Genomic DNA, 110,447 nt, shown 5'->3' with positions numbered 1-110,447 from the left:
ACGTCGTTGTCGATGGCGAAGTCGACGAGGTCGCCGAGGCTCTCGGCCCGCCCCGCCGGCGTCCCGGTCAGGTCCGACGGGAGTTCGACCCGCGTGATCCACTCGGCGTACTCCGAGCGGTCGTCGCGGTAGTCGAGCCAGGCCCGCTCCGCGCGTGAGAGCGCGAGGAGTTGCTCGCGGCGGGCGTACGCCAGCGCTCCGCTCCCGGCGACGCCGACGAGGAACAGGAGCGGTCCGCCGACCGAGCGCGCCGGACCGTACGACCGCGGCGTCTGCTCGGTCACGGTGCGGTCGATCTGCTCCGTCTGCCCGCCGGCGTCGTCGACGCCGTAGGTGTCGCCCCCGGGAGCGATCCCGAGTTCCACGGGCTGGACGTGCTCGACGCGTTCGCCCGCGACCTCTCCGTCGACGGTGACCCGGCTGACGACGAGCGCCTCGGTCTCGCCGGGCGCGGTTCCGAGGTCGCTTTCGATCCGGTCGATCCGCTGACTCAGCGCGGTCACGTTGACCGAGAAGTTCGTCCGCACGGTCTCGCCCGGCTCGACGTCGGTCGCGGTCCGCGTCGCGAGCGTCTCTCGATCCTCCCAGTAGACGGTGTTCTCCGCGGCGTTCCGGACCACGAGCACCGACTCCGTCTCGACGGACACGTCCTCCGAAGCGGGGGCTTGGTAGGACGCCGCGAGGGAGACGTCGAGCACCGGTGTCACCGACGCGAAGTAGGTGCCCCGGTCGGTGAGCGTGTCGCCCCGGTCGAACACCGGAGTGTCGCGAACCACGTCCGCGGAGTGGGCGTGCTCGGAGGAGACGCTCCAGGAGGTGACGGGGCGCTCCACCGTTTCCGTTCCCGGATCGACGTGCGCGGTGTACGCGGCGGCGCCGCCGACGCCCGCACAGACGAGCAAGACGGCGAGAAGCAGGGCGAACTGTGCGTGCAGAAACGCACGGACGCGCAGTCGGGTGTCGGTCGTGTCTGGCGTTGAGTCGTTCATTCTCTGTAGAGTTTCCGGAGGATGCGGCGGTAGGCGGGCGTCTTCGGTCGCGAGTCACGGTTTCTGAGGCGCGCGGGCTCGCCGCGCACGAGCGCGAGTCCGAGCAGGTAGACGCCCCCGCCGAGGAGGGCGTCGATGGCGACGATGGGGGCCCAGGGGTGAATCCGGTGGAGGGCGTCGATCGTCGAGGCCGGAAGCAGCGCGAGGTAGCGGTGTTCGACGACGAGCATTCGGTAGTAGCCGGTCTCGTCGGGCGCGGACAGCGTCAGCGTCGTCGTCCCCTCCTCGCGGCTGCCGACGTAGACGCGCTCGGGATCGACCCGGACCCCCTCGCTCGCGGGCGTGACGTACGCGTGGACCGGGACCACTCCCGCGTTCGGGACCACGTACTCGAGTTCGGTGCTCGTCCCGCGCTCGACGACGGTCGGGTTCTCCGACTCGAAGTCTGCGCTCACGACGCCGTACTCCTGGGTGCCGGCCGGGACGACCATCGCCGCGGTCGCCGTGGCCATCAGGACCAGCGCGAGGACCCCGAACACGAACGCGACCGAGGTCCCGTCCTCCCGCGACCGGTCGCGTTCGCGGTCCGGCCCCCCCGGCGACGCGAGGTACCAGTCGACCGCGTACGCGACTGCCGACAGCCCGAGAAGCACGTACGCCAGCCCCTGGGTCCCCTGCAGGGCCCGGACGCCGAGCGTCACGGTCAGCCACGTCTGGAACCCCTCCAACAGCCCCTGGAACCACATGACCGCGGTCCCGAGGTGCGGGATGACCACGACGCTCCCGCCGAACGTGAGCGCCTTGGCGACGACGTCGGCCTCCTGTACGATCGGCTCGCCGCCGTCCTGGTCGGTGAAGGGGTTGTTGTCCCCCTGCGTCACGTAGCCGCGGTCGGTCTCCTCGACGACGCGGTGGGTCGTCAGCCCGCCGCCGTCTATCTCCTGGGCGTCGAAGGTCACCACGTCGCCGGGGGCTATCGGCCCCGCGAGCGGGGCGGGGATCGCGATGAACCCGTCGCCCGGGTTCAACACCGGCTGCATACTCCCCGTCTCGACGAAACTCAACAGGACGGGTTGGCCGAGGTACTGACCCACCAGGAGCGAGACGACGGTGAGGACCACGAACCCCTGAAGCGCCAGCGTGAGGTAGCGTCGAAGGGACATCGTTCTCGTTGAGGCGCCTCACCTCTGCGAGGTAGTGTCATCGGAACATAATAAATCCGCGGGTCGAGTCAATCTGGCGACAACTCGAACCGGGGTGCGGGACGCGCCCTCCCGCCGGCGCCGCGCCCGGACGTCGCGTCAGTCGAAGAGGCCGGCCGCGAGCGCGATGTACGGTCCGATGAACCCGAGACAGAAGCCGAGCAGGTGGACGTAGAGGTTGAGCACGCTCGTTCCGGTCGCGGGGTCGACGGGGAACCCGACCGCGGGGTACGCCACCAGCAGCGCCCCGGCGACCGCGAACAGGTCGCCGTACCCCCGCCTCGCCGTCACCGCGCGGGCCCACTCGCGCGGGAGCCGCCGGCCCTCGGTCCCGCGTATCGCCGCGTAGAGGTATCCGGCACCGATGACGGCGCTGGCGGTCGTCGCCGCGGTGCCCACGAGCGCGTCGCCGCCGCCGATCGGGAGCGCCAGGAGTCCCATCCATCCGACGAGGAGGAAGAACGCCGCCGGGCGGAGGTCCCGCTCCGACGCGGCGAGCAGCTGGGTCCGCGCGTACGCCGCGGCGACGAGCGGCAACACTCCGAGTATCGCCATGTTGATGCCCGAAAACCCGTATCCGACGGCGTGTCTCGGCACCGCGAGGTTCAGCGCCGACAGCACGAACGGGAACGCCAGGAGGTCGGTCGCGAGCGCCGTCAGGTAGAACCGGCGGCGCCCGCCCAGAAGCGCGGCCGCGTACCCGACGCCCGCGAGCAGCCCGTACCCGATCAGGTTCGCCAGCAGGTGACCGACCGTCAGGTGGACGTAGTGAGCCGCAAACGCCGTCACGACCGTGGGGTCGGTGTACTGGAACGCGAGCGCCCGGCGCGTCTCGACGGGCAGCGCGAACACGCCGACCATGACGAGCGGCGGGACCGCGAGCGCGACCGCGTCCGCCGGGCGCGACCGCGTCAGAAACGCACCGAGCAGTCCGCGGAAGCCGTCCGCGGCGTCGGCCTCGCGCGAGATCACAGTTACGGCCGTGGCGACGCCCGGCGTCCACAAAGGCGTATCGCCGGCCCCGACGTGGCGGCGCGCGACCGACGGGGCCGGACGCCGAGCGGACTGTCCCGGGTCGGACCGACCGTCGGGCCCGGACTCACTCCTCGTCCACCCCCGGGACGCGGCGAGCGAGCGCGAGCGCGGACAGCGTGACTGCCAGTCCGACGACCAGCCCGACCACTCCCGGGATCCCGAACCCGCCCGGTTCCTCGACCGGGGCGGGACCGGCTCGGGAGTCGGCCCTCCCGTCGGCGCCCGGCCCGTCGTCGCTTCCGGCCGACGAATCGCCCCCGTCGTCGTTCGCCGCGGCGGCCCCTCCGTCGCTCGCCGCGGCGGTCCCCTCGTCGCCGTCTTCGGGGGCCTCCACCGCGAGCGTTCCGGCGGTCGTCTCTCCGACGGTGACCTGATACACGCCGCCGTCGGCGGGGTCGACCGGCAGCGACACCGTCGTCTCGTTTCCGGGTCCGAGCTCGACGGTCGTCTCCGCGTGGGTCTCCCCGTCAAGGGCGACGGTCACGGTCCGCTCGCCGTCCGCGCCGCCCGCGTTCCGCACGGTGGCCGTCACCGTCGTCTCCTCCTCGACCGTGACGGCGTCGTCCGCCAGCGACGCGTCGGCCACCTCGAACCGCGGCCGGTGGGTCGCGACCGCGAACACGGAGAGGTTCTCGGTCGTCGCCGTGAAGTGGACCCGGTCCCCGTCGAGCCCCCTCTCGTCCGCGGTCTCCGGGTCGACGACGGTCAGCCGCTTCTCGGTCCAGCCGTCAGCACTCCGGCGGTACAGCGTCAGGTCCTCGGGGTCGATGCCGCGGGCCTCGAGGTAGTTCCGGTCGGCGCTGAACCGGAAGGTGGCGGACTCGACCGCGTCGGGGTCGAGGTCGTACGAGAGCGAGAGGTACGCGTTCGCGGCCGCTCCGGAGGGCGCGTCGAGAGCGCCCGCCTCGTCGAACGCCGTCGGACTCCCGGTCGCCTCGAAGGCGGCCTCGCCCGCGCTCGACCGGGTCACCGCCATCCCGTCGAGGGTGACGTTCGTCCCGTCGAGCGCCATTCGGTCGAGGTCGAACGCGACGGTCTCGTCGGCGCCGATCCCCCGCGCCTCGAACGCGCGCTCGTTCGGCCCGGCGGACCGGACCGTCTTGGTCGTCGACGGAACGCTCCGTCGCGACTCCACCGTCTCGGGGTCCGCGACCGTCGCGTGGACCGTGAACTCGTCCGCGCCCAGTTGCGCGTCCGCGGACGCTCCGTGCGCGTCGAACGCGAGTCCGACCGCGACGCTCTCGTTCGGCGCGAGCGTGACGTTTTCCGCCCGGCTCTCGATCGGTTCGCCGGCCGCGAGGAACGTCACCGCCTCCCCGCCGTCGTGATCGATCCAGACGTGCGCGTACCGGTCCGCGGTGTAGGTGATCGTGAACACGTCCTCGATCGTCCCGGTGGAGTCGGGGTTGATCCCTTCGAACTCGGGGGCGAGGTTCGGGTTCGTCGCGGAGACGTCGACGACGATCTCGCCGTCGTCGTCCAGGTACGCGTAGTCGCCGTTCGGCCCGTCCGCCGGCTGGATCGCGACGCGGTCGCCCGCGACCGTGTCCGCCGGTCCGTCGATGACCGTCGCGCCCGTCGTGAGCGCGAGCGACGCCGCTGCGAGCACGAGCAGGGCGAGGGTCGCGGTGCGACGACGGGTCGTCATGGCTCCTCGCACCCTACCCACCGCACCCACTTGATAATGCGACGCCTGAAGCCGGGTGTCACTCCCCCTGAACACGGAGACGGCCGGTCGGACCGCCTCGGGGTTCGGCGGTGACCGATTCAGGCCCGCCCTGAACGGGCCGTACGGCGAAGAAATATCCTATTTGTTACGATTACCGACGTTTAATCCGTAGTTATAGGATTTGTAACCAGTCCATAACGGCAGGGAAATACCGGACTGGAGCGTCTCCTTCGATATTCGCGTCTCGTCGATCCTGCTTCACGACCTCTCGAGAAAGTTCACCTTATCTTAGGGTTCCTGTGGATTTATGTAGTATCGTTCAAATGTGTCTGACGAACACATGGCATCTGCACAACAGGTCACGGGTGGGACCTCCGAGCCGTCAGCGCCGGACCTCTCGGAGGACGAGCTGTTCGACGTGCTCTCGAACGAGCGGCGGCGGTTCGCGGTGCATCTGTTGAAACAGAGCGAAGACCCCATGGAGATCGGGGCCATGGCGGAACAGATCGCCGCCTGGGAGAACGACATCGACACGGCGGAGATAACCGGGAACGAGCGGAAGCGGGTCTACACCGCCCTCCAGCAGTCGCATCTCCCGAAGATGGACCGCGCGGGCGTCGTGGAGTTCAACAAGTCGCGCGGGATGATCGAGTCGACGCCCGCGCTCGAGGACGTCGACCTGTACCTCGATGTCGTGCAGGGCAACGAGATCCCCTGGAGCGAGTACTATCTGGGGCTCTCGGCCGTCGCGACCGCGCTCGTCGCGGCGCTGTGGGTGAACGCGTGGCCCCTCGTCCTGCTGTCCGACCTCGCGTGGACGGTCGCCATCGTCGTCGCGTTCGCCTTCTCGGCGGTCGCGCACAAGTACTACTCCGCCGGCATGCGCGTCGGCGACACGGAGGAACCGCCGGAGCTCCGATGACCCACCCCTCGAGTCGATCGGTACGGTCCGCGACGGGGACCGCCACCGGAGCGGTACCGGCCGCGGTCCGTCGCGTCGATCGAACCTGCGCCGGTCGCGGCCGGTTCAGGGACCCCTTTCGAGCCTTCTGCCGGCTCATAACCATGGGCCGTGCCGTGCATCGACCCGATAACGAGGCCTCCGACAAGCCATGAAACGTCGCACCCTCATCCTCCTGTTCGGCGGCGGCAGCTCCGGCGCGTTGACCCTCGGGAGCGGCGCGTTCAGCAGCGCGCGCATGGACCGCGGGGTCGACGTGGACGTGGTCCCCGACGATCAGGCGCTGGTGGGCTACTCGACGCCCGCCGACGGGGAGAGGGTCTCGGAGGGGGACGAGATCCCCCTCGTCCGGATCGAGAACCGGTTCAACGAATCGCAGAACATCACGGTCGTCGGGGTACGGGTGGAACGCGGGCAGGGGTCTCTGGACTCGGACAGCTACCGCGTGAAACGGATACTTAGCGACCAGCAGCAGTCCGAATCCGAGGGGGACTCGGAGTCCACGCCCGTCGACCACGTGACGTTCGCGGAGGGGACTGCGGAGCTGGACCGTCCCGACGGCCTCGACGACATCGACGGCGGGTTCAGCCCCGCGGGCTACGAAGTGATCAAGGCGAAAGTCGCCGACATCGATCCGGGTGAGGAGGTGCAGATCGAGGTGACGGTACTCGTCATCGGCGTCGACGGCGACATCGCCGCGCAGCTGTTCGGCGACACGCGAGGATTCACGATCGTCGGCGCGGAGTCGGAGGGCGACGACGAGCAGGCCACCAGTCCGGCCGATCAGGTGTCCGGGGTGAACTTCAAAGGAGAAAGCGGACGCGTCAGGATCGAGACCGCGGGCAAGTCCCCTGTCGAGGTGCGAGCACGCGTCTACTACGAGGAGAAAAAAGGAAACTCGACCGACGTTCTCAGAACGGACTGGCGGGACGACGTGGCCACCGGCTCGAACGTCAAACTCAAAGACTTCGGCCTCCAGAGCGAGGGGCCGACGATCGTCGGCGTCGAGATCGACGGGATCGACGGGGTGTTCGCGCGCTCGGAGCGAGACGCGGACGGCTTCGTCGGCCGCGACGCGACGCAGAGCCCTCCGGAATCGGCCTTCGACAACCCCGCCTGGTCGACGGACGACTGAGCACTCCGAGTCGCCACGAAGACGACTCACGACCTCGGGAAGCATCCAACAGTCGACACCGTTGAGGAACGTTTCCGCTGTCTCGACCGCGACCTTCTCTCGAGAGTGAGACCGCGAGCACTCCGATCCCGCGGACGGCGAACACAAGGGACCTGCAGTCGGGCGTCCGCGGCCAGTTCTCGCTCACATTGCCGTACAAAAACGTCCAGAGAACGCCGAACCCGCGGTTCAGGGGCTCCATTCGGCCCGCTTCAGCACCGACCAGAACGCTTCAGCCGCGTCCAGAGTGCGTTCAGTAGTCACCGGAGAATCTTCTGTCGACTCATAACGATAGTGGGTCCGTCCCATGGGGTGAGTAAGCGCCGCGACGGAACGCGGCGTCCCAACGAGGTAGACAACCCATGGAACGACGCAAATTCGTGATCGGTCTGGGCGCACTGGCAACTGGAAGCTCGGCTGCGATCGGTACGGGGGCGTTCACGACCGCGGAAGCGGACCGGAACGTCAACGTGAACGTGGCGTCTGACTCGTCCGGTTTCGTCGAGCTGACCGCTCAGAACGAAACCTACGCTTCCGGAACGGACGGCGGCGAACTCGTTCTCAACTTCAACGGCGATAGCGGTATCGGGATCTTCGACGGAGACGGTGAGGGACTGAACCCCAACACGGAATTCAACTTCGAGAACGTCTTCCGCGTCGCCAACATCGCCGGTCAGGGCGACATGAGGGTCGTGATCGAGGCGAACGGCTTCGATCTCGACACGCTGGAGCTCACCGCGAGCGGGGACGAAGCGCTCGATATTTCGGAAGGAACGTCGCTCCGCGCGGAGGACTACAGCGACGTCGACGACCTCCCGAAACTGGTGCAGCCGGACGCCGTAGACGTCGACATGACCATCGAAACGAACGGGTCGACGGGCTCCGTCGGAGGGACTCTCGTCATCCACGCCGCGACCGGTGGAAACCGTGACCAGCTCTCCGACGTGGTCTCCGGCGGAACGTAACTTCGACGGGATGTTTTTGCGCGAGAAGCCGGTCGAGTAGTGGCCTCACGAGTCCACCACTCGTGGACGGGCGGATTTCTCATCGGATTCGCGGTTCGGAAAGCGTCGCGTGAGTCGCCACAGTTCTACAACCGCCCAACCACAGCCGCCGTAACCTCCTCGGTTCCCGCAGATCCACCGAGGTCGCCCGTCCGCGGCCCCTCCTCCAGCACCGACTCGACAGCGTCGCGGACGTTCGCGCCCGCGTCGACGTGGCCGAGGTACTCCAGGAGCATCGCCGCGGAGAGGATGGCCGCGGTCGGGTTGGCGACCCCCTCGCCGGCGATGTCCGGCGCGGTGCCGTGGACCGGCTCGAACAGCGCGTTGTCGTGGCCGACGTTCGCGGAGGGGAGCAGGCCCAGCCCGCCGACCAGCCCCGCGGCCAGGTCCGAGAGCACGTCGCCCGCGAGGTTCGGGCAGACGACGACGCCGTACTGGCTCGGGTCGAGCGGGAGCTTCGTCGCGAACGCGTCCATCAGCTCCTCGTCCGCGTCGACGCCGCGCTCCTCGGCGACCGCGAGGACTTCCTCGCGGAACCGGCCGTCCGTCTCGCGCATCACGTTCGCCTTGTGCGCGACGGTGAACCCCTCCTCGGGGTCGCCCGCGGGGCCGCGGCCGTCCGCGACGAACTCGCAGGCGAACTCGGCGAGCTCCCGCGACGCGGAGGAGGTGGTGACGCGCGTCAACGTCGAGAGGTCGTCGGAGAGCCGGTCCTCGTGGCCGGCGTAGACGCCCTCCGTGTTCTCGCGGAGGAACACCACGTCGGTCTCCGGCCGGACGGCGTCGACGCCGGGATACGCGCGGGCGGGCCGCACGTTGACGAAGGAGCCGACCGCCTCCCGGAGCGGGAGGATCACGTCGGCGGCCGTCTCGCCAGCCGCGCCGAACAGCGTCGCGTCCGCGCTCGCGGCCGTCTCGTAGGTCGCCTCGGGGAGCGCCTCGCCGGTCGCCTCTTTCACGGCGTCGCCGGCCTCGGCCTCGACGTACGCGAAGTCGAGCTCCTCGTTCGCTTCCGCGACCGCGTCCAACACCGCGACCGCGGCCGGGATCACTTCCTGTCCGATGCCGTCGCCCTCGATGACCGCGACCTCGTGGGTCACGCCTCGTCCTCCGCGGGCTCCGGGACGTGCTCGTCGGGCACGTACGGCAGCGAGCGAGCGGTCTCGCGGACCGCGCCCGCGTTCGCGCCCATCAGCGCCGTCGTGTCCCAGACGCCCTCCACGAGCGCCTTTCGCTGGGCGTCGTGGACCGTCGCGTCGACGACCGTGTCGCCGTACGTGACCGTCTCGGCGGCCACGTCGATGTCGACCTCGGCGTCGGGGTTCGCCTCGACGTAGTCCTGCAGCGCCTCGATGTCCGCCTGGTCCGCGGTGACCGTCGGGATGCCGAGCGCGAGGCAGTTGCCCGCGAAGATCTCCGCGAACGACTCGCCGACGACCGCGTCGATTCCCCAGCGCAGCAGCGCCTGCGGGGCGTGCTCGCGGGAGGAGCCGCAGCCGAAGTTCTGGTTGACGACGAGGACGTTCGCGCCCTGATACTTCTCCTCGTTGAAGGGGTGGTCCTTCTCGTTGTCCTCGTCGTCGAACCGCTGGTCGAAGAAGGCGAACTGGCCCAGGCCGTCGAAGGTGACGACCTTCATGAACCGCGCCGGGATGATCTGGTCGGTGTCGATGTCGTTCCCGCGGACCGGAATCGCGGTCCCGGTCACCTCGGTCACCTTCTCGGCGGGTGCCTCGCCGTCGCTGAACTCGGGGGAGCTCATACGGTCGCCACCTCCTCCATCTCGCGGACGTCGGTGACCTCGCCGGTCACCGCCGCGGCCGCGACCATGATCGGACTCATCAGGACGGTGCGGCCGTCCTTCGACCCCTGCCGCCCCACGAAGTTCCGGTTCGAGGAGGAGGCGCTCGCCTCGTCGCCCTCGAGCTGGTCGTCGTTCATGCCCAGACACATCGAGCAGCCGGGCTCGCGCCAGTCGAAGCCGGCCTCGGTGAACACCTCGTCGAGGCCCTCCGCCTCCGCGGCGTCGCGGACGCGCTGGCTGCCGGGGACGACCATCGCGCGCACGTCGTCGTCGACCTCGCGACCCTCGACGAACTTCGCGGCCTCACGCAGGTCCTTCAGCCGCGCGTTGGTACACGAGCCGAGGAACGCCACGTCGATGTCGTAGCCCGCCATCGTGTCGCCGGGCTCGACGCGCATGTGCTTCTGTGCCCGCTTCGCGGTGTCGCGGTCCTCCTCCGGGAGGTCGTCGGGGTCCGGGATCGGCTCGGTGATGCCGACCGTCTGGCCCGGCGTGGTCCCCCACGTGACGGTCGGTTCGATGGCCGAGCCGTCGATGGTGACCACGTCGTCGTACTCCGCGTCCTCGTCGGTCCGGATCGACTCCCAGTAGGGCTTCAGTCGCTCGAACCGCTCGGGGTCGTCCGCGAAGGCGTCCGTCTCCCGTAGCCACTCGTAGGTGGTCTCGTCGGGGTTGACGTAGCCCGCGCGGGCGCCGCCCTCGATGGACATGTTGCAGATGGACATCCGCCCCTCCATCCCGAGGCTCTCGATGGCCTCGCCGGCGTACTCGTAGACGTGTCCGACGCCGCCGTCGGTGCCGAGCTTTCCGATGATCGTCAGGATGACGTCCTTCGCCGTGACGCCCTCGCCGAGTTCGCCGGTGACCTCGATCCTGCGGACCTTCTGTTTCTCCATGGCGACACAGCCCGTCGCCAGCACGTCGCGGATCTGCGAGGTGCCGATCCCGAACGCCAGCGCGCCGAACGCGCCGTGGGTCGACGTGTGCGAGTCGCCACAGACGATGGTCATGCCGGGCTGGGTGAGCCCCTGCTCCGGCCCGATGACGTGGACGATGCCCTGGTTGCCGGAGTCGGGGTCTGAGAACTCGATGCCCGCGTCGCGGACGTTCTCCTCCAGCTCGGCCATCATGTTCTCGGCCGCGTCGTCGCGGTAGGGGCGGTCGGTGTCGTCGGTCGGGACGATATGGTCGACCGTCGCGTGCGTGCGCTCGGGGAACGCCACCTGCTGATCGCGCTCCTTCAGCATCCCGAACGCCTGCGGGCTGGTGACCTCGTGGACGAGGTGGAGCCCGACGAACAGCTGGTCCTGTCCCGTCGGCAGCTCCGTCACCTTGTGGCGGTCCCACACCTTATCGTACAGCGTGCCCTCGCTCATTCAGTCGTCACCCGGTACCCCGGAGACGCTCGGGCCGGTCTGGGATCCCGACGGGCCGGCCGCCCGGCCGCCGCGGGCCCAGACCGCGTTCACGTCGTCGTTGCGCGGCGTGTGGTCGACCTCGCGCATCGGCGTCCTGCCGCTCTCGTCGCTCGGCTCGCCGCCGCGGTCGGGGCCGGACCCGTCCGCGACGCCGCCGTCCGCGACCGCCGGGCCGCGGCGGAACACGGCGCCCATCGTGTCCCCGGTGTAGGGGTTTCGGTGGGAGACGTCCGCCATCGTCGCGCGGTCGGCCGTCCGGCCGTCCGTGCCGTCGCTCGTCTCGCCGGCGGCCGGCGCGTCGGCCTCGGACGCGTCGTCGTCCGCGGTGCCCATCAGGCTCGCACCTCCGTCTTCTCCTCGTCGCTCTCCTCGTCCTCCTCGGCCCACGCGAAGAGGCCGCGCAGCTCCTCGCCGACCTGCTCGATCTCGTGGCTCTCCTCGCGCGTCTTGAGCTGCGTGTAGGAGGGCCGCCCGGCCTGGTTCTCCGCGATCCACTCGCGGGCGAACTGACCGTTCTGGACCTGCTCCAGCACCTCCTCCATGTTCTCGCGGGCGTGCTCGTCGACGATCTCGTCGCCCTGCGTCAGCCCGCCGTACTCCGCGGTGTCGGAGACGGACTGCCACATGCCGCCGAGCCCGTCCTCGTACATCAGGTCGACGATGAGCTTCAGCTCGTTCAGACACTCGAAGTACGCCATCTCGGGCGAGTAGCCGGCCTCGACGAGCGTCTCGTAGCCCTGCTTCACCAGCGAGGTGACGCCGCCACAGAGGACGGCCTGCTCGCCGAACAGGTCGGTCTCGGTCTCCTCGCGGAACGAGGTCTCGATGACGCCCGCGCGGGCGCAGCCGATGGCTGCCGCGTACGCGAGCCCCTCGTCGTGGGCCTCGCCGGTCACGTCCTGATAGACGGCCAGCAGGCCGGGCGTCCCCTCGTCGCTCTCGTAGTTGCGGCGCACGAGGTGGCCCGGCGACTTCGGAGCCACCATCGTCACGTCCACGTCCTCCGGCGGCTGGATCTGGTTGTAGTGGATGTTGAACCCGTGCGCGAACTGGAGCGTGTCGCCGGCTTCCAGGTTCGGCTCGATGGCGTTCTCGTAGACGTCCGGCTGGACGGTGTCCGGGACGAGCACGGAAACGATGTCGGCGGCCGCGACCGCGTCGCCGGGCGTCTCCACACGCAGGCCGTCGCTCTCGGCCGCCGCGCGCGAGGAGGAGTCCTCCCGCAGCCCGACGACCACGTCAACGCCGCTGTCGTCGAGGTTCTGTGCGTGCGCGTGTCCCTGCGAGCCGTAGCCGAGTACGGCCACGGTCTTGCCCGCGATGGCGGTCGGGTCCGCGTCGTCGTCGTAGTAGATCTTCGAGTCGAAGCTGTACGCGTCGTCGTCGTCGGTTTCTGTCGTCATCGGTGTGTTGTGGTGTCGGGTTGGGTCGGTTCGCCGGCCGTGCCGGGTTTCTCTCCTGGGGCGGTCGGGGTGTCGCCGCGCGCGAGCGCGGTCTGGCCCGTCCGCGCGATCTCGATGATGCCGAACTGCCGGTAGGCGTCCAGCGCGTCGTCGATCCGCGACTCGTCGCCGGTCAGCTGGACGGTGATCGTCCGCGGCCCGGCGTCGAGCGTCTCGCCGTCGTACATCTCGGTCACGGCGTGGACCTTCTCGGGCTCCTCGCCGCGGACCTTCAAAAGCACCAGCTCGGTCCGGACGGCGTCCTCGCGGATCTCGCCGACCGAGACCACGGGCTTGAGCTTCGCCATCTGGCGCTCGATCTGGGTGATGCCCGGGTCGGGCTCCTCGACGACCATCGTGATCCGCGAGTGGTTCTCGACGGTCGTGGGGCCGACGGTGAGGCTCTCGATGTTGAACTGGCGCCGCGAGACGAGACCGGCGACCCGCGAGAGCACGCCGGGCTCGTCGTCGACGATGGCCGAGATGACCGCGCGCCGCGGCTCGTGTTCGGCCTCGACCTCGGGGTCGATCCGGATCCCCTGCGAGTTGCGCCGCCCCTGCGGGCTGGTGCGCTCGCCGGGTTCGGGACCCGGCATCCCCGCGTCGGGGACCGCCTCGCCGCCGTCCGTCTCGGGGGCCTCGCCGCCCGCGGGCGCGCTCCCCGTCTCGTCGTCGCTCATAGCTGGTCCTCCGTCAGCGCGAACTGCGCGTTGTCGCCGCCGCTGGGAACCATCGGGTAGACGTTCTCCTGCGGGTCGACGTGGAAGTCGATGACGGCGGGGCCGTCGTACTCGAGCGCCTCGGTGACCGCGTCGGCGACCTCGTCGTAGTCGCCGACCGCGATGCCCTTGGCGCCGAACGCCTCCGCCAGCTTGTCGAACTCGGGCATCCAGCCGTACTCCGAGGCCATGTGCCGGCCCTCGAAGAAGGCGTCCTGCCACTGCCGGACCATCCCGATGTACTCGTTGTTCAGGACGGCCACGGTGATGTCGAGGTTCTCGCGGACGGCCACCGACAGCTCCTGCATGGTCATCAGGAAGGAGCCGTCGCCGTCGAAACAGACCACGTCGCGGTCCTCGTCGCCGGCGTTGTCCGCGGCGACGCGCGCGCCGACCGCGGCCGGCAGGCCGTAGCCCATCGTGCCGAGGCCGTGCGAGGAGACCCACGTCCGCGGCTCGGTGTAGGTCCAGAACTGCGCGGCCCACATCTGGTGTTGGCCGACGCCGGTGGTGACGATGGCGTCGTCGTCCGTCGCCTCGTCGAACGCCTCCACGACGAACTGCGGCTTCAGCGGCTCGTCGTCGGGCGTCGCGTACGTCATGGGGTACTCCTCCGTCCACGTCGCGCACCGGTCGCGCCAGTCGGCGGCGTCCGGGGCCTCGCTCACGGCGGCGGTGAGCTGGTCGAGCACCGTCGCCGCGTCGCCCACGAGCGGGTAGTCCGCGTGGACGTTCTTGGATATCTCCGCGGGGTCGATGTCGACGTGGATCACCTCGGCGTCGGGCGCGAACGTCTCGATGCCGCCCGTCAGCCGGTCGTCGAAGCGCGTCCCGACCGCGATCAGGCAGTCGGTGTGGCTGATCGCCATGTTGGCGTAGCCGGTGCCGTGCATCCCCGCCCACGACAGACAGAGGTCGTCGTCCTCGGGGAACGAGCCGATGCCCGGCATCGTCGTGGTGACGGGGATACCGAGCTCGCGGGCGAACCGCCGCGCCTCCGCGCTCGCCTCGCCCTTGATCACGCCGCCGCCGAACAGGCACAGCGGACGCTCGGCGGTCTCGATCGCCTCCGCGGCCGCGGCGACGTACTCCTCGTTCGCCTCCGGCACGGGTTCGGTGCCGGCGGGCGCCTCGGGCGCGCCGACCTCGCGGTCGGTGTCGCCGAGCGTCACGTCCTTCGGCAGGTCGACCAGCGTCGGACCGGGACGGCCGACCGACGAGAGCGCGAACGCCTCGCCGACCGTCTCGCCGACCTCGTCGGCGTCGCCGGCGAAGTAGTTGTGCTTCGTGATGGGCGTGGTGACCCCGACCGTGTCCGTCTCCTGGAAGGCGTCGTTGCCGACGAACTCCGTCGGCACCTGTCCCGTCAGGGCTAACATTGCGTCGGAGTCCATGTCCGCGTCCGCGATGCCGGTGACGAGGTTGGTCGCGCCCGGGCCAGAGGTGGCCATGCAGACGCCCGGCTCGCCCGCGACGACGCCGTAGGCGTCCGCCGCGTGGGCCGCGCCCTGCTCGTGGGCCATCGTGACGTGGCCGACCGACGAGCCGTAGAGCGCGTCGTAGACGGGCATGATCGCGCCGCCCTGCACGCCGAAGGCGGTGTCGACCCCGGCGGCCTCGAGCGCCGCGACGACGGCCTCGGCGCCGGTCGTCGGGGCCGACGCCGCGCCGTCGTCGGCGCGCTCCGGCGGTTCGGTCGCCTCGCCGGCCGCGGTGCTCCCGGCGGCGGTCGTTCCGCCGTCGGTCGCCGCGTCGGCGGCGCCGTCCGCTGCTGTCGTCTCGTGTGGTTCGTCTCGGTCCGTCATCGGTTGTGGTGTCGCATCTGGGTCGTGGATCGGTCGTCGTGTCCTCGTGCCGTCTCCCCGCGATCGCGTCGAGCTGCTCGAACGGGGACGCCAGGGACGCGCCGCGGCGCGTGGCAGCGGCGCTGGAAAGCGGTGCGTCGGAATCGTGAGAAGTGGGTGGTGTAGGGGCTCAGGCCCCTACAATGATCTCGGCCGCGAGGACCGACGACGCGGGCTCCCCGGTGGGTCGGAGCGCCGTCGCTCCGTGACCGGCGAGCCGGACCGCGTCGCGCGGGTTCATCACGTCTCACGATGAACGCCCCGCCTATAAATCCTTGTCGCGGCGCGCAATCGTTGCACCGACCCCTCGGCGATCCGCCCGGTTCGGGCGTGGGATCGCCGGCGGCGCCGTCGGGCAACGATCCCGAGCGACGGGGCTGTCGCTGGGCGTGCTGCGCGACCGCGGAGGCGGTCATCGAGCGACTGCCTCCTCGGTTTCGGGAATGTCGGCCTCGCGGGCGAACCGCTCGACGTCGCCCGCGGTGACCTGCTGTTTGTCGGCGCCGTGTTCCTTCACGCGCTTCGTGACGGTCCGGACCTGGTCGTCGGTCGGGTCGAAGCCGGCCTCCTCCAGGTGCTTGCGGACCGCGTGCGTGCCGGTGTGTTTCCCCAGCACGAACTCGCGCTCGGCGCCCACCATCTCCGGGGTCATCACGCCGGTCTCGAAGGTGTCGGCGTTCTCGATGACGCCGGCGGCGTGGATGCCCGACTCGTGGGCGAACGCGTTCCGCCCGGTGACGGGCTTGTTGGCCGGCACCGGGATGTCGGAGGCGTCCTCCACGATCCGGGCCAGCTCCGTGATCTGGGTCGTGTCGATGCCCGTGTCGACGCCGTACACCGACTCGACGGCCATCACGACCTCCTCGTAGGCGGCGTTGCCGGCGCGCTCGCCGATGCCGTTGACCGAGACCTGCGCCTGGTCGGCGCCGTTCTCGAAGCCGGTCACGGCGTTGGCGGCCGCCATCCCGAAGTCGTCGTGCGTGTGCACGTCGACGCGGGCGTCGGTGGCGGCGTCGACCGCCGCGACCGTCTCGCCGAACGCGGTCGGCATCGCGACGCCGCAGGTGTCGGGGATGTTGATCCAGTCGACGCCGACCTCGCTGACGGCCTCGACGATCTCGATCAGGAACTCGGGGTCGGTGCGGGTCGCGTCCATCGGGGAGAACATGCACTCGACGCCCGCCTCCTTCACGCGCTCGACGCTCTCGACCGCGCGCTCGACCGCGTCCTCGCGGGTGGCGTGCATGGAGTCCTCCAGCTGGACGTCGCTGGTCGAGACGAACGTGTGGACCATCTCCGCGCCGGAGTCCAGCGCCGCCTCGATGTCGCCCTCGACCACGCGGGCCAGTCCGCAGACGGTCGTGTCCGTCGCGGCCGCGATGTCGCTGACCGCCTCGAACTCCGCCTCCGAGTTGACCGGGAACCCAGCCTCGATGACGTGGGTGTTCATGTCGTCCAGCGTCGCCGCTATGCGGCGCTTCTCGTCGTAGCTGAACGAAGTGCGGGGTGACTGTTCGCCGTCGCGTAACGTCGTGTCGAAGATCCGTACAGGACCGATATCGATGTTAGAAGCTATCGTGCCCTGGAAGAACTCGATCCGCCGGGGTGTCCGACGAAGCCTCCGTATGATGTGTCATCGCGTCTCGTTCCAGAGGCGAGGAGCTATTAAAACGTTGCGCCACGACAGAATTCGCCGCCCGTCCGTCCGCGTCTCGGAACCGTCCCTGAACATCAAACCCGCAGACGTAATCGGTGTGGGTGAGACATTAACACCTTATATGTCCTTTCACTCGAAGTGCCGCTTCCGTTTCGAAATGTGGTTTATATGGTCGATGGACGGGCGTCAACCGACCGTGCGGGGCTCGCGCGCGCTCCGCACGACCGGGAGGTTTCGGGAGGGTCGGGAGCGCGCAGGCGGGGCGGCGCGGGCGGGGCGGACGGGGCAGCACGGGCGGTCCGAGCCGCGGGCTCGGGTCCGGGGGCGGATCAGCGCTCGTCGTAGTCGATCCGCGGGTCGAGTGCGACGTACAGCAGGTCCTGGGCGAGGTTGCCGAACACGCCGACGACCGCGACCAGCATCGTTACCGCGAGCACGACCCCCGCGTCGCGGTTCAACAGGGCGTCGTACGCGAGCGCGCCGACGCCCGGCAGTCCGAAGACGATCTCGACGACGTAGACCGTGACCAAGAGTAGACCGAGCGCCTCGATGCAGAACGCGGACACGAGCGGCACCGCGGCGTTCCGGAGCGCGTGTCTGGCCACGTCCCGCGAGCGCGCACCGTTCGCGCGCAGCGTGCGGATGAACTCCTCGGGGAGCACGTCGAGCACCTCCGCGCGGGTGTACCTCGCCTGGATCGCCAGCAGGTTCACGGCCATCACCAGCGTCGGCAACACGAGCGCGGCGAGGTTCTCCAACGCGTACCGGGGCGCGTCGTCGTTCCACACCACGGAGACGAGCCCCCACTCGTCCACCACGATGGCGAGGGCGATCTCGCTCGACCAGAACACCGGCAGCCCGAAGCCGGAGTAGACCACGGCGGTGCCGAAGCGGTCGAGGTACCCGCCCTTCCGGACGGCGGTGTACACTCCGACCGCGACGCCCCCGACCGTCGAGATGACGGTCGCCGGGACGACGTACAGCAGGGTGATCGGGAGCGACCGCTTCAGGACCGCGGCGACTGGCTTACCGCCGACCGTCCGACCGAGGTCGAGCGTCAGGTACGACCCGATCCACCGGGCGTACCGTTCGGACAGCGGGAGGTCCCGGTTACGGGCGGCCGCCCACGCCTCCACGGCCTCCTCGCCCGAGTAATGGGCGAGGATCGCCTCGTTGGGGTCGGGCGTGTACGCGAACAGCAGGAAGATGGCCGTGAAGACGATCCAGATCGACACGGCTGCCCAACCGAGCCGTCTGGCGACGTAGCGACGCATCTGAATCGGATCGGGCCTCGGCGCGACCCGTGTTAAACGTTTGCAAGATCTGGGTGGCCCACCGGTCCGGTGGAAGCTTTTAATTACGACGCGCGTGGACGACATTGACGATCGTGAACGATACACGAACTGGTCCCCGGCTCTCCAACGGTGAGGCGAGGTGACTACGGAGGCGGAGCCGGGCGAGCGCGGCGGAGCGAACGAACGGGCGACGAGCGACGGACCGACCTTCGAGACCGTCTCGCTCGACGACGGTGAGTCGCCGAGCCGCCTCGATCGACGCGTCGTGCTCCTCGCCGTCGGACTGGTCGCGGTGGGTGCCGCGGCCGCCTACGACCTCCGCGTCGAGCGGATCGCCAACGTCCTCCCGGGCGTCCCCTCGGGAACGATCGTCGACTGGCTCTACCGGGGCGCGCTGTGGGCACTCCTGCTGTACGTCGTCGCCCCGCTCGCCCGTCGTCCGGCGCTCACGCGGCTCTACTGGCGGCGGCTCCGTCGGGACCCGGCGGCGGTCGCGAGTCTGGTCTACCTCGGCGGGTTCGCGCTCGTCGCGCTCGTCGGTCCCTCGATAGCGGGCCCGGTGACCGAGCCGCTGATCGGCGAGGCGGCACCGCGGGAGCCGGCGCCCTCCCAGCCGCCGGTGTTCGCGACGGTACCGGAGTCTGCGGTCTACTGCAGCGGGGAGGTCGTGGAGGCGGGCTGTGCCGGCACGTGGCAGTACCCGCTCGGGACGAACCTGCGCGGTGAGGACGTGCTCTCGCTGATCGTCCACGGCGCTAGCGTCGCGCTGAAGGTGGCGGCTATCGTCGCCGCGCTGATGATCCCCGTCGGCGTCGGCGTCGGCACCGCCGCGGGCTATCGCGGCGGCCGGACGGACGAGCTGTTGATGCGCTACGTCGACGTGCAGCAGGTGCTGCCCGCGTTCTTCATCGTCCTGCTGTTGTTGGTCGTGTACGACGGCGGGCTGCTGCTGCTCGTGGTCGTGTTCGGGCTGCTGAACTGGGGGAGCCTCGCCCGGATGGTGCGGTCGGACGTGCTGACAAAACGCGATGCGGGGTACGTCCGCGCCGCCCGGAGTGCGGGTATGCAACCGTTCCGAATCGTTCGTCGCCACGTCGTGCCGAACACCTCCAGCACGGTCGTCTCGGCGGTGAGCCTCCAGCTCCCGCTCGTGGTCCTGCTCGAGGCGACGATGGCGTACCTGTTCTCGAACCCCGGTCGCCCCGCCGCCCGCGCCTCCATCTGGCAGGTGGAGCTCTCGTGGGGATACACGATCGCCATGGGGTTCGCGGACGGCGCCTTTCCCACCGTCTCCTGGTGGGTCGTGCTGTTCCCGGCGCTGGCGCTGCTGGCCACGACGGTGAGCCTGAGCCTGCTCGGCGACGCGCTCCGCGACGCGCTCGATCCGCGGATGGAGCCCTGAGATGGACGCGAACACCACTTCGACCGGCGGACGAATCGGCGACGGAAGCGACGCGGACGCCCTGTTGACCGTCGAGGACCTCTCGGTGCGGTTCGACGGCCGCGACGGCCCGGTCGACGCGGTCGACGGCGTGAGCTTCGCGCTCGACCGCGGCGAGACGGTGTGTCTGGTCGGCGAGTCCGGCTCCGGCAAGACCGCCACTTGCGAGGCGATCACCGGGCTCGTCGCCGAGGAGGGCGCGAGCGTCACCGGGCGCGTCACCTTCGACGGCCGGCGGCTGACGGAGCTCGGACCCGGAGAGCTTCGGGAGGTCCGCGGCGACCGGATCGCGCACGTCTTCCAGGACCCCGAGGGCGCGCTCGACCCCGTCTACACGGTGGGCGAGCAGATCGTGGAGTCGATCCGCTACCACCGCGACGTCCCGAAGGCCGAGGCCCGCGAGCGCGCGATAGATCTCCTGGACACGGTGGGGATCCCGGAGCCGGCGGCGCGGGTCGACGACTATCCACACGAGTTCTCCGGCGGCATGAAGCAGCGCGCGCTGGTCGCGTTGGCGCTCTCCTCCGACCCCGACGTTCTGATCGCGGACGAGCCGACGACCGCGCTCGACGTGACCATCGAGGCCGGTATCCTCGATCTGTTCTCGCGGCTGCAGGCGGAAGAGGGGCTCGGCGTCCTCTTCGTCACCCACGACTTCGGCGTGGTCGCGGAGGTCGCCGACCGGGTCGTGGTCCTCTATGGCGGCACGGTGATGGAGCGCGGCCCCGTCTCCGCGCTGTTCGACCGGCCGGCTCACCCCTACACGCGCGCGCTGCTGTCGTGTCTGCCCGGTCGCGGGGACCTCGACCCCATCGGTGGCGAGCCCGTCGACCCGCGAGACCCCCCGGAGGGCTGTCGGTTCGCGCCGCGCTGTGCCCACGCCACGGGCGCCTGTCGGTGCGGGGGACAGCCCCCGGAGTACGCGGTCGAGGGTACGAACCACCGCGCCGCCTGCGTCTACTACGGGCCAGACCACGACCGGAGCGAACTGGAGGAGGACGGCGCCGACGACTCGGGCTTCGAGTTCGGTCGGGACCCCGCGCCGTCGGACGGAGGCGAGCGATGAGCGACGCCGAACCGCTGCTCCGCGTCGACGACCTCGAGAAACACTTCTCCGTGGGTGAGGGGCTGCTCGGTCGCGGCGGCGAGTCGCTGCACGCGGTCGACGGCATCTCCTTCGACGTGCGCCGCGGCGAGACGGTCGGGCTCATCGGCGAGTCCGGTTGCGGCAAGTCGACCGCCGCGGAGACGCTGCTCCGACTCCGGGAGCCGACGGGCGGAACGGTGACCTTCGACGGCGACCGGGTCGGCGAGTACGGCGACGACGAGCTCCGCGCGTTCCGGCGCCGCACGGGGATGATCTTTCAGGACCCGGTCGGGAGCTTCGACCCGCGGCTGACGGTCGGAGAGTCGGCCGCGGAGTTCCTGCGGGTGCACGGCGTCTCCGACGCGGCGACGCGGCGTGCGGTCGTCACCGACCTCTTCGAGCGCGTCGGGCTCTCGGCGGACCACTACGAGCGCTACCCGCACGAACTGTCCGGCGGGCAGAGCCAGCGCGCCGCGCTCGCGCGGGCGCTCGTGCTCAACCCGGACCTGCTGATCGCCGACGAGCCGGTCTCCGCGCTCGACCTCTCGATTCAGGCGGCGGTGCTATCGCTTCTCGACGATCTGCAGGCGGAACTCGAGTTGAGCGTCCTGCTCATCACCCACGACGTGAGCGTCGTCCGCGAGATCTGCGACCGCGTGAACGTGATGTACCTCGGCGAGATCGTGGAGTCCGGACCCACCGAGGCGGTGCTACGCGACCCGGAACATCCCTACACCGAGGCGCTGATCGACTCGGTCCCCACGCCCGACCCGACCGCGGAGCGGGAGACACAGCCCCTCTCCGGCGAGATACCGGAGGCGACGAACCCGCCGTCCGGCTGCCGGTTCCACACGCGCTGTCCGGTCGTGATCCCCCCCGCGGAGTTCGACGGCGACGCCGACGCGTGGCGCGCCGCCTTCGACTGCAAGCTGACGGTCGCGGACCCCGATTTCGGCGGCGAGGCGCTGGCCGACCGCGTGGCCGAGCCCACGTCCGCGGGCGTCCGCGAGGCGTTCGACCTCCCGGAGTCGGTCGGCGACGAGGACCTCGACGCGGCCCTGACGGCGGCGGTCGAAGCGCTCGCGGCCGGGAACGTCGAGGAGGCCGGCGATCGACTGGCCGCCTTCGAGTCGGTGTGCGAGCGCGTCCCGCCCCCGGACGAGCGCGTCGACGAGCACCACGAGGCGGCGTGTCACCGCGTCGGCGAGTGACGGGACGCTTCCGCGTCCGGGCGGCGGGGCGTCGCGCGATCGATCCGGGATTCTCGCGGTTCCTCCGTTCCTGCTGCAGGTCCTGTTGCTGGGGACGGCACCGTCCGGAAAGCCCCGCGCTTCAGGGCGGGGAGGATATCAATCGACCGGCCGGTGCGGATGGATCCGCGGGCCGTCGGGAGCGTCGGTGTCGACGCTCGCGACCACGTCGAAGACGTCCTCCAGGAGGGCCTCGGTGACGACCTTCCGGGGCGGGCCCCAGTCGTACACGGAGCCGTCCTTCATCGCGATGAGGTTGTCCGCGAACCGCGCGGCCTGCGCGATGTCGTGGAGGACGACCGCGACGGTCACGCCGGCCTCCTCGTTCAGCTCGCGGACGACCTCCATCACGCGGAGCTGGTGGTGCAAGTCGAGGTACGTCGTCGGCTCGTCTAACAGCAGCACGTCGGTCTGTTGGGCGAGCGTCAGGGCGATCCACGCGAGCTGCTTCTGGCCGCCGGAGAGGTCCCCGACCGGCTCGTCGCGCAGGTGGTCGACGCCCGCGAGTTCGATGGCGCGGTCGACCGCCTCGTCGTCCGCCTGCGTCACCGCGTCGAAGAAGCCGCGGTGGGGATAACGGCCGTGGTAGACGAGCTCCTCGACGGTGGTGCTTCCGGGCGCCTCGTTCTCCTGTGAGAGCATCCCCACCTCGCGAGCGAACTCCTTCGACCCGTACTCGGAGATGGACTCGCCGTCGAGCAGCACCTCGCCGGCCTCCGGCTCGAGCTGCTTCGCGAGCGACTTGAGCAGCGTCGACTTGCCGGAGCCGTTCGGTCCCACGAGCGCGGTCACCTCGCCGGCGGGCACGTCGACGCGCTCCGTCTCGACGACCGGCTCCGCCGTGGCGGGGTAGCCGAGTTCGAGCTTCTCGCCGTGGAGCGCCGGCGTCCGGGCCGGCTCCGTGACCTCGTCGCGCGCGCGCCGCTCTCCGGTCGTCTCCGCGGCGCTGTCGTCTCGATCCGTGTCCGACTCCTCGGAGTGGTCACCGTCGGAATCCCGCCGTGTCTCGGCGTCGTTCCCCGTCATCTCACAGGTCACCCAGTTGCTCCTGCCGGCGCATCAGGTAGAGGAAGTAGGGGCCGCCGACCAAACCGGTGACGATCCCGACCGGGATCTGGACCGGGTCCATCGCGAGCCGCGCACCGACGTCCGCGCCGACCATCAGCGCCGGCCCGACGAACAGGCAGCCGACGATCAGCTGTCGGTAGTCGGAGCCCACGAGCGTCCGCACCATGTGCGGGACGATGAGGCCGACGAAGCCGACGATCCCCGCGACGGCGATGGCGGCCGCGGCCGCGAGGATGGCGACCGCCGACAGCGCGAACCGCACGCGCTCGACGGACATCCCGAGCGAGCGCGCGGTGCGCTCGCCGAGCAGCAGGACGTTGAGCTGTCGCGAGCCCGCGAGCGCCAGCACCGTCGCCAGCAGCGTCCACGGGAGCGCGAGCCGTACCTGCTCCCAGTCGGTCCCCGTCAGCGAGCCGGTCGTCCACGCGATGGCCGACTGGACCACGCCCAGGTCGTCCGCGAAGAAGAAGATCCCCGTCTGGAGCGACTGGAAGACGGTGCCGACGATGACGCCGGCGAGCACCAGGCGTACCGGCGAGGTACCGCCCTTCCACGCGATGACGTAGACGATCAGGAACGCGGTCGTCCCGCCGAGCGCCGCGAGGATCGGTAGGAACGCGGTCAGCCCGGAGAAGACGACCAGCGTGAGCAGGATCGCGAGCCCCGCCCCCGACGAGACGCCGAGGATGTACGGGCTCGCGAGCTCGTTGCGCGTCACCGCCTGGAAGATGGCGCCGGAGATGGCGAGGTTGGCGCCGACGAGGATGGCCACGAGCACCCGGGGCAACCGCACCGTCCAGACGATGATCGTCTCGTGGGCCAGCTCCACGTCGGTCGTCCAGCCGAACTGCGCGGCCAGCGCGCCGCCGACCGTGTCGCCGAGGAAGAACTCCGCGAGCAGGCCGGGATGCCCCCAGATGTCGGGGTCGAGGACGGCCCGCCACGCCTCGGTCACCGTCATCGAGAACGTCCCGAAGCTCACCTGCACGAGGCCGCCGAAGACGACCACGGCGGTGCTGGCGACGATCACGGGGACGAGCGAGCCGTCGAACCCCTCCAGGAGTCCGGCGGCGCGCCCGCGGGCGGACGTGGACGCCTCGCCCGAGGCCTCAGACATCGCCCGCGACCACCTCCGCGACGCGGTCGCGGTCGAACAGGCGCTCCTCGGCCGGGATCTCGGGGTACGGGCCGCCGTCGTACTCCGGCCACGCGCCGAACCGCTCCGGGAACAGCTGTTTCGCGGTCATCTCCGTCTGGAACAGGTTGACGATCGGCCCCTGCATCGGGTTGCCCGAGGGGTAGACGCGGTCCTCGGCGACCGCCGTGAGCTCGCTCCCGACCGCGTGCTCCGAAAGGGTCGTCCGCACGTCGGGAACGGAGTAGTAGGAGGCCAGCCCGTACGGGTGGAGGATGACGTCCGGGTCGAACTCCAGCATCGCCTCGTAGTCGTAGCTGGTCTCGAAGGTGATCTCCTCGCCCGCGAACGCGTCCTCGACGCCGAACGGGCGGACGTGGGCCGTCGCGTAGCCGGGCGCGTTCGCCGCGGTCGGGTAGAAGGTCCCGTCCATGAAGATGGTCACCGCGACCGTGGGGCGCTCCGAGGCGGGCGGCAGTCCCTCCTCGATCGTCGCGAGGAGGTCCGCCCGGACCTCGGCGAGGGCCTCGTAACGGTCCTCGGCCCGGAAGACCGGGGCGACCCGCTCCGCGGTCTCCCAGACGGTGTGGTACTCGTACGCGTCGGCCCACGCGGCCGGGGGCTCGCCGTGAGTGCGGCTGAAGTAGTTGCCGAACCACGGCCCGACGTTGTCGGCGATCTCGGCGGTGTCCTCGCGCTCCCACCCGTCGAAGGAGGTGACGAGCGCGGGGTCGATCAGGTGAAGGTCCGAGTCGAGCTCGTACAGCAGCTCGGCGTCCACGTTGACGCCCGAGTTGCCGTCGTTGAGCTGCGCGAGGTCACCCCAGTCGGTCTCGACGCCGTCGAGGCGCTCGTAGTAGGCCGACAGCGTCGCGCCGTCGACCGCGGCGTCGAAGCCGAGCGAGTTGACGGCGTCCGCGCGGCCGTACGCGACCGCCAGGTCCGCGTGGAGCAGGTCGTACACGGCGACGCTCTCGGGCTCCGACTCGAAGGTCACCTCGCCGACCGGCGCCAGCGAGGCGCCCCAGGAGTCGGCGTCGTCGGTCGCCGTCGCGTCCGCGGCGTCCGTCGCGGTCCCGTCCGCGGTCGAGTCCGCGTCGTCCGCAGGCGCGTCCTCGCCCGCACAGCCGGCGAGCAGCCCGCCGGCGGCCACGGCGGCCGCGCTCCGCCGGAGGTAGCCGCGTCGGGTCGAGCCGGTCTTGGAGGTGCCGGTTCCGTTCACGGCTCCTCCGTGATGATGGACGCGAGCTCGTCGCGGTCGAACAGCTCCCCGGAGAACGTGTCCGGGAAGATGGCCGTCGCAGCGCGCTCGAGGTTGAACAGGTGCTGGATGGGGCCCTGATAGATCGGGCCGCCGCGGAAGACGCGCCCCTCCTGCACCGCGGTCAGTTCGCTGGCCACGTCGTGGCCCTCCATGAACGCGAGGACGGTGTCGGCGAACTCCTCGGCGGTCTTGTCCTCGTGTCCGCGGACGAGGACGACGTCCGGATCGACCTCCAGCATCGTCTCGTAGTCGATCTGGCCGCGCTCGCTGGTGGAGAGCCCGTCGATGCCGGTGTCGGCGAGCGCGTCCGAGAGCCCGAGGTCGTGCCACTGCTTCTTGTTCGTCCCCTGGTCGCTGAGCCGGTACGGCGAGAATTGCTCCGGCTCGTTGCCCGCACCGAACGTCAACAGCGCGTTGGGGCGCTGGTCGGCGGGCGGCAGGTCGGCCTGGATCGCCGCGACGACCTCGTCGTGGAACTCGGCGAACGCCTCGTAGCGCTCGCGCTCGTCGAACACCTCGGCCACCTTCTCGAACGTCTCGTAGAGGGTGTAGTAGCGGTAGTCGTGCCACGGGTCCGTCCGGCGGAAGACGGTGTTCCCGAGGAACGGCGCGACGTTGGACGCGACCTCGTCGATGTCCTCCTGCTCCAGTCCGAAGAAGCCGTTGTTGGTCAGCCACTGCGGGTCGGTGAGGTGGACGTCCGCGTCGAGTTCGTAGTAGATCTCCCGGTCGATGCCGCTGTCGCCCAGCACCTGCGTGATCCCGTCTTTGTCCACGCTCACGCCGTCGAGCTCGTCGTAGGCGTCGGTGTGGTAGCGGCCGATGTTCCCGAGGCCGACCAGCCCGTCGCCGTGCCCGAGCGCGACGCCCATGTCGGCGTAGCCCGGGAAGTACGTCTCCCACGTCTCGGGCACCGACTCGAAGGTCACCTCGCCGACCGGCGCCATCGAGACCGAGTACGAGTCGTCCGCGTCGGTCGCCGTCTCCTCGGCCGCGGTCCCCTCCGTCGCGGTGTCCCCGGAGGCGCCGGTCTCCGTCTGCTCCGCCGTCGATCCGCCGTCTCCTCCGGTACAGCCGGCCAACGCGGCCGTGAGGACGCCGGCGCCGGTCGTGAGGACGTTCCGTCTCCGCATGCGGTCGTCGGTCATACTGTTTAGGCCACCCTAAACAAATAAAACCCCGTCGATCTTTAGGCCGGCCTAACCACGTGACCGAATGTCGTGGGTCCCGGTCACGAGGGGTAGAGAGGGTCGGCATCGACAGCGACCGGGCCTCGGTCGACCGCGGCGGATCGCGGTCGGTCGCGCACGGATTCGGTCGACCGCTGGAGGGACACGAGCGTGCGACCGCGACGGCCGGGTTTAACACGCAGCGGCGAGAACGCCGGTCGTGGACGAACTCGTCGTGCGAACGACGGTGTACGCGGCGCCCGCGGACGTCTACGAGTTCCTGCTGGACTTCCCGCGGTACGACCGGTACTCGGAGTACCTCGACCGCGTGGAGCGGCTACGGGGCGACGGCGGGCCGGGGACCGAGTACGCGCTCCGGTTCGCGTGGTGGAAGCTCGGTTACACCGCCCGCTCGGCGGTCACGGACGTCGAGAAGCCGACGCGCATCGACTGGCGGGTGACGAAGGACATCGACGCCCACGGCTGCTGGCGCATCGAGTCGACGACGGTCGACCCCGAGACCGCGGACGCGGCGATCAAGCTCCCGGACGACGCCGACCCGGACGCGGCCGCCATCGACGCCTGCGAGGTTAGCCTCGAGATCCGGTTCGACCCCGACTCCGCGAGCGCGGACGCCGTGGACCTCCCGCCGCTGGCGTCGTTCGACTGGGTGCTCAAGAAGGCGATCCCCCTGATCAAGGAGGAGGCCGAGCGCGTCGTCGAGCGCGCGGTCGCGGACTTGGAGGGGAGCGGCCGCCCCGTCTCGCTGGACGTGCGGGTCGACTCGGACCGGATCTGAGGGCCGGAGGACCCGCGGTCAGCCCCCGGCCCGCGTGCGGTTCCGTCCCGCGGAGCCGACGAGTCGAAGGCCTTATGTCTCAACCCGGGATACGTGTGGATGCGAACGCGGGCTCGTAGATCAGTGGTAGATCATCCCCCTGGCACGGGGAAGGCCGTGGGTTCAAATCCCACCGAGTCCATTTCTGAACGCAGTGAAGAACTGACGAGCGTGAGCGTTCGCGCGGACGAAGGCAGGATCCCAACCACGCGAATCCACGTACCGTTCTGTACTCCCGTCGGGTCGGACCTCGTCTCCGTCCGGTCGCGTTACGACGGAGCGAACCATCGCTGGTGTTGCGTACTGTTCACTCCAGGAACGACACGAAACGTGCCCAGCCGCATGTGGCGTCGAGAGTGAGAACGAGAGCAGTCGCTCAGCCAAGGAGAAGCGCAAAGCCGACGAGTAGCGTAAGAGCCAGCCCACCCCAGATGAGTACCTTGTACGGGTCGAACTCGCCCGCGGTCATCCAGAAGTTGTTGATGTTCATAAGTCGTCTTCCTCGTCCGTAGATTTCTCGTCTTCGGTGTTATGGTTTGCGTCGCCATTTCCTTCCGCAAGGGAATCCGCGAGTTCCTTCGCGGTCTCTCGAATCGCGGCCGCGATGAACGCGAACGCAATCAGCAACAGCGCGACCATCAACGATACCAGGGTGTCGTTTTGGTTGACCACCAGCAGTATCCATGCGAGATACCCGGATGCGAGAACCAACAGCGACGCGTTCGCGACACCCTCCGCGGCCGTCATCAGCAGTCCCTGCGACACCAGTTCGCCGGTGATCTGACGGGAGAGATACTGAAGAGCGACGAAGAGGAGACTCAGAAACACCGAGCTGATCTCCAGTACGGCAACGGCGATGTCAGTCGCCATCAGTTCCACCCGGGGTAGTCCCGGTGCCCGCCCTCCGATCACGCTCCACGACTGCTTGGTCGATAACGCGCCGAGGAGGACGGCCTGTACCGGAGACCGGTGGCTCTCGTGTCCGAGGTTCCGACATCGTGGTTGCGGCAGTGTACCCGCGTATTCCGGGATAAGTTCTCGGTGGCGATGCCGGTCGGTCATCCATCCCACGGGACTCGGCAAGTCGGCGTAGAGCGGATGATCACGAACACCGATCGGATCTCGGCGCGCCGCTTCACGTTCAGTTCCGGCGCGCCCGTGGCTCAGGCCGTTCCCGGTGGCCGACCGCGTCCCGGGCATGGCGACGACCGATGCCGGTGACTCCCGGTACGAGGCGTTTCGCTCGCTCGCGGCCGAGCTGCAGGTACGGCGCGCGGGCGTCCACGGTGCGCGGATGGCCGAGCGCCTGCTCGCGATCGCGGACCGGAGGTGTCCGATCAGGTGCCGCTCCCCGCGGCGAGTCACGGGTCCCAGAGGCTGTCCTTCGTGAACGTTGCCGTCCGGGTACAGTCGGGGGCGTCACACTGGAGTCGGACCCTGTCCTGAATGTAGTTCCACTCCTCCTCGTTGACGACCGTGAAGCCGACCGTGTCGAACTCGTCGTTGCGAACGAGGTGCCGGTTCTGGGTGGTCAGCCACGGGATCCCGCACCCCTCGCAGTTCATCTCCCACAGGACGGTGAGGTGGCTCTCCCGCGCCTCCCGGGCGGCGTCCTCGATCCGCTGCCGGCCCCGCTCGATCGCCCGCTGCTCGCGCTCGGCTTCGCGTGCCGCCTCCCGCTTTTGCTCACGTTCCCGCTTGTCCTCCTTGTACTCCGCGTAGGAGTCCAGCGCGCTCGCGCCGGCGGCCGCGGCGGTACCGACCGCCTCGACCGCGTCCTTCGTCAGCTGCTTGCTGTACTCCTCGGACATGTGCTCTTTCTCGCCGATGCTCAGGCCGATCTCGCCGACCGGCCCGGTCCTCGTCGGTGCCAACAGCTCGAACGTCCCCAGCCCGGCGGCGATGACCCCCACGAGCAGCATCGGGATGCCGAACAGGTAGCCGAGAACGGTGCCGAGAACCGCCGGGAGTACGAACAGCCCGACGCCGCCCAACAGAACCCCCGCGGCGACGAACTTCCACGACCGGCTCCGCGCCGCCTCGACGTCGTCGTACCCGCACTGTCGGCACGCGTCCTCGTTGACCGGCGTGAGTTCGCCGCACTCGGTGCAGGGACCGTACCGCGGCTGCCCGCAGGACCCACACTCCTCCGTGCCCATCGACGCCCCACAACTGGGGCAGGTCTCCCGCCGGTCGCCGCAGTGGCGGCAGAACCAGTCGTTTCGTGTCAGTTCGTATTGGTTGCAGTTCCCACATATTGGCATGGTGTGCTAAATCATCTCTAGCACTATATGGATTATGCGGGAAAATTGTCACAAACGCCGTTCTTGGGGTCTGAAACGGATGAATCCTCGTCGTGGTCGGGGAGTCGTCCCGGGGCGGGCGTGGATCGTCCGCGGTCGCGGACTCCGCGATCTCGATCTTCTCGTCGCCGAGTTCGCGTCGGTCCGGGATCAGGCGTTGCGATCGATCCAGTCGCAGAACGCGTCGAAGTCGCGCGCGCCAGCCTCGTCGGCGATCTCGCGGAGCGTCCCTGTCCGGAGTTCGTCGTGTAAGGGAACGGTGACGTGGCGCCGGTCGTCCTCGTTCGTCGGGTGGCGGTAGTACAGTTGCGCGTGGTCGCCGGTCGTCCGTCGCCACTCGAAACCGCCCGCGTTGACGAGGACTGTTGCGACCTCGCTGCCCGAGAAGGTTCGTCTACCCATTCAGTCGAGTACGTCCGGCGGCTCCCGGTCGCCCGTCGTGTTGGCCTCGGGATCGATCCCCAGGGCTTCCAGTTCCGCGGCCGTCGGTTCGCGTCCGGCCTCGCCGTGGTGGAGCGCGACCGCCTCGTCGAGGTTCTCCAGCGCGGCGGCGCGTGACTCGCCTTGCGTCGTCACGCCCGTCTCGACGTCCTTGGCGATCCACCAGTCGTCCTCGCGCCAGAGACGGATCTCGTCCTCGTGGTCGTCGCCGTCTCTCGTCGACGTGGCCATTACGGATACATACGTGCGGAATGCCGAATAAGGGTTTGGGCGACCGCGGCCGCTCCGCGAGCCGCCCGGGTGCCGGTCTCAGACGCCGCCGACCCGCCACAGACGTGCTGCCGTGTCCACCACCTCGAAGGCGAGTTCGGGGTCAGTCGTCCGCGACCGCGGACTCCACGATCTCGATCTCCTCGTCGGTGAGGTCGTAGAGGTCGTAGACGATCTCGTCGATGAGCGCGTCCGTTTTCTCGATCTTCGCGTCCAACTCCTCGGCGCGCTCCTTCGTCTCGACGTAGCGGTCCAGATCCGCGGCCACGTCCTCGGGGTCCGGCAGCGTCATCGCCTTCAGGCGGTCGAGCGGAGAGTTCGTCTTCGTCGCGTTGTCGCGGAAGCCGGCGAAGCCGCCGGCCTCGTCGACCGCGACCGGGACGAACGCCTCCACGAGCGCGGCCTCGGTCTCCGACAGGTCCAGCAGCGTGAACGCCTCCAGATAGTCGGTCTCGGTGTAGCCGTAGGTGTCTGTTTCGTGGGCGTCCTCGTCCTCCGGCTTGTACCGCGCGGTCGCGGAGACCGTGACCGCCGTCCCGTCGCGCTCGGCGCGCACGTCGCCGACGCGGAGCTTCTCGTAGTCCTCTGCGGTCGCGTCGAGGACCCCCGACGCGGCCGGCTGGAACAGCCCGATGTCCGGGAGCCTCGGGCCGTCTTCGTAGTTGCCGAGGTAGTCGAGGAGGTCGAGGTTGAGATCGGTTTTCCGTTGTTTGGCTTCATAAATGTCGTCTGCTGCGTTTTCGAGGGCTTGCAGTGCGTTCTCCTCATCATTGACCGACAATTGGCGGGCAGTTTCAGGGAGAGGAATTGGAATCCTGAGACTAAACATCGGCTTAAATCGAAGATAATCACCACTAACGTGAGTCCCTCCGTAGATCTGGCGATAATATGAATTGACGAACTGAGAGTTAAAAACCGCCAAAAGATACTTCAAAGGAACTTCTTCGGTTTCTGGGGTAACGCTATACAAGGTGTTCAGGGCAAAAAGGCCTCGTGCGTCAAATGCAGCAACCGGCCGATAGCTTATGTCCCTGATGAATAATTTTCCATCTCTGTCGAATAAATCTCGATCACGAAGGTCGCCATATTCCCCATTGTCACTATCGATCAGTGATTCATCATACCGGATGTATTGGCCACTCCATTCTGCCAGATAGCGATCGATTGATTTTCCGTCTACTAGTTTTTCGCAGGTGTCGTCAACCGGTTCATCAACTATTAATTTCTCTCGAACATTTCCTGTGTGGATGGCTTCGGTCATTTCGACATAATCACCTAACCGAGCACACCTCTCAAGAATACCAGATACGAGTGGTTCTACCGCCGGGTCCAGATTAACTGGGATGATCCCACCGATATCTTGGATCGTCTCCCTGCGAATGTCTGTTGAGACGAGGTCATTCAATCCCTCGTCCGTCCTTGGCTTCCGGATACTGACAACGTCTGTGGGCACTCCACGTGTCTGTAAAATAACTGGATAGATGTCCGCAGTAGGGAACACATCCTGAACAGAAACATCCGTTATCGAGTGTATGCCGACTTCTTCAAGAAGGAGACTACGGAGGTTCTCACCGTAACCCGTCGTAGTCCATTTATTTGGTATGATGTAACTGTTTAAATCGCTGATCTCCGCAGCGAGTTCTATAAATGGGATATATATGTCAAATGCACCCTCTGCCGTAGCGTAGTTCGACTTGTAGTACTCCTTTTGTTCATCAGGTAGGTTTCGACTTCGTATATACGGCGGATTCCCGATCACCGCGTCGAAGCCCGCGTTCTCCATGCGGTCGCCGTCCGCGTCGTAGAACGCGACGGGGAACTCCAGTTCCCAGTGGAAGAACTGTTCGTCGTCGGCCATCGCCTGCGCACTTTTGAACCAGTCTTGCTCCTCGATGCTGTCCCACGCGCTCTGCTGGAGGGCGCGGGCCATGCGCTCGTAGGCGTCGCCGGGCACGTCGAGGCCGAACCGGTCGGCGGTGTGGACGTTCGCCATCGCCAGCAGGTGCCGATAGAGCGGGTCCTCGCGGACCTCGTCGTAAACGTCCTCCATCTCCTTGGCGTCCGCGAGGGTCTCGTTGTCGATGGACAGCAGGTCCGCGAACCGGTCCATCACGTGCGCGAGCGCCTCCTGGCGCGCGTGGTCGAAGAACTGCGTGAACGTGACCTGCCCGTCTGCGGTCGCGGCACCGTCCGAGACCTCGCCCCCGCCCTCGGTACCGACTTCACCGTCCGCGTCCTCCTCGCCGTCCGCGAGCACGTCCTCGATGTCGCTCCCGACCAGCGAGTTCCCGGTCTTCAGGTGGTGGTCGAGGAAGGCGAGCGGTTGCTCGGCCGCGAGCGTCCGGAGCCACAGCGAGACCTTCGCGAGCTCGGTCGCGAGGGGATTCAGGTCCACGCCGTAGATACACCGCTGGGCCACCTTCCGACGCGCCCAGTTGATGTCGTGGTCCTCCTCGACCGTCTCGATCCCCTCCTGTGCCGCCTGCTTCTCCTGCGCGTCGATGATCTCGCGGGCGAGGTAGTCGACCGCGCTCGTGAGGAAGTGGCCGCTCCCCATCGCGGGGTCGAGGATCTTGAGGTCGAAGACGCGCTCCGCGAACTCGTCCGCGAACGTCCCCGCCTCCTCGTCGCCCTTCCGGTAGCTCGTCTGCCCGACCAGGTCCTCACGGATCTCCTCGACCAGTGGCCCGAGCGTCTCGTCGACGATGTACTCCACCACGTACTCCGGCGTGTAGTACGACCCCGTCGCCTTGCGCTCGCCGCTGCCCGTCGTGAGGTAGACTTCTCCCTCCTCCACGGCGACCGCGTCACCATCGTCGCCCTCCGCGGCCGCGACGTACTCGCCGTCGTCGAGCGCCATCGGTCCGTCCGCGACGTGGAGCTGGTACTCCAGCAGGCCCTCGTAGATGCTGCCGAGGTGGCGGACATCCAGCGATGAGTAGTCGACGAAGATCTTCCCGCCGCCCTCGGCCCGCCGGCTCCGCGTGAGCAGTTCGATGACCCGCGCGAGGTGTGCGTCCCCCACGGTGTGTTCCGCCAGGAACTGCGCCTCGGGGTCGTCGTCCTCGTCCGGGTCCGTCCGAAACAGCCCGCCGTTGTACGCCGGGATGTGTAGGTCATCTTCGGGGATCCCGCGCGACTCGCTCCCCTGGTCGATCAGCGCGAACAGCTCCTCCAGCCGCGAACTCAGGTCGTCCTGCCAGTCGTGATACTTCGGATCGCCGCTGTCGAGTTCCGCGGCGACCTCCTGTTTCAGCGCGTTCAGGCTGTACGACTCCTCGTAAATCTCGTTGTCCGTGTCCAGCAGGTTCCGCCCCTCCGCCTCCGCGTACAGGACGAAGATCAGGCGGTAGAGGTAGATGAGCGAGGCGTCGTGAACGAGGTCCAGATCCGCTTCTTCGAGATCGTTGTCGGGATACTGGAGGTACCCCTCCGAGAGCACCTTGATCGCCTCGTAGATGTTGTCCTGCAGGTCCTCGCCCAACTCTTGGGCGAAGACGTTGGACTCGTCGTACACGTCGTCGAGGAAGCAGTCGCCGCCCGCATCTTCCAGAAACGCCTCGTGCCGGAAGAAGAGGTAGAAGAACTTGAAGTCCTCCAGATCACCTTCCTCGAGGACCGTCGGTAGGTCCACCTCGTAGTAGGAGTCGAGCCGGTGGCTCGTCGGCCCGTAGTAGAGCCGCCACTTCTTCCCGTCCGTCAGCACCGCCCAGCGGGCGGGCGTCTCCTGTAAGTAGACGTGGATCTGGTAGCTCGGGTTCTCGAAGTCGCGCTCGTGCTCGCCGCTCCCGCGCGTGTCGAGCGGCCGTCCCCAGCGTTTAGCGTCCGCGACGGCGACCGCGTTCTCGTAGAAGTCGCCGCCTTCGTTTTTGTTGTCGAACGCCTGCCGAGCGACCTCCTCGCTCGGGAAGAAGCCGTAATCCGGTCGGCGCTGGCCCCGCTGCACCGTCTCCTCGACCTCGAAGGGGATGCCGAGCTTCCGGAACATCGGCCGGATGAACTTCTCCTCGAGGCCCGACTCGGTCCGCTCCGCGACGGTCCCCCGCTGTTCCTCCCACAGGTCTCGTATCTCCTCGCGGGCCTCCTCGAGTTCGGCCTCGCTCACCTCGTTCCACGCCTCCGTTTCGGGGAGGTGTTCGTCAAGATAATGGTTCGAGAACAGGTCGCGGTTCGTCCGGTAGGTGAGTGCGGTTTGCATGCGTTAGACAGGTGTGAGACCGGACCGTTCGTCCGCGCCGATGGTAACGGTTGGGGCGGGAGCAACCGACCCGGCGTGAGAGTCCTCGACCGCGCCATCGTCGTCGCCTTCACTTTCGACAATGCCGGAGCCGGCCGCTCGGGTCCGGGAGAATTTCTCGTCGATCCACTCGACTTGTTTGCGGCTCATCACGTATGCGGCGACCGAATACGGGCAGCCGTATAGACTTTTCTTCAATCCGTCACCGAGGGGGACTCCGTCCCCGCTTCCCCGGCCTACCCGGTCCGGATCTCGAACCGCGCGCCGCCGTCCTCGCTCTCACCCACTTCGATCGACCAGCCGTGGCCCTCGGCGATCTGCTGGACGATGTGGAGGCCCAGCCCGGAGCCGGACGACTCGTCCGAGAAGCCCGCCTCGAAGACGCGGTCGCGGTCGGCCGGGTCGATCCCGGGGCCGTCGTCGGCGACGTAGAAACCGTCGGACAGGTCGCCGACCGTGACCGTCACCGCGGGGCCGACGTGGTCGACCGCGTTCCGGAGCAGGTTCTCCAGCAGTTGGCGGAGTCGGCCCTCGTCGGCCCGAATCTCCCGCGTGGTCTCGACCCGGAGACTGGCGTCCGCGGTGTCGACCCCCTCCCAGCACGCCTCGACGACCTCGGCCAGCGCCACGCGCTCGGTGGACTCGATGCGCGTGCCGTCGCGGGCGAGCGCGAGCACGTCGTCCACGAGCGTCCGCATTCGGTCGTGCGCCCGCGCCACCGCGTCGAGGTGCTCGCTGTCGCCCTCGAACTCCGCGCGCGCGAGCTCCAGCCGACCGGTCGCGACGTTCAGGGGGTTCCGCAGGTCGTGGGTCAGCGTGCTGGCGAAGCCGTCGAGCCGCTCGTTCTGTCGGTCGAGCTCGTCCCGCTGGCGAACGAGTTCCCGCTCGTGTTCGAGCCGCGAGAGGGTCAACTCGGCGGTCGTCGCCAGCAGCCGCCCGAGGAAGGCGTCGCTCTCCGCGAAGGAGTTCGGATTCGTCGTGGCGACGCTGACGGTGCCGTGATCGCCCAGCGGAATCACCATGAGGCTCCGGATCGGCGGGTCCGGGTCGACGTCGCTCTCGCGTTCGGTGACGTCCCCGTGGACCTGCGCCGTTCCGGACTCGTAAGCCCGCCAGTTGAGGCTCTCGCCCGGCTCGAACGCCTCCCGCGGGGTCACGGTCTCGACCGCGGTCTCCGTCGCCGCCGCCAACACCAACGCGTCGCGGTCCGCGTCGTAAAACCGCACGGTAGCGAGGGGGAATCCGATCACGTCCTCGGCGGCGCGCACCACGAGCCGGGCGACTTCGTCGGCGTCGGGGGCCCGCATGAGCTCGCGGGTCGTCTCGTGGAGCCGCTCCAGCCGGTCGGTGCGGTCGCGGAGCTCCCGCTCTCGCCCGACCGCGTCGAGCGCCGCCGTGAGCGTCCGCCCGACGATCTCCACGAAGCTGCGGTCGATCGCCTCGAACGCCTCCGGCTCTACCCGGGAGACGACGAGGACGCCGTGGTCACCGAGCGGGTAGACGACCGCGGACCGCGAGGGCGTTTCCTCGCCGAGCGTCCCGACCGTGTGCGTGTCGGCGATGTACCGCGACTCGCCGGTCCGGAACGTCTCCCACACGACCCGCGAGTCGGTCGCCTCGTCGTCGGCGCCGTAGGCCTCGGGGACGCCGATGCCCTCGCGGACCTCGTCGAGCGCCGCGACCCGCTCCAGTCGGCGGCCGTCCTCGGAGACCAGATGGACGCCGGCGAGCGGCGAGTCCAGCGCGCGGTCGACGATGTCGACGGCGATCCGAGCGGTCTCCGCGACCGAGGACGCCTCGATCAGGTCGCCCGTTCGGCGAGCGACCCGCTCCAGCGCGTGTTCGCGCCGCTTCCGGTCGGTTATCTCGCGGACGTACACCACCAGCCCACCGACCGCCGGGTCGTCGAGCAGGTCCCGGCCGCGGGCTTCCAGCCAGGTCCACGTTCCGTCGCCGCTCCGGAACCGGAACTCCGCCGACGGCCGCCGGTCCGGGTCGCCGACCATCGCGGAAAAGGCCTCCATCGTCCGCTCGCGGTCCGCCTCGTGGACGTAGTCGAAGCCGTTCTCGCCGACCAGCTCCTCGGGCTCGTACCCGAGCACGCGCTCGGCGGTCGGGCTGAGGTACCGAAAGGTCCCGTCGGGGTCGACGATCACGATGACGTCCGTCGACTCCTCGATCAGGCGTCGGTATCGCAGGTGGGGCTCCTCGGCCTCCCGTTCCGCGCGGTAGCGCGTGACGGCGTTCTCGATCCGGTTCGCGAGCACTGCGTACTGGCTCGAGCCGGTCTCCTTCCGGAGGTAGTCGGTCGCGCCCCGCCGGATCGCCTCGGCCGCGACTCCCTCGCTCCCGTCGTCCGCGAACAGGACGAACGGGAGCTCCGGATGCGACTCCCGAACCGCCTCCAGCAGCTCGATGCCGTCCGTGTCGGGGATGGCGTAGTCGGAGACGACACAGTCGATCGGCCCGTCGCGGAGCCGGCCGAGCGCCGCGTCCGGGTCGGTCGCCGTTTCGACGACGAACCGGTCCGACTCCCGCTCCAGAGAGTCCGCCGTCAGCCCGACGGACTCGCCGTCGTCATCGATCGCGAGCACCCGGATCGGATCCGACGACGAGACCATTGGTTGAATGACGTATCCCGATCAACTATAACGTGTGGGTATCCCCCCAGGCTCAGGGACAAAAATAAACTCCCAGATGCGGTTATGGGTGCTCTGCTGGGCGCTCGATCCGATCACGCCGTCATCACCGCAAGTCGAACGAGACCTCGTCGCCGACCTCGACCCCGCGGTCGGTCGTCCAGTCGAGGACGACCTCCAGGACGAACTGACCGGTGCCCGGGTAGCGCTGCTCCTCGCCGTCCTCGTCTGGGGCGGGCGCGGGCGCGTGATGGATCTCGGTGATGCGCCGGTCGGCGCCCACGTAGACGATGTCGATGCCGAAGTCCATCTCGCGCATCACGAACGTCCGCGCCGCCGCCGCCTCGTAGACGAACAGCATCCCGCGGTCCTCGGGGAGGCGCTCGGTGTCGCTCAGGCCGAGAAACCGCAGGTCGGAGGTGTCCGCGATCGCGGCGGTCACGCGGCCCCGCTCCGTGCCGTCCGGGGCGGCGACGACGACTTCGGTGCTGTCGTAGTTTCGGTGGACGGGCGTTTCCGATCCCGCGTCCGCCGAGCCGTCGGACGCCGTCGCGGTCGACGTCGTGGACCCGGCTTCCGTCCCCTCCTCCGAACGCCTTCCGGGGACGCCGATCCCCGCACAGCCGGCGAGCCCGGTCGACAGCGCCGCCCCCGCGCTGGCGAGCACTCGTCGTCTGGAGGACCGCGCATCGCCCGAATCTGGGGGCTGCCGATCGCTCACGGCCGCCGCTACGGCCGACGCCGGCAAAGGCCTTCCTCTCGGGGTCTGCACCGCACCGGCGGGGCGAGACTTATGTGTCTCGGCGGCGTGACCACGAGCATGGAACACGGCCGCGAGCGTGCGCAATCGGAGCCGATCGGGGTGATCCTCGTCCTCGGCATCTCGCTCGCGGTCATCCTCGTCTCCGTCGGCATCGGGAGCGCGCTCGTCACGGAGTCGACTTCCGACGTCGAGACGGAGCGCATGGAGAACGGGATGTCCCAATTCGGCTCGAAGGCGAGCCTGGTCGCGCTCGGCGAGTCGGGACAGAAGCGCGTCCCCTTCGGGCAGTTGGACAGCGGCGACGTGACGGTCGACGGCGGGAGCGGCAGCGTCACGATCCACCACCGGGTGAACGGGAGCCTCGACGAGATTCACAACACGACGCTCGGCGCGGTCGTGTACGAGAACGACGGCGACCGCGTCGCCTACCAGGGCGGGGGCGTCTGGTCCGTCTCCGACGGCCGGTCGCGAATGATCTCGCCGCCGGAGTACCACTACCGGAGCAGCACGCTCACGTTCCCCATCGTTCGCGTGACGGGCAACGACACCGCGTCGGGGTCCGCCGCCGCGCGGATCAGCAGCGACTCGGTCGGCCAGCCCATCTACCCGAACGGGAGCTACACCAACCCGCTCGACGAGGGCGTGATCGTCGTCGAGGTCCAGAGCGACTACTACGAGGGCTGGGCGCAGTTCTTCCGCCAGCGTGCCGAGGGAGAGGTGACGGTCCACGACGCCAACCGGACCGTCGTCGCTGAACTGGTCGTCCCCGAGGACCTGACCGTCAATAACGCCGTCTCCGCCCAACAGAACTACAACGAGAACGGCAACGCGGGGACCGACGACCGCGTTGAGGAGGGTGAGCCGCTGCCGGGAGTCGACGGTATGTTGCAGGACGAGGTCAACGACGCGAGCGCGAGCAACGACAACGACCAGCACTCCTGTATCGACACGTCCGGGATCAGCGCCGGCTGCACGCTGACCGCGGGCACGTACTACATCGACGGCGACGCGACCCTCGGCGGCGACCTGAACATCAACACCTCGGCCGGCGACGTGAACATCGTCACGAAGGGCGACTTCGACATCGGCGGGAACGACGTCGAGGTGGTCGACGGCTCCGATAACGGCGTCACCTACTACGTCAACGGCTCGCTGAAGGCGCAGGGCGGCGCCTGGGTCGGGACGAGCGCCGCGTCGGTCGACGCCGACCGGAACGTCTTCCTGGTCGGCGACCAGGTGGTCGACGACTCGACGGGCGGCGGGAACATCCAGTTCGACGCGGTGATCTACGCGCCGGACGCGAACATCGACACGAACGGCAACCTCCAGTTCAACGGCGCGCTCTACGCGAACGACATCGACGTCGGCGGGAACGTCCAGATCGACTACGACGAGGAGTCGCTCGTGGAGTTCCAGATCGAGCTCACCTCGACCGAGAACACGATCACGTACCTCCACATCAGCGAGAACACGGTCGAAGTCGAGCTCGAATAGCGGCCGGCGGCGCGCGGCGCCCGACCGGTCGGAACCGCCCGTCCCCCTATCGGTCGAACCGGACGTTGATCGGCGTCCGCTGGACGTACACCGTCTCGGTCTCGACCGACACCGCGACGCTCCCGTCCGCGGCCGCTTCGACGGTGAACCCGTCCGTCCGCTCGAAGTACCGCTCCCAGGCCGCCGCGCGCGGCGACGTTATCTCGATCCGGACGTGGGTGTCCGGCTCCGTGGCGTTGACCGTCCGGACGTGTGACCGGTACGCGCGCTCGGCGACGATCCGGGCGGTCGTCTGCCCGCCGATAGCCCCCTGACTCGCCGCCCGCGTGCTCAGGAACACGAGCGCGGTCCTGTTCGCCCCGCGAACCATTGTCGGCGGCCGGACGACCGTCTCTCCGCCGCGGTCGACCCGGAACAGCGCGCCCCCCTCCACGACGTAGCTGGTGGCGCCGGACTGGTAGCGGACCGGCCTGATCGTGGCGTTCGTCGTGTTCGCGGGATCGACCCAACCGCTTTCCGTCTCGTTGTACTCGCCGACCCGGACCGAAACGGCGTCCGCGAACGACAGCGTCCCGCCGGCGAGCCGGAGCTCCGTCGCGCGACTCGGGGCGTCGTTGCGGTGGATGTCCCGGAGGTTGTCGTGGAGCACGTCGAACGCCCGCTCGACGTTGTTCACCTGCTCGGCCTGTCGGCGGTCGTCGAGCCCGCCGAGCCCGGCCGCGAAGACGGTCCCGATGGACGCCGTGATCAGCGCGAAGACGAGGACGTACCCCACCACGTCACTCACCCCGCGGTCGTCGCGGATCACGCCGACCGCACCTCCAGCGACCCGCCGACGTACCGGATATCGACGTCACCGCCCGGAATGCGGCCCTCCTCGATCGGCGTCCGGAGCGCCGGCAGCCGGTGGGCGACGCGCACGTCGTCGCTCGTCATCACGAGGCGGTCGGTCCCGCCGCTCGACTCGACGGCGATGGTGTAGCTCCGTCCCGCGACCGTTCGCGGCAGCTCGATCCGCACGGCGACGGTCGGTGTCGAGGCGTTCGAACTCGCGGCGACGAGCCGGTCGGCGCCCGCGACCTCCGCGGCCGCCTGCGAGCCCAGCACCTCGAGTTGCGCGTCCGCGGACTGCGTCGCGCGGGAGTCCATCATCCCGCCGGCCGCGGTGATCAGCCCCCCGATGAGGATGGCCGCGACCGCGAGGTTGAGGACGTAGCCGACCATCACCGAGACGCCCCGCGTGTCGTCGCCGAACCGCGCGAGGGCGTCACGCATCCGTCTCACCCGGTGCGACCCGGATCCGCGTCTCGTAGTCCACCGACTCGCTGCGGAACTCGACGTCGACGGTCACGGCATAGACGGCCGGCGAGACGAGCGGCGCGTCGTCCACGTCGGCCTCGTCGACCGGTCCGGCGACCGTCAGCTCGTAGGTCCCGTTGGCCGCGTCGCCGCGGTCGTACGCCACGTCGTAGGTGCCGGTGGAGTTCCACAGCGACCGGCCGCAGGACCGGTCGTCGACGGCGCCGTCGGTGAGGTCCACCGCGACGACGCCGCTGGGCGCCACGGGGCGACAGACGACCGTCGGGTCCGGGTCGCCGGCGTCGCCGACCGCGACCGTGAGGTTCCCGCCGTCGGACGCGTTCCGGTAGACGTAGACCTGTCTGGCGCTGTCGTTCCGGGAGACGGCGAAGGAGTCGTTGGCGGGGTCGCTCGTCTCCGCGACCTCCGTGGCGTTCACGCGCAACACGAACGACCGCGTCCGGCTGACGTTCTTCGCCAGGGTGAAACTCGGCGTGCCGCCCGCGCCGACGAAGGCGCCGCTCTCGTTCTGTTCGATGAAGAGCCCCGTCTCGCGGTCGACCGTCCTCGTCTCGATCACGACGCCGCGGCGGCCGTACCCCTTCGCGAACAGCTCGTCCAGCCGCTCGGTGTCGTTCTCTACGGCCGCCAGCACGTCGGTCTCGGTGTCGTAGTGCTGCCGGTTCTCGGCGTCGACGACGCCGCCCGTCGTCGCCCGGACCTCGCCGACCGCCGCGAACGCCGCGGAGGTCTCGTCGCCGCTCCCCCGGGTCGCGAGGTTCTCCGAGTAGATGGCGCCGTTCAGGAGCACCGCGAGCACGACCAGGATGGTCGCGATGACGAGCGCGCCGACGAGGAACAGCTGCGCGCGGTCGCCTCGCCGGAGGTCGGTCACATCCGCCATACGACCAGCCTCACCTCCACCAGGTTGTACAGCTCGTCCGGCGCGACGTTCTCGGCGTAGAAGGACTCGTCCGCCGACGAGCCGACCGCCTCCAGCGTGCGGTTCTCGTAGCCGTCCACCGTCAGGGTGCTGTCGTTGTACAGCGCGACGGAGCGCGTCGCCGAGACCGCGTTGTCGCTCGGCGACCCCATGTACACCACCCGCTGTGCGGACATGGTTCGCCCCTCGCGGTGGTGTGCGACGTAGACGTTGTAGGCGATCCGATGTGACCCGAACGTCGCCTCGAGGGTGTCGCCGAAGGCGAGTTCCTCGGGGAGCCGGTTCGGGTACTGTTCCGTCTCCCCGCTCCCGTTGAACCGTTCCTCCTCGGGGTTCCAGTGGAGGACGAACTCCGTGAGGTCGCCGTTCGCGGCGCCGGTCGCGAGCACGTCGTTGGCCGCCGTCCGCTGCTGGTTCTCGATGTGCTGGCTCGACGTGCTGGCCGACAGCGGCGTGACGGCCGTCGCCTGGAGCGCGAACATGAGCGCGCCGACGATCAGGAGGGCGGCGACGAACGCCTCGAGCGTGTGCGCCTGTGCGCGGTCCACGGCTACCATACCCTCACGGTCAGCCGGTAGATGGTCCCGTCGAGCGAGACGACCCGCCTGGCCACGGAGACGTCGGTCGGGACGGTGTCGCCGTTCGACCGGCGGAGCGTCACGGAGTGTGTCGTCCCCTCGACCGGAATCTCGACGGTCGCCTCCTGCGTCACGGGGTCGGTCGGTTCGTGGATCACGACCTCAGCGCCGTACTCCTCGATCCCCAGCGTCGACGCGAAGTCGGTCGTTCCGCTCGCCGTGCAGTTGTAGTCGGAGGCGAGGCTGTCGTTCGCGGCGAAGAACGCGACCGTACAGGGACCGCTCAACACGCCCGGCTCCGCGCCGTCCGCGACGAGCAGCCCCTCAGCGAGCTGTGCCGCGCCCGCGTCCGCGACCGTGAGCGTCTGGCTCTGCACGCCGATGAAGGGGTCGAAGAACGCCGACACGCCCGCGAGCACGCCCGCGAGCGTGACCAGGAACACCCCGGCCCCGACCGCGAAGTCGAGCGTCGTCTGTCCGCGGGCCGACTCGCCCCCCTCAACCGACATAGATCCACACTCCCAGCGCCATCGTGATCAGGATCACGACGAACTTCACCCCGGAGATGACGTCCGCGCTCCGGATGTAGCCGCTGATGAACCCCGAGAGGATCGCCTGGAGGGTGACCGCGTGGAAGAACAGCAGCGACAGCAGGTCCGGGTCGACGCCGCCGCCGAAGTCCATCCCGCCGGCGCCGCCTCCGCCCCCACCGCCGCCGCCCTGTTCGACGAGGTCGGCCATCACGTCGATGAACTGCGTCTGGAGGATCGCCATGACGCCCAGAAGCGTCACGTACGTCATCAGGATGATCGCCACCTGCATCCGGGTGCGGGACTTCCGCTCGCGCTCGATATCGTCCTGATTCTCGGAGGCCTGGGCCGCGGTCGTCAGCACGTCGGTGATCTGCGAGGACGCCTCCTGGGCCTCGGAGATGAGCTTGATCGTCCGCGCGAGCCGCGGGATCCGGTACTTGTTGTTGAACTCCACCATCGCGTCCCGGAGGCTCATCCCGTAGTTCACCTTCGCGTACATCATCTCGAACTCCTCGGCGAGCTTGCCGGAGGAGGTGTCCGCGACCGTGTCGATCGACTCCAGCAGGGTCTGGCCGGTGTCGTTCGCCGAGGAGAGCTTCCGGAGGTTGTCGGAGAGCTTGCCCGTGATCGCGCCGCGGGCGCGCTCGTTCCACGCGTGGAAGAACGCCAGCGGCACGAGCGTCAGGTACGCCGGCACGTAGATCCAGATGAACGTGCTCCAGATCGGCTCGGCGATCCACTGGTCGACCGCGACGGGCGCGGCCCCGGTCGCGAAGGCGACCCCGACGAGCACGAGCGCGGCCGGCACCGTCAGCGCCAGGGTGTAGAGGGGGTTGTCCCGGAAGAAGAGGTGCGGCGCCGACAGCAGCTCCTTCGTCTTGTGGGTCCCCTCGCGGTCCTTGATCCGGTCGAAGACGCCGAAGCGGCCGACGAACCCCTCGACGAGACCGAGGTGGAGCAGCCCCTCCTTGCTCGACTGCTGGAGCCGCTCGCTCCCCCCCTCCGGCCGGAGCATGCCGTCGCCCGGCTCGTCCTGCTTGACCGTCGAGACGAGCACGAGGAACCCGACCCCGGTCAGCGGGATGAGGACGTAGACGGTGCCGTACAGCAGCTGGTCGTTGGCGTTGCCCAGCATGCTCATGATGACGAGGATGATGATCAGCAGCAGCGGGAACAGCGAGAGGGTCATGTACATCTCGCCGAACAGCTCCAGGGTCTCCAGCGTCATCTCCTGCTGCTGTTTGGCGGTCCGCATGTGCTTGTCCTTCTTGTCCTTCAGGAACTGCTCCATGTCCCCGCCGGAGTTGACGATGGAGAGCATGTCCGTCAGGAACTGCGACAGCTCGTCGCTCGGCGTGTCCATCGACTGCTGGCGGATGGCGTTCCGGTAGTCGGTGCCGAAGTACTCGGTCTCGTTGACGATGCTCCGGAACTCCTTGGACACCTCCCCGTAGGTGTCCTCCGCGCCCGCCATCGCGCGCAGGATCTCCAGCTGGTTGAGCCCGCCGACCGACAGCGCGTACATGAACGAGACGGAGTCGGCCAGCAGCATGTCGATCTCCCGCTTCCGCGAGGACGCCGTCGAGTAGGGGATCGCGAGCAGGCCGCCGAACCCCATCGCGAACCCGATGCTCCCGAAGAACAGCCCGCTCACCAGGACCGCGGCGGGCATCACGAGCGACCGCATCAGCTCCGCGGCCCCCTCGCTCGGGGCGGGGATGCCGATCGAGAGCGCCTCCGGCGTGATCAGCCCGATCGCGAAGATGCCGTAGCCGAACAGCGTTCCGACGACCCAAAGCAGCAGTCCGACGAGCAGCCCGACGCCGAGCGCGCGGGAGATGTACAGCTCGACGGTGTCCGCCATCCGCGCCTGGGTCAGCTTCGTCTCCACGTCCGCGACGAAGTCGCCGTCGGGGTCGAAAAGCAGCTGGAACAGCGGGTAGAACGCGTCCGCGAGCACTCCCGAATCGGCGTCGTCGCCGCCGAAGCCCGTATCGAGGCTCACGCCGACCCCCCCTCGATCGACGCTCCCCTCCGACTGGTCGGACCCGACACGGTCAGTCCTCCTCGTCCTCGACCGCGCCGAAGCCCCACTCGTCTATCTCCGCCTCGTCGTCCTCGTCGGCGTCCGGGGTCCCGTCGCCTTCGTCTGCGTCGGGGGTCTCATCGTCCTCGTCGACGTCCGCGGTCTCATCGTCCTCGTCGACGTCCGCGGCCTCGTCGCCCGCGCCGGCGTTCGGCAGGTCCTCGTCGCTCCCCGGCGCGTCCCCACCGCCGCCGTCGTCGGACGCCCCGGACCCGGCCGACCCGTCGGCGGCCGAATCCCCCTCGTCGCCGCCTTCTCCGGCGCTCCACTCGGGCGGGTCGATGCCGGCTTCGTCGGTCCCGTTCGCGCCGTCGCCGGCATCGGTCCCGTCCGTCCCGTCGTCGACCGTCTCCGGGTCGCCGAGGATCATCGGCTCGTCCGGCACCGCCGGGCCGTCGTCCCCCAGCACGGTCGGCGAGTCGTCCCCGTCGCTCGCGTCGAAGCGTATGCCCCCGGTGTCCGCGTCGAACGGGTCCGAGCCGCCGGGATCCGCGCCGCCGTTTCCGGCGCCGTCGTCGCCCGCGTCGTCGCCGCCCACGTCGTCGCCGCCCGACCCGACGGCGTCCCCCGCGTCCGCCCCCGGGCTACCGTCCACCGCACCGTCACCGAGCGCGTCGTCCTCCTCGTCCCCCGGCCCGCTCGGATCGACGGCCGGTTCGCCGTCATCGGGAGCGTCCTCGTCGGGGTCACTCTCGTCGGAAGCACTTTCGTCGGTGGGGTCCTCGCCCGGCGCGTCGAGCGCCGGCGCCTCGTCGTCGCCCGCCTCGACCGAGGCCGCCTCGTCGGTCGCCCCCTCCAGGGCGGGCCGTTCGCCCTCGGTGACGGACGCCTCCACGTCCGCGGCCGGCGTCACCTCGAGCAGCGCGTCCGCGACCGAGTCCGGCATCTCGCCGCGGTACTCCTCGAACAGCTCCTCGGCCTTCTCGAGGATCCGGCGGGCCTCCTCGCGCCCCTCCTCGTCGGGGTTCGGTCGCGGGACCATCTCCTCCTTCTCCGGGTCCACGTCGATGAGGACCGACTCCATCTCGCGGAGGTCCTCCAGCGACCGCTCGAGCCCCTCGTTGGCCATCAGCGCGAGGATCGTCTCCGGGTCGTTGATGAACGCCTGGAACGTCGCCGCGACCTGCGAGTAGGTGTTGAGCCCGCGGTCGATCAGGTACGCCAGCACGACCTGGCGCTTGAACAGCTCGTCCTCCAGTTTCCCCTGGGTCCACCCGCGGTCGAACTTGATCTCCTCGAGGGTGTTGGAGTCGCCCATCTGGAGGAACTCGTCCGTCTCCGCCTGCCACTGGTAGACGTCCTGGACGTTGATCTCGTCGTTCTCGGCGTCGTAGTGGTTGATCTCGGTGAGCGACTTGTTCCGGCGCACCTTGTGCCCCTCGACGCGCGTCGACGCCTGGATGGAGACCAGATCCAGCGCCGTGAACATCGTCTTCGAGACGTTGATCGGCTCGGTCGTGAACCGCTTGAGCACCTCGCCGACGGAGTCGGCGTGGAACGTGGTGTAGGTCGTGTGCCCCGTGGACATGACCTGGAACGCAGTGCGCCCCTCCTCGCCGCGGATCTCGCCCATCACGATGTAGTCCGGGCGCTGACGCAGCGCGGCCTCCAGCAGGTCGAACTCGTCCACGTCGCCCTTGTCGTCGTCCGAGAAGGAGGGCCGCGTGACCGAGGCGATCCAGTTGCGCTGCGGGAGCTCGACCTCGCGGGTGTCCTCGATGGAGACGATCTTGGAGTTGGAGGGGATGAACAGCGACACAGCGTTCAGGCTCGTGGTCTTCCCGGACGCCGTCCCGCCCGCGAAGATCAGGCTCTTGTGGTTCTCGATGCAGAGCCAGAGGAACGCCATCTCGTCGAGCGAGAACGTCTTCCAGTTGATCAGGTCGATCGGCGTGAACGGCACGTCCTTGAACTGCCGGATCGTGTAGTTGGTCCCGTGGTCGGAGACCTCCTTGCCCAGCGTGAGCTGCGCACGGGAGCCGTCCGGGAGGGTGGCGTCGACCTGCGGCCGGCGCTTCGAGATCCCCTTGCCGGAGCGCTGGGCCAGCTTCACCACGAAGTCGTCCAGCTCGTCGCGGTCGTGGTAGATGTTCGAGATGATCTGCTCGTAGTCGGAGTGGTAGACGAAGACCGGGGAGTCGTACCCGTCACAGGAGATGTCCTCCACGTTGATGTCGTACTTTATCGGGTCGATCCGCTCGTAACCGATGAAGTCCCGCTTCAGGAAGTAGAGCAGCTTCTCGACCTGATACTCCGTGAGCGTCGCCGCGTCCTCCGCGAGCACCGCGGGCTCCGGGCGCGCCGCGATCCCGCGGATCTCCCCGTCGTCCTCCTCGGGGGGCGCGTAGCCGAGCGACTGAGCGATCCGGCCCGCGATGCCCTCGGTCGGTTCGAAGCCGAACCGGTCCGCGAGGTCGCTGACGAACCCGCCGCCGTCCGACTCGCGGCTGTAGAGGTCGTACCGGTCCAGAAGCGAGTAGGTCTCCTCGGAGATCACCCGCTTGCGGTGTTCCTCGTCGCCGCCCGCGACCGACTCGTCGGAGTACTTGATCGAGGTGCGAAGCTTGCCGGTGAGGTACTCCTGGAGGTCCGCCTCGATCTCCGTGAGGTACGGCTGGACGGCGTAGTACTTCTTCTCGTTCTCCTTCGTGGAGTGGAAGATGATCACGAACGAGTAGGGCTTGTTCACCCAGTAGCGCTCGATCTCGCGGAAGTGGGACTTCTTCGACATCGGCACCGCCCGCTCGAGGTCGTAGCGGTTCGTGAGCGTCGTCGCGCCCGACTCGGTCGAGAAGAACGCGTCCTCGTTCAGCTCCTCGTTCACGTCGACGGTCCGCTCGTCCTCCAGCTCCAGCGTCTCCTCGGCCGCCTGCGCGCCCGCGGCGAGCGCGTTCTCGATCCGGTCGGGGTCGAACCCGAGCGCCTCGCCGCGGTCGAACGGCTCCTCGTTGCCCTCCTCGTCGGTGGGCGGGTTCCCCTCCTCGTCGTAGAAGTACTCCTTCTTGTAATCCTCCCACGCGTAGTAGCCCTTGATGACCGGCGTCCGGTCGAGGGGGTGTTGGGCTGCACAGAGCTCGCGGAGCGACTCGCCGACCGCGTCCGCGGCCCGGAGCCGCCGGGGGAGTTCGTCGGGGTGGAACCCCAGGAACTCCGCGGGGTCGACCCCCGCCCGCTCCCAGTCCTCGGCGGTCAGCTCCTCGGTCGCGTCCGCCTCGCCCCAGCGGTCGCTGCCCGGTGCCGCGTCGAACCGCTCATAGAGGGCGTCCGCGGCGGCCTCGTGGCCGTGCTCGCGGAGGAAGTCGTCCCACGTGTACTCGCCCACCCGCGCGCCGACGGACGCCGACAGCGGCTCCGTCGCCGACCCCGACGCCGCGGTCTCCCCCTCCAGCTCCGGCGTCGCGGCGTCGTCCTCGGTTGCCATTGTCCATGGAACTCCGTCCCCGGGCAAAAACCCTTCCACCGTTTCCCGTCAGTACCCCAACCGTTTCCGGTCGGGGTTCCGGCTTCGATCCCGGTTCCGTCTCCCGATCCGTGGGGTACTGCTCCGATCCGGTCGGCGGCGGTCGGGGCACACCGTTATCAGTCCTGAGAGGCACGCGCCGCGCGGACGCGGGGCCTTTTTCGCCCGCCGGTCCGATGCCCGCACGTGACACGTCTCGCCGCGATCAGGGACCGGCTCGCCCCGCTTCGGGAGCCCGCGGTGCGCCGCCGCGTCCGCGACGCGTTCGCCGAGGTGCTGCTGGGCGACGCGCGCAGCCTCGCCGCCGTCGTCGGCTTCACCGCGTTCATGTTCCTCGTCGGCGTGCGGTACTACGTCTCGACGATGCCGGGCGTTCCGACGGCGCTATGGCCGCTCTACGCCGACTCCGCGACCGCGGTCGCGCTGGCGACGCTCGCGCTCGTGACGCTGTTCCCCCTGCTCGCGCTCGACCGGGCGGTGACGGACCCCCCCGCGAGCCGCCCGCTTGCGTACCTGCACACGCTCGCGTTCGTCTGGCTCGTCAAGTACGGACTCTGGCCGCTCGTCTCGCTGAACCTCGCGGTCGGGACCTACCTCGCCGCGCCGGACGCGCTGGTCTACTACTGGGGGGTGCTCGGGACGCACCTGCTTTTCGTCGGCCTGGCGCTTCTCCTGCCCGCGGTCGGTCGCACGACCCGCGGCGCGCTGGCGCTGGCGCTGGCGCTCTCGCTCGCCAACGACCTGCTCGACTACGGGTTCGGCTACCACCCGCCGCTGCAGTACGAGCCCGGCCTCGTCCTGCCGGCGGCGACCGTCGCCCTGAGCCTGTTCGCGACGTGGGTCGCGTCGCGGTCGTTCCGCCGGCTGGACGCGGCCAGCCGCGTCAGATGATGTTGAAGTACCAGAGCGCCGCCACGACCACGCCGATACCGACCACCGCGAACGGCAGGACCTTTCTGGTCGTGCTCTTCGGGTACGAGCGGGCGCGCGGTTCCCCGTCGACGTGGTAGACCGTGTACTCGTCGCCGTCGTACTCGTAATCGAGGATCGAGACGGGGACCTCCCGGATCTCCGTCTCGTTCCGGATCTCGTCGTCCGCGGGCGCGTTCTTCTCGGTGGTGATCTTCTGCCCCTCGGCGTCCTCCACGTACTTGTCCGGGGTGCGGTCGGTCTCGACCTCGACCGTCTCGGTCGGGTCGTACGTGCGCCGGACGAAGTCCATCTTGTACGTCTCCCCCGTGCCGTCACAGGTCCCGCAGGTCGTGCTTCCGTTGCCGCTACAGGAGTCGCAGACGACGGTCCCGCTCCCGCCACATTTCGAGCAGGTCGCGGACTGGTCGCTGTTCGTCCCGCTTCCGTTACACCGTCCACAGCGGTTCGCGCCGCTCCCGTCGCAGTTGGTACATCGGTTCCGCCCGTTCCCGTCGCAGTTGGTACAGACGTCGACGCGCTCGGACTCCGGGATCGGGAAGTCCAGTTCCAGCGACTCGAACTCGTCCGGAACGAACGAGTCCCGGTCCGCCGCGTGGACGTCCATGAACTCGCTTTGCACGTCGGTCCGCTGCGCCTCGTTCGGGGCCAGTTCGATGAACCGGTCCTCGTCGTCGACCGCGAGCGTGCGGTGGATCCGCTTCGTGCACTCGACGCCTTCCAGGTTCGTCGGCTCCGCCTCGTCGACGAGGTCGTTCACCACGCCCCAGTTCCCGTCCGCGTACTGCTCCAGGATCTCCGTCTCGGCACCCTCGATGAACCCGTCGTCACCGCCCACGTCTTGGTCGTCCCCAGTAGTTGCCATGGTAGCCAACTTGTGTGGATAGATTATATATAAGTTCGGGCTGACAATTCCACGGCCGTCCGTTCTCTCTTGCGGCATCGATATCACCCATAATAACATTTATACCGCCTATCATACACCAAGATGACATGCCAACTGAGCCGCGTGTTCCGGGAACGCACGTGCCGTACTGGATGGTCATCGCTTTCGTTCCGATCGCCAGCCTCGTCGCGCTCCTCGTGTACTTCGTCCTCTACGCGGCGATGGGCGGGGTCGAGTCGGGGTCCGGGGGGCCGGTGGAGACCTACATCCTCTGGTCGATCGCCGGGATCGGCGTCGCGTTCGCCGCGGTCGTCTACGCCGACATCCGGTACGTTCGGCAGGCCAGCCGCTGGACGCCGCAGACGTTGCGGTGGGTCATGGCGGCGCTCGTCTCGCCGTTCTTCATCTACTTCGGTCCGTTCCCGGTCGCCATCTACTACCTTCGGAAGCGCCGGGCGGCGCTGGGCGTCCCCGAGGAGGCGTGGGTCACCGTCGTGCAGGAACGCATCCGGGACCTGGAGATGCCCAACTGATGTCGGCGCGTTTCTCACTCGTTCCGACGGGGCCGACGGAGGCGACCGAGGCGCCGGCGGCGACGCGGGCAAAGACGCCGACCGAGTCGTGCGACGACCGGGAGGGGTGGTAACCGATGGAGCCACAAGCGGACGACGACATGATGTACATCTGCTCGGAGGACGGGCTCGCCCTGACGGGGCGTGAACTCCGCGAGCGGGCCCAGCAGGGCGAGCGCATCTCCCCCATGGAGTCCGCCGGCCGCGTCCTCCACGCCTGGGACGTCACCGACGACTCGGGCGAGCCGGTGTCCCGGGAGTACGTCACCACCGCGGGGTTCCTGGTCAGCGACGAGGAGGTGCTCACGAACTCGCAGGCGTTCGCCGAGACGTACGTCGTGCCGACGATCCTCGACCCGGACGAGATACGGCAGGCGGCCGCGGACGCGGCGGAGGAGCGCTCGCACGGCGGGCTGAAGAAGCGACACTCCGACGACGCGATGGACTACCTCACGGAGAACGCGGACGCGCTCTCCGAGGCCATGTTCGAGTTCCAGACGTATCTCTCGACGCTGTTCGTCGGAACCTGGGAGAACGCGCACCCGTACCTCGTCGGCCGCGACCACGTCTACCTCCTCCCGATCAAGGGACAGGACGCGGTCGGCGACGTCCGCGACGAGTTCGTGAACTTCGTCACGGGCTACGACGACATCGACCGGCGGAAGGCGCTCGTGCTCTGGGAGGCGGCGGACCCGTTCCTGCAGGTCAACATCGACCTCTACCTCGACGGTGAACAGGTCGCATGACGGAGACCTACTACGACGTCCTCGGGGTCGACGACGACGCGGACGAGGAGGAGATCGAGTCCGCCTACCGGAGCCTGATCCACGAGTGGCACCCCGACGTCAGCGACCACCCGGACGCGCGGGAGCGGTTCCTCCTGATCAAGGAGGCCCGCGAGGTGCTCACCGACGACGCCGAGCGGAAGCGGTACGACCGGGTGGGCCACGCGGAGTACACCGGCGACGGGAGCGCGACCGGGAGCCGGGGGAGCGCGGACGCCGAGCGTGAGGAGTCGGGTCGCTCCGGGACCGGCGGGGACGAAGACCGGGGCCGGACCGACCGCGAAGGCCGCGACGACCGGACCGGAGCGGACCGGAGCGGCGGCACGGACCGCGACCGCTCGCGGCAGGAGCGCTCGACGGCCGACGAGTACCGGCAGCGCCACCAGCGCACCCGAGGTCGACAGGGCCGGTCGCGGAACGACCACCGCTCCGGCGGCCGCCGGTCGGGAACGGCCGACTCGGGTGGCTCCGGCGCCGATTCCGCCGGCGGAACGAGCTCGGGCGGGTCGACCGCCGAGACGGGGACCCGCGGCTCGTCCGCCGAGGCGAGTTCGGGCGGGTCGACCGCCGAGACGAGCACCGCCTCCGCCCGCGGGAACCCCGGATGGGGGCAGCCGTCCGCGACCGGGAGCCCCCTGAACCCCGACGTGGAACTGCTGAAGTACCCGGCGTTGCTGGTCTACTGGTGGCTCGCGTCCGTCGTGAGTCCGATCCTGCTCACGGCCGCGCTGCTCCCGGTCTACTACCAGTACCGGCGGATGAAGTACACGGACCGCATCCTCCGCGAGGGGACCTCGCCGGAGGGGTGGGAGACGGTCGTCCGTCGCCTCGCGGTCGGCATCGGGGTGGTCGTCGCGGGCACCGTCGTGCTCGGCCTCGAGATCGGGGGCGCGACGGGAGAGGGACTCTCCGTCGTGGCGATCCTGATCGGGCTGTTCCTCTGTCTCCGGTACTTCAAGGAGACGCTCGTGCGCGACTGGTTCAACGCGGAGGGGACGAGCCAGCCGGTCGCGTGGGACGCCGCCTCGCGCGTGACGATCATCGCGCTCCCCCTCCTGAGCGAGGCCAGCATCGGCAACGTGGGCGAGGTCGTGTTGCTCTTCGTCCCGCCGGTGGTCGCGACGGGGTACCTCCTCGCGACCGACCGCCGGTCGGACGTCCGCGCGGCGATCGGCCTGTAGCGGCCGCCCGCCGAAGGAGCTTTATCTTGGCTTGCGAACACATCGCCACATGGATCGTGGCATCACCGTCGGTATCGACCTGGGAACGACGAACAGCGTGCTCGCCGCGCCGGTCGGAGGGTCACCGGAGGTCGTCGAGAACGCCGCCGGAGACAGAAAAACCCCGTCGGTGGTCGCGTTCGACGGCGAGGACGTTCTCGTCGGCCGCGAGGCGGACAACCAGGCGGTCCGGAACCCGGACCACACGATCTACTCGATCAAAGGCGAGATGGGGAACCGCGAGTACGAACACCGGACGCCGAGCGGCGACTCCCTCTCCCCCGAGGAGATCTCGGCGCTCATCCTGACGAAACTGAAGGAGGACGCGGAGGAGAAGCTGGGCCACCGGATCGACAGCGCCGTCATCACCGTGCCGGCGTACTTCGGGAACCGACAGCGGGAGGCGACGAAACGGGCCGGGACGATCGCCGGGCTGGACGTGAAGCGCATCATCAACGAGCCCACGGCGGCGTGCCTCGCCTACGGGCTGGACAGTTCGCGGGACGCGGAGGTTCTCGTGTACGACCTGGGGGGCGGGACCTTCGACGTCTCGCTCGTCTCCATCTCCGACGGCGTGATCGAGGTCGTCGCGACGCACGGCGACACCCAGCTCGGCGGGGACGACTGGGACGGCTGCCTCGTCGACGTGATCCTCGACCGCGTCGAGCGGGACACCGGCGTCGTTCCGGAGGACCCGGAGGCCATGGAGCGCATCTGGCAGGCGGCCAAGGAGGCGAAACACGACCTCTCCGCCGCCCGGACCGCGACCGTGTCGCTCCCGTTCCTCTTCGAGACGGCCGACGGGGCCTACGACTTGGAGATGCGGATCGACCGCGACACCTTCGTCGACGCCACGGCACACCTCACCGACGCGACGATCGACATCTGCTACGAGCTGTTCGACCGGACCGACGCGACCGTCGACGACGTGGACGACGTGCTGCTCGTCGGGGGATCGACGCGAAACCCCCACATCGCGGCGGCGGTCGAGGACGCGCTCGGCCACACTCCCTCGAAGCGGATCGACACGGACGTGGCGGTCGCGCTCGGCGCCGCGACGCAGGCCGGCATCCTCTCGCAGTCGGCGCTCCCGAGCGGCGACCCGGGCGAGCTGGTCCCGGCGGACGAGGCCGACGGCGTCGACGACGTGGTCCTGCTGGACGTCACGCCGAAGACGCTCGGCGTGCGCGCGCAACTGGACGGCCGCGAGAACCAGCTCAGTCGGCTCATCCCGAAGAACACCTCGATCCCGGCGACGGTGACGAACGAGTACTACACCGTCGAGGACAACCAGGAGGTCGTCACCGTCGAGGTGTATCAGGGCGAGAGCCAGGTCGCCACGGAGAACGAGCTCCTCGACTCCTTCTCGCTGCGGGGGATCCCGCCGGCTCCGGCGGGCCAACAGAAGGTCGAGGTCACCTTCGAGCTGGACGAAAACGGGATCCTCGACGTCTCCGCGCGCAACCCGGACTCCGGCGTCGCGGCGGAGGTGACGATCGACTCCGAGTTCGGCGTGAACCAGGGGGAACTCGACCGGATGCGTCGGCGGCTCCCCGAAGTGAAGTGACGCTCCCCGGCCGTCGAGGCGCCGACGCGCTCGCGGTCGGCGGACGGGCGCGGCGGGATTCGAACCCGCGGTCTAGAGGTTAGGAACCTCTCGCCCTGTCCACTAGGCCACGCGCCCACGGCTCTCGGCGTGGTCGGTCCGAAAGCGGTCCGAAAGCGGTCCGAAAACGGCCCGAAAATCGGCGGGTTACTCGTTCTTCTCGGTCGCTTCCTCGGTCTCCTCGTCGGCCTCGTCCGCGCCGGACACGGCGCCCGCGTCGGAGTCAGCACCCTCCTCGAGGTCGTCGCCCTGCATCTCCTGTAGCTCCTCCTCGACTTCCTCGCGGCCCTTCTTGAACTCGCCCATCGCCTGCCCCGTCGAGCGGGCGAGCTTGGGGATCTTGTTGGCGCCGAACAGGAGCACCAGCACGAGCAGAATGATGAGCAGCTCCGGTCCACCGGGGATCGGGCCGATCAGGGGAATCGTACCTACCATCTCTGTCTCCGAGTAGCCTTGTGGTGATTATAGGCTTTTTGCCTCAGTCGGTCCGGTAATTACACGGTTCTGGGCGCCTGAGGAGGCGTTTTTGCGGCGACGGACGCGATCGGTCTCTTCGGAGCCGGTTCTCGCGCCGGATCGACCCTGCTAAATCCCCGCGTCCGCGAGGCCCCCGCATGAGCGAACTCCCGACGCTTGAGGGCACCTACGAGGTGCTCGTGGTCGGCGGCGGCGTCGCCGGGCTCTCGGCCGCGACGTTCACCGCCCGCGCCAGCCTGGACACCGTCGTCGTGAACGCCGGCGAGCCGATCCTCGCCCGCAACGCCCACGTGGAGAACCTGCCGGGCTTCCCGGCCGGCGTCAACCCGCGGCTGTTCCTCGACATGCAGCGCTCCGGGGCGACCAGGAACGGCGCGGACCTGCGCGACGGCCGCGTCGTGCGACTGCGCCGGGCGGCCGACGCCGGGATCGACGCGGGGTCGGACGCGCGGTTCGTCGCGACGGTCGAGCGCGGGTCGGACGGGGGCGACGCGGACGGCGCGGGCGACGCGAGCGACGCCACCCCGGAGCGGTACGCGCTCGCGGCCGAGCGCGTCGTCGCCGCCTCGTGGTCGGACGCGAGCTACCTCGACCCGCTGGAGGCGGACACCCGCGACGCCGGCTCGAAGACCTACCTCGAGGACGACGGCGACGGACGGACCACCGTCGAGGGGCTCTACGCCGCGGGTCGGCTCGCGGAGCGGTACCACCAGGCGGTCGTCGCCGCGGGCGACGGCGCGCGCACGGCGATCACGCTGATCCACGACACCGAGGTCCCCTTCTACCACGACTGGGTGACGCCGGAGGGCTACTTCACCGACCGCGGCCGCGACGTGCCGCCGGGGTGTGAGGAGATCTCCGAGACGGAGCGGCGCGCGCGCGAGCGGGAGTCGATGGCGGCGATGCGGGAGTACTTCGCGGAGCCCCACGACTCGCGCCAGCGGACGCACCCGAGCCTCGTCGACGACGAGTCGGGGCGGCTGCCCGAGAACGACTGAGCGCCGGCGCTGCCGAGGGGCGACGCGAGCGCCCCGCTTCGTGAGGCTATTTACGACCCCCGCCCGAACCGGCGGGCAATGCTTCAGGGGGTCAACGTCGCGCTGGGCGTCTCGGGCAGCATCGCGGCGGTGAAGGTGGTCGAGCTCGCACACGAGTTGCGCCGGCACGGCGCCGCGGTGCGCGCGGTGATGACCCCGGCCGCGACGGACATCGTCGGCCCGTGGGCGGTCCAATTCGCGACCGACGCGCCGGTCGTCACCGAGATCACCGGCGCGGTCGAGCACGTCGAGCTGTGCGGCCGCGACGGCTGGGCGGACGTGCTCCTGCTCGCGCCCGCGACCGCCAACACCGCCGGGAAAGTCGCGGCCGCGGTCGACGACACGCCCGTCACCACCTGCGCGACGACCGCGCTCGGCGCGGACGTACCGGTGGTGATGGCGCCCGCGATGCACGAACCGATGTACGACCACCCCGGCGTGGCGGAGGCGCTCGACCGGCTCGCGGCGTGGGGGGTGACGTTCGCCGATCCGCGGATCGAGGAGGGGAAGGCGAAGATCGCCGCCGAGGAGACGGTGCTCACGGAGGTCGCCCGCGCGGTCACGCCCGACGTGCTGGCGGGCAAACGGGTCGTCGTCACCGCCGGCGCGACGAGCGAGCGCATCGACCCCATCAGGGTCCTCACGAACCGCGCGTCCGGTAAGACCGGCCGCGAGGTGGCCCGGGCCTGCTACGTCCGCGGCGCGGACGTGACGCTCGTGCAGGACGGCCCCGACGTGGGATACGCGGACGTAATCGAGGTCGAGACCGCGGACGAGATGATCGAGGCGGCGACCGCGGCCGCCGACACGGCCGACGCGCTGGTCTCGGCGGCCGCCATCTCCGATTTCACCGCCGACGCGGTCGGCGAGAAGATCCGGTCCGGGTCGCCGCTCTCGCTGGACCTGGAGCCGACGCCGAAGCTGATAGACACCGTGCGGGAGGCCCATCCCGACCTCCCGATCGTCGGGTTCAAGGCCGAGACCTCCGGCGACGACGCGGCGATGGTCGCGGAGGCGGAACGGATCCGCGACCGCGTCGGCCTGGCGTTCGTCGTCGCCAACGACGCGAGCGTGATGGGCGAAGACGAGTCCCGCGTCCTGCTGGTCGGCGCCGAGGGGACCGATCCGGAGGAGGTCGTCGGCCCCAAACACGCGGTCGGCGGACGCGTGGCCGACCGGCTCGCGACCGTGCTGGCGCCGGACGCGTAGCCCTCGGCGACGCGGAGGACGCCGGGACCGGGCCGCGAACTCCGGCAGACGCCACGAGGATAAGAACTGTTTTGGGTGGTCCGACCGACGGCTTCGGTGAGAACCACGAATGTCGACCCGAACAGTCTCACGCAGCGACGGCGGGGGTGACCCCGGTGGGTGACGGCATCGTCGTCCCGGTCGAGGAGACGGCGACGCTGCGGGCCACCGTGGGCTACGCCGCCGCGGAGGCGGCCGAGGCGGACGCCGACGCGCTCCACTTCGTCTACCTCGCCGCCTGGCGCGACGACGACCCCCACGTCGAACAGCTGCGGCAGGACGCGACGGACCTGCTCGAACAGGTCGCGGTCTGGGCGGAGTACGACCTCGAGGACGCCGACGCGCTCGACGTGCGCGTCGAGACCGCGACGCTGGGGACCGACGCCTACCTGTTCGGCCCTGGCCAGTACGCGGCGCGCCTCCACGACTACGCGGACGCGAACGGGCTCGGGACGGTGCTTCTGGACCCCGAGTACACGCCGGTCGGCAACACGGCGCTCCTCCAGCCCATGGAGTTCGAGCTCTCCTCGACCGGCCTGGTGGTCCGCGAGGCGCCCGTCGACCGCCCCTCCCGGCGCGAGCGGCTCGTCTCCGAGTTGACCGGGCTGCGGTTCGGGGCCGTCTTCGTCGTCTCCCTGCTGTTTTATCTCGTGTTGGGCGATCCGACCTATCCCTTCGACGTCGTGACCGGCGTCGCGAGCGCCGCCGTCGTCGCGATCACGCTCTCGCAGGTGACGCTGGACCACGACCCGACCGCGGAGACGCCGAAGCGGCTCGTCCGCGGTGCGGTGTACGTCCCGGTGTTGCTGTGGGAGATCCTCAAATCGAACGTGGTGGTCGCGCGCGTCATCCTCTCGCCGTCGCTGCCCATCGAGCCGACGACGACCCGGATGCGCGTGCTGGTCGGTTCGGGGCTCCCGCTCACGACGCTGGCGAACTCCATCACCCTGACGCCGGGGACGCTCACCGTCCGCGCCAGCGACGAGGACCTGATCGTCCACACCCTGATCCCGTGGGCCCGAGAGGGCCTCTTCGAGGGGAGCCTGGAGCGCTGGACGCGGCTGATCTTCTACGGTCGCGAGGCGGCCAGACTGCCGACGCCGGAGGAGCGCGGCGACTGCGACGTGCTGCAGGGGCCGGACGCGACCGCCGACCTCCCGTTCGCCGAGACCGACGGCGGGAAGCGGGTCGAGGACTCGGCCGCGGCGGAGCGCAAAAGCGAGGTGACCGACGAATGACCGTCGCCGACACCGTCGTCGCCGGCGGGCTCACGGTCGGGGACTTCCTGTTGTACGCCGCGGCCGGATTCGTCGTGCTCGCGCTCGGGATGACCTACCGGGCGGTCAAGGGGCCGACGATGCAGGACCGCGTGCTCGCGGTGAACGTCCTCGGCACCAACACGGTCGTCATCCTCGCGCTGCTCGGCGCGGGGCTGGGCGAACCGACGTTCCTCGACATCGCCATCGTCTACGCGCTGTTGAACTTCCTGATGGCCATCGCCATCTCGAAGTTCACCGTCGAGCGCGGGGGGGTGCTCTGATGGACCCGCTCGTCGCGCTGCGGGTCGGGGCCATCGTGGTCTGCGTCCTGCTCGGCCTCTTTTTCACGTTCGTCTCCATGACGGGCGTGATCCGGCTGCCCGACGTGTACGCGCGGGCCCACACCGCCTCGCAGGCGGACACGCTCGGCGCGGGGTTCACGCTCGCCGCCGTCGCGCTGACGGTCGGCTGGGCGGGGTCGGGCTTCAAGTCCGTCCTCCTGCTGTTCTTCATCTTCGTGACGAACCCGACCGCGGCGCACGCCATCGCGCGGGCCGCCTTCGAGGACGGAAACGTGCCGTGGACCGAGGGGGACGAGCGCCGATGAGCGCGCTGCTTTCGGCCGCGCCGGTCCCGCTCGCGGTCTCGCCGGTCGAGGTCTCGCTTTTCGCCTTCGTGATCCTCACCGCCGTCGTGACCGCGCTGGCCCGGGACGTGCTCTCGTCGATCATCGTCTTCGGGGCGTACAGCCTCGGGATGGCGGCGCTGTACACGTTCTACCGCGCGCCGGACGTGGCGATGACCGAGGCGGCCATCTCCGCGGGCGTCACGACCGTCCTGCTCCTGCTGACCATCGCCAAGACGAGCCGGATCGACCACGAGGAGGCGTTCGAGTCGGTCCACTGGCCCGCGGTCGGGGCGGTCGGCCTGCTGGGCGCCGCGATGGCGAGCACCCTCGCGGAGTTCCCAGCGGTCGGCGACACGGACTCGCCGGTCTGGTCGAACCCGGACGTGACCCAGTACTACCTCGCGAACGCCTACGCCGAGACCGGCGTGGAGAACGCCGTGATGTCGGTGCTGGCCTCCTACCGCGGGTTCGACACCTTCGGCGAGGCGGTCGTCGTGTTCGCGGCGGGCATCGTCACGATGTTGGTCCTCCGACGGGAGGTGTTCGCGTGAGCCGAGACGACCCGGCCGCGGACGACGACGCGGCCGCGGAAAACGATTCGAACGCGGCGGACGAACCGGACAGAGCCGAGCGTTCGACCGGATACCGCGGCTTCGGCACCGAGTACTCGGGCCACGAGGAGCGCCCGCACCTCTCCGCAGTCGAGCGGCAGGGGACCCCCTACACCGAGAGCCAGGTGATCATGACCACGGTGAAGGCGGTCGCCCCGTTCGTGTTCACTTACGGGCTGTTCATCACGTTCCACGGCGGCGGCTCGCCCGGCGGCGGCTTCCAGGGCGGCGCCATCGTGGCCGCGGTCGTGCTGATGATCGCCTTCGCCTTCGGTATCGACTCCACCCGGGAGTGGCTCTCGAACTCGGTCCTCGTCGGCCTCGCGGTCGGCGGCGTGCTCGTGTTCGCGGGCATCGGGCTTGTCGGTCTCGCGGGCGGCGGCACGTTCCTCGACTACTCGTTCCTCCCCATCCCCGAGCCGATGAAGTACGGGATGGAGGGGGTCGAGATCCTCGGCATCGCGCCCATCGTCGCCAGCGTGCTGATCGGGCTGTTCTTCCTGCTGGCGGCGGGGTTCGACGGCGACGAGACGGAGGTATCCGAATGAGTACCCACCCACTACTGATCGACGTTCTCGCGACGCGGACCGCGTACGCGGCGTTCGTCGCGCTGCTGTGTACCGGGATCTACATGATGATCGCCAACGAACACCTCGTGAAGAAGATCATCGGCCTGAACCTGTTCCAGACCGCGATCTTCCTGTTCTACATCGCCTCGGCGTACGTCGACGGCGGCGCGATCCCGATCCTGTCGTCCGGCGAGGCGGCCGAGGGGCTGTACGTCAGCCCGCTCCCGCACGTCATCGTGCTGACCGCCATCGTCGTCGGCGTCAGCCTGACCGCGGTCGCGCTGGCGCTGTGTATCCGGATCTACGACGAGTACGGCACGCTCAACGTGAACGCCCTCCGCGACGTGATGCGCGAGGAGGGGACGCTCCCCACCGGCGAGACGGAGCGGCTGCGCGGCGCAGACGCGGCCGCGGATACGGACGACCAGGCGTCGACCCCGTCAACGGGGACCAGCGGCACGGACGCCGCCGGGGGATCCGAGGGAGGTGAGACCGCGTGAGCGACGTCCTCCTCCCGCTGCTGGTCGCGGTGCCGATAATCGCGGCCACGCTCCCGCTGCTGGTCGGACTGGTCCGCGAGGACGCGGGCTGGCCGATCGCGGCGGTCACGACGCTCTCGGTGCTGGGGATGGCGCTGGCGGTCGCCCGCGAGGTGTTCGCCGGCGACCGGCTCGTCCACGCGCTCGGCGGCTGGCAGCGCCCGTACGGCATCGAACTGGTCGCGGACGAGCTGTCGGCGGCGGTCGCGGTGCTCGTCGCGCTCGTCGCGGTTCTGACGCTCGTCTTCGCGCGCGTGGCCGGCCCGCGCGGCAACCCCTTCTACGCCGGCTACCTGCTTTTGACCGGCGGGCTGCTCGGGCTCTCGCTCACCGGCGACCTGTTCAACATGTTCGTCTTCCTCGAGATCGTCGGGCTGACGACCTACGGACTGATCGCCGCCGACCGCTCGGCCGCGAGCGCGTACGCCTCGCTGAAGTACCTCTTCCTGGGGACGGTCGGCGCCTCGCTGTACCTGATCGGCGTCGGCTACGTCTTCCTGGCGACGGGGTCGCTCAACATGATCGACCTGCAGGGGGCCATCGCCTCGGTGGGCTACGCGGACCCCCTGGTCCGCGCGGGCTACGCCTTCATCGTCGCGGGGCTGGCGCTGAAGATCGCGCTGTTCCCGGTCCACTCGTGGCAGCCGGACGCCTACCAGCGCGCGCCGGACGCGGTGACGGCGCTGGTCGCGGCGCTCGTCTCCACGACCGCGGCGTACGCGCTGATCCGGATCACCTACACCGTGTTCACGGTGGAGTTCCTCGCCGCCAACGAGGCGATCACGACCGGGCTGTTGCTGGTCGCGTCGGTCTCCATCGTCGCCGGGTCGGCGCTGGCGGCGATGCAGTCGGACCTCAAGCGCATGCTCGCGTACTCCTCCGTGGCCCAGTTCGGCATCGTCGTCGCCGCGGTCGCGCTGGCCAACGAGACGGCGCTTCTGGGCGCCATCGTCCACCTGCTCGGGCACGGCCTGATGAAGTTCGGGCTGTTCCTCGCCGCTGGACTGCTGGGGCTGGGCTACGGCGCCCGGACCGTGAGCGACCTCGCGAGCCTCGCGGAGCGCGCGCCGTTCACGGCCGGCGCGTACGCCGTGCTCGGGCTCTCGCTCGTCGGCATCCCGCCGTCGGTCGGCTTCCTCGGCAAGTGGTACGTCGCGCTCGGCGCGGTCGAGGGTGCCGGCGGGCCGGGCGCAGTCGCCGGACCCACCGACGCCGCGGGCTACGTCGTCGTCGGGGCCATCTTCCTGAGCACGCTGTTCACGCTGGCGTACGTCGCGCGCCTGCTCGAGGCGCTCTACTTCGCGGGGGCCGGCGACGCGGGCGAACCGGAGCCCCGGCCGGCTGACCGGGCCGATCGCCCGGAGACCGCATCGACCGCGGCGGACGGCGGCCGCGAGCGCCCGCTCGCTCCGCTCTCCGACGCGCCGCGCGCGCCCGGCGTTCCCGACCGGGTGCCGCCGGCGAGCCTGCTGGTGCTCGTCGCCGTGACGCTCGGGGTCGTCGCGCTCGGCTTCGCCGGGTTCGCGGCCGCCGAGGCGTTCGAGCCGTTCCTCGGGAGGGTGTTCGCATGAGCGAAATAGTCGATCTCAGACCGCTTCTGGCCGTGCTGGTGTCGTTCGTCGCGTCGGGGTTCATCGTCGCGTCGTACCGCCGTCCGAACCTCCGCGAGGGGTGGACGGTGCTCGCTGCGGTCGCGAAGTTCGCGGCCGTCGCCTCCATGCTGCCGGGCGTGCTGGCGGGGACGACCTACGTCTCCCACCTCGGCGACTTCCTGCCGTACGTGACGTTCACGCTGCGCGCCGACGCGCTCGGGATGCTGTTCGCGTTCCTCGCGTCGGGGCTGTGGATCGTTACGTCCTTCTACAGCATCGGCTACATGCGCGGCAACGACGAGACGAACCAGACGCGGTACTTCGCCGCGTTCGCGGTGTCGTTATCGGCGACGATGGGCATCGCCTTCGCCGGCAACCTCGTCACCATCTTCGTCTTCTACGAGCTGCTGTCGATCGCGACGTACCCGCTGGTCGCGCACGACGAGACGCCCGAGGCGCGCTCGGCCGGGCGGAAGTACCTCGCGTACACGATGTTCGGCGGCGGCGTGCTGGTGCTCGCGGGTACCGTCGTGGTCTACTGGCTCACCGGCCTCGTCGGCGAGCCGACCGTCTCCTTCAGCGAGGGCGGGATCGAGGCGCTCGCGACCGCCGCGAGCACCGACCCGCTCATGGCGAAGATCGCGTTCGTGCTGCTGGCGGTCGGGTTCGGCGTGAAGGCCGGCCTGATGCCGCTCCACCAGTGGCTCCCCGAGGCGATGGTGGCGCCGACCCCCGTCTCCGGGCTGCTCCACGCGGTCGCGGTCGTCAAGTCCGGCGCCTTCGGCGTCTCGCGGCTGGTGCTGGACGTGTTCGGTCCCGAACTGGTCTTCGACCTCGGGGTGGGGCTGTGGCTCTCGGCGGCGGCCGCGTTCACGCTGACGGCCGCGAGCCTCATCGCGCTCCGGAAGGACCACCTCAAACAGCGGCTCGCCTACTCGACGGTGAGCCAGCTCAGCTACATCCTGCTGGGGCTCGGGCTGTTCGGCTGGCACGGGCTCGTCGGCGGGCTGCTCCACATCCCCGCCCACGCGTTCATGAAGCTCACCCTGTTCTTCTGTGCGGGCTGTCTCCACGTCGAGACGCACACGGACTACATCTCGGAGATGGCCGGCATCGGCAAGCGCATGCCGCTGACGATGACCGCGTTCACGGTCGCGGCCGCGGGGATGGCCGGCATCCCGCTCCTGGCCGGCTTCGTGAGCAAGTACTACATGCTGATCGGCGGGGTGCAGATGGGGGCGACGCTGACGCCCGTCGCCTACTGGTTCGTCGGCGCGCTGCTGCTCTCGGGCGTGCTCAACATCGCGTACTTCTGGCCGGTCGTCTACACCGCCTTCTTCGAGGCGGAGGACGACCACGACGCGAAGCCGCTGGTCGACTTCCCGTTCGGCGGCGAGCGGAAATCCTCGCTCCCGGTGACGGACGGCGGCCGCGAGCCGGAGGAGAGCGATGAGGGAGAAGAGACAGAAACGGCCGCGGCCGACGACGCGCCCGACATCCCCGACGCGGACGCCGACGACGCGGACCTCCCGGACGACCTGAACGTCGACGAGGACGGCGTCGTCCGCCCGGACTTCGACACGAGCGAACGGGACTTCTCGGAGCCCGCCGAGCGCGTCGACACCGGGAACTACGCGGTCGATCAGAAGCCCTCCGACACGGACGTGCCGTTCGGAGTGGGTGTCGAGGCCGCGGACGAAGCGAGCGGTGAGAAAACCGGTGACGAGACGCGCGAAGTCCACGACGCGGACGCGTCGCACGACGACCACGGCCACGACGACCACGGCCACCACGGCGGCCCGCCGGCCGGCGGCTGGGACCGGATCCGGGGCCTCGACGCGGTCCTCGGCCGCGAGTCGACGTGGTTCATGCTCGCGCCGATCCTGACCGCGATGACGCTCGCGGTGCTGCTCGGGGTGATCCCGACGCGGATGGGCTTCCTCGAGCTGATCGAGCTCATCGTCGAGACTCGGGGGGTGATGCCCTGATGTTCGAGGCGGTTCCGCCGTTCGCGGTGCTGGCGGTCGCGGCCGCGCTGGTGGTGCTGCTGCCGCGCGGCGTCGGGCACCTGCTGGGCGCGTCGGCGACGGCGTTCGTGTTCGCGCAGGCGCTGCTGATCGGCGACGGCGCCCACCTCGCGACGACGTTCCTCGGCTTCGACGCCGTCTTCCTCCACGTCGACGACTTCTCCCGGCTGATGGGCGTCGTCGTCGGCTTCCTCGCGACCGCGGCGGTCGCGTACGCCTACGGCAGCGACGCGCCGCGGTGGACGACCGGGCTCGCGTTAGCGTACGTCGGCTCCACCGTGGGGACGATCTACGCCGGCGACTGGCTCACCCTGATCTTCTGGTGGGAGCTGATGGCCGTCACCTCGACGCTGCTGGTCTGGCACTACGGCGGCGAGGCGGTCCGGGCCGGCTACCGTTACGCGCTGGTCCACGGCATCGGCGGGACGCTGCTGCTCGGCGCGGTCGCCGTCCACGGCGCGTCGATGCTCGGCACCGTACCGCTCGACGCCATCTTCCTGTTCTCGGAGACGGACGGGATCCACCCGGCCGCGACGACGCTGGCCGCGCTCGGCATCGGGATCAACTGCGGGTTCGTCTTCCTGCACACGTGGCTGCCGGACACCTACCCGCGACCGCACGTCGCGGCGTCGGTGTTCCTCTCGGTGTTCACGACCAAGACCGCGGTGTACGTGATGTACCGCGCGTTCCCCGAGGGCGGGATGTGGCTGGCGTACCTCGGCGGGATCATGGCCGTCTACGGCGCGTTCTTCGCGCTGCTCCAGTACGACCCCCGCCGGCTGCTCTCGTACCACATTCAGGCCCAGGTCGGCTACATGCTCGCGGGCATCGGGCTGGCGACGTACGTCGGCGAGTTCGCGGTCACGGGCGGCTTCGCCCACCTGTTCAACAACGTGCTCTACAAGAGCCTGCTGTTCATGGCGGTCGGCGCGGTCGTCTACCGCACCGGCCTGCAGGACATCAGGGAGATGGGCGGGCTCTGGAGGGAGATGCCGCTGACGTTCCTGTTGTACGTCGCCGGCGCGGCCTCCATTACGGCCGTCCCCGGCTTCAACGGCTTCATCTCGAAGGGGATGGTGATCGACTCCGCCCACGAGGTCCACAACGTCGAGCTGCTGTTCGGCGAGGGGCTGCTCTGGTGGCTGCTCATCCTCGGCGGCGTCGGGACGTTCATGTCGTTCATCAAGCTCGGCTACTACGTCTTCTTCCACGGCGAGGCGACGAGCAGTCCGCGGGACGCGACCGCGTTCCAGACCGTGGGGATGGCGCTTGCGGCCGGCGCCTGCCTCTTCTTCGGCGTCTTCTACTACCAGCTGATCGAGCTGATGCCGTTCACGGAGCTGATCTTGAGCGAGGACGTCTACTTCAAGCCGTACAGCGCGAGCCACCTGACCGAGTCGGCGTGGCTGCTGACGGCCGGCTTCGTTGGCTTCTTCGCGCTGAAGGGACCGCTGGGCACGCTCTCGCACTACATGCGCGACGTGGACGCGGTGCTGTTCCCGGCGGCGTTCTACGCCGGCCGCGGCGCGGTCTGGGGCGTCACCGAGGTGTGGGCGGTCGTCGACCGGGTCACGATGGGGGTCGCCGGCGCGGTGATGTGGGCCGCGACCCACCCGCGAACCGCCGCCCGCCGCGTCGGCGTCGACGCGGAGATCAGGACGGGGATCGGCCGCGGCGTGATGATCCTCACGCTCGCGGCCGCCGCGGCGCTGGTCGTGCTGCTGTACGGCTGATCCCCGTCGGCCCGCGCCCGGATCCGCGGCGGCTCACTTCCGCTGCGGGCTTTCGCCGATGGACGCGTAGCCGAGCGCGTCCTGCCAGTAGAACCGCGGGCCGAGAACGAGGTACGCCGACGCCAGGAACAACAGCGCGAACGCGAATATCCGTCCCAGGTGCCCCGTCAGCACCACCGCGAGCGCCTGGACGACGCCCATCACGAGCGCGTCCTGCGCGTGGAGGTCGGGGTAGGTGATCGTCGAGACCATCAGCGCGGCGAAGAGCCCGGCGGCGGGCACCAGGACGACCGGCGCCGTGTAGCCAGCGAGCACCGCGGCCGCGAGGATGCTGGCCGCGAGTGTCGTCGGCACGCCCTCCGTCTCGTCCTCCTCGGCGTCGTAGGCGGTGTAAAGCCCCAGCCGCGTCACCGCCATCGCCACGTACAGCGCCGGGACGGCGACGCCGAGCGCCAGCCGGACCGGCTCGTCCGCGAGCGTCCACGCCTCGGTCGCGGCGACCGCGACGAGCATCGCCGGCGCGACGCCGAAGGAGGCGACGTCCGCCAGCGAGTCGAGGTACGGGCCCGCGGGCGTCGACCCGCGGCGGCGGGCGACGACGCCGTCCAGCCCGTCCGCGATGGCGCCGAACAGCACCAGTCTGGCGGCGAGGCCGAGGTCGACGCTGGCGGCGACGACGGCGACGAACCCGACCGCGGCGTTCGTCACCGTGACCGCGTCCGCCAGCCCGAGTCGCCCAACGAACCGCGGTTGCATATCCCCTGGGTGACCGAGCGCGGGTTTACGTCTTTATACTCCCGCCCCGCCGACGCGGCGCCGGGGATGAACGGCCGCCGGCCGCACGGACCGAGGAGGACGCGGGCGTCGCCTCGGGGGGTTTTTATCGGCCGCATGCGACGGAGGGAGTGAGCCGCGAGACGCCACGATGGATCAGGACAACGCGCCGGACGACGCCGCCGAGGCGGGGGCGATGGACGCCTTTCGCCGGTTCTTCGCCCTGGAGCGCGACGTGCTGGTGCTGTCGCTGGCGATGTTCGCCTTCAGCCTCGGCTTCCAGATGACCAGCCGGTTCCTCCCGGAGTACCTGGTCGCGCTCGGCGCATCCGGGTTCGTCGTCGGGCTGTTCGGGACGGTCGGTAACGTCATCTCCGCCGTCTACCCGTACCCGGGCGGGGCGATCTCGGACCGCATCGGATCGCGGTACGCGCTGACGGCGTTCGGGCTGGTCTCGACGCTCGGCTTCGCCGTCTGGCTGGTCGCCCCGAGCGTCGGGGCGGTCACGGTCGCTGGCGTGACCGTCGAGCCGTGGGTCTGGGTCTTCGTGGGGCTGCTCCTCGCGCAGGCGTGGAAGTCGTTCGGCCTCGGCGCGACGTTCGCGGTCGTCAAGCAGGCGACGGCCCCCTCCCGGCTGGCGGCCGGCTTCGCCAGCACCGAGACGTTCCGCCGGACGGCGTTCCTGATCGGACCCGTGCTCGCGGCGGTCCTTATCGGTCTCCACCCGGCGTTCACCGTGAGCTTCCGGTACGTGCTCGCCGTGGGCGTCCTCTTCGGGGCCGCGGGGACGCTGGCCCAACACCTCCTGTACGACGCGAGTGAGGACTCGCTCGGCGGCGGGTCGTTCGAGGGCGTCGCGCGGATCCGCGCGGACCTCCGCGACATGCCGGCCCCGCTCCGGCCGCTGCTGATCGGCGACACGCTCGTCCGCTTCGCGAACGGGATGGTGTACGTCTTCTTCGTGCTCGTCGTGACGCAGGTGTTCGCGGTCGGGGTGGAGACGACCGTCGCCGTCGGCGGCCTCTCGTACGCCGTCGACCTCTCGCCGCAGGCGTTCTTCGGCTACCTGCTGGGCGTCGAGATGCTGGTCGCGCTGCTGACGATGGCGCCCGCGGCGAAACTGGCCGAGCGCGTCGGGCTCAAGCCGGTCGTCGCGCTCGGGTTCCTCGTGTACGGCGCGTTCCCCGTGGTGCTGATCTACGGCCCCGAACTCCTCTCGCCGGCGCTGTCGGTCCAGTGGGCGCTGGTCCTCGTCTTCGCCTTCTCTGGGCTCCGGTTCGCCGGGCTGCCGTCACATAAGGCGCTCATCGTCGGCCCCGCCGAGCGGGGCGCCGGCGGCCGCGTCACCGGGACCTACTACCTGCTCCGGAACCTCGTCGTGATCCCGAGCGCGGCGATCGGCGGCGCCCTCTGGGAGTTCGTCACCCCCGAGGCCGCGTTCACCCTCGCGGCGGTCGTCGGCGTCGTCGGAACGGGCTACTTCCTCGTCTACGGCGAGGAGTTCGAGGCGTACGCATAGGTGTCCCTCGGGAGCGGACCCTCGCCCGACGCTCGCGACCGCGTTCTCGCCGCGTGGGACCGATCCGGGTTACATAAGCGCCGCCGGGCCTCACGTGGGGGTATGGACCGCAGACGCTTCCTCGCGGCCGCCGGCGCGGTCGGCGCCGCCGCGACCGGTGCGCTGTCGGGGTGTCTCGGGGCGCGGGGCGGCTCCGCGGCCGACTACGACGTGGGGATGACCGCCACGGCGTTCGCGCCCGAGGAGGTGACCGTCGCGGTCGGAGAGACGGTCGTCTGGCACAACAACAGCTCCCGGACCCACACCGTGACCGCCTACGAGGGCGCGCTCCCGGAGGGCGCCGCGTTCTTCGCCACCGGCGGCTTCGAGGACGAGGAGACTGCCCGCGAGGCGTGGTGGAGCGACCGCGGCGGCGCGCTGGAGAACGGCGACGAGTTCAGCCACACCTTCGAGGTGGCGGGCACCTACGACTACGTCTGTATCCCCCACGAGCAGGGCGGGATGCTCGGCACCGTCGTCGTCGAGGAGTGAGGCGACGGAACCCATAACCGCGATGGACCACAACCACGAACGACGACACCCACCCGTGCGATGATCGAACGATCCGCGCTCCTCGGCTCCGACGTGCTGCTGTTCGTAGCCGTGGGGCTGCTCGCCGGGGCACACTGTCTGGGGATGTGCGGCCCGCTCGTGACGATGTACGCCGAGCGGATGGACGGGACGGCGACCGACGGCGGGAGCGCGGCGACGGGCGCCCCCGGTTCGGGGACGACCGCGACCGACGCCCGCGGAGGACACCTCACGCTCTACGAGGTGCGACAGCACGCGCTGTTCAACGTCGGGCGGGCGACCAGCTACGCGCTGATCGGCGGCCTGATGGGCGCGCTCGGCGGCGCGGTGTTCCTGAGCGCGGACGAGCTGACCGCGGCCGCGGCGCCGATTCGGGGGACGGTCGGCGTCCTCGTCGGCGCCGCCGTGATCCTCGTCGGGGTCAACTACGCGCTCGGCCGGAGCGCCGCGGGACTCCACGTTCCGGGGCTCTCGCTCGACCGCCTGTTCGGGGTGCTGACGACCCGGATCGACCGGCTGGCCGGCGGCCCGGGGATCGTCGCGCTCGGCGGCCTCCACGGCCTGTTGCCGTGCCCGATCCTCTACCCCGCGTACCTCTACGCGTTCGCGGCCGGGTCGGCGACGACGGGGTTCGTCCTGCTGGGGGCGCTCGGGCTCGGAACGATCCCCACCGTCTTCGCGTACGGCACGCTGATCGACTCCGTCTCGGCGGCGCGGCGACGGCGGGTCCACCGCGTCCTCGGCGTCGCGTTCCTGCTGCTCGGCTACATCCCGCTTTCACACGGCCTGATGGAGTTCGGGATCCACCTGCCGCACTTCCCGGTGCCGTTCTACAGCCCGTTCGAGACGGGGATGGCGCACTGAGACCCGACCGAGAGCCCGCATCGAGAGAGACACCATGAACGACACCACCTGCACGCTGTGTGACCTCCCCGCGGACGAGGAGACGTTCCGCGACGACGCCGGCAATCCCTTCTGCTGTGAGGGCTGTCTCCAGGTCCACGACGCGCTCGGCGAGACCGACGCGGTCGACGCGGCCGATGTCCGCGAGCGCGCGGCGGATCGCGGCGCCGGAGAGTCCGGCGCGAACGACCCAGAGACGGCCGACACGGACGCCCCCGCCGACCACGAGGCGACCTTCCTCGAGGTGGACGGGATGCACTGTGCGACCTGCGAGGCGTTCATCGAGTCGGTCGCCACCTCGACTGAGGGCGTCTCCGCCGCGAGCGCGAGCTACGTCACCGAGACGGTGCGGATCGATCACGACCCGGACGCGGTCTCGGGAGACGACCTGCAGGACGCCGTCTCGGGACTGGGCTACTCCGCGTATCCCCGCGACGACGCGTTCGCGCGCCGGCAGGCGGACAACATGGCGACCGCCCGCCTCGCCGCGGGCGTCATGGTCGGGATGGCGGTCATGCTCCAGTACATCGTCATCATCTACCCGACCTACTTCGCGTTCCCCTTCTACGACCAGCGGACGCTCGACTACCTGGAGTCCGCGATGGGCGCCTCCGGCGGCAACTACTTCTTCATCGTCGTCGGGGTGCTGACGACCATCGTCCTGCTGTTCACCGGGAAGCCGATCCTCAGAGGGGCGTACGTCAGCCTCAGGACGCGGTCGCCGAACATGGACCTCCTGGTGGCGCTCGCAGCCTCCAGCGCGTACGTCTACAGCGTGCTGGCGCTCATCGTCGCCGACAACCCGCACGTCTACTTCGACGTGACCGTCGCGATCATCGTCATCGTCACCGTCGGGAACAACTACGAGGCGTCGGTCAAGCGCCGCGCGACCGAACTCCTCTCGGACCTGACCGCGGTACAGGTCGACGAGGCGCGCCGGGTGACGAGCGAGGTGAACGGGGACGGAACGGGAACGGCGGCGTTCGAGGAAGTGGCGGTCGACGACCTCGCCGCGGGCGACCGCGTGCTCGTCCGCGAGGGGGAACGGATCCCGGTCGACGGCGCGGTCCTCGAGGGCGAGGCGCCGGTCGACGAGGCGGTCGTCACCGGCGAGTCGGTCCCGGTCGCGAAGGCGCCGGGCGACCGCGTCGTCGGCGGTTCGGTCGTCGCCGACGGTGCCATCACCGTCGAAGTGGGCGCCGAGGCCACGAGCAGTCTCGACCGCATCGCCGAGTTGGTGTGGGACCTCCAGAGCTCAAACCACGGCGTGCAGGGGCTCGCCGACCGGCTCGCGACCGTCTTCGTCCCGCTGGTGCTCGCGCTGGCGGTGTTGGCGGCGGCGGGCTACCTCGCGCTCGGCGCCGCGGTCCCCGACGCGATGCTCGTCGGGCTCACCGTCCTCATCGTCTCCTGTCCGTGCGCGCTCGGGCTCGCGACCCCGCTGGCGGTCGCGTCCGGGTTACGCGACGCGCTCCGGCGGAGCATCGTCGTCTTCGACGAGACGGTGTTCGAGCGGCTCCGGGACGCCGACACCGTCGTGTTCGACAAGACCGGGACGCTCACGACCGGGGACTTCCGGGTCGTCGAGACCGACTGCGGCGACGACCTGCTCGCGGCGGCCGCGGCGCTGGAGCGGCGGTCCTCGCACCCGGTCGCGGCCGCCATCGCCGACGCCGACCCGGCCGCTGCTGAGTCGGAGGCGGCGGTCGCCGCGGACGGCGGCGCGGTCGCGTCCGGATCGAAGCCCTCCGAGGCCGGAGCGGCGGACGCCTCGGGCGCCGAAAGGGACGGTCCGTCGGTCGAGGAGTTCCGAACCCACGCGAAGGGCGTCTCCGGCGTCGTCGACGGCCGCGAGGTCGTCGTCGGGCATCCGGACCTGTTCGCGGCCCGTGGCTGGACAGTCCCGGACGCGGTCGCGCGGGCGGTCGCGGAGGCGCGCGAGACGGGCCGCGTCCCGGTCGCCGTGGGGCGCGACGGAACCGCGGAGGGCGTGGTCGTGGTCGGCGACGAACTCCGGGAGGGCTGGGAGGACGTGCTCTCGGGGCTCGCTGAGCGCGGCGTCGAGGTCGTGGTCCTGACGGGCGACGACGAGCGCGCGGCGGCCGCCTTCTCCGACCACCCCGCCATCTCGCAGGTGTTCGCGGGCGTCCCGCCGGAGGGGAAAGCCGAGACGGTCGGTCGGCTCGCCGCGACCGGCACCACGGTGATGGTCGGTGACGGGACGAACGACGCACCGGCGCTGGCGCGCGCGGACCTGGGGGTCGCGCTCGGATCGGGCACGGCGATGGCCGCCGACGCCGCGGACGTGGCCATCGTCGACGACGACCTCGGCTCCGTGGAGACCGTCTTCGACCTGGCCGCGGCCGCCGGCGCGCGCGTCAAGCAGAACGTCGGCTGGGCCTTCTGTTACAACGCGGTCGCCATCCCGCTGGCGCTGTCGGGCGCGCTGAACCCCCTGTTCGCGGCGGCCGCGATGGGCGCGAGCAGCCTGCTCGTCGTCACGAACTCCTCGCGCGACCTGCTGGACGAGGAGTGAGGATCCGCTGACGGCGGGATACGAACTGCCTGCGCGTGCTACGGCACGCGGAACGCCCGGTGCGTGTCGCGCTCGCTCGGCTCCGCGACGAGTTGGACCGCGCCGAGTTCCGAGAAGACCGCCTTCCAGTCGCGGTGGTACAGCGGGAACTCGCCCTCGACGTAGCTCACGTCCTCCTCGCCGCGGCCGCGCGTCGCGCCGTTCCCCTCGTTCTCGACGGTACAGAGCAGGTCGTCGGCGACGCGGACGACCTCCTCGAACACCCACGTGTCCTCGGGGTGGACGTGCTGGAGCGTCTCCACGGAGTAGACCGCGTCGAAGCGCCCGTCCGCGAACTCCGGCAGGAGGTCCTCGATGGCGCCCGCGTGGAAGGTCCCGGTCTCGCGGAGGTCCGGGTAGTGCTCGGCCATCACGTCGAACGCGTCGGGGTTGATGTCGATCCCGGTCAGGTTCTCGAAGCCCGCCCGTCGGAGGTGTTCGAGGTGACGGCCGGAGCTACAGCCCACCTCGAGGATCGCGGCGTCCTCGTCGGCGTAGAAGTCGAGGATCGAGCGGAGCCACTCGCTGGTCTCGGTCGCGCCCTCGTCGGCGTAGTAGGCGGGCGAGTAGTCGCCCGTGCGCTCGGCCCAGTCGCGGCGCACGTCGTTTGGGTCCACGCCAGCGCGTACGCCCCGCGGGCGATAAATGCCCTCCGGCCGCGTTCCGCGCTCGTCCCCCGCGGCGTGCCGCTCCGCACCACTCGCTCGTGTGCGCCCGTTGCACCGGGCGAAAGGTATTCGTCGCTGTCTCGCCTCCACACGCACACAATGCGAGTCCGACCGGCGCGTCCCGGCGACGCCGAGACGCTACGGACGGCGGTTTCCCGCGGCGGCGAGACTACCGTGTTCGACGACACCGGCGCACCGATCCTCGACGTCTCCGCGGCCGGCGTGCGCGAGGCCGCGGCCGCGGCCGACTGCTGCTTTCTGGTCGAGGAGGGGGGCCGGCCCGTGGGGCTGGCGCTGGCCCATCCCGACCACGAGGGCGCGGAGGCCGAACTCCTCTCGCTGTGGGTCCATCCGGAGTTCCTGGGCGAGGGCATCGCGGCGCGCCTCCTCGAACGCGTCGCTCGATCGCTCCGCGAGCAGGGCATCGAGCGGCTCCGCACGACCGCGGCGGCGGACGCGGCCAGCGCCCGCGAGTTCTTCGCCGCGAAGGGGTTCTCCCACCGCGAGACCAGCGACGACCGCGACGGCCACGAGGTCGTGATGATCGCGGCGCTCGAGGACCTTCTCTGAGTCCGCCGGCCGCTCGTTCGGTGGCGGCTCCCGATCAGGCGTCCAACAACTCCACGAGGTTCCCCTCCGGGTCGCGGAGGAAGCAGATCCTGGTCCCCGACTCCGTCGTCCGCGGCTCGCTCAGCGTCTCCACGTCGTCGCTCAGCCCCTCGTACACCGCGTCCACGTCAGGAACGGAGAGCCCGAGGTGCGTCGCGCCCGGTCGGTTCAGCGCCGGGGTTTCGACCGCGTGGCCGGCGGGGTCGTAGGCGACCAACTCGAGTCGGACGCCCCCGGCGTCGAGGTGCGCGAACGCCGCGCTCGCGCCCGGGACGTCGACGGCGTCCGCGAACGCCTCGCCGCCGACCGAAAACTCCGCGGCGACGTCGAGGCCGAGTTCGTCGCGGTAGAACGCGACCGCGCGGTCGAGGTCCGAGACGGTGACGCCGACGTGGTGCCCGTTTGCGTCCATGTCGGACCGCGGGCGGCGCTGAGGAAAGGCGCGTCGGTCCGGGACGGGTGGATCCCCGAGAAGCGCACCGTTCGCGGGTGGCGCCCCACGCACACGACCGATCTTCAGGAAAGGCATTTATCACGACCGGGAGATCGTGACCCATGAGCCGCGTTGGGACGGGTCGAGAAGGGGTGTCACCCCGATGACGGCCAGCGAGGGCGGTAACGGGGTTCCCGCGCTCGGCATCGGCACCTACGACCTCTCGGCGGCGGAGTGTCGCGCCGCGGTGCGACACGCCCTGGAGGTCGGCTACCGCCACGTCGACACCGCGGAGATGTACGGGAACGAGGCCGCGGTCGGCGACGCCATCGCGGCCGCGGACGTGGCGCGCGAGGACGTCTTCGTCGCGACGAAGGTCCACTCGCGAAACCTCTCGTACGGGGACGTGATCGAGTCCGCCCGCCGGAGCCGGGAGCGGCTCGGCGTCGAGACGATCGACCTGCTGTACGTCCACTGGCCGATCAACAGCTACGACCCCGAGGAGACGCTGCCCGCCTTCGACGACCTCGTCGACCGGGGACTGATCGACCGCGTCGGCCTCTCGAACTTCACGCCGGCGCTCCTCCGGGAGGCGGTCGAGGTACTGGACACCCCGCTTTTCGCCCATCAGGTCGAGTGCCACCCGCTGCGTCCACAGCGCGACCTCCGGCGGCTCGCGCGGGAGGAGGGGCACACGCTGGTCGCCTACTCGCCGCTCGCGAAGGGCGCAGTGACGGAGGTTCCGGCGGTCGCCGACACCGCGGCGGAACACGGTGTCACGCCGGCGCAGGCGGCGCTCGCGTGGCTGCTCTCGAAGGAGTCGACCGCCGCGATTCCTCGGTCGACTTCCCCGACACATCGGCGCGAGAACTACGCGACCCGAGGGGTGTCGCTCGACGCCGACGCGATCGCGCGGATCGACGACGTCGACCGACGCGAGCGCGTCGTCGACTTTCCGGACGCCCCGTGGAACCGGGAGTGATCCGTCCGAGCGCCGCCGAGGCGGGGCCGCGAGACCCCCGGCCGGGCTACGCCTCGATCCGAAGCGTGAACCCCCACTCGAACGCGGCCGCGCCCTCCCCGCCGGCGACCGATTCCTCGTCGTCACCGACGGACCCCTGCGTCCGCACCTCGTGGTCGCCCGTCGGCAGACACGCGTCCTCGGGGAGGTCGGGATGGCCGTACACGTACGACTCGCCGCGGACCGTCTCGCCGGGGTCGAGCGCCACGGTCCCGTAGTACTCGGGGACCGCGACCGCCTCGGTGAGTCGCCAACAGCCCGGTTCGACGGGGCCGGTCCACGCCTCGTCGCCCGCGGGATGCAGGTAGAGCGTCCGCTCCGCGCTGGCGACGTGGTGGAACTGGACCGCCCGCTCCTCGCCCATCACGACCGGTTCGTCCGACCGGTTGGTGACCGTGACGCGGAGTCGAGCGGGCTGTTCCTCGGTTGGTCGCGAGGCGACCGTCTCGACGGCGTACTCGACCGGCGCGTCGGGCTGCTCCGCCCGCGCGGCGACCGACACGGTCACGTCGGACGACCCGTTACCGGCTCCGGGCGGCCGGACACAGCCGCCCAGGAGGAGGGGCACGGAGGATCCACAGCAGCCGAGGAAGCGACGGCGATTCATGCTGATCAGTGAGTACGGCTAGCGATAAATACTGTCGGCCGGGTCGCATGCGCGGGACCGGATTCGAACCGGCGGACCTCTACAGGACAGCGTCCTAAGCGCTGCGCCGTTGGCCTGGCTTGGCTACCCGCGCGCGTCCCGGGGTACACGAAAGCCGCCAAAGAACCTGTCGAACCGCCGGCGGGGCGGGGGGTCGACGCGGAACGGAGCGCCGGCCGCGCGGCGCTTTTGTACCTCGGGCCCGTCACCACGAGCGTGTACCGAGCGAGCGACCGGGTGGAGAACGACGAGTGGGTCGAGCGGCTGGAAGCGGCCGCGGACGAGCTCGACCTCGACGAGGAGACGCGCTCGACCGCGGTTGACCTCTTTCTGACGCACGTGCCGGAGGCGGAGCGGTCGAAGCCGGCGACGGCGGCGGCGAGCCTCTACGCCGCGGCGCTGATCGGCGGCGAGGAACGGTCGCAGTCGGCGGTTGCGGAGGCGATGGACGTGACGCGGCTCTCGGTCCAGGGGGGCTGGAAGCCGATCCTCGAGAGCGCCGGGTTCCGGCCGCCGACGTGGTGAGGCGGCCGGCGTCCGGAGCCGACGCCTACCCGGCCTGCTCCAGTATCGCCGCCGAGCGCCCGGCGACGTACGCCGCGAGACCGAGCGCGGCCGCCCCCGCGAGCGCGGCGCCGAGCGCCTCGACGTACGGCACCGACAGGAGCGCGGGGTCGAGCGTACGGAGGAAGTAGCCCGCGAGGGGACCGAACGGGAGGACGACGGCGGGCAGGAGCCCTCGGCCGCGGGCGGCGAGCGCGACCGCGCCGAGCGTCGGCAGCAGGGCGGTGACGAGGCCGAGAGGCGCGAGGAGGTCCGGACGAGTATCGGCGACGACCGGCGTCAGGTACAGCGAGATCAGGAACCCGACCGCGCTCCACGCGACCGCGCGCTCGGCCACGCCGGCGCCGAGGAGGGTGCCGCGGAGGCCCGCGGCGTCGGCGTCCGAGCGGGAGTCGGCCGCGGTCATTCCGGGCGCGTCGCCTCCCGCCCCTCGCGGTCGGGAGTCACGTCGCCGTGTTCGTCGATCTCGCCTTTCACGATCCGCGTCGACGAGATGCGGTCGCCGTCCTCCGCGACGACGTGATCGACCACGACCAGTTCGAGAGGGTCCCGTCCGGCCTCGCGGCGGATCTCGTTGATCCGCGCGCCGCCCTCCGCCGTCTCCGGGGAGACGATCAGGGCGTCGAAGCCCGGCTCCGTGGCGATCCCCGTCGGCTCGGTGAGCTCGCGGATCTCGAAGTCGCGGCCGTACTCCTCGGCGAACCGCGCGAGTTCCGCCTCCAGGTCGCGTTTGCGCTCCGCGAACGGACGGACGTACCGTTCGACGTGGCGCGTCTTCGGCGCCAGCTCGTCGGAGGTGAGCCCCACGGTGACGTCACCGAGTTCGAAGGCGCGCTCGAACAGGTTCCGGTGGCCGTCGTGGATGGGGTCGAACGTCCCACCCAACGCGACGTTCATACCCGCCAGTGACGGCCGCGGCCCTTAAAACGTCGCGAACCTGGGCGACCGATCGGCGTCGCCGGATCGGCCGGTCAAGCGTCGTCGGAGTCGGTCGGTTCGTCGTCGTCCGATACATCGACCGCGGGCTCGCCCGCGTCGGCGTCGGGACCGGCGTTCGCAGCGTCGTCGGTCGACGTGTCGTCGGCCGTCGCGTCGTCGTCTTCCCCCGTCGCCCCGCTGACGGAGATCTGGACGGGCTCCTCGTCGCCCTCCCCGGACTGGTCGCCGAGGCGGCGGTCGAGGTTGAAGACGGTGTTCAGCTCCGACTGCACCTGCCCGACGACGCCGCGCACGAGATCGCTCGGCGGAATGGCGACGTACTCGTAGGGGTTGTTGCCGGCGCCGCTCGACTCGCGTTTGCCGCGGTCGACGGTGCCCTCCTCGTGGAGCTCCGCGAGCGCCTCGCGGACCGTGCTCGGGTAGAGGCCGGTGCCGTCGGCGACCTCCTCGCTGGTGCTGTTCGGGTTCTCGCGCAGGTAGACGTAGATGCGCGCACGGGTCTCCGTGTCGAGCAGCCACGACAGCAGGTCGACGACGCCGTCGTCGAACTCCTGGACCGCCTTGTCCGCGCCCTCGCCGAGCCGTTCCCGCGTCTTCCGGAGCTCCTCGCGCGTCCGGTCCGTCGGCGAGGAGTCGTCGTCCTCCGGTGTGTCGTCGTCTGTGGCCATGTCTCACGTTCGGCTCTCCGCGCGGAAAAGCGTTTCTCGTCGGCTGCGAGGCGACGAAAAGTCAGGGATCCAGACGGAGGTCCTCGTACAGCGCCTCGGGCCCCTGTTCCTCGAGCAGGCGACGCTGGCGCTCCGCGCCGCTCTCCCGGTCGTACACGTCGCGGATGCCGTCGACGCCGAGCCGGTCGCACTCGCGGTCGACGGCCTCGCCGAGCGAGACGGTTCCCTCGCCGTCGCGGGCGATGAAGGCGGCGTCGTGGCCGTGTCTGGTGGCGCGCCACTTGTTCTCGTCGAGGAGCTCGCGCCGGAGGTCGGTGCCGGCGGTCGCGGGACCGGCCCCGGCGCGGTCGGGGTCGGCCGCGTCCGCGTAGCGCTCGGCGAGGTCGACGACGAGCGCGTGGACGTACTCCGCGAACGCGACGGTGACCGCCGGGTCGCGCTGACTGTCGGGCGCGCGCACCTCAACGCTCCCGTGTTGGGTGTGGGGCCGCACGTCGAACCACAGCTCGCCGCGGTCCTCGATGGAGCCGTACTCTACCATCCGGCGCTCGTAGCGCTGGAACGCCTCGAAGTCCGAAAAGGCCGAGGGCATCCCCGTGTTCGGGAGGTTCTCGAACACCTTCGCGCGGGCCGAAGCGAGCCCCGTGTCGAAGCCGTTCCAGAACGGGGAGTTCGCCGACAGCGCCAGCAGGACGGGCATGTGCCACCGGAGTTCGTTGGCGACCCACACCGCCTTGTCGGCGTCGTCCACGCCGACGTGGACGTGCAGGCCCGCGGTCGTGTTCCGGTGTTGCGGGTACTGGATCCGGTCGAGCTGGGACTTGTAGCGCGGCTTCGTCGCGTGGTCGAGTTCGCGCCACTTCGCGGCGGGGTGGAGCCCCGCGGCCGCGATGCCGTAGCCCTGCTCGGCGGCGTGCTCGACCAGCGCCTCGCGGACGGTCGCCAGCTCCGCGGCCGCGTTCTCGGGCCCCTGGAGGAGGGGCGTCTGCACCTCGACGGTGCACTTGAACAGCTCGTGGTCGAGCCCCTCCGGGATCGCCGCGGGCGGCTCCGAACCGTAGACGAGGTCGTCCGTGCCCGAGGTGGGTTCGCCGTCGGCGTCGACGATGAAGAACTCCTCCTCGATGCCGAGCGTCCCCATCCGGTCGAAGGCGTCCCGCGAGCCGAGGTCCATCAGGGAGGTGTTCACCGCGGGCGGGTATATATCGTTTGAAGCCGGCCGTCTCTGAGCGCCGCGGTCGTGCGTTTTCCGCGCCCGACCGGTCGCGGATGAATGGTGTCGAGAGAAGGAACTCGGGCTCGCCGGAATATCGGTTCGCGGAGGCATTCGGACTGTCGTAACCGTTATTGATACACAAATTCAACACAGACGCATGTCCGAAGCCAGTTCACCGCCCGAGAAGACGACGGTCAACATCCGGATAACGGAGACGTTTCTGGCGGACGTCGACGCCACGTGGCAGGATCTCGGGTACAACAGCCGTAGCGAGTTCGTGCGCGACGTGCTCCGTGACGCGGTGAAACACCCCGAGTTCGACCGCGCCGACCTCAAGGCGATCGCCGCGAGCGAGGTCGACATTCAGGAGGGACGGACCCACTCCAGCGAGGAGATCAGAGCCGAGTACGGGGCGGACGATGGCGATCGATGAGTGAGAGGTGGGACTGGAAGTTTACGGACCGGTCGAAGCGACAACTCGACAAGCTCGATGATTACGCACGGGACCGTATCCTCTCGAAGCTCGACGAGGTCGTCACCGATCAGTGGCGGGACCCGACGGATCACCTCGAACCGCTGGCGGGGACGCCACACCAGAAGCTCAGGGTCGGACAGTTCCGCCTCGGCTGTCGCGTCGACCGTGAGGAACGAGTTCTCTACATCGTCGCGATCAGAAAGCGCGGTGGAGACGCGTATCGCGGAGACGACGACTGAAGAGACGACCGAAGAGGTCCCGTTGGATCCCCGGTCTGCGTCTGACAAAGATGCGCCGGCCGGGATTTGAACCCGGGCCATGAGCTTGGAAGGCTCAGGTCCTACCACTAGACCACCGGCGCGCGTTTTGGAGAAACCCCCCACGGAATAAGGGTTTTACTCTTCGCCGTTCCCGGCCGCGTCGGCCCCGTCCCCGGCCGGGGTCACGACCGCGTAGCAGTTCCCGCTGGAGAGCTCCAGCGACGCCAACTCGAGGCCGCTCGCGGCCACGTCGGCCTCGAACTCCGCGGGCGCGTAGATGTGGTAGAACCGGGGCACCGTCTCGCCGCCGGGGAGCGTCCAGTCGACAGTCGTGTCGAACCCCGTCTCCGCGTCGGCACCGGCGGGCGCCGCCTCCGCGAACCGGTCGTGCGCGGTCGACCACGCGCTGACGAGCGCCGCGCCCTCGGGCTCGAGCACGCGGGCGAGTTCGTCGAGGCTTCGGACCCGCGCCTCGCGCGAGGGGAGGTGGTGAAGCGTCGCCACGTACGTCGCCAGCCCGAAGCTCCGGTCGGCGAAGGGGAGCGCCGCGGCGTCGCCGTGGACGAACGCGGCGTCGAACCCCCGCTCCGTCGCGCGGGCGACCGCCTCGCGGAGGAGCTCGCGGCTCACGTCGACCCCGACCGCGGCGTCGGCCCGGGCCGCCAGCAGCTCCGTGTGCCGGCCGTTCCCGCACCCCACGTCGAGCGCGCGGTCCGCGCGGCGCCCGTCGAGGAACGACTCCACCTCCGGCCACGCGTACTCGCGCGTCTTCGCGAAGTGGGCCGCGATGCGGTCGTACGTCGCCTGCACGTCCATGTTCCGATGGTCGCGTCGGCGGGCCTAAGGCGTTCGCGATCCGGCGCCGGTGAACCCTTTTGTCGGTGGGGCGCGCGGAGAGAGCCATGAGCGACGACGAGACCACCGACGGCTCGGCCGACGCGGACGGACCGACGCCCACACTCGCGGACGACGCCCAGCGGAACTTCCCGGTGCCGGCGTTCGAGGACCTGCCCGAAGACCTGCGGGACCGGATCTGCGAGGAGGCGGAGCGCGCGGGCTTCACGCCCAACGTGTTCGCGGCGCTGGCGTACAAGCCCTCGCACTTCCGGGCGTTCGTCGCCTACCACGACGCGCTGGTGGAGGACACCGACCTCGACCGCGCGGAGGTCGAGATGATCGTCGTGACCGTCTCCGGGCTCAACCACTGCCTCTACTGCAACGTCGCCCACGGCGCGCTCTGCCGGATCTACGCGAAGGACGCGGAGCTGGCCGACCAGCTCGTCTCCAACTACCGCACCGCGGACGTGAGCGAGAAGCGCCGCGTCATGCTCGACGTGGCCGCCAAGATAACCGAGTCGCCCTCGGCCGTCACGGCCGCGGACCGGGACCGGCTGCTGGAGGCCGGGTACTCCGAGGAGGAGGCGTGGGACGTCGCGTCCGTGGCCGCGTTCTTCAACCTCTCGAACCGCATGGCGACGTTCGCCGACTGGCGGCCGAACGAGGAGTTCTACGCGCTCGGGCGGTGACCGCTCTCCGGATCGACCGCGGACCCGGCCCCCGGCGGGGCGCTCGGCCCCCGCGCTTATGAGCCGGGACGCCGAACTCGGAGGTATGCCGCAGGTCCACCTCGACGACGAGACGGTCGAGCGCCTCGACGCGATGCGTGTCGACGGACAGGAGTACGACGATCTCGTCAACGAGCTGATCGACATCTACGAGGCCAACGAGATGACGATCCATCACGGGGGCGACGTGGAGTAGCCCGCCGCGGCCGCCGGGACCGCCGCTGTACAGAAAACCCGCACCACAGCCCGCGGTCGGCTACTCCTGGTACGCGACCCGCACCTGTTCCCACTTGCCGGTCTCCTCCAGCCGCGCCTGCAGTTCGTCGGCGTACTCCTGAACGAGCGCCTCGGCGGCGGCCAGCTCCTCGTCGCTCGGGCCGTCGTCGCCCCCGCCGCCGAGGCCGAGCGCGCCCTTGATCGAGGAGAGCACGCCGCCGTCCCCGCCCCCGCCGCCGTCGCTCGGGGCGCCGCCCATGGCGGCCATCCCCTCGCGGATGTTCCCCAGCTCCGGCATGATCGAGGGGAGCTTCGAGGTGTCGGCGACGACCCGCGCCGCCTCGGGGTCGTCGGCGTCCTCGATCTCGAACTCCGCGGCGGTCATGATCAGGCCCCACTCCTGGCTCGAGAAGCGGGAGTTCGCCACGCGGTCGTTGAACTCGCGGTCGACGGCCATGCGCTCGCCGACGACGGCGTCGGTCCAGTCGCTCATGGGAGTCCGTTGGACGAGCGGTCGCAAGAGCGTTGTGCTCGGCGCGCGCCGGCGGTCTCCGCGGACGCGGCGGGGCGCCGTTATCCTTCGTGTTCCCTCAGCAGGCGGTCGGCGTGGTCGCGCGACTGCGCGACGGTCCACCGGACCTGCGCCGCCTCGCCGTCGCCGTACGCGAGCGCCTCCTTCAGTTCGTCGCGGACGATCCCGCTGTCGATCCGCAGCGATTCGCCGTCCGCGTCCCCGAGTTCGTAGACCCCCGGCGCGTCGGGCGCCGCGGCGACGGTGCTGCGGTCGAGGTCCCGCCACGGCTTGCGGAGGCTCATTCCTCGGTGAAGCTCCCGACGCCATCGGTGGGCGGTTCGACGACTTCGAAGCTCCGTTCACCCCAGTCGTCCTCGACGAAGACGAACACGCGGCCGCCCGCGACCTCCGGGTCCGCCTCGACGTGAACGCGCTCGCCGGCGGCGCGGACCGCGACGCCGGGGAACAGCTCCTCCGACTCGCCGGCGCCGAGCATCACGCGGCCGACGCCGGTGTCCGCGAGGATCTCGTCGTGGGTGTTGTAGTCGTTCACGTAGGTCATCACGCCCTCCGTCTCGGTGGGGTCCGTGACGAGGACGTGGACCTCCTTGCCGGGGCCGGTACGGAGCGTCCCCTCGACGGGGTCGGGCGCGCCGCGGTAGAGCGTGTTCCGGCCGTCGAGGTACTCGACGACGACGCCCTCCTCGACGAGGTCGATGGGGAGCGTCTGCGGGGACACGTCGCTTCGCGATGGCGAGGACATACACGTGATTGCGCGCCCGCGGCCTAAAACGGAGCGTTCGACGGCGGCGAGCGTCCGGCGGCGGCGAGCGGCCGGCGGCGGGGAACGGCCGGGCCGCGGGCGCGATCAGGTCCTCGGGCGCAGACTTAAGGGCACGCGTGGACGACGCAAGACCATGGATCCGACGCGACGCCGGCTGCTCGCCGCGGGCGCGGGACTCGCGGGGGCGTCGTCGGCCGGATGCCTCGGCGGCGGCTCCGGCGTCGAGTATCCCGACAACGAGAGCGGCGCCGCTTCCGGCGGCGCGGCTGCCGACACGGCCGCGGACGGGACGGTCAACGAGCGCGTCGGCGAGAGAGTCGAGAACGAGGCGCTCGCTGAAGTGACCGCGAACATCCTGGACGAGATACACTGGTTCGCGACACGCTATCCCGACGCGATCCGGACCTACGTCGCGGCGACCACCCGGATCGTCGAGGCGATCATCGACACGCGCGAGCGGATCGTCGCGGCCGGCAAGACCGACCCGGAGTGGGTCGACGCGCTCGCGGGCACCACCGACGAGGAGATCCCGACCGCGAGCGACCCGCTTGAGCCGCATTTCTCCCCCGAGGCGTTTCTGAACAAGACCGCGAACAGACACCTCGAGATCGTCCGCCGGTTCGTGCGGCGCGGGGACACCGAACGCGTCGTCGAGGAGCTGGAACGGATGGAGACCTCCTTCCGGAGCCTCTCCAGCGCGAAGGCGGCGACGGAGCGCCACCCGCGCGACCCCATCAACAACCGGCTCCGTCGGTGGCTGACCGACGACCCGACCGACCCGTTCGTCTTCGGGCTCCGATACCCGACCGAGGATTTCGCGGGGTTCGCGTACGACCCGACGCACGTGAACTTCGAGGACACCGCGCCGATGCGGCTCCGCGGGGACCCGGTGGCCGAGGAGCGACGGGCGAGCGTCGACGAGCGACTCGGTCCCGTCAGGCAGTCGGCGGACCGAACCGACGAGCTGTACGTCTCCGTCGCCCGCTGGCCGACGCGCCCGTTCGACGGCCATCCCGACCGACTGGGCGGACAGGTCGTCCACGTGCAGCGGTACACCGACGCGGAGGCGGCCGCCGCGGCCCTCGACAGGGTGGTCGCCGCTGGTGCGACGGAGGGGCGCGACGACCCCCTCGGGTCGACGCCGTGGCACCGCTACTACTTCCCCCACGGGAACGGCGTGATGTACGGATACGTCGCGCGAGCGGGCGAGGCGCTGATCGCCTTCGGCTTCTCCGGGACCGCGTGGGAGGAGCGCGTGAGCTGGCGCGGCCCGCTGACCGACTGCTGGCTCGCCACCGTATGACCCGCGCCGTCGCGGCCGCGGTGCTGGCCGGGCTGTTTATCGCGACGGGGGTCGCCGTCGGCGCCGTCGGCGCGGTGACGACCGGCTGGGCGGAGGCGACCTTCGCGACCGACGCGGGCGGCGACGCCGCGCGGTTCGGTCCGATCTTCGTCGCGCAGCTCTACTTCGTCGCGTCGGCGACCGCGATGGCCGTGGCCCCGGCGGTCGCGGCGCCGCTCGGGCTCTCCTTCGGCTCCCGCGCACGCGAGGCGAGCGACGCCGCGCTCGTCTGCGGGACGGGCGCGCTCGTCGGCGGGTTCGGGTTCCTGTTGGCGGCGGTCGGACTCGTCGTCGCCTCGCAGGGCGCCGCCGCCGAGCAGGCGCACAGCCTGGGCGCGGCGCTTCGGCCGGCAGCGGTCGCCGCGCTCGCGTCCGGTACGGTCGGCGCCGTCGCCGGCGTCGTCGGGCAGCGTCTCGGGTGAGGGATTTATCGGGGCTCCGCGAGTACTGCGGGGCGTGTCCGAGGATCGACGCACGCGCCGCGGCGTGTTGGCCGTCTTCGCAGCCGCCGGGCTCGCGGGCTGTAGCGGCCTCGTCACGTCGGGCGAGGACCCGGCCGGGGCGGTCGACACGCCGACCGACGGCCCACCGACCGAGACGGCACAGCGGACGGCGACGCCGGAGCCGGCCACGCCGACGGAGACGCCGGCGTCGATCGAGACGCGCGCCCCGTCGGGCCCCGAGGAGGGGATCGAGGTCGTCGGCACCCGCCACCGCGTCCGGGCCGACGACGGGTACACCCGGGTCGACGCCGAGGTGACGCTCCGGAACACCGGCTCGTACACCTACCGCTGGCTGGAGGTGCGGATCGACGTGATCTACACCGACCCCGTCGGGGGCGAGGAGACCCGAGTGGTCTCGGGATACGCGGAACGCCGCTTCGACGACGGCTTCGCGAGCGGGACGGCGGACCTCGCGACGAACCTGCGCGCTCGCCGCGACGGGCGTGCGAACCGGTCGACCAACGACGCGGACTTCCACCTCGAACTGGCGCTTCGGCGCGTCGAGACGGTCGGATAGAACTCGCCGCGACCGCCACGCCTTTGTCGGCGTCACGCCCCGTACCGGTATGGAGGGACGCGCCGCGGCGCTCGGTGCCGGGACGGTGCTGAACGCGTTGGCGACCGGTACCGGTTCGGCGTTCGCGCTCGACGTGGAGACGCGTGCGACGGTGACGCTCGACCCGGCCAGCGACGGCGTCGACGGGACCGTCGCGGGTGCGCCCGACGCGGACACGGGGCTCGTGGAGCGCTGTGTCGCGCTCGCGACCGAGCGCTGGGGTGCCGGGGAGGGCGGCGCCGTCACCACCGACAGCGACGTGCCGATGGCCGCGGGGCTCAAAAGCTCCAGCGCGGCCGCGAACGCGACCGTCCTCGCGACCTGCGACGCGCTGGGGCTGACCGTCGGCGACGACCCGGACGACCCCGCCGTCGACGTCACCCGCGAGGCGGCCTGTCGGCTCGGCGTCCGGGCCGCTCGGGAGGCGGGCGTCACCGTGACCGGCGCGTTCGACGACGCCTCCGCGTCGATGCTCGGCGGCGTCACCGTCACCGACAACGACGCGGACGCGCTGCTGGCGCGGGAGCCGGTCGCGTGGGACGCCCTCGTCTGGACGCCGCCGGAGCGCGCCTACAGCGCGGACGCGGACGCCGAGCGCTGCGCGAACGTCGCGCCGATGGCCGAGCTGGTCGCGGACCTCGCGCTCGAGGGGCGGTTCGCGTCCGCGATGACCGTCAACGGCCTCGCGTTCTCCGCGGCGCTCGGCTTCTCCGCGGACCCCGCCGTGGAGGCGATGCCGCACGCGACCGGCGTCTCGCTGTCCGGCACCGGACCGAGCGTCGTCGCCGTCGCGGCCCCCGACGACCCGGCCGCCGACCTCGACGCCGTCGGCGAACTGTGGCGCGAGCGCCCCGGCGACGTCCGCCGCACGACGACCCGCAACGACGGCGCCCGAATTCTCGACTGATCACGACAACCAACCACACAGGAGAGACACTCATGAGCACCAACACACCCGACCCGGAGGAGATGTCGCTCGACGAACTACGCGCGGAGATCGAGGGGATCGACCGCGAGATCGTCGAACTGATCGCCCGCCGCACCTACGTGGCAGACACGGTCGCGCAGGTGAAGGAGGAACGAGACCTGCCGACGACCGACGAGGGACAGGAACAGCAGGTGATGGAACGCGCCGGCGAGAACGCCGAGCGCTTCGACGTCGACGCCAACCTCGTGAAGGCGATCTTCCGGCTGCTGATCGAGTTGAACAAAGTGGAGCAGCGGGAGAGTCGTTAGGGTTCTCTCAGACCGAGGCTGTATTCGAGTGCCTCGTCGACTTCCTCCAGACGGGATGCCGGCACGGAACCGAGAGTGGTCTTAATGCGATGTTCGATTGACACCGTGCGAATCTGACTACAGAGAGCGACCGAGTCCTCTCGGAGCGGAGATTCGGCAGCCGAGACGAGTACCTCGAACGGGTACAGTTCGTCTCCTCGCGAGGTCGTAAACGGGACGACGATGGTCGTCGGCGCGTTCTCGTTCCCAACGTCGTTTTGCACGACTAGACACGGTCGTGTTCCCCGTTGCTCTGACCCCTCTGTCGGGTCGAGCTTGACGATGACGACGTCTCCGCGTCGAACGTCCATCGATTACCACTCGGGGACATCACCGAGATACTCGCCGGCCTCGCGGGACACGTCGTCCATCTCCTCCGCAAGGGCTTCAGCCTCTGCTGCGCGCCGTTGGTACCCCTCAGCGAGTTCCTCACGAGTCAGCGGTTTCTCGATGGTGATTTTCCCGTCCTCTTCGTGAACCAGTACCTCGTCCCCGCCGCGGATACCCAGTTTCTCTCTCAGTTCTTTCGGGAGGGTTACTTGCCCCCGTTCACCGACCTTGCGTTCCTCGCTCCGGCTCATGCGTATTCATATCGTATTCATATCTAAATCCTTTTCGCTCGAAGAAGAGCTGAGAGGGGAGAGACCACCGACCCAATGCGCAACTTTCGTTCAGGGTACGAGATACTGAATCTCGACTCCTTGAACAAGGTGAAGCAGGGGGAGAGTCGGTAGCGATACCTCTTCCCTTCGGCTCCGATCTCTCGGTCGGCGGTGGGGCCGCGAGCGGGACGACGGTCGCCGGTCCCGCGTGCGGAGCCGGGACCCGCGGCCAGGCGAAGTTCCTTATAATCTCCGCGGGAAATTCGGGGGTATGGCGGATTACGAACTCGATGACGTCGACCGCGAGATCCTCTACGCGCTACAGGAAGACGCTCGCAACCTCTCGTCCGGCGAGATCGCGGAGCGAACCAGCGCCTCATCGAGCACGGTTCGCAAACGCATCCAGCGGCTCGAGTCGGAGGGCGTCATCAAGGGGTACAGCGCCGAGGTTGACTATCAGCGGTCCGGCTACCCCCTCCGAATGCTGCTGTTCTGTACGGCGCCGATCCCGGACCGGGGCGACCTCATCGACGAGATACTCGAGATCCCGAAAGTCGTCTCGGTACAGGAACTGGTGACGGGCGAGAAGAACCTCCTCGTCACGGCCGTCGGGGAGACGGACGGCGACATCACCCCGGTCGCGCAGGAACTGCTCGACATGGGACTGACCGTGGCCGACGAAGTGCTCGTCCGCAGCCACGAGTCGACCCCGTTCGACGACTTCCCGTCGTAACAGAGAACGACCCTCCCCGCTGCCGTTCCCGCGGCCGATCCACTCAGCCCGCCCCGCTCGTGTGGCGCCTCGCGAGCGGACCTGCCGGTCGGCGCTGCTGTGACGCTTACACGACCATAATGTTCTTTCATGCTCTTTGTTCGAACGAATTGTTACCACCGGTGGCTATAATAACCAGTCTGGTATAGGAGAGGGTGAAGACGACCAGCCCGTGCGAGTGGCGCCGGGAAGGGCGCCGGTCGGTCGGCGGTACGGCCCGGCCCGTGCTGGTCACGGAGAGGATCCGAATAATGGCGAGTCAACCACCATCGAACGAGACCGTACAACTCTCCGAAACAGCGACACCGTCGCCGTCGCTCGTTCCGCGGGTGTCGACCGTCGCGATGTGGGCGCTCTTCCTGCTCTGTTCTGGCGTGCTCGCGCTCGCCGTCACGAGCGGCGGCCGGTGGACGGTCGGGGGCGTCCTCGTCGTGGACGGGCTGACCGCGATCATGTGGGTCGTGGTCACCTTCTTCAGCGGCATCGTCCACAGCTACTCCCGCCGCTACATGGCGGGCGACCGCCATCTCGACGGGTTCTACGCGCGGATCTTCGCGTTCACGCTCGCGGTCATGACGATGACCGCGGCCGACCACGTCGCCCTCTTCGCGGTCATGTGGCTGGCGATGGGCCTCTGCATGGCGTCGCTCATCGGCCACGTCCGCGGGTGGAAACAGGCGCAGGCCGCCGCCGGGACCGCCCGCCGCTACTTCCTCGCGAGCAGCGGACTGCTCGGCGCGGGGTTGGTCGCGCTGACCTGGGCGACGGGATCGACCTCCATCGCGGGCATCCTCGGACAGGTCGGAACGGTCCCGCGGCCGGTCGCGCTCGGCGCCGTCGGCTGTCTCTTCCTCGCCGCGATCATCCAGTCGGCGCTGTTCCCGTTTCACACCTGGCTGCTGTCGTCCATGACGGCGCCGACCCCGGCGTCGGCCCTGATGCACGCCGGCTTCGTCAACGCCGGCGGCATCCTGTTGACGCGCTTCGCGCCGCTTTTGGCCGACGAGCCCGCGGTCATGTCGCTCCTCGTCGTCGTCGGCGCCTTCAGCGCCCTGCTCGGACAGGCGCTGCTGCTCGTCCAGACGGACATCAAGCGCGAACTCGGCGCCTCCACGATCGCGCAGATGGGCTTCATGATCCTCCAGTGCGGGCTCGGGTTCTTCGCCGCCGCGATCACCCACCTCATCCTTCACGGCTTCTACAAGGCGTACCTGTTCCTCTCGTCGGGGGCCGCCGTCGAGCAGACGGCTCCCGAGGGCCACCACCGCGCCGGCACGAGCCTCCCGAGCGTCGCCGTCAGCCTCCTCACGGCCGTCGGCGGCGGCGTGCTGTTCGCCCTCCTCACCGGGAAGGGAACGGAACTGAACAGCGGGCTCTTCCTGACGTTCGTGGTCGTCGTGACGACCATGCACGCGACCAGGGACATTCTCCGGCGGACGGCGCTGCCACCGTCGCTGCGGCTCGTCAGCGTGCCCCTCGTCGTCCTGACCGCCATCGGCACCTACGCCGTGCTGTTCGACGCCATCTCGGCGGTGATCGCGAGCACACCGATGGCGCAGGCGCCGACCGACCTGACGGCCGTGCACCTGGGCGTCGCCGCCGCGTTCGTCGCGTCGTACCTCGCGACGGAGCTCGGCTGGCATCGGTCCAACAAGCGGCTCTACGTCGCGCTGCTCAACGTGTCACAGCCGAGTCCGGACACGCTCCTCACGAGCAAGGAGGACTACGATGACGCGTAACGGAGACGCGCTCGCCGACAGCATCGACCGCGCGGCCGACGCCGTCGGCTCGGTCTGGCCGCTCCACTCGTTCGTCACGGCCAACCCCCTCTCGGGCTTCGAGGACCGCCCGTTCCACCGTGCGGTCGCAGAGGCCGAACGGCTGTTCGGCGGCCGCGGCTACCCGCATCCCGCCGTCTTTCGGCGTGCGTGGGAGGACGGCCGGATCGATCCCGAGGTGCTGACCGCTGAGCTCGACTCACACGGCGTCTCGGGGGATCCGGAGGCCCTGCTCGACGAGATGGCGGCGGCGGAGCCGAACCGGGAGAACGGGCCGGACAGGGAGAGCGAGCCGAGCCGGGAGAGCGAGCCGGACTCCGCGACGGAGACGCTCGACCGGCTCGTCTCGAAGTGGCTCGCCGCGTTCCTCGACCAGGGACGGGCGGAGTGGCCGATGCCGGACCGCGACCGCGGGTTCTACGCCGCCTGGCGCGAACTCGCGCCGTACGACGGGAGCGTCCCCGACTGTCGCGAGCCGTCGGACCTCCCCGAGACCCCGACCGAGGCGCTGGAGGCTGCGCTGGCCGACCACCCCGAGGAGCGCTGGGAGGCGATCTTCGAACGCCACCTCGCGGCGCTGCCGGGCTGGACCGGGTTCATCAAACAGCGGGCCAGCGGGTCCGCCGGGGGCTGGCAGTCGGCGGCGCCGATCTCGCTGCTCGAGTATCTCGCGGTGCGGCTGACGCTCGCCGACCTGCTGGGTGCGCCCGTCGACCCCGAGGAGCGGGGCGAACGCACCGGCGAGAGCGCGGACGCGGACGGTCCCCCGCTCGCGGAGATCTGGCTGACCGCGTGGGAGAAGAGCTACCGCGACCGCCTCCTCGAGGGCGTCGACCGGACGGCCACGGAGTCGTCGAGCGCGGAGGACGGCCCGCGGCCGGACGCACAGCTCGTCTTCTGTATCGACACTCGCTCGGAGATCATTCGGCGTCACGTCGAGTCCGCCGGCTCGTACGAGACGTTCGGCTACGCGGGCTTTTTCGGGATTCCGATGCGGTACCAGGGGTACCGGTCGGCGATCGAGACCGACGCCTGCCCGCCGATCGTCGAACCGCAACACCACATCATCGACCGCCCCAGGCCGGACCGGCGGAACGAGGAGGCGGTTCACAGGCGGTGGAGCCAGGTCGTCGGGGCGGCCCACAAGCACATCAAGGCGCTCAAGACCAACATCGCCGCCGCCTTCACCTTCGTCGAGGGCGGGGGTAGCGCCTACGGCGCGGCGATGGCGACACGGACGCTGCTCCCGGGGGCCGTCTCCGACCTGTCCGACGCCGTCGACGACAGGATCCCGAGCCCCTCCGAGTACTGCGCGCCCGCCGTCGACCGCCCGGCCGAGGAGCACGCCGACGGAGGGCTCCCGCGCGGGATGACCTTCGAGGAGAAGGTCGGCTACGCCGAGGCCGCGTTCGACCTGATGGGCTGGACGGAGTTCGCCCGGCTGGTCGTTTTCACGGGGCACGCGAGCGAGACGACGAACAACCCGTTCGCCTCCAGCCTCGACTGCGGCGCCTGCGCCGGCAATCCCGGCGGGCCGAACGCCCGCGTCCTCGCGGCGATCTGCAACGACGAGGACGTCCGCGACGCGCTCCGGGAGCGGGGGATCGACATCTCGGCCGACACCGTCTTCCTGGCCGGCGAGCACAACACGACCACCGACGAGATCACGCTGTTCGACGGCGACGTTCCGGAGAGCCACCGGGAGGACCTCGAGCGGCTCCGTGCGGACCTCTCGCGGGCGCGGACCGCCGCCGCGGCCGAGCGCGCGGAATCGATGACCCGTGCGGATCCCGAGGACGGCGTCCGCGAGACGGAGCGCCGGACGGCCGACTGGGCGGAGACCCGCCCCGAGTGGGGGCTGGCCGGCAACGCCTCGTTCGTCGTCGGCTCCCGGGAGCTGACCGAAGACCGGGACCTCGACGGTCGGGCGTTCCTACACTCCTACGACTGGACCACCGACCAGAACGGCGAGGCGCTCGAGGCGATCATGACCGGGCCGCTCGTCGTCACCCAGTGGATCAACAACCAGTACTACTTCGCGACCGTGGACAACGGCGTGTACGGGAGCGGCTCCAAGGTCACGCAGAACCCCCGCGGCAACATCGGCGTCGTACAGGGCAACGGCGGCGACCTGATGACGGGGCTCCCGCTCCAGTCGCTCAAGGCGGACGACGAGCGGGAGTACCACCAGCCGCTCCGGCTCACGACCGTCATCCACGCCCCGGTCGACCGGGTCACGGACGTCCTCCGCCGGCACGAGGAGGTCGCGGACCTGGTCGACAACGGCTGGATCTCGCTGACCGTCGTGGATCCCGAGCAGGACGACGCCGTGGTCCACTACTGCGGCGGACTGGAGTGGGAGCCGCGGCAGTCGGAACCGCTCGTGCATTAGCTCGGCGCCCCCGGCCGCGGTCGTCTCCACGGCACGAACCGAACCGGCCGCGGATCGAACCGACCGCGGATCGAACCGGTCGCGACTGTGCTTGTGGATCGGCATAAATACACCGACCGGACGAGACGACGGAATGAGAAAACCGACAGCAAGCGGCGGGATGGACTCGCGCGGCGTGTCGCCTCGTCTAGTAACGTTTAACCGACGCTAGCCGATACTGTTGGGCAAGATGGCGAGCAACAAAATCCTCGGTATCGACCTCGGTACCACCAACTCCGCCTTTGCGGTGATGGAGGGTAGCGAGCCCGAGATCATCGCGAACGCGGAGGGCGACCGTACGACGCCCTCCATCGTCGGGTTCTCGGACGACGGTGAACGGCTCGTCGGGAAGCCGGCGAAGAACCAGGCGGTTCAGAACCCCGACCGGACGATCCAGTCCATCAAGCGGCACATGGGCGAGGAGGACTACACGGTCGAGGTCGACGACGAGGAGTACACGCCGGAGCAGATCTCGGCGATGATCCTCCAGAAGATCAAACACGACGCCGAGGAGTACCTCGGCGACGACGTCGAGAAGGCGGTCATCACGGTCCCCGCCTACTTCAACGACAAGCAGCGTCAGGCCACGAAGGACGCCGGCGAGATCGCCGGCCTCGAGGTCGAGCGCATCGTCAACGAGCCGACCGCGGCCGCGATGGCGTACGGGCTCGACGACGACTCGGACCAGACCGTTCTCGTCTACGACCTCGGGGGCGGCACCTTCGACGTCTCCATCCTCGACCTGGGCGGCGGCGTCTACGAGGTCGTCGCGACGAACGGGGACAACGACCTCGGCGGCGACGACTGGGACGAGGCGATCATCGACTACCTCGCCGACGAGTTCGAGAACGACCACGGCATCGACCTCCGCGAGGACCGCCAGGCCCTTCAGCGGCTCACCGAGGCGGCCGAGGAGGCGAAGATCGAGCTCTCCAACAAGAAGGAGACGACTGTCAACCTGCCGTTCATCACCGCGACCGACTCCGGTCCGGTCCACCTCGAGGAGTCGATCACCCGCGCGACGTTCGAGTCGATCACGGAGGACCTCATCGACCGCACCGTCGGGCCGACGGAGCAGGCGCTCTCAGACGCCGGCTACGACAAGGGCGACATCGACGAGGTCATCCTCGTCGGCGGCTCCACCCGGATGCCGCAGGTCCAGGAGCAGGTCGAGGAGCTCATCGGCCAGGAGCCGAAGAAGAACGTCAACCCCGACGAGGCGGTCGCGCTCGGCGCGGCCATCCAGGGCGGCGTGCTCGGCGGCGAGGTCGACGACATCGTCCTGCTCGACGTGACCCCCCTCTCGCTCGGTATCGAGGTGAAGGGCGGGCTCTTCGAGCGGCTCATCGAGAAGAACACCACCATCCCGACCGAGGAGTCGAAGGTGTTCACCACGGCCGCGGACAACCAGACCTCCGTGCAGGTCCGCGTCTTCCAGGGCGAACGCGAGATCGCCGAGGAGAACGAGCTGCTCGGCGCGTTCCAGCTCACCGGCATCCCGCCGGCGCCCGCGGGCACTCCCCAGATCGAGGTCTCCTTCAGCATCGACGAGAACGGCATCGTCAACGTCGAGGCCGAGGACCAGGGCTCGGGCAACGCCGAGTCGATCACCATCGAGGGCGGCGCGGGCCTCTCGGACGAGGAGATCGAGCAGATGCAGGAGGAGGCCGAACAGCACGCCGAGGAGGACGAGAAGCGCCGCGAGCGCATCGAGGCCCGCAACGAGGCCGAGGGCGCGGTCCAGCGCGCCGAGACCCTCATCGACGAGAACGAGGAGGAGCTCGACGCGGACCTGATCGACGACATCGAGGCGGAGATCGAGTCGCTCGAGGCGGTTCTCGAGGACGAGGACGCCTCGATCGAGGAGCTGGAGGAGGCAACCGAGTCGCTCTCCGAGGCGCTCCAGGAGATCGGCAAGCAGATGTACCAGGAGCAGGCCGCCGCCGGCGGCGCCGGCGCGGCCGGCGGGCCGGGCGGCGCTGGCCCCGGCGGTGCGGCCGGTCCCGGCGGCGCAGCCGGTCCCGGCGGTGCGGGCCCCGAGGGCGGCGACGACGAGGAGTACGTCGACGCCGACTTCGAGGACGTCGACGACGAGGCCGACGAGGAGTAGACCGCTTCACGCGGCCGCGACCGTTCGCGGGCGAGCTTTTTCGAACGACTGACCGTCGACCGACCGGAGACCGTCCCGGTCGACGGACGCTATTCTCGAAGCCTCGAGAGCAGGCTGTCGAACCCCTCGCCCCGCGGCTCGTGATCGTCGCTCGCGGTGCCGGGTTCCGGCAGATCGACGGGATGGAGCCGCTCGTCGGTGAGTTCGAGCAGGCGATCCAGCCGCGGGAACGACGCACGGAGGGACGGGACCGCCCCGGGGGCGCACTCCTCGTCGGCCTGCAGCACCGACCGCGAGTCGGTCAGCACCGGGACGATCGACAGCGGGGTCGACCGGTAGAGCACCTCGTAGGCGGGGATCCCGTCGGGCGCGTACTCGGAGGAGGCCGCGCTCGATCCGTTCTGGCCACCGCCGTTCAGAAGCTTCGACGCCGGAATCGTCCCGAGGATCACGTCGACGTTCCGGGCGAGCACCGCGAGCCGGCGACCGGGATCGGCGTCCTCGCTCTGGCTCCCGTACACTTTCGCCGGATCGCGGTCGTCCTCGGCGTTCCCCAGGAGTCCGTCGACCACGTCGTCGAAATGGCTCGCCTCCGTCTCGCTCCGCCAGATCCGTATCTCCGTCTCCGACCCGAACAGGCCGCCGCCCGCGACGGTGAACTCGTAGTGGGCGATGTCCCGGCCGTCGGCGGGCGGCGCCGGCTCCTCGCCGCCAGTCCACGCGGTCACGGCCTTGGCGAGGTCCGTGTTCATCGACACCTCGGCGTCGCTTCGCTCGGCCGCGAGCCCGAGCCCGACCGGGAGGTCCGTCCGCGGCGCGTTCGGCGGAACGAGCACCGCGGCATCGACCCGGCCTTTGCTGTCGAACATGTGAGAGAACGGACGGGGACCCGCAATGTGCGTTTCGGTGTCACGGTTGGTGCGGGCGGCGCGCGTGACAAGACGTGCGGTACGGCGGACGTGACGGTCGGTCCGGGGTATCCGGCGCGTCCGCCGCGCAACCCGTCTTTTCAAGTGTTTCAACTGGCTATGGGCGATAACGAATGAGCGAGGACTTCTACGACGTGCTCGGGGTTTCGCGGGACGCCGACGAGGACGAGATCACGAAGGCCTACCGCAAGAAGGCCGCCCAGTACCACCCCGACGTGAGCGACGAGGACGACGCCGAGGAGAAGTTCAAGAAGATCCAGAAGGCCAAGGAGGTGCTGACCGACGAAGAGAAGCGCCGCCAGTACGACCAGATGGGCCACGAGCGGTTCCAGGAAGCGGAGAAACACGGCGCGACCGGCGGCGGTGCGGGCGGCGCGGGCGGATTCGGCGGCGCGGGCGGCGCCGGCGGCTTCGAGGACATCTTCAACCAGTTCTTCGGCGGCGGTCGCGGCGGTGGCGGCCGCGGCGGTCGCGACAACAGGCCGCGGAAGGGACAGGACCTCCGGACGGGCCTCACCGTCGACCTGGAGGAGGCGTTCGAGGGAACGACCAAGCAGCTCACGGTCACGCGACCGGAGACGTGCCCCGAGTGCGACGGCCGCGGGCACCCCGAGGACGCGGACGTCTCCGCCTGTCAGCAGTGCGGCGGGCAGGGACAGGTGACGCAGGTCCAGCAGACGCCGCTCGGGCGCGTCCAGCAGACCACCACTTGTCCGCGGTGTGACGGCGCCGGCGAGACGTACAGCGAGTCCTGTTCGACCTGCGGCGGCGACGGCGTCGCGCGCAACGAGGCGACGCTGACCGTCGAGGTGCCCGCCGGCATCCGCTCCGGGCAGAGCCTCCGCATGGAGGGCGAGGGCGCGCCCGGCGAGAACGGCGGCCCGAACGGCGACCTGCTCGTGGAGGTCGACGTGGACGTGGGCGAGCGCTTCGAGCGCGACGGCGCCGACCTCCACGTCCACGAGGCGGTCTCGTTCCCGCAGGCGGTCTTCGGCGACACGGTGCCGGTCGAGACCGTCGACGGCACCGTCGAGATGGACGTGCCCGCGGGCACCCAGAGCGGCGAGACGTTCCGCCTGCGCGGCAAGGGGATGCCGAAGATCCGCGGCCGCGGTCGCGGCGACCTCTTCGTGCAGGTGCAGGTCGTCGTCCCCGACTCGCTCAACGAGGAGCAGCGCGAGGCGCTGGAGGCGTTCGCCGAGGCCGGCGGCGAGGAGATCGATGTCGACCAGGGCTTCTTCGAGAAGCTGAAGAACACGTTCTGAGGGCGGCAGCCAGCGGCCGTTCTCGGGCCGGGTCCGCGACCGTCCCGCCTCCCGGGCCCTCGCTCCCGCCGTCCCCTTTTTGCTCGCGGCGACCCAACACGCGGTCGCAATGAGCTACGACAGCGTCACCGCGACCGACGTGGACCCGCGCGCGCCCGGCATGCACTTCCTCCGGGACGCGCTCGACTGCGAGAACCTCGGGATCACCCTCGTCGAGGCCGACGACGGTTGGGAGGGGATGGAGCACGACCACGCCGAGGACGGACAGGAGGAAGTGTACCTGCTCGTCGACGGTTCGGCCACGCTGACCGTCGAGGGCGAGACCGTCGACCTCGAACCGGGCGACGCCGTGCGCGTCGACGGGAGCGACACGCGGAGCCTCTCCTTCGGGGCCGACGACTCCCGGATGGTCATCGCGGGCGCGCCCTGACCCGCCCCCACCGGTCCGGTCTGCCCTCCGCATTCGGCCGCGCCCTCGTGTGCGACCGCCGGAGCCTTGAGCCCTCCCCACGACGTCCCCCACATGCACGTCGTCGGGGACCTGCTCGCACGCGACCGACGGAGCGACGCCCCCGCGCTCGTCACGCCCGACGGGCGCGAGCGGAGCTATCACGAGCTGATCACGAACGCCTACAAGGCCGGTAACGTCCTTCGCTACCTCGGACTCGGCGCCGGGCGCACGCTGGCGGCCGCGCCCGTCCCCGCGCTCCCGCCGGTGCTGGCGTTCCTCGGCGCGGCCCAACTCGGCGCGGCGACGCGGTTCGACCCCGCCGCTGGCGCCGACGCGGGCGACCGCGTCCTGCTGGTCCCCGCGACCGAGGAGGCCGCCTACGACCCGGCACCCGGAACGCAGCTCGCGGTCTTCGGCGGCGACCCGACCGCCCCCGAGACGACGGACTGGGAGGAGTCCGTCTGGAGCGAGAACCCCGCCTTTCCGCCGTCGGATCTGGACCCCGAGACGCCGCTCCTTCTGTCGGCCGGGGCGGCGGGCCGTGACCGGGCCGGACGCGACGGGACTGCGGCCGACGGGACCGAGCGCGACGCCGTGAGCCACGGGGGCGGGCTCGCGGCCGCCGCTGAGGTGACGGAGCGGTACGGGCTCGACGCCGACTCCCGGGTCGTCCTCCGCGCGCCCCTGTCGGACCCCGCCGCGGTCGTCGCCGGGCTCCTCGCCCCGCTGTCGGTCGGCGGGACGGCCGTACTCGCGGATCCCGCCGAGACTGGGGCCGAGGCACCGGTCCGGGGCGAGGTCGCGGTAACCGCGGGCGAGGCCCCCGAGCCGGCCGCGCTCGACCCCGCGGACGTGCCGCTGTAACGGCGATCGGCTGACACGCTCGCCACGGAGCGACTTCTGTGTCCGTCTCGGTTGCAGTTCCTGCTGCTGGGGACGGCAACATACAGAAAACCCCAGCCGGCTCTTTCAGTCCCACCCACCGCGACTGCCCCGCTCCGCACCGCGACTGCCCCGCTCCGCACCGCGACTGCCCCGCTCCGCACCGCGACTGCCCCGCTCCGCACCGCGACTGCCCCGCTCCGCACCGCGACTGCCCCGCTCCGCACCGCGACTGCCCCGCTCCGCACCGCGACTGCCCCGCTCCGCACCGCGACCGCACCGCAGCCTCACACCTCCCCAGCCTCGGCGGCGGCGCGGCCGCGGGACCGCACCGCATCGCGGCCGCGCTACCGCCTCCCTCGCACGCGTTTCTCGCGCGCGCCGACCGCTACAGCACGCGCTTGCCGAACGCGCTGGCGGCGAGTTCCGTCGCGAGCTCCGCGGTCTCGTTGTGCTGGTCCAGCGTGGGGTTCACCTCGACGAGCTCCATCGACCGGAGGAGGTCGCTCTCGGCGACCTGCTCCATCGCGGAGTGGGCCTCGCGGTAGGTGACCCCGCCGCGGACGGGCGTCCCGACGCCGGCCGCCTCGTGGGGGTCGAGCCAGTCGAGGTCGAGGCTCGCGTGGACGCCGTCGACGCCGGTCCCCGCGATCGCGAGCGCCTCCTCCACGACCGGCGTGACGCCGCGGCGGTCGATCTCCGACATGGTGAACGCGGTCACCTCGCTCTCGCGGATGAACTCCGCCTCCGCCTCGTCGACGCTCCGGAGGCCGACGATGACGACGTTCTCGGGACTGAGCCCGGCGGCGTTCGCCCACTCGGTGTCCGCGAACTCGCCGACGCCGAGCGCGGCCGCCAGCGGCATCCCGTGGACGTTACCGGAGGGCGTCGTCGTCGGCGTGTTGAGGTCCGCGTGCGCGTCGAACCACACCGCGCCGATCTCGGCGTCGCGCGCGGATCCGACCAGCGACCCGATGGCGATGGAGTGGTCGCCGCCGAGCGCGAGCGGCACCTCTCCGTCCGCGAGCGTCGCCGCCACCTCGTCGCCGAGGCGACGGCACACGTCGGCCGTCTCGCGGAGGAACTTCGCGGAACCCTCCGCGGGCGCTTCCGCGTCGGGGTCGCGCTCCTCGGCGCGCGGGACGAGGAGGTCGCCCGAGTCGACGGTGTCGACGCCGGCGCTCGCGAGCTGGTCGGCGAGGCCGGCGTAGCGGATCGCTGACGGTCCCATGTCGACGCCGCGTCGGTTCGCGCCGTAGTCGGTCGGCGCGCCGATGATCCGAACTGTGCGCATGTCCGTCACTCGACCGCCGTGAGGCTTCAAGCCCCCGCATCTCCACGACCGGTCGCACCCCGGTCCCCCGGCCGGCCCGGTCGGGCGGTCGAACCTTCCACCGGGTTTAAGCGGGCCGGCCGAGTAGTAGGTCGCATGTCATCGATCGAGCTGACGTCCAGTCAGAAGACGATTCTGACTGCGCTGATCAACCTCTACCGCGAGGAGGAGGACGCCGTAAAGGGCGAAGCGATCGCCGAGGAAGTCGACCGCAACCCCGGTACCATCCGCAACCAGATGCAGAGCCTGAAAGCGCTCCAGCTGGTCGAGGGCGTCCCCGGTCCGAAGGGCGGCTACAAGCCGACCGCGAACGCCTACGAGGCGCTGGACGTCCAGCGCATGGACGAGCCCGCGTTCGTCCCGCTGGAACACGAGGGCGAGCCGGTCGAGTCGGTCAACGTCGAGGGGATCGACCTCTCGAGCGTCCACCATCCTGAGCTCTGCCGCGCGGAGGTCCACATTCAGGGTTCGGTCCGCGAGTTCCACGAGGGCGACTCCGTCACCGTCGGTCCGACGCCGCTCTCGAAACTGCTCATCGAGGGCACCGTCGACGGGAAAGACGACACCGCCAACATCCTGATCCTCCGGATCGACGACATGCGCGCACCGGCCGAGGAACCGGCGCACTGACCTCGCCCTCCCGCCTCCCGCGCCCCGCGCGCACCGACGAGCCGACCGTCGCGCCGCCGCGTCGGCCCTTTCTCACCTCTCCTCTTTCCCCGTCCGCGCCGGCCCTTTTTGTCCCCGTCTCCATCCGCGCCGGCCACTTTTGTCCCCGTCCGCGGTCGGACGTTTCTCGGCGAGCCGTTCTCAGAGGACCGGCGCTGGTGACCGAACGGTCGGTAAATCCCGGTAATCCGTCCGAAACGTGAGGGGATGGCCTTATATTCCGGGGGTATCCCCCGCCGAGTCGGGAGATATCGGGAGGGATCCAACGAGTAATACCGATACTCACACAGCCGTTAAGTGCGTGTTCGGGCGAGCGGTAGACGAAAATGTGGTCGTACATCCATGATCCGAGTGCATCCGTAGGTGATCGTTTACCTCTTCTCGAAGTCGGTGGTGAGGTGTTCGCCTGATGGAGGGGAAGTGGCGGACGCTGGTGCTCGCCACGGTGATGTTCAACCTCGGATTCGTCATCTGGTTCTCCTTCGCCCCGTTCACCGGCGGGATCGCGGAGGAGTTCGGGCTCTCGGTGGCGGACCTCGCGGTCGTCTCCAGCGCCGCGGTGATCGCCGTGCCGCTCGGTCGGATCGTCGTCGGACCGCTCACGGACAGGTACGGCGCGCCGGTGACCGCGGGGGCGACGATGGTGCTCGTCGGGACGTTCGCGGTGATCAGCGCGTTCGCCGCGACCTACGAGGTGTTCATCGGCTCGCGGGTCGTCGCGTCGCTGTCGGGGATCACCTTCGTCATCGGCATCCAGCACGTCTCCGAGTGGTTCGAGGAGGAGAACCTCGGGCTCGCGGAGGGGATCTTCGCAGGGGTCGGCAACGCGGGCGCCGGTCTCGGCGCGTACTTCACGCTCCCCCGAATCTTCGGGGCGGGATGGAACGGCCCCCTGTTCGCGACCAACTGGCGCGCGGCGTTCTTCTACACCGGGGCGTTCGCGGTGCTCGTGGGGGTCGTCTACTTCCTCCTCGGCGAGGCGGCGAAGTCCGACGCGAAGCGGCAGGCGACCAAGGAGAGCGCAGGGGTTCGCGAGTGGCTCTACATCGCCACGCGCTACGGCGCCGTCGCGCTCTCGGCCGCGTACGTGATGACGTTCGGCCTCGAGCTCGCGATGAACGGCTGGCTCGGCACCTACTACCGCGAGGCGTTCGGCCAGGGGGACGTGGTGATCGCGGCCACGTTCGCGGCGACGTTCTCGGTCGCGGCGGGGCTGCTCCGTCCCATCGGGGGCTACGTCAGCGACGTGGTCGCGCGCAACGAGACCGAACTCCTCCCGTGGTTCGACGGCCGCCACCGCGAGCAGTGGACGTTCGCGACGCTGGTCTTCGTCGTCTTCGCGATGGTCGGGATGACCGGCGCGGGGCTGACGGGCAACGTCTACGTCGCGGTCGCCGCGGGCTTCCTCGTCGGCCTCGGCTGCGCGTTCGCCGAGGGCGCCATCTTCGCGCAGGTGCCCGCGATGTTCCCCGACAGTTCCGGCTCCGTCACCGGCGTCGTCGGCGGGATCGGCTCCTCCGGCGGGTCGCTGTACCCCCTGATCTTCGGCGCGGCGCTCCTGCCCAACCTCCACGTCGGCTACGCGGTCGCAGCAGCGACGATGGTCCCGATCCTCGGGCTGGCCGCGTGGGTGTTCCGCCCGCACGTCGCCGAGCGGGCCACGACCGGCGGGTGGATCGTCGACGCGCCCGAGCGGACCGAGACCGCGGCCCCGGCGGGGGACGACTGACGTGTACGACGAGATCCTGCTCCCGACCGACGGGAGCGAGGGCGCCGCCGCAGCCTACGACCACGCGCTGACGGTCGCGGAGCGGTTCGACGCCCGCGTGCACCCCCTCTACGTGGTCAACACCACCTACTCGGACGTGGGCGCCACGGGAACGCCTCGGTCGGAACTCCGCGAGCGAGGTGAGAAGGCGGTCGCAGAACTGGCCGACCGCGCGACAGAAGCGGGTCTCGACGCGGTCACGCACGTCGTCGAGGGCGACCCGTTCCGCGAGATCCGGTCGTTCGCGAACGCGGAGGCGGACCTGATCGTGATGGCGACGCGGGGGCGGAGCGGGCTGGACCGATACCTGCTCGGCAGCGTCACGGAGAAACTGGTCCGCACCGCGGACGTGCCGGTTCTGACCGTGCGGGGCGGCGGGAAGAGCGGCTAGTTCGCGAGCCGCCATCGGTAGCGGGCCGCGGTCGCGCGACACGTCGCGAAGTGCCGCGACTCGGCCGCGAATCCGACCGTGGTGGACCGCTTCAGCTCGTCGCCCGCGGTCGCGTTCCAGCGGGCCGTCCGGCCGTCGACCCGCGCGTCGCCGCCCGCCGAGGCGACGTGGTCCGCGGGACCGACGACGCGCAGGACGTCCGCGCCGACGTACGGCGACCCCTCGCCGCCGATCGCCCACGGCGGCCCCGACGAGGCGTGGAACGCGACGAGAACGACCTCGTCGCCGACCGCGACCGCCGCGTCCGGGTCCTCGTAGCTGACCACCAGCGTCTCTCCCGCGAGGCGCGTCGTCACGTTCCGCGGCTCCGCGGCCGTCCGGAGGTCGTCGAGCGCGTCGTCGACGACCGCATCGCGCAGCGAGTCGTTCGCCAGGGGCGTCGCCCCCGTCTCCAACTCCACGCGCGCGGTCCACGTCGTCGTCGCGTCCGCGCCGACGCGAACCGTCTGACTCGTCGCGCCGCGCTCGACGGCCACGCCCCGGTCGGCGGCCGCGTCGTCGAGCGCGTCCGTACAGACGAGGCAGGCCGCCTGCGGGGGCGCGACCGCGGCACCGAGGCCGACGGCGCCGGTCGCGAGCAGTGCGAGCGCGACGAGTCCGTGAGTCACGAGTACGCGTCTGGAGGGCATCGGTCGAGGGTGCTGCTCGGCCGACAAGGAACTGTCGGTGGGAGGGGCGGGGACTCGTCCGCCAGAAGATCGGAGCGCCGGGAGCGTCCGCTCCGCTCGAGCGAGCGACGGTGACCGGCCGCGCCCGTCATCTGACCCTGCGCCTGACGAACAGGAGCGCCAGCCCCCCGACCGCCGTGGCGGTGCCGACGAGCTGGCCGGCGAGACTCGACAGCGTCTCGTAGCCGCGCGCCGCGTCCGCGACCTCCGCGAGAAACAGGATACACACGCCGAGCTGGAAGACGATGACCAGAAGCAGTTCCGTCACGGGAGGGTCGGATACGGTGGAGGGCACGTCTCCGCGTTCTCGAACGACCACAAAAAGCCTCCCGGCACTTCGCGGTGGGACGACGCTGCCGAAGGCGGCGGGTGACGCCGGCGGCCGGCCTTACATGTCGCCGAACGCGTCGAAGCCGCGTCCGACCGAGGAGACCTTCGCGATCCAGCGCGAGGCGATCCCCTTCTTCAGCATCTTCGCTCCCGGGCCGCCGAACGTCTTGATCGGGACGCCCTGCACGTCGTGGGCGACCGCCTTGTCGCCGACGGAGATGACGGTCCCCTTGTCCTCGTGGCGCCACGTCTGGAGGGGCGCGCCGCGGACGGCGCGGGCGAGGTTCTCGCCGGCGACCTCCGCGGCCTGCCAGGCGGCCTGCGCGGTCGGCGGGGCCACGTCGTCCTCGCCCTGGTCCACGAGCGCGGTGTCGCCGATGGCGAACACGTTGTCGTCGCTGGTGGTGAAGTCGGACTCCGCGACCACGCGGTTCGAGCGGTCGTCCTTCTCCACGTCGACGTTCTCCAGTTCCTCGCGCCCCGTGATGCCGCCGGTCCAGATCAGCACGTCGTAGGGCAGCTCCTCGGCGTCCTCGTCCTCGCCGCCGCCGAGGTAGACGGACTCCTCGTCGGCCTTCGAGATGAAGTCGCCGGTGAGGATCTCGACGTCCTTCTCCAACAGGCGCTTGCGGAGCGCGCCCTGGATCTCGGGGTCGTTGCCCGGGAAGATCTCGTCGAGCCCCTCGATCAGCTTGATGTCTATCGGCGCGCGGTGCTTGTCGCGGTACTCCGCGATCTCCCCGGCGGTCTGGATGCCCGAGAGGCCGGCGCCGCCGACGAGCACCTGCGCGGGGTCGGACTGGGTCGCCTCGGTCGCCGCCTCGCGGACGTCCTCGTGGATGTCGTGGGCGTCCTGGAGGCTCTTGAGCTGGTGGGCGTTCTCCCGGAGCCCGTCGATGCCGAAGAAGGCGGTCGTGGAGCCGACCGCGAGCAGGAGGTAGTCGTAGTCGACGCCGTCACCGTCCTCGAGTTCGACGACCCGATCGTCGGTGTCGACGCCGGTGACGCGGTCCTTCACGAAGTCGGTGCTCGGCGACTTGATCTCCGAGACCGGGACCGTGACCTTCGACTCCACCGCGGGGTCGCGGATGACGCGGTGGACCTCGTGGAGCACCAGGTGGTACTCGTGTTCGGAGATCCACGTCAGCTCCGCCTCGCCGTCGCGTATCTCGTCCTCGAACGCCTTCACGGTGCCGGCACCGGCGTACCCGGAGCCGACCACGACGACCTGAGTTGTCATGTGGTTCAGTCCGCGGGCTTCGGATAAAGGGGCTTTGGAACGCGTGCGCTCGCGCGACCGGCGGCCGACCTCGTACCGCGAGCTCGCGGTGCGGCGCCCCTCGTCGCCCCCGCGCCTCACGCACCGCCCGCGCCGCCCTCGCGGGCCGTCTCGAGCGCGTCCTCCTCCACGAAGAAGACGACCTCGAAGTTCCAGAGGCGGAGTTCGTGGGCGGTGGCGCGGTAGCCGTCGAGATTGGCCGCGACCGTCTCGCGGTCGTCCTCGTGAGCGATCACGACCGGCGGGGCGTCCGCGAGGGCCTCGTCGTAGTCCGCGTCGGGCGGCAGGCTGTCGACCTCGGCCCCCGCCCGCTCGTAGTACCACGGCAGCGGGAGACGGTCGTACCAGCCGCCCGGCGCGCCGCCCTGGTCGGCGGCCGACTCGTCGGCGACGTAGAAGGTGTCCTCCCGCGAGGGGAGCTCGATGCCCACGAACAGCACGTCGGTGCCGCCCTCGTGGGCTCGCGCGACCGCCTCCACGTCCTCGATGGTCGACCGCGCGTCGTTGTGCGGCTGGGCCCACTGGACCATCTCGGTGTGGTCCGGATTCGCCGAGTTCCAGTAGGTGACGTTCGGGCCGACCAGCCCGGCGCCGACCACCAGCAGGAGCACCGCCGCGAGCGCCGCGGTCTCGCGGTCGGCGGTCGCGACCGCGCTCGCCGCCTCCCGGACCAGATACGTCAGCCCGACAGCGGCGGGGATCGAAAGCGGGAGGACGATGTGGACCGCGGACCACGGCGCGTTGATGTCCGTCGCGGCCGGGTAGCCGACGAAGCTCGCCAGCGCCCAGTAGGTCGCGAACGCGACGAACGCACGGTTCCGCCCGGTTGGGACTCGGATTTCGCCACCGCCAGCGTCCGCCCCCGCGTCCGCCGCACCCTCCCGCGAGCCCCGCCCGTACCAGTCGGCGGCGACGCCGACCGGCGCGAGCGCGAGCAGGACGCCCGCCGTGTGGATCAGCGTCTCCGCCTCGTGGCCGACGTACTGGAGGTACGGGTTGTCCTGCATGCTCCCCGAGAGCCACAGGTCGCTCAGCTTCCGGGCCGAGCCGACGGTGGCCTCGGAAAGGACGCCTCCCCACATCCCGGGCGCGCCGAACGCCTGATACAGGTCCGGTCGCGGCGCGTAGAAGAAGACGGTGACCGCGAGGAACGCGAGCCCCAGTCCGAGCGCGTGCCCCACGAGGAACGCGGCCGGCCGCCGGTCGCCAGCGGCCGCCCGAAGCTCCTCCAGCCCGCGACTCCCCCACGCCCGGAGCGCGGTCGACAGGTCCTCGCCGCCGCGAACGCGCCGGACGAGCCGGTGGTCCGCCACCAGCGTTCCGGCGCCGAGGAAACAGAGGACGTACAGCAGCGTGTTCGCCTTCGTCGCCAGCGAGATCGCCAGCAGGACCGACGCGGGGTAGAGGTACCCGACGCGCCGGGTGTCCAGCGCGCGGACGACGAACCCGAGCGCGACGAACGCGAACCCGCCCACGAGCACGTCGTTGCGCATGAACCGCGAGTAGTAGACGAGCAGGGGGGTCGTCGCCAGCAGGCCGCCGAGCGCCAGCAGCTCCCCGCGGTCGAGGTGCTCTCGGAACAGCCACGCCGACAGCGGGAGCAGCCCGCCGACGAGCGCCACCACCAGCCGCGCGGTCGCGTCAGTCGCCGGCAGCACTTCGAAGACGCCCGCGTTGACGATCCGCAAGAATGGACCGTGAATGATCGGGCGGTACTCGAGCTGCCCGGACGCGGCGTAGCGAAGCGTCCAGTAGCCGACGCGCCCCTCGTCCCAGTGGAACACGCGGCCGCCGAGCTCGTAGAGTCTCAACAGTAGCGCCGCGACCGTGACCCCCGCGAGCGCGAGCAGCGTCCGCCCGTCGTCCGAGAGGCGGTCGAGCGGGGCGGGGAGCTCGGAGGGGCGCGGCGCCGACATTACCTGGGAGTCCGCGTCCGGGAATACAATTCTTGTGTTACCGTCCGCCGAATATCGCCCCGGTCAGATCAGCCCCATCGCGAGGAAGCTCACGTAGGTGATCGCCAGCAGGATCACGACGTGTTTCACGCCGTCGCGGACCGTTCCCTCCCCGAGCTGTCCGCCGATCAGGCCGGAACAGACCGCCTGCACGACGGAGGCGTGGAGGAAGATGACCTCGTAGGCGGCGACGTCGATGTCGCCGAGCCCCTCGGTGATGCCGCCCCCGACGCCCGCGACGCCGCTCACGCCGCCGTCGGTCGCCACGCCGGCCTGCTCGATGGCCGGGATGAACGCCACGGTGAGCGCGGCGATGATCCCGATGAAGACGAAAAAGGAGATGTAGATGACGATGAGGTAGGTCATCATCACCTGGTTGCGCTCCCGGCGGAGCTGTCTGGCCGCCCGCGCCTCGTCCGCCGCGATGTGGAGCACCGGGCCGATGTCGCCGCTGGCCCGCATCGCGTTGACGATGAGCGCCACCGACCGCCCGACCATCGGCGACCGGATGCGGCGGTCCATCCGGTGGAGCGCCGTCTCCACGTCCGCGCCCCACTTGATGTCCCGCCAGGTGCGCTCGAGCTCGGGCGTGAGGTCCTCCAGGTCCGAGTTGGTGACGCGCTCGAAGCTCTCGACGACCGCCATCCCCGCCTCGTTGATCGACGCGAGCCGGTCGAGGAAGTCGGGGACCTGCGCCTCGATGTTCTTCGTCCGGCGCTTCTGTATCTCGTAGACCAGCCCGTACCCCCCGAGGACGAACAGCGTCGCCTCCACGAGCGGCACGTCCACCGCCGTCGCGACCGTGAGCGGCGAGTCGATGGGGATCGGTGCCGCGCGGTTCACGATCCACAGGAGCGCGACCGGAACCGTGATCACGGCCGTCACCGCCGGGCTCCGGAGCAGCAGCTCGACCGGCCGCTCGACCCAGTCGAGGGCGGTGCGGAACCGGTCGTACTCGGCCAATCGCTCGCGGTCGGCCCGCCACCCGTCCGCGACGGCGCCGCCGTCCGGCAGCGTGAACTCCCCGTTCGGGTTCGCGGGGTCGCCGTCCTCGTCGGCGCGCAGCGCGGCCTCCCCGGGCGACTGCAGCGACTGCGTGACGCTGTCGACGTAGACGATGAAGGCGGCGCTCGCGAGGGGCACGCCGACGTAGACCACGATCCGCAGGAGCGGGAGAGTGTCCTCGATCACCAGCCCGACGACGACGAGGATGGTGATGAAAAAGAGCGGCCCGGCGACGAGCACCGTCACGTACGCCTCCGCGAACGTCGACAGCAGCTCGAGGTACTGCTCCTGTTGGGACTCCGCCTCCTCCTGATACCGCTCGTACTGCTCGTGGAGGAAGTCCGACAGCGACCGACCCGACCCGAGCACGGAGGCGAGGTTCTCCGCGAACTCCTCCATGTTCTCGCTGGGCGTGCGCTCGCTCGTCCGCTGGAGCGCCGTCAGCGCGTCCGTCCCGAAGGTGTTCATGTCGCGGACGGCCACGCCGAGCTCCGTGGCGGCCTCGCCGTACACGCGCTCGTTCTTCGCGAGCGTGTCCATCACCTTCGGAAACGCCATTCCCGACCGCGAGAGCGCGTAGACGAACGCCACCGTCCGCGGCAGCGTGGCCTCGATCTCGGAGGCCCGCGCCACCGCGCGCTGGCTCAACACCTCCCACCGGATCCAGTAGGTGCCGAGCGCCAGCAGCGACCCGACGGTCGCCGAGAAGAACAGCAGCAGCACGAACAGATCGCCGGGCGCGAGCTGTTCGAGTCGCGTGAGGTCCGCGAGGAACCCCAGCGCGCTCGGCAGCGCGCTCCGGATCGCCTCGCCGCCGACCTCCAGCAGCGCGAGGAACGCCGCGGCGACGTAGACGCCGAGGACGCTCCCCGCGGCCCCGAGCGTGCCCGCGTACAGCAGCGTCCGCGCGGCGTAGACGCGGTGGGTCCCGCCGGCGTGGGCCGCCCGCATCCGCTGTTGCTGCTCCCGCTTGCGCGGGCTCTCGTCGGCCACGTAGTCGCCGAAGAAGGAGAGCGCGACGCGGGAGACCAGCAGGTCGGCACGTCGGCTGACGAACGGCAACGCCAGCCCGGCACACAGCGCCAGCGCCAGCGCCAGCGGGACGTACTGGATCATGCGCCCTCGAGCTCGTCCTCCAGCTTCTCCATCACGCGGTCGGCGTCGGCGTAGTACTCGTTGACCAGCGCGGTGAAGCGCCGGTACCCAGTCACGCCGAGTTCGCCGAGGAGTTCGAGGAACCGCTCGCGGCGGTTCATCTCGCGGAGCAACTGGGCGCGGCTCCAGCCGCGCTCCTCCTGGATCTCGCCGAGCAGCTCCGAGTCGTTCGAGGAGAACTCGTCGTCGCTCGGGTTCCACGTGAACGCCGAGGAGTAGTCGAGCTCGCCGGTCCGCTGGTCGATGTCGTGGATCTCGCCGATCACCTTCGCGCGGCGGACGCGCTCGTCGCCGAACCGCGAGAGCGTCTGGATCGACAGCATGTCCAGCGACTGGACCATCGCGCGCGGCACGTTGATCGGCTCGTTCTCCAGCCGGTTGATCACCGTCTCGATGGAGTCGGCGTGCATCGTCGAGAAGGTGGTGTGGCCGGTGTTCATCGCCTGGAACAGCGTCACTGCCTCGTCGCCGCGCACCTCGCCGACGATGATGTACTCCGGGCGGTGCCGCAGCGCGGAGCGCAGCAGGTCGTACATGTCGATGTCCGACCCCTCGTGGAGCCGCTCGCGCGTCACCGAGGAGAGCCAGTTGTCGTGGTACAGCGACAGCTCCCGGGTGTCCTCGATGGTGAGAACCTTCGCCCGCGGCGGGATGAACATCGAGACGGCGTTCATCGAGGTGGTCTTCCCCGAGGCGGTCCCGCCCGCGAAGATGAGGCTCTTGTTGTGCTCGATGCAGAGCCAGAAGTACGCCATCTGCGCGACCGAGAACGTGCCGTAGTCGATCAGGTCGATGGGCGTGAACGGCTCCTCGGCGTACTGCCGGATGGTGAACGCGGAGCCGCGCGGGGTGACCTCCTCCCCGAGCGCGAGTTCCGCCCGCGAGCCGTCCGGCAGCGTCGTCTCCACGATGGGGTCGCCGACGGAGATGTGGCGGCCGGACTGCTGGGCCAGCCGGATGACGTAGTTGTCGAGCTCCTCGCTGGCGAACTGGACGTTGGTCTCGATGTCCGTGTAGTCGGTGTGGTAGACGAAGATGGGGAGGTCGTAGCCGTCACAGGAGACGTCCTCGATGTGGCCGTCGTTCAGCAGGGGGTCGATCTTCCCGAACCCGCGGAAGTCGCGGTAGAGGTAGTACAGCAGGGTGTGGAACGTGTCCATCCCCACCTCCACGCCGTACTGCTCGAGGAGGTTCTCCAGTTCGTCCTTCAGCGTCTCCGCGTCGGCGGTCCCCACGCTCTCGCGGTAGAGCAGCGGGTCGCGGATGTCGTCGACGATCCGTCGCAGCAGGTCCACCTCGAAGTCGTCGAGGTCTGGTTCGACCGCGTGGTACTGGTGTTCGCTCGCCTCGCGGTCGTAGGTGATCACGACGTACGCGTACGGGGCGTTCACCCAGTAGCGGTCGACCTCGTCGTGCCCGTCGGGGGCCGAGAAGGTGGCGAGCGGGCCGTCCTCGCCCGGCCGGAACGGTCGGACCTCCACGTCGGAGCCGCGAAGCATCTCCCAGGTCCGGACCACGCGACGGCGAAGCATCTCGATCCGGTCTTCGGGCTCCCCACCCCGGCGGACGTCCCCCGACATCTATTCGTCTCGTCTATGGCGGGTGACCGCTTAAAAACCTGCGTCCGGCCGAGAAACTGTCGCCACAGCGACCTCCGAGGTGCGGTGCTGGTGCGGTCGCGGTGCTGGTGCGGTCGCGGTGCTGGTGCGGTCGCGGTGCTGGTGCGGTCGCGGTGCCGTGCTGTCGGCGCGCGCCGCGGCGACCGCGAAGCGCGTCGCCGCGACCGCGC

At 70.0% G+C, this 110,447-nt stretch carries 105 protein-coding genes and 4 tRNA genes (1 of these 109 running past the window's edge); 51 read left to right on the top strand and 58 right to left on the bottom strand.

The features are described 5' to 3' along the window. The 4 genes from ACZ432_RS14130 to ACZ432_RS14115 form a co-directional block, all read right to left on the bottom strand. Nucleotides 1-989: the 5' portion of a DUF5305 domain-containing protein gene (locus tag ACZ432_RS14130; protein ID WP_426961800.1), read on the bottom strand. 250 nt of this gene lie to the left of the window's left edge; 989 of the gene's 1,239 nt are visible here — the first part of the coding sequence; it begins with the start codon at nt 987-989; its stop codon lies beyond the left edge, outside the window. Next, entirely contained in the window at nt 986-2,152 is a 1,167-nt protein-coding gene (locus tag ACZ432_RS14125; RefSeq protein WP_426961801.1) for a signal peptidase I, read from the bottom strand. The genes ACZ432_RS14130 and ACZ432_RS14125 overlap by 4 nt, the downstream gene beginning before the upstream one ends. A 138-nt stretch (nt 2,153-2,290) precedes the next feature. Then, complete coding sequence (locus ACZ432_RS14120) at nt 2,291-3,163, bottom strand: hypothetical protein (RefSeq protein WP_426961802.1); 873 nt, start codon at nt 3,161-3,163, stop codon at nt 2,291-2,293. A 127-nt stretch (nt 3,164-3,290) separates the two neighbouring features. Further along, nucleotides 3,291-4,874, bottom strand: a complete 1,584-nt coding sequence (locus ACZ432_RS14115) for a DUF1102 domain-containing protein (protein ID WP_426961803.1) — start codon at nt 4,872-4,874, stop codon at nt 3,291-3,293. 361 nt (nt 4,875-5,235) lie between these two features. On the opposite strand from ACZ432_RS14115, the gene ACZ432_RS14110 reads away from it, so the two are divergent. From ACZ432_RS14110 to ACZ432_RS14100, 3 genes are all read left to right on the top strand, one after another. Next, a complete protein-coding gene (locus tag ACZ432_RS14110; protein ID WP_426961804.1) occupies nt 5,236-5,817 on the top strand; it encodes a DUF7344 domain-containing protein in 582 nt (193 codons plus the stop codon). Between the two features lie 190 nt (nt 5,818-6,007). Beyond that, nucleotides 6,008-6,991, top strand: coding sequence for a hypothetical protein (locus ACZ432_RS14105; RefSeq protein ID WP_426961805.1), 984 nt, complete (start codon nt 6,008-6,010; stop codon nt 6,989-6,991). Between the two features lie 401 nt (nt 6,992-7,392). Then, entirely contained in the window at nt 7,393-7,995 is a 603-nt protein-coding gene (locus ACZ432_RS14100; RefSeq protein WP_426961806.1) for a DUF1102 domain-containing protein, read from the top strand. Between the two features lie 125 nt (nt 7,996-8,120). On the opposite strand, the gene ACZ432_RS14095 is transcribed toward ACZ432_RS14100, so the two are convergent. The 9 genes from ACZ432_RS14095 to ACZ432_RS14055 all read right to left on the bottom strand — a co-directional run bounded on the left by ACZ432_RS14095 (nt 8,121) and on the right by ACZ432_RS14055 (nt 18,153). Then, nucleotides 8,121-9,134, bottom strand: a complete 1,014-nt coding sequence (locus tag ACZ432_RS14095) for an isocitrate/isopropylmalate family dehydrogenase (protein WP_426961807.1) — start codon at nt 9,132-9,134, stop codon at nt 8,121-8,123. Continuing rightward, complete coding sequence (leuD, locus tag ACZ432_RS14090) at nt 9,131-9,796, bottom strand: 3-isopropylmalate dehydratase small subunit (protein WP_426961808.1); 666 nt, start codon at nt 9,794-9,796, stop codon at nt 9,131-9,133. The genes ACZ432_RS14095 and leuD overlap by 4 nt, the downstream gene beginning before the upstream one ends. After that, on the bottom strand, nt 9,793-11,214 hold the full coding sequence (gene leuC / locus ACZ432_RS14085) for a 3-isopropylmalate dehydratase large subunit (RefSeq protein ID WP_426961809.1): 1,422 nt from the start codon (nt 11,212-11,214) through the stop codon (nt 9,793-9,795). Before leuC ends, leuD begins: the two co-directional genes overlap by 4 nt. Then, complete coding sequence (locus tag ACZ432_RS14080; protein ID WP_426961810.1) at nt 11,215-11,589, bottom strand: hypothetical protein; 375 nt, start codon at nt 11,587-11,589, stop codon at nt 11,215-11,217. It abuts the gene before it with no gap. Continuing rightward, nucleotides 11,589-12,659, bottom strand: a complete 1,071-nt coding sequence (gene ilvC, locus ACZ432_RS14075; RefSeq protein ID WP_426961811.1) for a ketol-acid reductoisomerase — start codon at nt 12,657-12,659, stop codon at nt 11,589-11,591. The genes ACZ432_RS14080 and ilvC overlap by 1 nt, the downstream gene beginning before the upstream one ends. Beyond that, a complete protein-coding gene (gene ilvN, locus ACZ432_RS14070; RefSeq protein ID WP_426961812.1) occupies nt 12,656-13,378 on the bottom strand; it encodes an acetolactate synthase small subunit in 723 nt (240 codons plus the stop codon). The genes ilvC and ilvN overlap by 4 nt, the downstream gene beginning before the upstream one ends. Then, the gene (ilvB, locus tag ACZ432_RS14065; protein WP_426961813.1) at nt 13,375-15,222 is read right to left on the bottom strand and encodes a biosynthetic-type acetolactate synthase large subunit; all 1,848 of its coding nucleotides are present in this window, start codon (nt 15,220-15,222) and stop codon (nt 13,375-13,377) included. The genes ilvN and ilvB overlap by 4 nt, the downstream gene beginning before the upstream one ends. Before the next feature lie 451 nt (nt 15,223-15,673). Further along, entirely contained in the window at nt 15,674-16,891 is a 1,218-nt protein-coding gene (locus ACZ432_RS14060) for a LeuA family protein (protein WP_426962102.1), read from the bottom strand. Nucleotides 16,892-17,247: 356 nt separating this feature from the next. Further along, entirely contained in the window at nt 17,248-18,153 is a 906-nt protein-coding gene (locus ACZ432_RS14055) for an ABC transporter permease (RefSeq protein ID WP_426961814.1), read from the bottom strand. Nucleotides 18,154-18,352: 199 nt separating this feature from the next. Here ACZ432_RS14055 and ACZ432_RS14050 point away from each other — a divergent pair, with 199 nt between their 5' ends. From ACZ432_RS14050 to ACZ432_RS14040, 3 genes are read left to right on the top strand one after another with little or no spacing between them, the layout of a single operon-like run. Beyond that, complete coding sequence (locus tag ACZ432_RS14050) at nt 18,353-19,615, top strand: ABC transporter permease (RefSeq protein WP_426961815.1); 1,263 nt, start codon at nt 18,353-18,355, stop codon at nt 19,613-19,615. Nucleotide 19,616: 1 nt separating this feature from the next. After that, entirely contained in the window at nt 19,617-20,720 is a 1,104-nt protein-coding gene (locus ACZ432_RS14045; RefSeq protein ID WP_426961816.1) for an ABC transporter ATP-binding protein, read from the top strand. Continuing rightward, nucleotides 20,717-21,952, top strand: coding sequence for an ABC transporter ATP-binding protein (locus tag ACZ432_RS14040; protein WP_426961817.1), 1,236 nt, complete (start codon nt 20,717-20,719; stop codon nt 21,950-21,952). Before ACZ432_RS14045 ends, ACZ432_RS14040 begins: the two co-directional genes overlap by 4 nt. A gap of 138 nt (nt 21,953-22,090) precedes the next feature. On the opposite strand, the gene ACZ432_RS14035 is transcribed toward ACZ432_RS14040, so the two are convergent. From ACZ432_RS14035 to ACZ432_RS14020, 4 genes are read right to left on the bottom strand one after another with little or no spacing between them, the layout of a single operon-like run. After that, the gene (locus ACZ432_RS14035) at nt 22,091-23,017 is read right to left on the bottom strand and encodes an ABC transporter ATP-binding protein (RefSeq protein ID WP_426961818.1); all 927 of its coding nucleotides are present in this window, start codon (nt 23,015-23,017) and stop codon (nt 22,091-22,093) included. Nucleotide 23,018: 1 nt separating this feature from the next. Continuing rightward, nucleotides 23,019-24,176 (bottom strand): FecCD family ABC transporter permease, encoded by a 1,158-nt coding sequence (locus ACZ432_RS14030; protein ID WP_426961819.1) that lies wholly within the window; start codon nt 24,174-24,176, stop codon nt 23,019-23,021. Then, nucleotides 24,169-25,416 carry an ABC transporter substrate-binding protein gene (locus tag ACZ432_RS14025; RefSeq protein WP_426961820.1) on the bottom strand — a complete coding sequence of 416 codons (1,248 nt, stop codon included), beginning with the start codon at nt 25,414-25,416 and terminating at the stop codon, nt 24,169-24,171. The genes ACZ432_RS14030 and ACZ432_RS14025 overlap by 8 nt, the downstream gene beginning before the upstream one ends. Continuing rightward, on the bottom strand, nt 25,413-26,606 hold the full coding sequence (locus ACZ432_RS14020; RefSeq protein ID WP_426961821.1) for an ABC transporter substrate-binding protein: 1,194 nt from the start codon (nt 26,604-26,606) through the stop codon (nt 25,413-25,415). The genes ACZ432_RS14025 and ACZ432_RS14020 overlap by 4 nt, the downstream gene beginning before the upstream one ends. 241 nt (nt 26,607-26,847) lie before the next feature. On the opposite strand from ACZ432_RS14020, the gene ACZ432_RS14015 reads away from it, so the two are divergent. Continuing rightward, on the top strand, nt 26,848-27,426 hold the full coding sequence (locus tag ACZ432_RS14015; protein WP_426961822.1) for an SRPBCC family protein: 579 nt from the start codon (nt 26,848-26,850) through the stop codon (nt 27,424-27,426). A gap of 109 nt (nt 27,427-27,535) precedes the next feature. Next, a tRNA-Ala gene (locus ACZ432_RS14010) sits at nt 27,536-27,607 on the top strand. Between the two features lie 344 nt (nt 27,608-27,951). Here ACZ432_RS14010 and ACZ432_RS14005 read toward each other — a convergent pair. The 7 genes from ACZ432_RS14005 to ACZ432_RS13975 all read right to left on the bottom strand — a co-directional run bounded on the left by ACZ432_RS14005 (nt 27,952) and on the right by ACZ432_RS13975 (nt 38,076). Next, on the bottom strand, nt 27,952-28,335 hold the full coding sequence (locus ACZ432_RS14005) for a hypothetical protein (RefSeq protein WP_426961823.1): 384 nt from the start codon (nt 28,333-28,335) through the stop codon (nt 27,952-27,954). 491 nt (nt 28,336-28,826) lie between these two features. After that, complete coding sequence (locus tag ACZ432_RS14000) at nt 28,827-29,624, bottom strand: hypothetical protein (protein ID WP_426961824.1); 798 nt, start codon at nt 29,622-29,624, stop codon at nt 28,827-28,829. A gap of 294 nt (nt 29,625-29,918) precedes the next feature. After that, nucleotides 29,919-30,170 carry a type II toxin-antitoxin system HicA family toxin gene (locus tag ACZ432_RS13995; RefSeq protein WP_426961825.1) on the bottom strand — a complete coding sequence of 84 codons (252 nt, stop codon included), beginning with the start codon at nt 30,168-30,170 and terminating at the stop codon, nt 29,919-29,921. Beyond that, a complete protein-coding gene (locus ACZ432_RS13990) occupies nt 30,171-30,440 on the bottom strand; it encodes a type II toxin-antitoxin system HicB family antitoxin (protein WP_426961826.1) in 270 nt (89 codons plus the stop codon). A 142-nt stretch (nt 30,441-30,582) separates the two neighbouring features. Next, a complete protein-coding gene (locus tag ACZ432_RS13985) occupies nt 30,583-34,677 on the bottom strand; it encodes an Eco57I restriction-modification methylase domain-containing protein (RefSeq protein ID WP_426961827.1) in 4,095 nt (1,364 codons plus the stop codon). A gap of 275 nt (nt 34,678-34,952) precedes the next feature. Continuing rightward, the gene (locus ACZ432_RS13980) at nt 34,953-37,337 is read right to left on the bottom strand and encodes a receiver/sensor box histidine kinase (protein WP_426961828.1); all 2,385 of its coding nucleotides are present in this window, start codon (nt 37,335-37,337) and stop codon (nt 34,953-34,955) included. 124 nt (nt 37,338-37,461) lie between these two features. Beyond that, nucleotides 37,462-38,076 carry a DUF192 domain-containing protein gene (locus ACZ432_RS13975; protein ID WP_426961829.1) on the bottom strand — a complete coding sequence of 205 codons (615 nt, stop codon included), beginning with the start codon at nt 38,074-38,076 and terminating at the stop codon, nt 37,462-37,464. A gap of 99 nt (nt 38,077-38,175) precedes the next feature. Between ACZ432_RS13975 and ACZ432_RS13970 the strand changes: the two genes are divergently transcribed. After that, nucleotides 38,176-39,612, top strand: coding sequence for a DUF7289 family protein (locus ACZ432_RS13970; protein ID WP_426961830.1), 1,437 nt, complete (start codon nt 38,176-38,178; stop codon nt 39,610-39,612). A gap of 46 nt (nt 39,613-39,658) precedes the next feature. Here ACZ432_RS13970 and ACZ432_RS13965 read toward each other — a convergent pair whose 3' ends face one another. The 7 genes from ACZ432_RS13965 to ACZ432_RS13935 are packed head-to-tail and all read right to left on the bottom strand — an operon-like array spanning nt 39,659 to nt 48,472. Beyond that, nucleotides 39,659-40,420, bottom strand: coding sequence for a DUF7289 family protein (locus ACZ432_RS13965; protein ID WP_426961831.1), 762 nt, complete (start codon nt 40,418-40,420; stop codon nt 39,659-39,661). Continuing rightward, complete coding sequence (locus ACZ432_RS13960; RefSeq protein ID WP_426961832.1) at nt 40,417-40,887, bottom strand: DUF7266 family protein; 471 nt, start codon at nt 40,885-40,887, stop codon at nt 40,417-40,419. The genes ACZ432_RS13965 and ACZ432_RS13960 overlap by 4 nt, the downstream gene beginning before the upstream one ends. Then, a complete protein-coding gene (locus ACZ432_RS13955; RefSeq protein ID WP_426961833.1) occupies nt 40,880-41,815 on the bottom strand; it encodes a DUF7261 family protein in 936 nt (311 codons plus the stop codon). The genes ACZ432_RS13960 and ACZ432_RS13955 overlap by 8 nt, the downstream gene beginning before the upstream one ends. Further along, nucleotides 41,803-42,411: a DUF7288 family protein gene (locus tag ACZ432_RS13950; protein WP_426961834.1), complete on the bottom strand. Its 609-nt coding sequence runs from the start codon at nt 42,409-42,411 to the stop codon at nt 41,803-41,805. The genes ACZ432_RS13955 and ACZ432_RS13950 overlap by 13 nt, the downstream gene beginning before the upstream one ends. Next, nucleotides 42,405-42,941: a DUF7287 family protein gene (locus ACZ432_RS13945; RefSeq protein WP_426961835.1), complete on the bottom strand. Its 537-nt coding sequence runs from the start codon at nt 42,939-42,941 to the stop codon at nt 42,405-42,407. Before ACZ432_RS13945 ends, ACZ432_RS13950 begins: the two co-directional genes overlap by 7 nt. Then, complete coding sequence (locus tag ACZ432_RS13940) at nt 42,931-44,970, bottom strand: type II secretion system F family protein (protein WP_426961836.1); 2,040 nt, start codon at nt 44,968-44,970, stop codon at nt 42,931-42,933. The genes ACZ432_RS13945 and ACZ432_RS13940 overlap by 11 nt, the downstream gene beginning before the upstream one ends. Nucleotides 44,971-45,022: 52 nt before the next feature. Beyond that, complete coding sequence (locus ACZ432_RS13935) at nt 45,023-48,472, bottom strand: type II/IV secretion system ATPase subunit (RefSeq protein WP_426961837.1); 3,450 nt, start codon at nt 48,470-48,472, stop codon at nt 45,023-45,025. A 225-nt stretch (nt 48,473-48,697) separates the two neighbouring features. Here ACZ432_RS13935 and ACZ432_RS13930 point away from each other — a divergent pair, with 225 nt between their 5' ends. Next, entirely contained in the window at nt 48,698-49,402 is a 705-nt protein-coding gene (locus ACZ432_RS13930; protein WP_426961838.1) for a DUF1405 domain-containing protein, read from the top strand. On the opposite strand, the gene ACZ432_RS13925 is transcribed toward ACZ432_RS13930, so the two are convergent. Next, entirely contained in the window at nt 49,395-50,306 is a 912-nt protein-coding gene (locus tag ACZ432_RS13925; protein ID WP_426961839.1) for a hypothetical protein, read from the bottom strand. The two genes, ACZ432_RS13930 and ACZ432_RS13925, sit on opposite strands and share 8 nt — an antisense overlap. Before the next feature lie 128 nt (nt 50,307-50,434). Between ACZ432_RS13925 and ACZ432_RS13920 the strand changes: the two genes are divergently transcribed. From ACZ432_RS13920 to ACZ432_RS13905, 4 genes are all read left to right on the top strand, one after another. After that, on the top strand, nt 50,435-50,860 hold the full coding sequence (locus ACZ432_RS13920; RefSeq protein ID WP_426961840.1) for a hypothetical protein: 426 nt from the start codon (nt 50,435-50,437) through the stop codon (nt 50,858-50,860). A 116-nt stretch (nt 50,861-50,976) separates the two neighbouring features. Next, entirely contained in the window at nt 50,977-51,645 is a 669-nt protein-coding gene (locus ACZ432_RS13915; protein WP_426961841.1) for a hypothetical protein, read from the top strand. Continuing rightward, nucleotides 51,642-52,865, top strand: coding sequence for a DnaJ domain-containing protein (locus ACZ432_RS13910; protein ID WP_426961842.1), 1,224 nt, complete (start codon nt 51,642-51,644; stop codon nt 52,863-52,865). Before ACZ432_RS13915 ends, ACZ432_RS13910 begins: the two co-directional genes overlap by 4 nt. Nucleotides 52,866-52,914: 49 nt before the next feature. After that, on the top strand, nt 52,915-54,471 hold the full coding sequence (locus ACZ432_RS13905; RefSeq protein WP_426961843.1) for an Hsp70 family protein: 1,557 nt from the start codon (nt 52,915-52,917) through the stop codon (nt 54,469-54,471). A gap of 44 nt (nt 54,472-54,515) precedes the next feature. Here the strand turns inward: ACZ432_RS13905 and ACZ432_RS13900 are convergent. Both ACZ432_RS13900 and ACZ432_RS13895 read right to left on the bottom strand, forming a co-directional pair. After that, nucleotides 54,516-54,588: transfer RNA gene (locus ACZ432_RS13900), tRNA-Arg, on the bottom strand. Nucleotides 54,589-54,657: 69 nt separating this feature from the next. Then, nucleotides 54,658-54,945, bottom strand: a complete 288-nt coding sequence (locus ACZ432_RS13895) for a Sec-independent protein translocase subunit TatA/TatB (RefSeq protein ID WP_426961844.1) — start codon at nt 54,943-54,945, stop codon at nt 54,658-54,660. A 179-nt stretch (nt 54,946-55,124) separates the two neighbouring features. Between ACZ432_RS13895 and ACZ432_RS13890 the strand changes: the two genes are divergently transcribed. The 11 genes from ACZ432_RS13890 to ACZ432_RS13840 all read left to right on the top strand — a co-directional run bounded on the left by ACZ432_RS13890 (nt 55,125) and on the right by ACZ432_RS13840 (nt 66,230). Beyond that, nucleotides 55,125-55,985 (top strand): FAD-binding protein, encoded by an 861-nt coding sequence (locus ACZ432_RS13890; RefSeq protein ID WP_426961845.1) that lies wholly within the window; start codon nt 55,125-55,127, stop codon nt 55,983-55,985. 78 nt (nt 55,986-56,063) lie between these two features. Then, the gene (gene coaBC, locus ACZ432_RS13885; RefSeq protein WP_426961846.1) at nt 56,064-57,233 is read left to right on the top strand and encodes a bifunctional phosphopantothenoylcysteine decarboxylase/phosphopantothenate--cysteine ligase CoaBC; all 1,170 of its coding nucleotides are present in this window, start codon (nt 56,064-56,066) and stop codon (nt 57,231-57,233) included. Nucleotides 57,234-57,388: 155 nt separating this feature from the next. Next, nucleotides 57,389-58,510 (top strand): monovalent cation/H+ antiporter subunit E, encoded by a 1,122-nt coding sequence (locus tag ACZ432_RS13880; protein ID WP_426961847.1) that lies wholly within the window; start codon nt 57,389-57,391, stop codon nt 58,508-58,510. After that, complete coding sequence (locus ACZ432_RS13875) at nt 58,507-58,812, top strand: cation:proton antiporter (protein WP_426961848.1); 306 nt, start codon at nt 58,507-58,509, stop codon at nt 58,810-58,812. Before ACZ432_RS13880 ends, ACZ432_RS13875 begins: the two co-directional genes overlap by 4 nt. Further along, the gene (gene mnhG, locus ACZ432_RS13870; RefSeq protein ID WP_426961849.1) at nt 58,812-59,138 is read left to right on the top strand and encodes a monovalent cation/H(+) antiporter subunit G; all 327 of its coding nucleotides are present in this window, start codon (nt 58,812-58,814) and stop codon (nt 59,136-59,138) included. Before ACZ432_RS13875 ends, mnhG begins: the two co-directional genes overlap by 1 nt. Continuing rightward, nucleotides 59,135-59,710: a DUF4040 domain-containing protein gene (locus ACZ432_RS13865; RefSeq protein ID WP_426961850.1), complete on the top strand. Its 576-nt coding sequence runs from the start codon at nt 59,135-59,137 to the stop codon at nt 59,708-59,710. The genes mnhG and ACZ432_RS13865 overlap by 4 nt, the downstream gene beginning before the upstream one ends. Further along, nucleotides 59,707-60,318 (top strand): MnhB domain-containing protein, encoded by a 612-nt coding sequence (locus tag ACZ432_RS13860; RefSeq protein WP_426961851.1) that lies wholly within the window; start codon nt 59,707-59,709, stop codon nt 60,316-60,318. Before ACZ432_RS13865 ends, ACZ432_RS13860 begins: the two co-directional genes overlap by 4 nt. Next, entirely contained in the window at nt 60,315-60,839 is a 525-nt protein-coding gene (locus ACZ432_RS13855) for a cation:proton antiporter subunit C (RefSeq protein ID WP_426961852.1), read from the top strand. Before ACZ432_RS13860 ends, ACZ432_RS13855 begins: the two co-directional genes overlap by 4 nt. Next, nucleotides 60,836-62,449, top strand: a complete 1,614-nt coding sequence (locus ACZ432_RS13850; RefSeq protein ID WP_426961853.1) for a proton-conducting transporter transmembrane domain-containing protein — start codon at nt 60,836-60,838, stop codon at nt 62,447-62,449. The genes ACZ432_RS13855 and ACZ432_RS13850 overlap by 4 nt, the downstream gene beginning before the upstream one ends. Continuing rightward, entirely contained in the window at nt 62,446-64,458 is a 2,013-nt protein-coding gene (locus tag ACZ432_RS13845; protein ID WP_426961854.1) for a cation:proton antiporter, read from the top strand. The genes ACZ432_RS13850 and ACZ432_RS13845 overlap by 4 nt, the downstream gene beginning before the upstream one ends. Further along, on the top strand, nt 64,458-66,230 hold the full coding sequence (locus ACZ432_RS13840; RefSeq protein ID WP_426961855.1) for a Na(+)/H(+) antiporter subunit D: 1,773 nt from the start codon (nt 64,458-64,460) through the stop codon (nt 66,228-66,230). The genes ACZ432_RS13845 and ACZ432_RS13840 overlap by 1 nt, the downstream gene beginning before the upstream one ends. A gap of 33 nt (nt 66,231-66,263) precedes the next feature. Here ACZ432_RS13840 and ACZ432_RS13835 read toward each other — a convergent pair whose 3' ends face one another. Then, nucleotides 66,264-66,986 carry a protein sorting system archaetidylserine synthase gene (locus ACZ432_RS13835; RefSeq protein ID WP_426961856.1) on the bottom strand — a complete coding sequence of 241 codons (723 nt, stop codon included), beginning with the start codon at nt 66,984-66,986 and terminating at the stop codon, nt 66,264-66,266. Nucleotides 66,987-67,155: 169 nt separating this feature from the next. Between ACZ432_RS13835 and ACZ432_RS13830 the strand changes: the two genes are divergently transcribed. The 4 genes from ACZ432_RS13830 to ACZ432_RS13815 all read left to right on the top strand — a co-directional run bounded on the left by ACZ432_RS13830 (nt 67,156) and on the right by ACZ432_RS13815 (nt 72,532). Next, nucleotides 67,156-68,523: an MFS transporter gene (locus ACZ432_RS13830; protein ID WP_426961857.1), complete on the top strand. Its 1,368-nt coding sequence runs from the start codon at nt 67,156-67,158 to the stop codon at nt 68,521-68,523. 102 nt (nt 68,524-68,625) lie between these two features. Further along, the gene (locus ACZ432_RS13825) at nt 68,626-69,054 is read left to right on the top strand and encodes a cupredoxin domain-containing protein (protein ID WP_426961858.1); all 429 of its coding nucleotides are present in this window, start codon (nt 68,626-68,628) and stop codon (nt 69,052-69,054) included. 63 nt (nt 69,055-69,117) lie between these two features. Beyond that, nucleotides 69,118-69,957, top strand: a complete 840-nt coding sequence (locus tag ACZ432_RS13820) for a sulfite exporter TauE/SafE family protein (protein ID WP_426962103.1) — start codon at nt 69,118-69,120, stop codon at nt 69,955-69,957. A 34-nt stretch (nt 69,958-69,991) separates the two neighbouring features. Then, entirely contained in the window at nt 69,992-72,532 is a 2,541-nt protein-coding gene (locus tag ACZ432_RS13815) for a heavy metal translocating P-type ATPase (RefSeq protein WP_426961859.1), read from the top strand. A 38-nt stretch (nt 72,533-72,570) separates the two neighbouring features. Here the strand turns inward: ACZ432_RS13815 and ACZ432_RS13810 are convergent, their stop codons facing one another. Next, the gene (locus ACZ432_RS13810) at nt 72,571-73,188 is read right to left on the bottom strand and encodes a class I SAM-dependent methyltransferase (protein ID WP_426961860.1); all 618 of its coding nucleotides are present in this window, start codon (nt 73,186-73,188) and stop codon (nt 72,571-72,573) included. A gap of 150 nt (nt 73,189-73,338) precedes the next feature. On the opposite strand from ACZ432_RS13810, the gene ACZ432_RS13805 reads away from it, so the two are divergent. Next, nucleotides 73,339-73,809: a GNAT family N-acetyltransferase gene (locus tag ACZ432_RS13805; RefSeq protein ID WP_426961861.1), complete on the top strand. Its 471-nt coding sequence runs from the start codon at nt 73,339-73,341 to the stop codon at nt 73,807-73,809. A 34-nt stretch (nt 73,810-73,843) separates the two neighbouring features. Here the strand turns inward: ACZ432_RS13805 and ACZ432_RS13800 are convergent, their stop codons facing one another. Then, nucleotides 73,844-74,260 (bottom strand): VOC family protein, encoded by a 417-nt coding sequence (locus ACZ432_RS13800; protein WP_426961862.1) that lies wholly within the window; start codon nt 74,258-74,260, stop codon nt 73,844-73,846. 184 nt (nt 74,261-74,444) lie between these two features. On the opposite strand from ACZ432_RS13800, the gene ACZ432_RS13795 reads away from it, so the two are divergent. After that, nucleotides 74,445-75,263 (top strand): aldo/keto reductase, encoded by an 819-nt coding sequence (locus tag ACZ432_RS13795; RefSeq protein WP_426961863.1) that lies wholly within the window; start codon nt 74,445-74,447, stop codon nt 75,261-75,263. Between the two features lie 46 nt (nt 75,264-75,309). Here ACZ432_RS13795 and ACZ432_RS13790 read toward each other — a convergent pair whose 3' ends face one another. Beyond that, nucleotides 75,310-75,909: a hypothetical protein gene (locus ACZ432_RS13790; protein WP_426961864.1), complete on the bottom strand. Its 600-nt coding sequence runs from the start codon at nt 75,907-75,909 to the stop codon at nt 75,310-75,312. Between the two features lie 48 nt (nt 75,910-75,957). Then, a tRNA-Leu gene (locus ACZ432_RS13785) sits at nt 75,958-76,042 on the bottom strand. A 122-nt stretch (nt 76,043-76,164) separates the two neighbouring features. On the opposite strand from ACZ432_RS13785, the gene ACZ432_RS13780 reads away from it, so the two are divergent. Next, nucleotides 76,165-76,473 carry a transcription initiation factor IIB family protein gene (locus ACZ432_RS13780; protein ID WP_426961865.1) on the top strand — a complete coding sequence of 103 codons (309 nt, stop codon included), beginning with the start codon at nt 76,165-76,167 and terminating at the stop codon, nt 76,471-76,473. A 25-nt stretch (nt 76,474-76,498) separates the two neighbouring features. On the opposite strand, the gene ACZ432_RS13775 is transcribed toward ACZ432_RS13780, so the two are convergent. The 4 genes from ACZ432_RS13775 to ACZ432_RS13760 all read right to left on the bottom strand — a co-directional run bounded on the left by ACZ432_RS13775 (nt 76,499) and on the right by ACZ432_RS13760 (nt 79,293). Beyond that, nucleotides 76,499-76,918 (bottom strand): hypothetical protein, encoded by a 420-nt coding sequence (locus tag ACZ432_RS13775; protein ID WP_426961866.1) that lies wholly within the window; start codon nt 76,916-76,918, stop codon nt 76,499-76,501. Continuing rightward, nucleotides 76,915-77,409: a phosphopantetheine adenylyltransferase gene (locus ACZ432_RS13770; RefSeq protein ID WP_426961867.1), complete on the bottom strand. Its 495-nt coding sequence runs from the start codon at nt 77,407-77,409 to the stop codon at nt 76,915-76,917. Before ACZ432_RS13770 ends, ACZ432_RS13775 begins: the two co-directional genes overlap by 4 nt. Nucleotides 77,410-77,483: 74 nt before the next feature. Further along, nucleotides 77,484-78,119 carry a helix-turn-helix domain-containing protein gene (locus ACZ432_RS13765; protein WP_426961868.1) on the bottom strand — a complete coding sequence of 212 codons (636 nt, stop codon included), beginning with the start codon at nt 78,117-78,119 and terminating at the stop codon, nt 77,484-77,486. Nucleotides 78,120-78,180: 61 nt separating this feature from the next. Next, nucleotides 78,181-79,293 (bottom strand): glutamate--cysteine ligase, encoded by a 1,113-nt coding sequence (locus ACZ432_RS13760; RefSeq protein ID WP_426961869.1) that lies wholly within the window; start codon nt 79,291-79,293, stop codon nt 78,181-78,183. A 199-nt stretch (nt 79,294-79,492) separates the two neighbouring features. On the opposite strand from ACZ432_RS13760, the gene ACZ432_RS13755 reads away from it, so the two are divergent. Both ACZ432_RS13755 and ACZ432_RS13750 read left to right on the top strand, forming a co-directional pair. Continuing rightward, complete coding sequence (locus ACZ432_RS13755; RefSeq protein WP_426961870.1) at nt 79,493-79,768, top strand: ribbon-helix-helix domain-containing protein; 276 nt, start codon at nt 79,493-79,495, stop codon at nt 79,766-79,768. Continuing rightward, nucleotides 79,765-80,049: a type II toxin-antitoxin system RelE family toxin gene (locus tag ACZ432_RS13750; protein WP_426961871.1), complete on the top strand. Its 285-nt coding sequence runs from the start codon at nt 79,765-79,767 to the stop codon at nt 80,047-80,049. The genes ACZ432_RS13755 and ACZ432_RS13750 overlap by 4 nt, the downstream gene beginning before the upstream one ends. Nucleotides 80,050-80,100: 51 nt before the next feature. Here the strand turns inward: ACZ432_RS13750 and ACZ432_RS13745 are convergent. Both ACZ432_RS13745 and ACZ432_RS13740 read right to left on the bottom strand, forming a co-directional pair. After that, a tRNA-Gly gene (locus ACZ432_RS13745) sits at nt 80,101-80,171 on the bottom strand. Nucleotides 80,172-80,205: 34 nt separating this feature from the next. Continuing rightward, a complete protein-coding gene (locus ACZ432_RS13740; protein ID WP_426961872.1) occupies nt 80,206-80,886 on the bottom strand; it encodes a class I SAM-dependent methyltransferase in 681 nt (226 codons plus the stop codon). An 86-nt stretch (nt 80,887-80,972) separates the two neighbouring features. Between ACZ432_RS13740 and ACZ432_RS13735 the strand changes: the two genes are divergently transcribed. Further along, nucleotides 80,973-81,596: a peroxidase-related enzyme gene (locus ACZ432_RS13735; protein WP_426961873.1), complete on the top strand. Its 624-nt coding sequence runs from the start codon at nt 80,973-80,975 to the stop codon at nt 81,594-81,596. 85 nt (nt 81,597-81,681) lie between these two features. Next, entirely contained in the window at nt 81,682-81,831 is a 150-nt protein-coding gene (locus ACZ432_RS13730; RefSeq protein ID WP_426961874.1) for a DUF7557 family protein, read from the top strand. A gap of 60 nt (nt 81,832-81,891) precedes the next feature. On the opposite strand, the gene ACZ432_RS13725 is transcribed toward ACZ432_RS13730, so the two are convergent. The 3 genes from ACZ432_RS13725 to ACZ432_RS13715 all read right to left on the bottom strand — a co-directional run bounded on the left by ACZ432_RS13725 (nt 81,892) and on the right by ACZ432_RS13715 (nt 83,128). Further along, nucleotides 81,892-82,344, bottom strand: a complete 453-nt coding sequence (locus ACZ432_RS13725) for a DUF5799 family protein (RefSeq protein ID WP_426961875.1) — start codon at nt 82,342-82,344, stop codon at nt 81,892-81,894. An 80-nt stretch (nt 82,345-82,424) separates the two neighbouring features. Next, the gene (locus ACZ432_RS13720) at nt 82,425-82,667 is read right to left on the bottom strand and encodes a DUF7508 domain-containing protein (RefSeq protein ID WP_426961876.1); all 243 of its coding nucleotides are present in this window, start codon (nt 82,665-82,667) and stop codon (nt 82,425-82,427) included. After that, nucleotides 82,664-83,128, bottom strand: a complete 465-nt coding sequence (locus tag ACZ432_RS13715; protein WP_426961877.1) for a DUF5796 family protein — start codon at nt 83,126-83,128, stop codon at nt 82,664-82,666. Before ACZ432_RS13715 ends, ACZ432_RS13720 begins: the two co-directional genes overlap by 4 nt. A gap of 154 nt (nt 83,129-83,282) precedes the next feature. Between ACZ432_RS13715 and ACZ432_RS13710 the strand changes: the two genes are divergently transcribed. From ACZ432_RS13710 to ACZ432_RS13690, 5 genes are read left to right on the top strand one after another with little or no spacing between them, the layout of a single operon-like run. After that, entirely contained in the window at nt 83,283-84,452 is a 1,170-nt protein-coding gene (locus ACZ432_RS13710) for a hypothetical protein (RefSeq protein WP_426961878.1), read from the top strand. Continuing rightward, nucleotides 84,449-84,913 carry a hypothetical protein gene (locus ACZ432_RS13705; RefSeq protein WP_426961879.1) on the top strand — a complete coding sequence of 155 codons (465 nt, stop codon included), beginning with the start codon at nt 84,449-84,451 and terminating at the stop codon, nt 84,911-84,913. Before ACZ432_RS13710 ends, ACZ432_RS13705 begins: the two co-directional genes overlap by 4 nt. A 34-nt stretch (nt 84,914-84,947) precedes the next feature. Continuing rightward, nucleotides 84,948-85,511, top strand: a complete 564-nt coding sequence (locus ACZ432_RS13700) for a hypothetical protein (RefSeq protein WP_426961880.1) — start codon at nt 84,948-84,950, stop codon at nt 85,509-85,511. Between the two features lie 49 nt (nt 85,512-85,560). Continuing rightward, a complete protein-coding gene (locus ACZ432_RS13695) occupies nt 85,561-86,457 on the top strand; it encodes a shikimate kinase (protein WP_426961881.1) in 897 nt (298 codons plus the stop codon). Nucleotides 86,458-86,489: 32 nt separating this feature from the next. Then, nucleotides 86,490-86,786: a chorismate mutase gene (locus ACZ432_RS13690; RefSeq protein ID WP_426961882.1), complete on the top strand. Its 297-nt coding sequence runs from the start codon at nt 86,490-86,492 to the stop codon at nt 86,784-86,786. Here ACZ432_RS13690 and ACZ432_RS13685 read toward each other — a convergent pair. After that, nucleotides 86,783-87,136, bottom strand: coding sequence for a type II toxin-antitoxin system PemK/MazF family toxin (locus ACZ432_RS13685; RefSeq protein WP_426961883.1), 354 nt, complete (start codon nt 87,134-87,136; stop codon nt 86,783-86,785). The two genes, ACZ432_RS13690 and ACZ432_RS13685, sit on opposite strands and share 4 nt — an antisense overlap. A 3-nt stretch (nt 87,137-87,139) precedes the next feature. Beyond that, nucleotides 87,140-87,406: an AbrB/MazE/SpoVT family DNA-binding domain-containing protein gene (locus ACZ432_RS13680; protein WP_058367500.1), complete on the bottom strand. Its 267-nt coding sequence runs from the start codon at nt 87,404-87,406 to the stop codon at nt 87,140-87,142. A gap of 292 nt (nt 87,407-87,698) precedes the next feature. On the opposite strand from ACZ432_RS13680, the gene ACZ432_RS13675 reads away from it, so the two are divergent. From ACZ432_RS13675 to dnaK, 4 genes are all read left to right on the top strand, one after another. Beyond that, a complete protein-coding gene (locus tag ACZ432_RS13675) occupies nt 87,699-88,160 on the top strand; it encodes an Lrp/AsnC family transcriptional regulator (protein ID WP_058366065.1) in 462 nt (153 codons plus the stop codon). A 290-nt stretch (nt 88,161-88,450) separates the two neighbouring features. Then, entirely contained in the window at nt 88,451-89,938 is a 1,488-nt protein-coding gene (locus ACZ432_RS13670) for a proton-conducting transporter transmembrane domain-containing protein (RefSeq protein ID WP_426961884.1), read from the top strand. Then, complete coding sequence (locus ACZ432_RS13665) at nt 89,928-92,369, top strand: DUF2309 domain-containing protein (RefSeq protein WP_426961885.1); 2,442 nt, start codon at nt 89,928-89,930, stop codon at nt 92,367-92,369. The genes ACZ432_RS13670 and ACZ432_RS13665 overlap by 11 nt, the downstream gene beginning before the upstream one ends. Nucleotides 92,370-92,598: 229 nt before the next feature. Beyond that, nucleotides 92,599-94,518: a molecular chaperone DnaK gene (gene dnaK, locus ACZ432_RS13660; protein ID WP_426961886.1), complete on the top strand. Its 1,920-nt coding sequence runs from the start codon at nt 92,599-92,601 to the stop codon at nt 94,516-94,518. 89 nt (nt 94,519-94,607) lie between these two features. Here the strand turns inward: dnaK and ACZ432_RS13655 are convergent, their stop codons facing one another. After that, complete coding sequence (locus tag ACZ432_RS13655; RefSeq protein ID WP_426961887.1) at nt 94,608-95,387, bottom strand: hypothetical protein; 780 nt, start codon at nt 95,385-95,387, stop codon at nt 94,608-94,610. Between the two features lie 173 nt (nt 95,388-95,560). Here ACZ432_RS13655 and dnaJ point away from each other — a divergent pair, with 173 nt between their 5' ends. The 3 genes from dnaJ (at nt 95,561) to ACZ432_RS13640 (ending at nt 98,027) form a co-directional block, all read left to right on the top strand. After that, nucleotides 95,561-96,712 (top strand): molecular chaperone DnaJ, encoded by a 1,152-nt coding sequence (dnaJ, locus tag ACZ432_RS13650; protein ID WP_426961888.1) that lies wholly within the window; start codon nt 95,561-95,563, stop codon nt 96,710-96,712. Between the two features lie 109 nt (nt 96,713-96,821). After that, nucleotides 96,822-97,142: a cupin domain-containing protein gene (locus tag ACZ432_RS13645; protein ID WP_426961889.1), complete on the top strand. Its 321-nt coding sequence runs from the start codon at nt 96,822-96,824 to the stop codon at nt 97,140-97,142. A 93-nt stretch (nt 97,143-97,235) separates the two neighbouring features. Continuing rightward, a complete protein-coding gene (locus ACZ432_RS13640) occupies nt 97,236-98,027 on the top strand; it encodes a hypothetical protein (protein WP_426961890.1) in 792 nt (263 codons plus the stop codon). A 406-nt stretch (nt 98,028-98,433) separates the two neighbouring features. On the opposite strand, the gene rocF is transcribed toward ACZ432_RS13640, so the two are convergent. Further along, complete coding sequence (rocF, locus tag ACZ432_RS13635; RefSeq protein ID WP_426961891.1) at nt 98,434-99,339, bottom strand: arginase; 906 nt, start codon at nt 99,337-99,339, stop codon at nt 98,434-98,436. A 135-nt stretch (nt 99,340-99,474) separates the two neighbouring features. On the opposite strand from rocF, the gene ACZ432_RS13630 reads away from it, so the two are divergent. The 3 genes from ACZ432_RS13630 (at nt 99,475) to ACZ432_RS13620 (ending at nt 102,206) form a co-directional block, all read left to right on the top strand. Further along, on the top strand, nt 99,475-100,008 hold the full coding sequence (locus ACZ432_RS13630) for an Rrf2 family transcriptional regulator (RefSeq protein WP_058365838.1): 534 nt from the start codon (nt 99,475-99,477) through the stop codon (nt 100,006-100,008). Nucleotides 100,009-100,453: 445 nt separating this feature from the next. Beyond that, nucleotides 100,454-101,776 carry an MFS transporter gene (locus ACZ432_RS13625; protein WP_426962104.1) on the top strand — a complete coding sequence of 441 codons (1,323 nt, stop codon included), beginning with the start codon at nt 100,454-100,456 and terminating at the stop codon, nt 101,774-101,776. 1 nt (nt 101,777) lies between these two features. Beyond that, on the top strand, nt 101,778-102,206 hold the full coding sequence (locus ACZ432_RS13620) for a universal stress protein (RefSeq protein WP_426961892.1): 429 nt from the start codon (nt 101,778-101,780) through the stop codon (nt 102,204-102,206). Here ACZ432_RS13620 and ACZ432_RS13615 read toward each other — a convergent pair. From ACZ432_RS13615 to ACZ432_RS13590, 6 genes are all read right to left on the bottom strand, one after another. Next, the gene (locus ACZ432_RS13615) at nt 102,203-102,895 is read right to left on the bottom strand and encodes a hypothetical protein (protein WP_426961893.1); all 693 of its coding nucleotides are present in this window, start codon (nt 102,893-102,895) and stop codon (nt 102,203-102,205) included. The two genes, ACZ432_RS13620 and ACZ432_RS13615, sit on opposite strands and share 4 nt — an antisense overlap. Nucleotides 102,896-103,022: 127 nt before the next feature. Next, a complete protein-coding gene (locus tag ACZ432_RS13610; protein ID WP_426961894.1) occupies nt 103,023-103,229 on the bottom strand; it encodes a hypothetical protein in 207 nt (68 codons plus the stop codon). A gap of 93 nt (nt 103,230-103,322) precedes the next feature. Further along, entirely contained in the window at nt 103,323-104,504 is a 1,182-nt protein-coding gene (locus tag ACZ432_RS13605; RefSeq protein WP_426961895.1) for an NAD(P)/FAD-dependent oxidoreductase, read from the bottom strand. A gap of 116 nt (nt 104,505-104,620) precedes the next feature. After that, nucleotides 104,621-106,459, bottom strand: coding sequence for a flippase activity-associated protein Agl23 (locus ACZ432_RS13600; RefSeq protein ID WP_426961896.1), 1,839 nt, complete (start codon nt 106,457-106,459; stop codon nt 104,621-104,623). Between the two features lie 63 nt (nt 106,460-106,522). Beyond that, entirely contained in the window at nt 106,523-108,619 is a 2,097-nt protein-coding gene (locus ACZ432_RS13595) for a type II secretion system F family protein (RefSeq protein WP_426961897.1), read from the bottom strand. Continuing rightward, the gene (locus ACZ432_RS13590; RefSeq protein ID WP_426961898.1) at nt 108,616-110,238 is read right to left on the bottom strand and encodes a type II/IV secretion system ATPase subunit; all 1,623 of its coding nucleotides are present in this window, start codon (nt 110,236-110,238) and stop codon (nt 108,616-108,618) included. The genes ACZ432_RS13595 and ACZ432_RS13590 overlap by 4 nt, the downstream gene beginning before the upstream one ends. Nucleotides 110,239-110,447 lie beyond the last annotated feature (209 nt).

The organism is Haloparvum alkalitolerans, from assembly GCF_055381565.1.
This window is presented reverse-complemented; position numbering and strand designations above follow the sequence as displayed.

Excerpts from the sequence above, each read along its gene's own strand:
- ACZ432_RS13790 (WP_426961864.1), bottom strand. The coding sequence starts at position 75,909 with ATGAATCGCCGTCGCTTCCTCGGCTGCTGTGGATCCTCCGTGCCCCTC.
- ACZ432_RS13690 (WP_426961882.1), top strand. The coding sequence starts at position 86,490 with ATGAGCACCAACACACCCGACCCGGAGGAGATGTCGCTCGACGAACTA.
- ACZ432_RS13875 (WP_426961848.1), top strand. The coding sequence starts at position 58,507 with ATGACCGTCGCCGACACCGTCGTCGCCGGCGGGCTCACGGTCGGGGAC.
- ACZ432_RS13815 (WP_426961859.1), top strand. The coding sequence starts at position 69,992 with ATGAACGACACCACCTGCACGCTGTGTGACCTCCCCGCGGACGAGGAG.
- ACZ432_RS13895 (WP_426961844.1), bottom strand. The coding sequence starts at position 54,945 with ATGGTAGGTACGATTCCCCTGATCGGCCCGATCCCCGGTGGACCGGAG.
- ACZ432_RS14080 (WP_426961810.1), bottom strand. The coding sequence starts at position 11,589 with ATGGGCACCGCGGACGACGACGCGTCCGAGGCCGACGCGCCGGCCGCC.
- ilvN (WP_426961812.1), bottom strand. The coding sequence starts at position 13,378 with ATGAGCGACGACGAGACGGGGAGCGCGCCCGCGGGCGGCGAGGCCCCC.
- ACZ432_RS14045 (WP_426961816.1), top strand. The coding sequence starts at position 19,617 with ATGGACGCGAACACCACTTCGACCGGCGGACGAATCGGCGACGGAAGC.
- ACZ432_RS13935 (WP_426961837.1), bottom strand. The coding sequence starts at position 48,472 with ATGGCAACCGAGGACGACGCCGCGACGCCGGAGCTGGAGGGGGAGACC.
- ACZ432_RS13680 (WP_058367500.1), bottom strand. The coding sequence starts at position 87,406 with ATGAGCCGGAGCGAGGAACGCAAGGTCGGTGAACGGGGGCAAGTAACC.
- ACZ432_RS14125 (WP_426961801.1), bottom strand. The coding sequence starts at position 2,152 with ATGTCCCTTCGACGCTACCTCACGCTGGCGCTTCAGGGGTTCGTGGTC.
- leuC (WP_426961809.1), bottom strand. The coding sequence starts at position 11,214 with ATGAGCGAGGGCACGCTGTACGATAAGGTGTGGGACCGCCACAAGGTG.
- ACZ432_RS13945 (WP_426961835.1), bottom strand. The coding sequence starts at position 42,941 with ATGTCGGTTGAGGGGGGCGAGTCGGCCCGCGGACAGACGACGCTCGAC.
- ACZ432_RS13920 (WP_426961840.1), top strand. The coding sequence starts at position 50,435 with ATGCCAACTGAGCCGCGTGTTCCGGGAACGCACGTGCCGTACTGGATG.
- ACZ432_RS13890 (WP_426961845.1), top strand. The coding sequence starts at position 55,125 with ATGAGCGAACTCCCGACGCTTGAGGGCACCTACGAGGTGCTCGTGGTC.
- dnaK (WP_426961886.1), top strand. The coding sequence starts at position 92,599 with ATGGCGAGCAACAAAATCCTCGGTATCGACCTCGGTACCACCAACTCC.
- ACZ432_RS13670 (WP_426961884.1), top strand. The coding sequence starts at position 88,451 with ATGGCGAGTCAACCACCATCGAACGAGACCGTACAACTCTCCGAAACA.
- ACZ432_RS14030 (WP_426961819.1), bottom strand. The coding sequence starts at position 24,176 with ATGTCTGAGGCCTCGGGCGAGGCGTCCACGTCCGCCCGCGGGCGCGCC.
- ACZ432_RS14100 (WP_426961806.1), top strand. The coding sequence starts at position 7,393 with ATGGAACGACGCAAATTCGTGATCGGTCTGGGCGCACTGGCAACTGGA.
- ACZ432_RS13735 (WP_426961873.1), top strand. The coding sequence starts at position 80,973 with ATGAGCGACGACGAGACCACCGACGGCTCGGCCGACGCGGACGGACCG.
- ACZ432_RS14035 (WP_426961818.1), bottom strand. The coding sequence starts at position 23,017 with ATGACGGGGAACGACGCCGAGACACGGCGGGATTCCGACGGTGACCAC.
- ilvC (WP_426961811.1), bottom strand. The coding sequence starts at position 12,659 with ATGACGACAGAAACCGACGACGACGACGCGTACAGCTTCGACTCGAAG.
- ACZ432_RS13830 (WP_426961857.1), top strand. The coding sequence starts at position 67,156 with ATGGATCAGGACAACGCGCCGGACGACGCCGCCGAGGCGGGGGCGATG.
- ACZ432_RS13950 (WP_426961834.1), bottom strand. The coding sequence starts at position 42,411 with ATGGTAGCCGTGGACCGCGCACAGGCGCACACGCTCGAGGCGTTCGTC.
- ACZ432_RS13600 (WP_426961896.1), bottom strand. The coding sequence starts at position 106,459 with ATGTCGGCGCCGCGCCCCTCCGAGCTCCCCGCCCCGCTCGACCGCCTC.
- ACZ432_RS13755 (WP_426961870.1), top strand. The coding sequence starts at position 79,493 with ATGTCCGAAGCCAGTTCACCGCCCGAGAAGACGACGGTCAACATCCGG.
- ACZ432_RS13775 (WP_426961866.1), bottom strand. The coding sequence starts at position 76,918 with ATGACCGCGGCCGACTCCCGCTCGGACGCCGACGCCGCGGGCCTCCGC.
- ACZ432_RS14005 (WP_426961823.1), bottom strand. The coding sequence starts at position 28,335 with ATGGCGACTGACATCGCCGTTGCCGTACTGGAGATCAGCTCGGTGTTT.
- ACZ432_RS13590 (WP_426961898.1), bottom strand. The coding sequence starts at position 110,238 with ATGTCGGGGGACGTCCGCCGGGGTGGGGAGCCCGAAGACCGGATCGAG.
- ACZ432_RS13710 (WP_426961878.1), top strand. The coding sequence starts at position 83,283 with ATGGATCCGACGCGACGCCGGCTGCTCGCCGCGGGCGCGGGACTCGCG.
- ACZ432_RS13730 (WP_426961874.1), top strand. The coding sequence starts at position 81,682 with ATGCCGCAGGTCCACCTCGACGACGAGACGGTCGAGCGCCTCGACGCG.
- ACZ432_RS13615 (WP_426961893.1), bottom strand. The coding sequence starts at position 102,895 with ATGCCCTCCAGACGCGTACTCGTGACTCACGGACTCGTCGCGCTCGCA.
- ACZ432_RS13855 (WP_426961852.1), top strand. The coding sequence starts at position 60,315 with ATGAGTACCCACCCACTACTGATCGACGTTCTCGCGACGCGGACCGCG.
- ACZ432_RS13865 (WP_426961850.1), top strand. The coding sequence starts at position 59,135 with ATGAGCGCGCTGCTTTCGGCCGCGCCGGTCCCGCTCGCGGTCTCGCCG.
- coaBC (WP_426961846.1), top strand. The coding sequence starts at position 56,064 with ATGCTTCAGGGGGTCAACGTCGCGCTGGGCGTCTCGGGCAGCATCGCG.
- ACZ432_RS13910 (WP_426961842.1), top strand. The coding sequence starts at position 51,642 with ATGACGGAGACCTACTACGACGTCCTCGGGGTCGACGACGACGCGGAC.
- ACZ432_RS13985 (WP_426961827.1), bottom strand. The coding sequence starts at position 34,677 with ATGCAAACCGCACTCACCTACCGGACGAACCGCGACCTGTTCTCGAAC.
- ACZ432_RS14105 (WP_426961805.1), top strand. The coding sequence starts at position 6,008 with ATGAAACGTCGCACCCTCATCCTCCTGTTCGGCGGCGGCAGCTCCGGC.
- ACZ432_RS13675 (WP_058366065.1), top strand. The coding sequence starts at position 87,699 with ATGGCGGATTACGAACTCGATGACGTCGACCGCGAGATCCTCTACGCG.
- ACZ432_RS13665 (WP_426961885.1), top strand. The coding sequence starts at position 89,928 with ATGACGCGTAACGGAGACGCGCTCGCCGACAGCATCGACCGCGCGGCC.
- ACZ432_RS13760 (WP_426961869.1), bottom strand. The coding sequence starts at position 79,293 with ATGGACCTCGGCTCGCGGGACGCCTTCGACCGGATGGGGACGCTCGGC.
- ACZ432_RS13720 (WP_426961876.1), bottom strand. The coding sequence starts at position 82,667 with ATGAGCCTCCGCAAGCCGTGGCGGGACCTCGACCGCAGCACCGTCGCC.
- ACZ432_RS13835 (WP_426961856.1), bottom strand. The coding sequence starts at position 66,986 with ATGCAACCGCGGTTCGTTGGGCGACTCGGGCTGGCGGACGCGGTCACG.
- ACZ432_RS13705 (WP_426961879.1), top strand. The coding sequence starts at position 84,449 with ATGACCCGCGCCGTCGCGGCCGCGGTGCTGGCCGGGCTGTTTATCGCG.
- leuD (WP_426961808.1), bottom strand. The coding sequence starts at position 9,796 with ATGAGCTCCCCCGAGTTCAGCGACGGCGAGGCACCCGCCGAGAAGGTG.
- ACZ432_RS13595 (WP_426961897.1), bottom strand. The coding sequence starts at position 108,619 with ATGATCCAGTACGTCCCGCTGGCGCTGGCGCTGGCGCTGTGTGCCGGG.
- ACZ432_RS13715 (WP_426961877.1), bottom strand. The coding sequence starts at position 83,128 with ATGTCCTCGCCATCGCGAAGCGACGTGTCCCCGCAGACGCTCCCCATC.
- ilvB (WP_426961813.1), bottom strand. The coding sequence starts at position 15,222 with ATGACGGACCGAGACGAACCACACGAGACGACAGCAGCGGACGGCGCC.
- ACZ432_RS13990 (WP_426961826.1), bottom strand. The coding sequence starts at position 30,440 with ATGGCCACGTCGACGAGAGACGGCGACGACCACGAGGACGAGATCCGT.
- ACZ432_RS13640 (WP_426961890.1), top strand. The coding sequence starts at position 97,236 with ATGCACGTCGTCGGGGACCTGCTCGCACGCGACCGACGGAGCGACGCC.
- ACZ432_RS14000 (WP_426961824.1), bottom strand. The coding sequence starts at position 29,624 with ATGGGCACGGAGGAGTGTGGGTCCTGCGGGCAGCCGCGGTACGGTCCC.
- ACZ432_RS13970 (WP_426961830.1), top strand. The coding sequence starts at position 38,176 with ATGGAACACGGCCGCGAGCGTGCGCAATCGGAGCCGATCGGGGTGATC.
- ACZ432_RS13905 (WP_426961843.1), top strand. The coding sequence starts at position 52,915 with ATGGATCGTGGCATCACCGTCGGTATCGACCTGGGAACGACGAACAGC.
- ACZ432_RS13825 (WP_426961858.1), top strand. The coding sequence starts at position 68,626 with ATGGACCGCAGACGCTTCCTCGCGGCCGCCGGCGCGGTCGGCGCCGCC.
- ACZ432_RS13725 (WP_426961875.1), bottom strand. The coding sequence starts at position 82,344 with ATGAGCGACTGGACCGACGCCGTCGTCGGCGAGCGCATGGCCGTCGAC.
- ACZ432_RS14115 (WP_426961803.1), bottom strand. The coding sequence starts at position 4,874 with ATGACGACCCGTCGTCGCACCGCGACCCTCGCCCTGCTCGTGCTCGCA.
- ACZ432_RS13655 (WP_426961887.1), bottom strand. The coding sequence starts at position 95,387 with ATGTTCGACAGCAAAGGCCGGGTCGATGCCGCGGTGCTCGTTCCGCCG.
- ACZ432_RS13925 (WP_426961839.1), bottom strand. The coding sequence starts at position 50,306 with ATGGCAACTACTGGGGACGACCAAGACGTGGGCGGTGACGACGGGTTC.
- ACZ432_RS13740 (WP_426961872.1), bottom strand. The coding sequence starts at position 80,886 with ATGGACGTGCAGGCGACGTACGACCGCATCGCGGCCCACTTCGCGAAG.
- ACZ432_RS13800 (WP_426961862.1), bottom strand. The coding sequence starts at position 74,260 with ATGGACGCAAACGGGCACCACGTCGGCGTCACCGTCTCGGACCTCGAC.
- ACZ432_RS13955 (WP_426961833.1), bottom strand. The coding sequence starts at position 41,815 with ATGGCGGATGTGACCGACCTCCGGCGAGGCGACCGCGCGCAGCTGTTC.
- ACZ432_RS13915 (WP_426961841.1), top strand. The coding sequence starts at position 50,977 with ATGGAGCCACAAGCGGACGACGACATGATGTACATCTGCTCGGAGGAC.
- ACZ432_RS14040 (WP_426961817.1), top strand. The coding sequence starts at position 20,717 with ATGAGCGACGCCGAACCGCTGCTCCGCGTCGACGACCTCGAGAAACAC.
- rocF (WP_426961891.1), bottom strand. The coding sequence starts at position 99,339 with ATGCGCACAGTTCGGATCATCGGCGCGCCGACCGACTACGGCGCGAAC.
- ACZ432_RS13960 (WP_426961832.1), bottom strand. The coding sequence starts at position 40,887 with ATGCGTGACGCCCTCGCGCGGTTCGGCGACGACACGCGGGGCGTCTCG.
- ACZ432_RS13605 (WP_426961895.1), bottom strand. The coding sequence starts at position 104,504 with ATGACAACTCAGGTCGTCGTGGTCGGCTCCGGGTACGCCGGTGCCGGC.
- ACZ432_RS13630 (WP_058365838.1), top strand. The coding sequence starts at position 99,475 with ATGTCATCGATCGAGCTGACGTCCAGTCAGAAGACGATTCTGACTGCG.
- ACZ432_RS13765 (WP_426961868.1), bottom strand. The coding sequence starts at position 78,119 with ATGGCCACAGACGACGACACACCGGAGGACGACGACTCCTCGCCGACG.
- ACZ432_RS13685 (WP_426961883.1), bottom strand. The coding sequence starts at position 87,136 with ATGGACGTTCGACGCGGAGACGTCGTCATCGTCAAGCTCGACCCGACA.
- ACZ432_RS13805 (WP_426961861.1), top strand. The coding sequence starts at position 73,339 with ATGCGAGTCCGACCGGCGCGTCCCGGCGACGCCGAGACGCTACGGACG.
- ACZ432_RS14020 (WP_426961821.1), bottom strand. The coding sequence starts at position 26,606 with ATGACCGACGACCGCATGCGGAGACGGAACGTCCTCACGACCGGCGCC.
- ACZ432_RS13795 (WP_426961863.1), top strand. The coding sequence starts at position 74,445 with ATGACGGCCAGCGAGGGCGGTAACGGGGTTCCCGCGCTCGGCATCGGC.
- ACZ432_RS13845 (WP_426961854.1), top strand. The coding sequence starts at position 62,446 with ATGAGCGAAATAGTCGATCTCAGACCGCTTCTGGCCGTGCTGGTGTCG.
- ACZ432_RS13980 (WP_426961828.1), bottom strand. The coding sequence starts at position 37,337 with ATGGTCTCGTCGTCGGATCCGATCCGGGTGCTCGCGATCGATGACGAC.
- ACZ432_RS13995 (WP_426961825.1), bottom strand. The coding sequence starts at position 30,170 with ATGGGTAGACGAACCTTCTCGGGCAGCGAGGTCGCAACAGTCCTCGTC.
- ACZ432_RS13695 (WP_426961881.1), top strand. The coding sequence starts at position 85,561 with ATGGAGGGACGCGCCGCGGCGCTCGGTGCCGGGACGGTGCTGAACGCG.
- dnaJ (WP_426961888.1), top strand. The coding sequence starts at position 95,561 with ATGAGCGAGGACTTCTACGACGTGCTCGGGGTTTCGCGGGACGCCGAC.
- ACZ432_RS13750 (WP_426961871.1), top strand. The coding sequence starts at position 79,765 with ATGAGTGAGAGGTGGGACTGGAAGTTTACGGACCGGTCGAAGCGACAA.
- ACZ432_RS13840 (WP_426961855.1), top strand. The coding sequence starts at position 64,458 with ATGTTCGAGGCGGTTCCGCCGTTCGCGGTGCTGGCGGTCGCGGCCGCG.
- ACZ432_RS14110 (WP_426961804.1), top strand. The coding sequence starts at position 5,236 with ATGGCATCTGCACAACAGGTCACGGGTGGGACCTCCGAGCCGTCAGCG.
- ACZ432_RS13645 (WP_426961889.1), top strand. The coding sequence starts at position 96,822 with ATGAGCTACGACAGCGTCACCGCGACCGACGTGGACCCGCGCGCGCCC.
- ACZ432_RS13770 (WP_426961867.1), bottom strand. The coding sequence starts at position 77,409 with ATGAACGTCGCGTTGGGTGGGACGTTCGACCCCATCCACGACGGCCAC.
- mnhG (WP_426961849.1), top strand. The coding sequence starts at position 58,812 with ATGGACCCGCTCGTCGCGCTGCGGGTCGGGGCCATCGTGGTCTGCGTC.